General features: G+C 68.9%; 109 protein-coding genes, 1 tRNA gene and 2 pseudogenes (1 of these 112 cut by a window edge). 72 read left to right on the top strand and 40 right to left on the bottom strand.

The features are described from left to right. Positions 1-203: pseudogene (locus HT102_RS12115) on the bottom strand (metallophosphoesterase); the annotation flags it as partial. Between the two features lie 65 nt (positions 204-268). Next, positions 269-2,686, bottom strand: coding sequence for a transglycosylase domain-containing protein (locus HT102_RS12120; protein ID WP_333473416.1), 2,418 nt, complete (start codon positions 2,684-2,686; stop codon positions 269-271). Positions 2,687-3,239: 553 nt separating this feature from the next. Here HT102_RS12120 and HT102_RS12125 point away from each other — a divergent pair. Further along, positions 3,240-3,548, top strand: a complete 309-nt coding sequence (locus tag HT102_RS12125) for a WhiB family transcriptional regulator (RefSeq protein ID WP_149360394.1) — start codon at positions 3,240-3,242, stop codon at positions 3,546-3,548. A gap of 295 nt (positions 3,549-3,843) precedes the next feature. Here HT102_RS12125 and HT102_RS12130 read toward each other — a convergent pair whose 3' ends face one another. Together HT102_RS12130 and HT102_RS12135 are read right to left on the bottom strand one after the other, a co-directional pair. After that, entirely contained in the window at positions 3,844-5,007 is a 1,164-nt protein-coding gene (locus HT102_RS12130) for an ArsA family ATPase (RefSeq protein WP_192039807.1), read from the bottom strand. 5 nt (positions 5,008-5,012) lie between these two features. Next, positions 5,013-6,017: an ArsA-related P-loop ATPase gene (locus tag HT102_RS12135; RefSeq protein ID WP_192039808.1), complete on the bottom strand. Its 1,005-nt coding sequence runs from the start codon at positions 6,015-6,017 to the stop codon at positions 5,013-5,015. Positions 6,018-6,067: 50 nt separating this feature from the next. Between HT102_RS12135 and HT102_RS12140 the strand changes: the two genes are divergently transcribed. Continuing rightward, positions 6,068-6,235, top strand: coding sequence for a DUF4177 domain-containing protein (locus HT102_RS12140; protein WP_192039688.1), 168 nt, complete (start codon positions 6,068-6,070; stop codon positions 6,233-6,235). Beyond that, positions 6,232-6,696 (top strand): RidA family protein, encoded by a 465-nt coding sequence (locus HT102_RS12145; protein WP_192039689.1) that lies wholly within the window; start codon positions 6,232-6,234, stop codon positions 6,694-6,696. The genes HT102_RS12140 and HT102_RS12145 overlap by 4 nt, the downstream gene beginning before the upstream one ends. A gap of 90 nt (positions 6,697-6,786) precedes the next feature. Here HT102_RS12145 and HT102_RS12150 read toward each other — a convergent pair whose 3' ends face one another. The 4 genes from HT102_RS12150 to HT102_RS12165 form a co-directional block, all read right to left on the bottom strand. After that, positions 6,787-9,024, bottom strand: a complete 2,238-nt coding sequence (locus HT102_RS12150; RefSeq protein WP_192039690.1) for an NADP-dependent isocitrate dehydrogenase — start codon at positions 9,022-9,024, stop codon at positions 6,787-6,789. A gap of 149 nt (positions 9,025-9,173) precedes the next feature. Next, complete coding sequence (locus tag HT102_RS12155) at positions 9,174-10,232, bottom strand: phosphotransferase family protein (protein ID WP_225443599.1); 1,059 nt, start codon at positions 10,230-10,232, stop codon at positions 9,174-9,176. Next, the gene (locus tag HT102_RS12160; RefSeq protein WP_192039692.1) at positions 10,229-10,984 is read right to left on the bottom strand and encodes an SDR family oxidoreductase; all 756 of its coding nucleotides are present in this window, start codon (positions 10,982-10,984) and stop codon (positions 10,229-10,231) included. The genes HT102_RS12155 and HT102_RS12160 overlap by 4 nt, the downstream gene beginning before the upstream one ends. 2 nt (positions 10,985-10,986) lie before the next feature. Next, positions 10,987-12,228 carry an acyl-CoA dehydrogenase family protein gene (locus HT102_RS12165; RefSeq protein ID WP_192039693.1) on the bottom strand — a complete coding sequence of 414 codons (1,242 nt, stop codon included), beginning with the start codon at positions 12,226-12,228 and terminating at the stop codon, positions 10,987-10,989. Positions 12,229-12,330: 102 nt separating this feature from the next. On the opposite strand from HT102_RS12165, the gene HT102_RS12170 reads away from it, so the two are divergent. Further along, positions 12,331-12,927, top strand: a complete 597-nt coding sequence (locus tag HT102_RS12170; protein ID WP_333473417.1) for a TetR/AcrR family transcriptional regulator — start codon at positions 12,331-12,333, stop codon at positions 12,925-12,927. Here the strand turns inward: HT102_RS12170 and HT102_RS12175 are convergent. Then, positions 12,916-13,806 (bottom strand): Gfo/Idh/MocA family protein, encoded by an 891-nt coding sequence (locus tag HT102_RS12175; RefSeq protein WP_192039694.1) that lies wholly within the window; start codon positions 13,804-13,806, stop codon positions 12,916-12,918. The genes HT102_RS12170 and HT102_RS12175 overlap by 12 nt on opposite strands. 83 nt (positions 13,807-13,889) lie before the next feature. On the opposite strand from HT102_RS12175, the gene HT102_RS12180 reads away from it, so the two are divergent. Together HT102_RS12180 and HT102_RS12185 are read left to right on the top strand one after the other, a co-directional pair. Then, positions 13,890-14,693, top strand: coding sequence for an MBL fold metallo-hydrolase (locus HT102_RS12180; protein WP_192039695.1), 804 nt, complete (start codon positions 13,890-13,892; stop codon positions 14,691-14,693). A 213-nt stretch (positions 14,694-14,906) separates the two neighbouring features. Further along, on the top strand, positions 14,907-15,401 hold the full coding sequence (locus HT102_RS12185) for a helix-turn-helix domain-containing protein (protein WP_225443600.1): 495 nt from the start codon (positions 14,907-14,909) through the stop codon (positions 15,399-15,401). Between the two features lie 198 nt (positions 15,402-15,599). Here HT102_RS12185 and HT102_RS12190 read toward each other — a convergent pair whose 3' ends face one another. Together HT102_RS12190 and HT102_RS12195 are read right to left on the bottom strand one after the other, a co-directional pair. Next, positions 15,600-16,274, bottom strand: a complete 675-nt coding sequence (locus tag HT102_RS12190; protein WP_149360403.1) for a Crp/Fnr family transcriptional regulator — start codon at positions 16,272-16,274, stop codon at positions 15,600-15,602. 269 nt (positions 16,275-16,543) lie between these two features. After that, positions 16,544-16,684 carry a hypothetical protein gene (locus HT102_RS12195; protein WP_192039696.1) on the bottom strand — a complete coding sequence of 47 codons (141 nt, stop codon included), beginning with the start codon at positions 16,682-16,684 and terminating at the stop codon, positions 16,544-16,546. Positions 16,685-16,870: 186 nt separating this feature from the next. On the opposite strand from HT102_RS12195, the gene nth reads away from it, so the two are divergent. The 4 genes from nth to HT102_RS12215 are packed head-to-tail and all read left to right on the top strand — an operon-like array spanning position 16,871 to position 20,137. Then, positions 16,871-17,572 (top strand): endonuclease III, encoded by a 702-nt coding sequence (gene nth, locus HT102_RS12200; protein ID WP_192039811.1) that lies wholly within the window; start codon positions 16,871-16,873, stop codon positions 17,570-17,572. After that, positions 17,569-18,246: a TlpA family protein disulfide reductase gene (locus tag HT102_RS12205; protein WP_192039697.1), complete on the top strand. Its 678-nt coding sequence runs from the start codon at positions 17,569-17,571 to the stop codon at positions 18,244-18,246. Before nth ends, HT102_RS12205 begins: the two co-directional genes overlap by 4 nt. Next, positions 18,243-18,953 (top strand): NUDIX hydrolase, encoded by a 711-nt coding sequence (locus tag HT102_RS12210; RefSeq protein WP_192039698.1) that lies wholly within the window; start codon positions 18,243-18,245, stop codon positions 18,951-18,953. The genes HT102_RS12205 and HT102_RS12210 overlap by 4 nt, the downstream gene beginning before the upstream one ends. After that, positions 18,950-20,137: a MarP family serine protease gene (locus tag HT102_RS12215; RefSeq protein WP_192039699.1), complete on the top strand. Its 1,188-nt coding sequence runs from the start codon at positions 18,950-18,952 to the stop codon at positions 20,135-20,137. The genes HT102_RS12210 and HT102_RS12215 overlap by 4 nt, the downstream gene beginning before the upstream one ends. On the opposite strand, the gene HT102_RS12220 is transcribed toward HT102_RS12215, so the two are convergent. From HT102_RS12220 to HT102_RS12235, 4 genes are all read right to left on the bottom strand, one after another. Continuing rightward, on the bottom strand, positions 20,099-21,079 hold the full coding sequence (locus tag HT102_RS12220) for an alpha/beta fold hydrolase (RefSeq protein ID WP_192039700.1): 981 nt from the start codon (positions 21,077-21,079) through the stop codon (positions 20,099-20,101). The two genes, HT102_RS12215 and HT102_RS12220, sit on opposite strands and share 39 nt — an antisense overlap. A gap of 34 nt (positions 21,080-21,113) precedes the next feature. Beyond that, positions 21,114-21,656, bottom strand: a complete 543-nt coding sequence (locus HT102_RS12225; RefSeq protein ID WP_192039701.1) for a phage holin family protein — start codon at positions 21,654-21,656, stop codon at positions 21,114-21,116. A 201-nt stretch (positions 21,657-21,857) separates the two neighbouring features. Continuing rightward, positions 21,858-23,807: an acetate--CoA ligase gene (gene acs / locus HT102_RS12230; protein WP_192039702.1), complete on the bottom strand. Its 1,950-nt coding sequence runs from the start codon at positions 23,805-23,807 to the stop codon at positions 21,858-21,860. A 178-nt stretch (positions 23,808-23,985) separates the two neighbouring features. Continuing rightward, on the bottom strand, positions 23,986-25,371 hold the full coding sequence (locus HT102_RS12235) for an MCE family protein (protein ID WP_192039703.1): 1,386 nt from the start codon (positions 25,369-25,371) through the stop codon (positions 23,986-23,988). Positions 25,372-25,870: 499 nt separating this feature from the next. On the opposite strand from HT102_RS12235, the gene HT102_RS12240 reads away from it, so the two are divergent. Continuing rightward, complete coding sequence (locus HT102_RS12240; RefSeq protein WP_192039812.1) at positions 25,871-26,590, top strand: Fic family protein; 720 nt, start codon at positions 25,871-25,873, stop codon at positions 26,588-26,590. A 441-nt stretch (positions 26,591-27,031) separates the two neighbouring features. Here HT102_RS12240 and HT102_RS12245 read toward each other — a convergent pair whose 3' ends face one another. Further along, the gene (locus HT102_RS12245; RefSeq protein WP_192039704.1) at positions 27,032-27,853 is read right to left on the bottom strand and encodes an HAD family hydrolase; all 822 of its coding nucleotides are present in this window, start codon (positions 27,851-27,853) and stop codon (positions 27,032-27,034) included. A gap of 415 nt (positions 27,854-28,268) precedes the next feature. On the opposite strand from HT102_RS12245, the gene ssd reads away from it, so the two are divergent. From ssd to HT102_RS12285, 8 genes are all read left to right on the top strand, one after another. Continuing rightward, the gene (gene ssd / locus HT102_RS12250; RefSeq protein WP_192039705.1) at positions 28,269-29,456 is read left to right on the top strand and encodes a septum site-determining protein Ssd; all 1,188 of its coding nucleotides are present in this window, start codon (positions 28,269-28,271) and stop codon (positions 29,454-29,456) included. Beyond that, the gene (locus HT102_RS12255) at positions 29,453-30,643 is read left to right on the top strand and encodes a TadA family conjugal transfer-associated ATPase (protein ID WP_192039706.1); all 1,191 of its coding nucleotides are present in this window, start codon (positions 29,453-29,455) and stop codon (positions 30,641-30,643) included. Before ssd ends, HT102_RS12255 begins: the two co-directional genes overlap by 4 nt. Continuing rightward, positions 30,633-31,436, top strand: a complete 804-nt coding sequence (locus HT102_RS12260; protein ID WP_192039707.1) for a type II secretion system F family protein — start codon at positions 30,633-30,635, stop codon at positions 31,434-31,436. The genes HT102_RS12255 and HT102_RS12260 overlap by 11 nt, the downstream gene beginning before the upstream one ends. Next, on the top strand, positions 31,433-32,008 hold the full coding sequence (locus HT102_RS12265; RefSeq protein WP_192039708.1) for a type II secretion system F family protein: 576 nt from the start codon (positions 31,433-31,435) through the stop codon (positions 32,006-32,008). Before HT102_RS12260 ends, HT102_RS12265 begins: the two co-directional genes overlap by 4 nt. An 81-nt stretch (positions 32,009-32,089) precedes the next feature. Further along, complete coding sequence (locus HT102_RS12270; RefSeq protein WP_333473418.1) at positions 32,090-32,287, top strand: DUF4244 domain-containing protein; 198 nt, start codon at positions 32,090-32,092, stop codon at positions 32,285-32,287. 80 nt (positions 32,288-32,367) lie between these two features. Beyond that, the gene (locus HT102_RS12275) at positions 32,368-32,685 is read left to right on the top strand and encodes a TadE family type IV pilus minor pilin (protein ID WP_192039709.1); all 318 of its coding nucleotides are present in this window, start codon (positions 32,368-32,370) and stop codon (positions 32,683-32,685) included. Further along, complete coding sequence (locus HT102_RS12280) at positions 32,682-33,101, top strand: Rv3654c family TadE-like protein (RefSeq protein WP_225443602.1); 420 nt, start codon at positions 32,682-32,684, stop codon at positions 33,099-33,101. Before HT102_RS12275 ends, HT102_RS12280 begins: the two co-directional genes overlap by 4 nt. 60 nt (positions 33,102-33,161) lie before the next feature. Beyond that, positions 33,162-34,190 (top strand): iron-siderophore ABC transporter substrate-binding protein, encoded by a 1,029-nt coding sequence (locus tag HT102_RS12285; protein WP_192039710.1) that lies wholly within the window; start codon positions 33,162-33,164, stop codon positions 34,188-34,190. Positions 34,191-34,196: 6 nt separating this feature from the next. Here HT102_RS12285 and HT102_RS12290 read toward each other — a convergent pair whose 3' ends face one another. Further along, a complete protein-coding gene (locus tag HT102_RS12290) occupies positions 34,197-36,491 on the bottom strand; it encodes a DEAD/DEAH box helicase (RefSeq protein WP_192039711.1) in 2,295 nt (764 codons plus the stop codon). 175 nt (positions 36,492-36,666) lie between these two features. On the opposite strand from HT102_RS12290, the gene HT102_RS12295 reads away from it, so the two are divergent. The 3 genes from HT102_RS12295 to topA all read left to right on the top strand — a co-directional run bounded on the left by HT102_RS12295 (position 36,667) and on the right by topA (position 41,498). Next, the gene (locus HT102_RS12295) at positions 36,667-37,542 is read left to right on the top strand and encodes an SGNH/GDSL hydrolase family protein (RefSeq protein WP_192039712.1); all 876 of its coding nucleotides are present in this window, start codon (positions 36,667-36,669) and stop codon (positions 37,540-37,542) included. Positions 37,543-37,700: 158 nt separating this feature from the next. Next, positions 37,701-38,423, top strand: coding sequence for a hypothetical protein (locus HT102_RS12300; protein WP_192039713.1), 723 nt, complete (start codon positions 37,701-37,703; stop codon positions 38,421-38,423). A 180-nt stretch (positions 38,424-38,603) separates the two neighbouring features. Further along, the gene (topA, locus tag HT102_RS12305; RefSeq protein WP_192039714.1) at positions 38,604-41,498 is read left to right on the top strand and encodes a type I DNA topoisomerase; all 2,895 of its coding nucleotides are present in this window, start codon (positions 38,604-38,606) and stop codon (positions 41,496-41,498) included. A 40-nt stretch (positions 41,499-41,538) separates the two neighbouring features. On the opposite strand, the gene HT102_RS12310 is transcribed toward topA, so the two are convergent. Next, entirely contained in the window at positions 41,539-43,131 is a 1,593-nt protein-coding gene (locus tag HT102_RS12310) for an adenylate/guanylate cyclase domain-containing protein (protein WP_192039715.1), read from the bottom strand. A 99-nt stretch (positions 43,132-43,230) separates the two neighbouring features. On the opposite strand from HT102_RS12310, the gene HT102_RS12315 reads away from it, so the two are divergent. Continuing rightward, positions 43,231-44,442, top strand: a complete 1,212-nt coding sequence (locus HT102_RS12315) for a DNA polymerase III subunit delta' (protein WP_192039716.1) — start codon at positions 43,231-43,233, stop codon at positions 44,440-44,442. 89 nt (positions 44,443-44,531) lie between these two features. Continuing rightward, positions 44,532-44,604: transfer RNA gene (locus HT102_RS12320), tRNA-Thr, on the top strand. A gap of 173 nt (positions 44,605-44,777) precedes the next feature. On the opposite strand, the gene HT102_RS12325 is transcribed toward HT102_RS12320, so the two are convergent. Beyond that, entirely contained in the window at positions 44,778-45,101 is a 324-nt protein-coding gene (locus HT102_RS12325; protein WP_192039717.1) for a hypothetical protein, read from the bottom strand. 237 nt (positions 45,102-45,338) lie between these two features. On the opposite strand from HT102_RS12325, the gene HT102_RS12330 reads away from it, so the two are divergent. Both HT102_RS12330 and HT102_RS12335 read left to right on the top strand, forming a co-directional pair. After that, positions 45,339-45,590 carry a hypothetical protein gene (locus HT102_RS12330; protein WP_192039718.1) on the top strand — a complete coding sequence of 84 codons (252 nt, stop codon included), beginning with the start codon at positions 45,339-45,341 and terminating at the stop codon, positions 45,588-45,590. A gap of 14 nt (positions 45,591-45,604) precedes the next feature. Then, the gene (locus tag HT102_RS12335; RefSeq protein WP_225443603.1) at positions 45,605-45,988 is read left to right on the top strand and encodes a hypothetical protein; all 384 of its coding nucleotides are present in this window, start codon (positions 45,605-45,607) and stop codon (positions 45,986-45,988) included. Positions 45,989-46,112: 124 nt separating this feature from the next. On the opposite strand, the gene HT102_RS12340 is transcribed toward HT102_RS12335, so the two are convergent. Next, positions 46,113-46,310, bottom strand: a complete 198-nt coding sequence (locus tag HT102_RS12340) for a CsbD family protein (protein ID WP_192039719.1) — start codon at positions 46,308-46,310, stop codon at positions 46,113-46,115. A 173-nt stretch (positions 46,311-46,483) separates the two neighbouring features. Between HT102_RS12340 and HT102_RS12345 the strand changes: the two genes are divergently transcribed. The 3 genes from HT102_RS12345 to HT102_RS12355 all read left to right on the top strand — a co-directional run bounded on the left by HT102_RS12345 (position 46,484) and on the right by HT102_RS12355 (position 49,519). Then, entirely contained in the window at positions 46,484-47,275 is a 792-nt protein-coding gene (locus HT102_RS12345; RefSeq protein ID WP_192039720.1) for a DUF2231 domain-containing protein, read from the top strand. 163 nt (positions 47,276-47,438) lie between these two features. Next, the gene (locus tag HT102_RS12350) at positions 47,439-48,275 is read left to right on the top strand and encodes a GntR family transcriptional regulator (RefSeq protein ID WP_192039721.1); all 837 of its coding nucleotides are present in this window, start codon (positions 47,439-47,441) and stop codon (positions 48,273-48,275) included. Beyond that, the gene (locus tag HT102_RS12355) at positions 48,272-49,519 is read left to right on the top strand and encodes an MFS transporter (RefSeq protein ID WP_192039722.1); all 1,248 of its coding nucleotides are present in this window, start codon (positions 48,272-48,274) and stop codon (positions 49,517-49,519) included. The genes HT102_RS12350 and HT102_RS12355 overlap by 4 nt, the downstream gene beginning before the upstream one ends. Here HT102_RS12355 and HT102_RS12360 read toward each other — a convergent pair. The 3 genes from HT102_RS12360 to HT102_RS12370 form a co-directional block, all read right to left on the bottom strand. Next, positions 49,488-50,780 carry a M1 family metallopeptidase gene (locus HT102_RS12360; protein ID WP_192039816.1) on the bottom strand — a complete coding sequence of 431 codons (1,293 nt, stop codon included), beginning with the start codon at positions 50,778-50,780 and terminating at the stop codon, positions 49,488-49,490. The genes HT102_RS12355 and HT102_RS12360 overlap by 32 nt on opposite strands. A gap of 61 nt (positions 50,781-50,841) precedes the next feature. Further along, a complete protein-coding gene (locus tag HT102_RS12365; RefSeq protein ID WP_225443637.1) occupies positions 50,842-54,675 on the bottom strand; it encodes a Pls/PosA family non-ribosomal peptide synthetase in 3,834 nt (1,277 codons plus the stop codon). Between the two features lie 56 nt (positions 54,676-54,731). Then, on the bottom strand, positions 54,732-55,193 hold the full coding sequence (locus HT102_RS12370) for a MarR family winged helix-turn-helix transcriptional regulator (protein WP_192039723.1): 462 nt from the start codon (positions 55,191-55,193) through the stop codon (positions 54,732-54,734). A gap of 238 nt (positions 55,194-55,431) precedes the next feature. Here HT102_RS12370 and HT102_RS12375 point away from each other — a divergent pair, with 238 nt between their 5' ends. Beyond that, positions 55,432-56,409, top strand: coding sequence for a transporter substrate-binding domain-containing protein (locus HT102_RS12375; protein ID WP_192039724.1), 978 nt, complete (start codon positions 55,432-55,434; stop codon positions 56,407-56,409). Positions 56,410-56,704: 295 nt separating this feature from the next. Here the strand turns inward: HT102_RS12375 and HT102_RS12380 are convergent, their stop codons facing one another. Beyond that, positions 56,705-57,190 (bottom strand): inorganic diphosphatase, encoded by a 486-nt coding sequence (locus tag HT102_RS12380; protein ID WP_192039725.1) that lies wholly within the window; start codon positions 57,188-57,190, stop codon positions 56,705-56,707. A 128-nt stretch (positions 57,191-57,318) separates the two neighbouring features. Here HT102_RS12380 and dacB point away from each other — a divergent pair, with 128 nt between their 5' ends. The 19 genes from dacB to HT102_RS12475 all read left to right on the top strand — a co-directional run bounded on the left by dacB (position 57,319) and on the right by HT102_RS12475 (position 76,818). Beyond that, positions 57,319-58,860, top strand: coding sequence for a D-alanyl-D-alanine carboxypeptidase/D-alanyl-D-alanine endopeptidase (gene dacB, locus HT102_RS12385; RefSeq protein WP_192039726.1), 1,542 nt, complete (start codon positions 57,319-57,321; stop codon positions 58,858-58,860). Then, on the top strand, positions 58,861-59,952 hold the full coding sequence (locus HT102_RS12390; RefSeq protein WP_192039727.1) for a zinc-dependent metalloprotease: 1,092 nt from the start codon (positions 58,861-58,863) through the stop codon (positions 59,950-59,952). Continuing rightward, positions 59,928-60,977 carry a tRNA lysidine(34) synthetase TilS gene (tilS, locus tag HT102_RS12395; protein WP_192039728.1) on the top strand — a complete coding sequence of 350 codons (1,050 nt, stop codon included), beginning with the start codon at positions 59,928-59,930 and terminating at the stop codon, positions 60,975-60,977. Before HT102_RS12390 ends, tilS begins: the two co-directional genes overlap by 25 nt. 2 nt (positions 60,978-60,979) lie before the next feature. After that, positions 60,980-61,540 carry a hypoxanthine phosphoribosyltransferase gene (gene hpt / locus HT102_RS12400; RefSeq protein WP_192039729.1) on the top strand — a complete coding sequence of 187 codons (561 nt, stop codon included), beginning with the start codon at positions 60,980-60,982 and terminating at the stop codon, positions 61,538-61,540. A 215-nt stretch (positions 61,541-61,755) separates the two neighbouring features. Then, positions 61,756-63,957, top strand: a complete 2,202-nt coding sequence (ftsH, locus tag HT102_RS12405) for an ATP-dependent zinc metalloprotease FtsH (RefSeq protein ID WP_192039730.1) — start codon at positions 61,756-61,758, stop codon at positions 63,955-63,957. A gap of 28 nt (positions 63,958-63,985) precedes the next feature. Continuing rightward, positions 63,986-64,552, top strand: coding sequence for a GTP cyclohydrolase I FolE (folE, locus tag HT102_RS12410; protein ID WP_192039818.1), 567 nt, complete (start codon positions 63,986-63,988; stop codon positions 64,550-64,552). Continuing rightward, positions 64,549-65,445 (top strand): dihydropteroate synthase, encoded by an 897-nt coding sequence (folP, locus tag HT102_RS12415; protein ID WP_225443604.1) that lies wholly within the window; start codon positions 64,549-64,551, stop codon positions 65,443-65,445. Before folE ends, folP begins: the two co-directional genes overlap by 4 nt. Then, on the top strand, positions 65,442-65,831 hold the full coding sequence (gene folB / locus HT102_RS12420) for a dihydroneopterin aldolase (RefSeq protein WP_192039731.1): 390 nt from the start codon (positions 65,442-65,444) through the stop codon (positions 65,829-65,831). The genes folP and folB overlap by 4 nt, the downstream gene beginning before the upstream one ends. After that, positions 65,828-66,331: a 2-amino-4-hydroxy-6-hydroxymethyldihydropteridine diphosphokinase gene (folK, locus tag HT102_RS12425; RefSeq protein ID WP_192039732.1), complete on the top strand. Its 504-nt coding sequence runs from the start codon at positions 65,828-65,830 to the stop codon at positions 66,329-66,331. The genes folB and folK overlap by 4 nt, the downstream gene beginning before the upstream one ends. Before the next feature lie 3 nt (positions 66,332-66,334). Next, a complete protein-coding gene (locus tag HT102_RS12430) occupies positions 66,335-66,814 on the top strand; it encodes a DUF3180 domain-containing protein (protein WP_192039733.1) in 480 nt (159 codons plus the stop codon). 178 nt (positions 66,815-66,992) lie between these two features. Beyond that, positions 66,993-67,457: a DUF6779 domain-containing protein gene (locus tag HT102_RS12435; protein WP_192039734.1), complete on the top strand. Its 465-nt coding sequence runs from the start codon at positions 66,993-66,995 to the stop codon at positions 67,455-67,457. Between the two features lie 164 nt (positions 67,458-67,621). Continuing rightward, positions 67,622-68,503, top strand: coding sequence for a Rossmann-like and DUF2520 domain-containing protein (locus tag HT102_RS12440; RefSeq protein WP_192039820.1), 882 nt, complete (start codon positions 67,622-67,624; stop codon positions 68,501-68,503). After that, complete coding sequence (gene panC, locus HT102_RS12445) at positions 68,500-69,420, top strand: pantoate--beta-alanine ligase (protein ID WP_192039735.1); 921 nt, start codon at positions 68,500-68,502, stop codon at positions 69,418-69,420. Before HT102_RS12440 ends, panC begins: the two co-directional genes overlap by 4 nt. Positions 69,421-69,435: 15 nt before the next feature. Then, positions 69,436-69,873 (top strand): aspartate 1-decarboxylase, encoded by a 438-nt coding sequence (panD, locus tag HT102_RS12450; protein WP_192039736.1) that lies wholly within the window; start codon positions 69,436-69,438, stop codon positions 69,871-69,873. A gap of 2 nt (positions 69,874-69,875) precedes the next feature. Continuing rightward, complete coding sequence (locus tag HT102_RS12455) at positions 69,876-70,730, top strand: type III pantothenate kinase (protein ID WP_192039737.1); 855 nt, start codon at positions 69,876-69,878, stop codon at positions 70,728-70,730. Positions 70,731-70,915: 185 nt separating this feature from the next. Next, entirely contained in the window at positions 70,916-71,755 is an 840-nt protein-coding gene (locus HT102_RS12460) for a rhodanese-like domain-containing protein (RefSeq protein WP_192039738.1), read from the top strand. A 91-nt stretch (positions 71,756-71,846) separates the two neighbouring features. Then, positions 71,847-73,376, top strand: coding sequence for a lysine--tRNA ligase (gene lysS, locus HT102_RS12465; protein WP_333473421.1), 1,530 nt, complete (start codon positions 71,847-71,849; stop codon positions 73,374-73,376). A gap of 107 nt (positions 73,377-73,483) precedes the next feature. Continuing rightward, complete coding sequence (locus HT102_RS12470; protein ID WP_192039739.1) at positions 73,484-73,831, top strand: histone-like nucleoid-structuring protein Lsr2; 348 nt, start codon at positions 73,484-73,486, stop codon at positions 73,829-73,831. 437 nt (positions 73,832-74,268) lie between these two features. After that, positions 74,269-76,818 carry an ATP-dependent Clp protease ATP-binding subunit gene (locus tag HT102_RS12475; RefSeq protein WP_192039740.1) on the top strand — a complete coding sequence of 850 codons (2,550 nt, stop codon included), beginning with the start codon at positions 74,269-74,271 and terminating at the stop codon, positions 76,816-76,818. Between the two features lie 110 nt (positions 76,819-76,928). On the opposite strand, the gene HT102_RS12480 is transcribed toward HT102_RS12475, so the two are convergent. Next, positions 76,929-77,705 carry a DUF5995 family protein gene (locus HT102_RS12480; RefSeq protein WP_333473422.1) on the bottom strand — a complete coding sequence of 259 codons (777 nt, stop codon included), beginning with the start codon at positions 77,703-77,705 and terminating at the stop codon, positions 76,929-76,931. 261 nt (positions 77,706-77,966) lie between these two features. Here HT102_RS12480 and HT102_RS12485 point away from each other — a divergent pair, with 261 nt between their 5' ends. Further along, the gene (locus HT102_RS12485; RefSeq protein ID WP_192039741.1) at positions 77,967-78,404 is read left to right on the top strand and encodes an OsmC family peroxiredoxin; all 438 of its coding nucleotides are present in this window, start codon (positions 77,967-77,969) and stop codon (positions 78,402-78,404) included. Between the two features lie 236 nt (positions 78,405-78,640). On the opposite strand, the gene HT102_RS12490 is transcribed toward HT102_RS12485, so the two are convergent. Then, complete coding sequence (locus HT102_RS12490; protein ID WP_192039742.1) at positions 78,641-78,961, bottom strand: antibiotic biosynthesis monooxygenase family protein; 321 nt, start codon at positions 78,959-78,961, stop codon at positions 78,641-78,643. A gap of 32 nt (positions 78,962-78,993) precedes the next feature. Between HT102_RS12490 and HT102_RS12495 the strand changes: the two genes are divergently transcribed. Further along, positions 78,994-79,797: an alpha/beta fold hydrolase gene (locus tag HT102_RS12495; RefSeq protein ID WP_192039743.1), complete on the top strand. Its 804-nt coding sequence runs from the start codon at positions 78,994-78,996 to the stop codon at positions 79,795-79,797. 217 nt (positions 79,798-80,014) lie between these two features. Here HT102_RS12495 and HT102_RS12500 read toward each other — a convergent pair whose 3' ends face one another. Continuing rightward, positions 80,015-80,914, bottom strand: a complete 900-nt coding sequence (locus tag HT102_RS12500; protein WP_333473423.1) for an A/G-specific adenine glycosylase — start codon at positions 80,912-80,914, stop codon at positions 80,015-80,017. A gap of 124 nt (positions 80,915-81,038) precedes the next feature. On the opposite strand from HT102_RS12500, the pseudogene HT102_RS12505 reads away from it, so the two are divergent. Beyond that, positions 81,039-81,683 (top strand): annotated as a pseudogene (locus HT102_RS12505) (carbonic anhydrase). A gap of 103 nt (positions 81,684-81,786) precedes the next feature. After that, entirely contained in the window at positions 81,787-82,605 is an 819-nt protein-coding gene (locus HT102_RS12510; RefSeq protein ID WP_192039744.1) for a hypothetical protein, read from the top strand. Here the strand turns inward: HT102_RS12510 and disA are convergent. The 3 genes from disA to HT102_RS12525 all read right to left on the bottom strand — a co-directional run bounded on the left by disA (position 82,602) and on the right by HT102_RS12525 (position 85,963). Continuing rightward, a complete protein-coding gene (disA, locus tag HT102_RS12515) occupies positions 82,602-83,681 on the bottom strand; it encodes a DNA integrity scanning diadenylate cyclase DisA (protein WP_192039745.1) in 1,080 nt (359 codons plus the stop codon). The two genes, HT102_RS12510 and disA, sit on opposite strands and share 4 nt — an antisense overlap. A 106-nt stretch (positions 83,682-83,787) precedes the next feature. Next, positions 83,788-85,185 (bottom strand): DNA repair protein RadA, encoded by a 1,398-nt coding sequence (gene radA, locus HT102_RS12520; protein WP_192039746.1) that lies wholly within the window; start codon positions 85,183-85,185, stop codon positions 83,788-83,790. A gap of 157 nt (positions 85,186-85,342) precedes the next feature. Beyond that, on the bottom strand, positions 85,343-85,963 hold the full coding sequence (locus HT102_RS12525; protein WP_333473424.1) for a copper chaperone PCu(A)C: 621 nt from the start codon (positions 85,961-85,963) through the stop codon (positions 85,343-85,345). Positions 85,964-86,304: 341 nt separating this feature from the next. Here HT102_RS12525 and HT102_RS12530 point away from each other — a divergent pair, with 341 nt between their 5' ends. From HT102_RS12530 to rlmB, 5 genes are all read left to right on the top strand, one after another. Beyond that, positions 86,305-86,790 (top strand): CarD family transcriptional regulator, encoded by a 486-nt coding sequence (locus HT102_RS12530; protein WP_192039747.1) that lies wholly within the window; start codon positions 86,305-86,307, stop codon positions 86,788-86,790. Positions 86,791-86,854: 64 nt separating this feature from the next. Further along, the gene (gene ispD, locus HT102_RS12535) at positions 86,855-87,535 is read left to right on the top strand and encodes a 2-C-methyl-D-erythritol 4-phosphate cytidylyltransferase (RefSeq protein WP_192039825.1); all 681 of its coding nucleotides are present in this window, start codon (positions 86,855-86,857) and stop codon (positions 87,533-87,535) included. 29 nt (positions 87,536-87,564) lie between these two features. Further along, positions 87,565-88,032: a 2-C-methyl-D-erythritol 2,4-cyclodiphosphate synthase gene (gene ispF / locus HT102_RS12540; protein ID WP_192039826.1), complete on the top strand. Its 468-nt coding sequence runs from the start codon at positions 87,565-87,567 to the stop codon at positions 88,030-88,032. Positions 88,033-88,093: 61 nt separating this feature from the next. Beyond that, entirely contained in the window at positions 88,094-89,497 is a 1,404-nt protein-coding gene (gene cysS, locus HT102_RS12545; protein WP_192039748.1) for a cysteine--tRNA ligase, read from the top strand. Positions 89,498-89,540: 43 nt separating this feature from the next. Further along, positions 89,541-90,509: a 23S rRNA (guanosine(2251)-2'-O)-methyltransferase RlmB gene (gene rlmB / locus HT102_RS12550; protein WP_192039749.1), complete on the top strand. Its 969-nt coding sequence runs from the start codon at positions 89,541-89,543 to the stop codon at positions 90,507-90,509. 204 nt (positions 90,510-90,713) lie between these two features. Here rlmB and HT102_RS12555 read toward each other — a convergent pair whose 3' ends face one another. Then, complete coding sequence (locus HT102_RS12555; RefSeq protein WP_192039750.1) at positions 90,714-92,636, bottom strand: acyl-CoA dehydrogenase family protein; 1,923 nt, start codon at positions 92,634-92,636, stop codon at positions 90,714-90,716. Between the two features lie 103 nt (positions 92,637-92,739). Here HT102_RS12555 and HT102_RS12560 point away from each other — a divergent pair, with 103 nt between their 5' ends. The 7 genes from HT102_RS12560 to ccsB all read left to right on the top strand — a co-directional run bounded on the left by HT102_RS12560 (position 92,740) and on the right by ccsB (position 99,201). Next, positions 92,740-92,976, top strand: coding sequence for an SHOCT domain-containing protein (locus HT102_RS12560; RefSeq protein ID WP_192039751.1), 237 nt, complete (start codon positions 92,740-92,742; stop codon positions 92,974-92,976). A gap of 57 nt (positions 92,977-93,033) precedes the next feature. Beyond that, a complete protein-coding gene (gene hemL / locus HT102_RS12565) occupies positions 93,034-94,368 on the top strand; it encodes a glutamate-1-semialdehyde 2,1-aminomutase (protein WP_192039752.1) in 1,335 nt (444 codons plus the stop codon). 31 nt (positions 94,369-94,399) lie between these two features. Further along, a complete protein-coding gene (locus HT102_RS12570; protein WP_192039753.1) occupies positions 94,400-95,065 on the top strand; it encodes a histidine phosphatase family protein in 666 nt (221 codons plus the stop codon). Next, positions 95,062-95,661: a TlpA disulfide reductase family protein gene (locus tag HT102_RS12575; protein WP_192039754.1), complete on the top strand. Its 600-nt coding sequence runs from the start codon at positions 95,062-95,064 to the stop codon at positions 95,659-95,661. Before HT102_RS12570 ends, HT102_RS12575 begins: the two co-directional genes overlap by 4 nt. After that, on the top strand, positions 95,658-96,491 hold the full coding sequence (locus HT102_RS12580; RefSeq protein ID WP_192039755.1) for a cytochrome c biogenesis CcdA family protein: 834 nt from the start codon (positions 95,658-95,660) through the stop codon (positions 96,489-96,491). The genes HT102_RS12575 and HT102_RS12580 overlap by 4 nt, the downstream gene beginning before the upstream one ends. A gap of 140 nt (positions 96,492-96,631) precedes the next feature. Then, complete coding sequence (gene resB, locus HT102_RS12585) at positions 96,632-98,209, top strand: cytochrome c biogenesis protein ResB (protein ID WP_192039756.1); 1,578 nt, start codon at positions 96,632-96,634, stop codon at positions 98,207-98,209. Further along, positions 98,206-99,201 carry a c-type cytochrome biogenesis protein CcsB gene (ccsB, locus tag HT102_RS12590; protein ID WP_192039757.1) on the top strand — a complete coding sequence of 332 codons (996 nt, stop codon included), beginning with the start codon at positions 98,206-98,208 and terminating at the stop codon, positions 99,199-99,201. The genes resB and ccsB overlap by 4 nt, the downstream gene beginning before the upstream one ends. Positions 99,202-99,338: 137 nt before the next feature. Here the strand turns inward: ccsB and HT102_RS12595 are convergent, their stop codons facing one another. Then, complete coding sequence (locus HT102_RS12595) at positions 99,339-100,469, bottom strand: calcium/sodium antiporter (protein WP_192039758.1); 1,131 nt, start codon at positions 100,467-100,469, stop codon at positions 99,339-99,341. Between the two features lie 218 nt (positions 100,470-100,687). Between HT102_RS12595 and HT102_RS12600 the strand changes: the two genes are divergently transcribed. Beyond that, entirely contained in the window at positions 100,688-101,812 is a 1,125-nt protein-coding gene (locus HT102_RS12600; protein ID WP_225443606.1) for a MinD/ParA family ATP-binding protein, read from the top strand. 428 nt (positions 101,813-102,240) lie between these two features. Here HT102_RS12600 and HT102_RS16190 read toward each other — a convergent pair whose 3' ends face one another. The 4 genes from HT102_RS16190 to HT102_RS12620 form a co-directional block, all read right to left on the bottom strand. Further along, positions 102,241-102,426, bottom strand: coding sequence for a hypothetical protein (locus HT102_RS16190; protein WP_192039759.1), 186 nt, complete (start codon positions 102,424-102,426; stop codon positions 102,241-102,243). A gap of 252 nt (positions 102,427-102,678) precedes the next feature. Beyond that, entirely contained in the window at positions 102,679-103,353 is a 675-nt protein-coding gene (locus HT102_RS12610) for a PhzF family phenazine biosynthesis protein (RefSeq protein ID WP_192039828.1), read from the bottom strand. Positions 103,354-103,502: 149 nt separating this feature from the next. After that, a complete protein-coding gene (locus HT102_RS12615) occupies positions 103,503-103,706 on the bottom strand; it encodes a hypothetical protein (RefSeq protein ID WP_192039760.1) in 204 nt (67 codons plus the stop codon). An 82-nt stretch (positions 103,707-103,788) separates the two neighbouring features. Further along, positions 103,789-103,995: a BldC family transcriptional regulator gene (locus tag HT102_RS12620; protein WP_192039761.1), complete on the bottom strand. Its 207-nt coding sequence runs from the start codon at positions 103,993-103,995 to the stop codon at positions 103,789-103,791. 212 nt (positions 103,996-104,207) lie between these two features. Between HT102_RS12620 and HT102_RS12625 the strand changes: the two genes are divergently transcribed. The 5 genes from HT102_RS12625 (at position 104,208) to HT102_RS12645 (ending at position 109,586) form a co-directional block, all read left to right on the top strand. Next, a complete protein-coding gene (locus tag HT102_RS12625) occupies positions 104,208-104,555 on the top strand; it encodes a DUF4229 domain-containing protein (protein ID WP_192039762.1) in 348 nt (115 codons plus the stop codon). Beyond that, on the top strand, positions 104,552-105,703 hold the full coding sequence (cds1, locus tag HT102_RS12630) for an L-cysteine desulfhydrase Cds1 (RefSeq protein ID WP_192039763.1): 1,152 nt from the start codon (positions 104,552-104,554) through the stop codon (positions 105,701-105,703). The genes HT102_RS12625 and cds1 overlap by 4 nt, the downstream gene beginning before the upstream one ends. After that, positions 105,700-106,401 carry an ABC transporter ATP-binding protein gene (locus tag HT102_RS12635; protein ID WP_192039764.1) on the top strand — a complete coding sequence of 234 codons (702 nt, stop codon included), beginning with the start codon at positions 105,700-105,702 and terminating at the stop codon, positions 106,399-106,401. Before cds1 ends, HT102_RS12635 begins: the two co-directional genes overlap by 4 nt. After that, entirely contained in the window at positions 106,394-108,904 is a 2,511-nt protein-coding gene (locus tag HT102_RS12640; protein ID WP_192039765.1) for an FtsX-like permease family protein, read from the top strand. The genes HT102_RS12635 and HT102_RS12640 overlap by 8 nt, the downstream gene beginning before the upstream one ends. 301 nt (positions 108,905-109,205) lie before the next feature. Next, on the top strand, positions 109,206-109,586 hold the full coding sequence (locus tag HT102_RS12645) for a phage holin family protein (RefSeq protein ID WP_192039766.1): 381 nt from the start codon (positions 109,206-109,208) through the stop codon (positions 109,584-109,586). Between the two features lie 63 nt (positions 109,587-109,649). Here the strand turns inward: HT102_RS12645 and HT102_RS12650 are convergent, their stop codons facing one another. The 3 genes from HT102_RS12650 to menE all read right to left on the bottom strand — a co-directional run bounded on the left by HT102_RS12650 (position 109,650) and on the right by menE (position 112,256). Then, the gene (locus HT102_RS12650) at positions 109,650-110,003 is read right to left on the bottom strand and encodes a DUF2568 domain-containing protein (RefSeq protein WP_192039767.1); all 354 of its coding nucleotides are present in this window, start codon (positions 110,001-110,003) and stop codon (positions 109,650-109,652) included. Positions 110,004-110,038: 35 nt separating this feature from the next. Further along, positions 110,039-110,908 carry a 1,4-dihydroxy-2-naphthoate polyprenyltransferase gene (locus HT102_RS12655; RefSeq protein WP_192039768.1) on the bottom strand — a complete coding sequence of 290 codons (870 nt, stop codon included), beginning with the start codon at positions 110,906-110,908 and terminating at the stop codon, positions 110,039-110,041. Between the two features lie 172 nt (positions 110,909-111,080). Beyond that, positions 111,081-112,256, bottom strand: a complete 1,176-nt coding sequence (gene menE / locus HT102_RS12660) for an o-succinylbenzoate--CoA ligase (protein ID WP_192039769.1) — start codon at positions 112,254-112,256, stop codon at positions 111,081-111,083. 79 nt (positions 112,257-112,335) lie between these two features. Here menE and HT102_RS12665 point away from each other — a divergent pair, with 79 nt between their 5' ends. After that, the gene (locus HT102_RS12665; protein ID WP_192039770.1) at positions 112,336-113,526 is read left to right on the top strand and encodes a hypothetical protein; all 1,191 of its coding nucleotides are present in this window, start codon (positions 112,336-112,338) and stop codon (positions 113,524-113,526) included. Positions 113,527-113,676: 150 nt separating this feature from the next. Here HT102_RS12665 and HT102_RS12670 read toward each other — a convergent pair whose 3' ends face one another. Next, positions 113,677-114,249, bottom strand: partial view of a hypothetical protein gene (locus HT102_RS12670; protein ID WP_333473427.1) — the 3' portion only. The gene runs 186 nt beyond the window's last position; 573 of the gene's 759 nt are visible here — the last part of the coding sequence; its start codon lies off the right edge, out of view — the gene reads right to left on this strand; the stop codon is at positions 113,677-113,679.

Below are 114,249 nucleotides of genomic sequence, written 5' to 3' on the forward strand. Positions count from 1 at the left end.
AGGTGCTGCCGGGGTGTCATGTGCAGGTCGCTGAGGTGCAGGATCCGCAGCGCGGGCGTGCCGGGCGGGAGGATAGGCACGGTGATGTTGCGCACGGTGAAGGCATTGCGTTCGATCAGGGTGGCGTGAGCGAGGGCGATGCTTCCCACCGCGACGGTTCCGAGTGCTGCTTGTGCCACGAGGTGCCGTGTGTTGCGTGCCATTGTCCAAGGATACGGCAGGGGTACCGCCTGCGGCACCGGGCCATCCGGCCCGGTGCCGTGCAGCGCTAGTTCTCGTCGGGCACGGGAACCGGGTTGGGCAGTCCCGGGATCTCTACCTGGTCCGGGAGGTCGGGGCGCGCCCGGCGGGGCGGCGTGGTGCCCGCGGAGTCATCGTCCCCAGTGGACGGCGAGCTCGGCGCGGGCCGGACCACGCGCTCGCTGCCATCGCTGATGTAGAGCGTGATGGTGCTCCCGGGCTGGGCGAATCCCGAGGGCGAGTAGGACGTGACGACACCGCGCGTCTCGGCGCTGGAGGTCCAGACCGTCTCGTACTCGTAGTCGGCGTTCTCGAGGCGACGGATGGCGGTGGCCTGGTAGAGGCCAGCGACGTTCGGTACCTGCAGGCCGGGATCGCCGTCTCGGAAGCGTCGCTGATCAGCGACGGGCTCGCGGATGGCGCCAAGCTTGTTGACGACCGGGCCCACGGCCTGGAACCAGGTCTGGGCGGGCTCGTTGCCGCCGAAGAGGTTGCCGCTGCCGCACTGGCGCAGGTTGAACGAGCAGATGGGGCTCGGGGTGGGGGAATCGCCGTAGACGTAGGTGACGCCGGCGACGGTATTGGTGTAGCCGAGGAAGCCCGCGGAGAAGTTGGAGTTAGTGGTTCCCGTCTTGGCGGAGACAGGGGCTGACCATCCGGTCGCGTTGGCGGCGCGGGCAGCCGTGCCGTTGCCGACGTGGTCCTGGCCGAGTCCCTGTGAGAGGGCGCGGGCGAGGCCGGGCTCGACGACCTGCTCGCATGGCTCGGTGGCGAGCTCGACGGGGTTGCCGTAGCGGTCGAACACGGCGTCGACCGGAGACGGCGGGCACCACATGCCGTCCGAGGCGAGGGTGGCCGCGACGTTCGAGAGCTCGAGGGGGTTGACCGCCACGGGGCCGAGGGTGAACGAGCCGAGGTTCTGGTCGGTGAACATGTCGGCGAGGCTCTGCTCGCTGTATCCGGAGGTGCCGGGCTTGGTGTAGGAGCGCAGGCCCAGCCTGACGGCCATGTCGACGGTCTCCTCGACACCCGTCTGGTGGATCATTTGCACGAAGGTGGTGTTGGGCGAGGTGGCGAGCGCCTCGGTGAGGCTCATGGAGGACTTGTAGGAGGTGAAGTTCTCCACGCAGTAATGGTTGACCGGGCAGCCGGGGGCCCCGCCGTCGCCGAGCCCGAACGCGTTGTAGCGGTTGGGGACGCTGACGGTGGTGTTGATGCCCATGCCTTGCTCGAGCGCGGCGGCAACGGTGAAGATCTTGAAGACCGAGCCCGCGCCGTGGCCGACCATGGAGAATGGCTGGGCGCTGACGGTCTCGTAGTTCTCGCCATCGAGGCCGTAGGTACGGCTCGAGGCCATCGCGAGCAAGCGGTGCGATTCCTTGCCGGGCTGGAGGAGGTTGAGCACGCTAGCGACCCCGGGGGTGCGCGCGTTGGCGTTGTTGTTGATCGCACGCTTGGCGGAAGCCTGGATCTCGGGGTCGAGCGTGGTCTGGATGCGGTAGCCGCCCCGGCGGAGCTGGTCGCGGCTGAGCCCGGACTCGGCGAGGTAATCGAGCACGTAGTCGCAGAAGAACCCCTTGTCCGCGGCAGTGATGCAGCCCTGCGGGATGGTGCGCGGCTCGGGGATGACGCCGAGCGGCTCCTCCTTCGCGGCGATGAACTCGGTGGCCCGCTCGGGGATGTTCTCGATCATGGTGTCGAGGACGACGTTGCGCCGCTCGAGAACGCGCTCGGGGTTGGTGTAGGGGTTCAGTGCCGAGCTGCTCTGCACGATGCCGGCGAGCATGGCGGACTGGACGGGGTTGAGGTCGGCGGCATCGATGGCGAAGTAGGTTTGCGCGGCCTGCTGGATTCCGTACGCGCCGTTGCCGAACGGAACGAGGTTCAGGTACCGGGTGAGGATCTCTTCCTTGCTGAGCCGGCTGTCGAGCTCGAGGGCCATGCGGATCTCGCGGATCTTGCGCGCCGGGGTCGTCTCGATGGCGGCCCGACGCTCAGCATCGTTCTGGGCGAGCACGAGGAGCTGGTAGTTCTTGACGTACTGCTGCACGAGGGTGGAGGCGCCCTGCTGGACCTCGCCACTGGTGGTGTTGGTGAGCGCGGCGCGGACGGTGCCCTTCCAGTCAACGCCGTCATGATCGGCGAAGCGCTTGTCCTCCACGGAGACGATGGCGAGCTTCATATCGTCGGAGATGCGGTTCGACGGCACCTCGGTGCGACGTTGCTCGTAGATGTGGGCGATGGTATCGCCGTTGACATCAACGATGGTGGTGATGGCGGGCACTTCGCCCTCGATGAGCTGGGCGGAGGTGTTCTCCACTGTTTGGGCGGCCTTGTTGGAGGCCAGGCCGAATCCGCCCGCCGCGGGGAAGAGCATGCCTGCTAGGAGTACGCCTCCGAGGATGCTGGTGCCGCCGAGCTTCGCGAGTGTGTTTCCGATCGCCACGGCTCCAGGGTACTGATGCGCGGTGGTGAAGTGGTAGGGCGCGCGGGGAGGTCGACGAGGCGGGCCCGGTTCGTGGCATATCGGCGACCTTCGCGCCGCATGGCCCTTCGCTGGGTTGCATCCTCGGAATTGTTGTTGCACAAAAGAATCTGTGCAGAGATGTGACTGTGTGCCGGACGGATTAACGTGGGTGCAGGCAGCGGTAGTGCGTCGACCTGGTTACCGTCCCGTCTCGGAGGCAAATTCGAGGTTGCATTTAGCGCAGTTAGTACCTAAGTTTGTTGCCAGTGTGACTCACACAACACTTGATGACCAACTGTGATCCAGCGATCGCGTGTTGGTCATTGACGGGGCTGGTGATTTCTGCATCCCACAGGATGCGCGGAATCGCTTGCGGGGGATGCGCGTACAGCCTGGCGCTGGTCAGCGTGCAAGAACACGACCGCAGGGGGCCGGAAGTAGGGAGTCAGCGAAGGTGATGAATCAATCGGGGCCTGTAGTCTCCAGTGCATCGATCAAGCGACCCGCGCAGCGCCGCGGTGGTGGCCTCCCGATGACAGCCACGATGTCGACAGAGGAAGCAGAGGCACGCATCGCATGGGTGTCCCAGGCCCGATGCCGCGGCATTGACCCCGACGTGCTCTTTGTGAGGGGGGCGGCGCAGCGCAAGGCCGCCACGATCTGCCGGCACTGCCCGGTCGTCCTCGAATGCGGCGCCGATGCCCTCGACAACCGTGTCGAGTTCGGCGTGTGGGGCGGCATGACGGAGCGACAGCGGCGGGCCCTCCTCAAGCAGCACCCGGAGGTCGAGTCCTGGGCCGAGTTCTTCTCCACCCAGCGCGCGCAGCAATCCGCGGGCTGACGAGGACATTCGACGACAGTCCACCCAGCCGGCCGAGAGGGGAAGCTCCGTCGCGCTGGGGTGGTCGAAGCCGAAGGCACGGAACCACGCGCGCCCGGCCACGGGTGCCAGCCGCGCTCGTGCCAGCCGCTCGTGCCAGCCGCTCGTGCCAGCCGCAAACGCGATAGAAACTGCGCCAGGACCAGGGCAGCTTCTATCGCGTTTGACAGTTTCCGGTGCTTTTGCCGCCGCGCAGCCGCACGCCCACGCCGCGTGGCCCCACAGCCCCACGGCCTCTACGAGGCCGTGGCGCCTGCTAGTGCTTGCGCCAGAGCTCCGCGATCGCTCGCAGCGAGGCAAGGTCGGACACCTCGTAGGGCAGCGTGCGAACCTTCGCCACCGGTACCCGCGGATGCGCGAGCGTGAAACGGGTGAGCAGCCGCTGCTCGCGCTTCTCCGTCGTGGCCCTGTCGGCGTGGATCGCGAGAACCGCTGATGCGAGGGCCGTGTCCTCGCTGGCCGCATCGCCGTTCGCGAGCTCCTCCGAAGCGAAGCGGGCGCGATCCGCGCCGAGATCCGTCAGCGTCTGATGCGTGCGGTTGAGCAGGAGGCCCGCGAGCGGCATGCCCTCCTTGGTGAGGCGGTTGACGAAGAACGAGGCTTCCCGCAGCGGATCGGGCTCGGCGGCCGCGATCACCAGGAACTCCGTTCCCGGGGCGCGCAACATGTCATAGGTGCGGTTGGCGCGTTCCCGGAACCCACCGAACAGCGAGTCCAGCGACCGCACGAAGCTCGACGCATCCGACAGCATCTCGGAGCCGACGATGGTGGACACACCCTTCATGGCCAGCCCGAGCGCGCCCGTGACGATCTTGCCCAGGCCGCGGCCTGGCGCCATGAACAAGCGGATCATCCGGCCGTCCAGGAATGCCCCGAGCCGCTGCGGCGCATCAAGGAAGTCCAGCGCGTTCCGCGAGGGCGGGGTATCGACGATGATCAGGTCCCAGCGCTTCTGGTGCACGAGCTGGCCGAGCTTCTCCATCGCCATGTATTCCTGCGTGCCCGAGAACGACGAGGCCACGGTCTGGTAGAACGGGTTCGCCAGCACCGCCGCGGCCCGCTCCGGCGACGAATGCTCCTGCACCATCTCATCAAAGGTGCGGCGCATGTCGAGCATCATCGCGTCCAGCTCGCCCGTGGAGCCGTCGAGCTCGACCCGCTGCGGGGTGTTGTCGAGCTCCCCGAGCCCGAGGGCCTGGGCGAGGCGACGGGCGGGATCGATCGTGAGCACCACGACCTTGCGCCCCATGTCCGCGGCGCGCACTGCCAGCGCGGCGGCCGTGGTGGTCTTGCCGACGCCACCGGCGCCGCAGCACACCACCACGCGCGTGGAGGAGTCGGCGAGGAAGCGATCGACGTTCAACCACGGGATGGATGAGTCCGGCACCGGGTCGACCGGTGCGTCGTCGATATCGGGCATGCTCATCAGTGGACCCCTTGCTCCGTCAGGATCTGTGCCAGCTCGTAGAGCCCGCCGAGATCGACTCCGTCGGTCATGGTCGGTAGAACGAGCTGCGGGATGTCGATCTCCGCGAGCTGCCGGGCGCTCTCCTGCTGCGCGCGGGTGCGCGCCGCCTGCTCGGCCACCTCCACGAGGAGGTTGTCGAGCTCGGTATCAGTGACGGTGATGCCTGCCTTGCCGAGCCCCGCGCGGATCGACTCCCGATCGAGCTCGTTGGCCTGCGCGGCATCGAGCAGCTCCGTGGGCAGGTGCTCCTTGTCCGTCCGGTTCACGATGATCGAGCCGACGCGCAGCTCCTTCTCCCGGAGCTCCTTGACGGCATCGATGGTCTCCTGCACGGGCAGGGACTCGAGCAGCGTCACGAGGTGGATCATGGTGTCATCGGAGTGGAGCAGCTTGACCACCCCGTCGCTCTGGCTGCGGATCGGGCCCGACTTCGCGAGGTCCGACATTGCCTTGGTCACATCGAGGAACGTGCCGATGCGGCCCGTCGGCGGGGCATCGACGACGATCGCGTCGTAGACATGCTGCCCGCGCTCATCGCGGCGGATGACGCATTCCTTGATCTTTCCGGTCAGCAGCACATCGCGGAGCCCGGGCGCGAGCGTGGTGGCGAACTCGATGGCCCCGACCCTGCGCATCGCCTTGCCAGCGATCCCGAGGCTGTAGAACATGTCGAGGTACTCGAGGAACGCCGCTTCGATATCCACCGCCAGCGCCTTGACCTCGCCGCCGTCATCGGCTGCCGCTACCCGCGTCTCCGCGTAGGGCAGCGGCGGGATGTCGAAGAGCTGGGCAATGCCCTGGCGGCCCTCCAGTTCGGCGAGCAGCACACGGCGCCCGCCCGCGGCCAGGGCGAGCGCGAGCGCGGCCGCGACGGTCGACTTGCCGGTGCCGCCCTTGCCACTGATGAAGTGGAGCCGGGCGCGGGCGGCCTTGCGGGACCACGAGTCGGAGCTAGACACGATACGAGCTTATAAGCTGCATCGGGGGTAGTGGCCCGACTAGGGTGGTTTTTATGTCTGAGATCACCCGCTGGGAGTATGCCACCGTTCCCCTGCTCACCCACGCGACCAAGGCGATCCTTGATCAATGGGGCCAGGACGGCTGGGAGCTGGTCACTGTGCTGCCCGGCCCCACTGGCGAGCAGCACGTCGCCTACCTGAAGAGGGGGCTCTCCGCATGAGCACCGCCCCGAGCGCGCGCCTGAAGGAACTGGGCCTCGCTTTGCCCCCTGTCGTGCCGCCCGTCGCCGCCTATGTCCCCGCGCTGCGGGCCGGTGACTTCGTCTACACCTCCGGCCAGCTCCCGCTGGTGGCCGGCGAGTTGCAGGCCGCGGGCAAGGTGGGCGCGGAGGTCACGCCCGAGCAGGCGCAGGAGATGGCCCGCATCTGCGGGCTGAACGCGCTCGCTGCCATCGATGCGCTCGTGGGCATCGATGCGGTGGAGCAGGTCGTCAAGGTGGTGGGATTCGTCGCGTCCGCTCCCGGGTTCAGCGGTCAGCCCCAGGTGATCAATGGCGCGTCCGAGCTGTTCGGGGAGGTCTTCGGCGAGGCGGGCAAGCACGCCCGCTCCGCCGTCGGTGTCGCCGAGCTTCCCCTCAACGCGGCCGTCGAGGTCGAGATGATCGTGCGGGTCCGCGGCTAGCAGCCTGCTCGCCCATCGGCGGGCGCCCCACGTACAACGATCCCCGGACCGCGCGCGGTCCGGGGATCGGTCATCCGGTGCAGGCCGCGGTTACTCCTGCGCTGCCGCGAGGGCCTCGTTGAACGTCTTGCTGGGGCGCATCACCGCGTCGAGCTTGTCGAGGTCCGGCGCGTAGTAGCCGCCGATCTCCACCGCCTGGCCCTGGACCTCCGCGAGCTCCTTGACGATGGTGTCCTCGTTGTCCGCGAGCTTCTTCGCCAGGGCCGCGAAGTGTTCCCGAAGGCCCGAGTCCTCGCTCTGCTCGGCGAGCTCCTGCGCCCAGTACAGCGCGAGATAGAACTGGCTGCCGCGGTTGTCGAGCTCGCCGGTCTTGCGGGAGGGGTTCTTGTTGTTCTCGAGCAGCTTGCCCGTCGCCGCGTCCAGCGACTCGGCGAGGATCCTGGCGCGCGTGTTGCCGGACTTGCGGCCCATGTCCTCGAGGCTGACGGCCAGGGCGAGGAACTCACCGAGGGAGTCCCAGCGCAGATGGTTCTCCTCCACGAGCTGCTTGACGTGCTTGGGCGCTGATCCGCCCGCGCCCGTCTCGTAGAGACCGCCGCCCGCCATCAGTGGCACGATGGACAGCATCTTGGCGCTCGTGCCGAGCTCCAGGATGGGGAAGAGGTCCGTGAGGTAGTCGCGCAGGATGTTTCCCGTGGCGGCGATGGTATCGAGCCCGCGGATGAGGCGCTCGAGCGTGTAGCGCATGGAACGCACCTGGGACATGATCTGGATGTCGAGGCCCTCGGTGTCATGCTCCTTGAGGCATTGCTGCACCTTCTTGATGAGCTCGTTCTCGTGCGGGCGGTACGGGTCCAGCCAGAACAGCACGGGCATGCCGGAATCGCGCGCGCGAGTGACGGCCAGCTTGACCCAGTCCCGGATGGGCGCGTCCTTGACGGTGCACATGCGCCAGATGTCCCCGGCCTCCACATGCTGGGTGAGCAGCACCTCGCCGGTCTCGATATCGACGATGTTGGCATCGCCGGCCTCGGGGATCTCGAAGGTCTTGTCGTGCGAGCCGTACTCCTCGGCCTTCTGCGCCATGAGGCCGACGTTCGGCACGGTGCCCATGGTGGTGGGGTCGAAGGCGCCGTTGGTCTTGCAGAAGTTGATGATCTCCTGGTAGATGCGCGCGAACGTGGATTCGGGCATCACCGCCTTGGTGTCCTTGGTGCGCCCGTCGGCGCCGTACATCTTGCCGCCCGAGCGGATCATCGCCGGCATCGACGCATCGACGATCACATCGCTGGGCGAATGGAAGTTGGAGATGCCGCGGGAGGAGTCGACCATCGCGAGCTCGGGGCGGTGCTCGTGGCAGCGGTGCAGGTCCTCGATGATCTCGTCGCGCTGCGAGCTGGGCAGCGACTCGATCTTGTCGTAGAGGTCCCCGAGCCCGTTGTTGACGTTCACGCCGAGCTCGTCGAACAGCTCCTGGTGCTTCTCGAACGCGTCCTTGTAGAAGATCCGCACGGCGTGCCCGAACACGATCGGATGGGAGACCTTCATCATTGTGGCCTTGACGTGGAGCGACAGCATCACCCCGGTCTTGCGCGCGTCCTCCATCTGCTCCTCGTAGAACTCGAGGAGGGCCTTCTTGCTCATGAACATGCTGTCGATGACGTCGCCCTCGCCGAGCTCGACCTTGGGCTTGAGCACGATCAGCTTGCCCTCGCCGGTGACGAGGTCCATCTTGACGTCGCGGGCGCGGTCGAGCGTCATGGACTTCTCGCCGTGGTAGAAGTCGCCGTGCCGCATGTGCGCGACATGGGTGCGCGAGGCCATCGACCACTCGCCCATGCTGTGCGGGTGCCGCCGCGCGTACTCCTTGACCGCCCTGGGCGCGCGGCGATCCGAGTTGCCCTCGCGCAGCACCGGGTTGACCGAGCTACCCAGGCACCTGGCGTAGCGGTCGCGGATGTCCTTCTCCTCGTCTGTCTTCGCGTCCTGCGGCAGATCGGGGATGTCGTAGCCCTGGCCCTGGAGCTCCTTGATGGCCGCCACGAGCTGGGGCACCGAGGCGCTGATGTTGGGCAGCTTGATGATGTTGGTCTCGGGCAGCTGCGTCAATCGGCCGAGCTCGCCGAGGTTGTCGGGCACGCGCTGCTCGTCGGTGAGGTAGTCGGGGAACTCGGCGAGGATGCGGGCCGCGAGGGAGATGTCACTGGTGGTGACCTCGATCCCCGCTGGCTTGGTGAAGGCGCGCACGATCGGCAGGAAGGCTCGGGTCGCGAGCAGCGGGGCCTCGTCGGTCAGGGTGTAGATGATAAAAGGGTCTCGAGAGGTCATAGGTTCTTCTCTTCCCGCGTTCGCTAGCTAGTTGTCTGGCGCCATGACGGTCGTGAGTCCGATGATAGTGGCCAGCGCGCTCCCGGTGGGGTGGTTGCGAGCCCGTATGCGGTCAGGCCAGGCACGTGGACACCCTGCGCGCCGCTGGCTCAGGCGAGCCCGATGCGGGTCAGGCAGCGCCACTCCAGGTAGCCCGTGAACATCCAGAAGCTGGCGAACACCGGGTTAGTGGTGCCGCCATCGTGATACCGCTTGTAGAGCTGCTGGACGATGCCCGCGAGGCGGAACAGCCCGTACACCTCATAGAACGTCCAGTCGTCGAGCTCGATGCCGGTGCGCGCGCAATAGTGCTGCACTACCTCCTCGCGCGTCATCATGCCGGGCAGGTGCGTGGGCTGCCGGCGGGTCTGCTGCATGACCTCGTCATCATCAGCCTGCACCCAGTACGCCAGCGAGGCCCCGAGCTCCATCAGCGGATCCCCGAGCGTCGCCATCTCCCAGTCGAGGATGCCGATCACCTGCAGCGTCTCGAGCGAGTCGAACACGACGTTGTCGAACCGGTAATCGTTGTGGATCAGGCAGGTCGCTACATCGGGCGGCTGGTTCTCCGCCAGCCAGCTCATCACGGCCTCGAAGTCGGGCACGTTATCGGTGCGGGCGCGCCGGTAGCGATCCGACCATCCGCCTACTTGCCGGCTGACGTATCCGGTGCCCTTGCCGAGGTCGCGCAGGCCGACGGCGTCGATGTCGATTCCGTGCAGCTCGACGAGCCGGTCGAGCATCTGGGTGCAGGCCGTGCGTGCCTGGTCCGGTGCCAGCTCGGCGCCCTCGGGGAGATCGCGCCGCAGGATCACGCCCGAAAGGCGCTCCATCACATAGAAATCCGAGCCGATCACCGATTCATCGGTGCACAGCGCCAGCATCGCCGGGACATGCGGGAAGCGCGGCGCGATCGCCTGCTGCACGTGGAACTCGCGCCGCATGTCGTGGGCGGAGGCGGCCCGGTGCCCGCCCGGGGGGCGCCGCAGCACGAGGTCCCGGCCCGGGTAGGACAACAAATATGTCAGGTTCGACGCGCCACCGGGGAACTGCCGCACCTCGGGCAGCGAATCCAGGCCCTCGACCCGCGCTGAAAGCCAGGAGTGCAGGCGCTCGACATCGAACGCATCATCCTCGCGTGGCGCGATCGTCTTGTCGTCCCCGCTCAACTCAGCCTCCGGACCACGCCCAGCGGCGCGAACCTCATGACCTGGGCGAGCACTGTCCATGGCCAGCCCGGCACGTAGGCTTTCGCCGGCTCGCGCTCGATCGCCTTCACCAGCGCGCGGGCGCCCGCGCGCGCATCGGTCATCAGTGGTGTCTTGGCCGCCTGCGCGGTCATCTCGGACTCGATGTAGCCGGGCATGATGGTTGTCACCGCGATGGGGGAGCGCAGGTGCTGCATGCGGATGCCCTCGGCGAGGGATGCCGCTGCGGCCTTCGTCGCCGCGTAGGTCGTGATGTTGCCGCGCATGCCGCGCACCGCGCTGACCGACGAGATGACCACGAGGTGCCCGGCGTCCTGGGCGTGGAAGATCTCGAGGGCGGCCTCGCACTGCGCGAGCAGGCCGATCACGTTGGTCTCGGCGGTCTGCCGGTTCGCCTCGAAGCTCCCGGTGCCCAAGGGCTGGCCCTTGCCGAGGCCGGCATTGGCGATCACCCGGTCGATGCCGCCGAGCTCGTCGCGCAGCTCCCCGAAGACACGGAACACCGCGGCGTGGTCATTCACATCGAGCGCGCGGATCGCGACCGTGATGCCCGGGTGCGCGGCACGCAGCTCGGTGGCGAGCTGCTCGAGCCGGTCGGTGCGACGCGCGCACAGGGCCAGGTCGCGCCCCATGGCCGCGAACTCCCGTGCCATGCCCTCGCCGAGCCCCGCGCTCGCGCCCGTGATGAGGATCTTCTGCCGGGTTGTGGCCATGGTCACGCTCCGTTCGGGTTGCTGTCGCGATGCTTGGCGAGCTCCAAGCGCGAGACTACTCCGAGGTGCACCTCGTCCGGCCCGTCCGCGAGGCGCAGTGATCGCGCGGCAGCGAATGCCGCGGCCAGCGGGTAGTCCGCGGTGAGGCCGCCCGCGCCGTGCAGCTGGATAGCCATGTCCACCACCTCCTGCGCCACGCGGGGCACCGACGCCTTGATCTGCGACAGCTCCGATAGCGCGCCGAGCGGTCCTTGCTGGTCGAGCAGCCACGCCGTGTGCAGGACATGGAGCCTGGCCTGGTTGATGGCGATGCGGGCATGGGCGATGCGCTCGCGGTTCCCGCCGAGGTTGGCGAGCGGCTTGCCGAACGCGGTGCGCGTCGTCGATCTATGCGCGGCGAGCTCGAGAGCACGCTCGGCGAGCCCGATCAGCCGCATGCAGTGGTGGATGCGCCCAGGTCCGAGCCGGCCCTGCGCGATCTCGAAGCCCCGGCCGGGCCCGGCGATGATGTTCTCCCGAGGCACCCGCACGTCGGTGAAGGTGACCTCGCCATGCCCGTAGGGCTCGTCCTGGAAACCGAGCACATCGAGCATGCGTCCCACCGCCATGCCTGGGGCGCCCATGGGCACGAGCACCATCGAGTGGCGCTGGTGGCGGCCGGCATCGGGATCAGTGAGGGCCATGACGATGACGAAGGCGCAATCGGGGTGGCCGATGCCGGTGGAGAACCACTTGTGCCCATTGATCACCACATCGTTGCCATCGAGCACCGCGGTCGCGGTCATGTTGGTGGCATCCGAGGAGGCGACCTCGGGCTCGGTCATGCAGAAAGCGGACCGGATCTCGCCACGCAGCAGGGGCAGCAGCCAGTCCTCCTGCTGCTGCTCGGTGCCATAGTGGACGAGCACCTCGGCGTTGCCGGTGTCCGGGGCGTTGCAGTTGAACACTTCCGGGGCGATGGCGTGGCGGCCCATCAATTCGGCGCTGGGCGCGTAGTCGATGTTGCTCAGCCCAGGTCCGTGCCCGGTTCGCTGGGCGTAGGCGGGCGGGAGGAAGAGATTCCATAAACCGGCCTCGCGGGCCCGCTGCTTCAAGGTATTCATGAGGGGTGGCACGCTCCAGGGCGAGGCCTGGGACCGGAGTTGCTGGTGATACTCCTGCTCGGCCGGGGCGATCTCGCTGGTGATGAATTCCTTGACCCGGCTACGGTACTCGGAAGCGGTGGCAGAGGCCGAGAAGTCCATGGCGGTCATGCTACTCCGCTATCGAGCATTGCTCGATGAATTTGCCGCGGGAATCCTGCCCTCGCGAGCATCCCGCCCCGAGAACCAGAAGGAGGACCGCCCGTGAGCGACGGCGCCACCGCCACGCCCCCGCGCCGGCACCGGCAGAACCCCGATGAACGGCGCCGCCAGCTCATCGGCATCGGCCTCGAGATGCTCACCCGCCGCCCGCTCCACCAGATCACCATCGACGAGGTGGCCGTGGCCGCGGGCATCTCGCGCAGCCTGCTGTTCCACTATTTCCCCACCAAGCGCGACTATTACGCCGCCGTCATCCGGGCTGCCAGCAAGCGGCTCCTGCGCGCCGCCCGGCAAGCGGGGACCGCCACCACCATCGAGGACATGCTCGACGGCTACCTCGCCTTCATCGAGCGCCGCCACCAGCCGTACGTGGCGCTCTTCCAGTCCTCCGGCTCGGAGGACTGGATACGCGAGATCCTCGCCGAGACCCGCGCCGCCCTCGTCGACCAGATCATCGGCCTGCTCGATTTGCGCGAGCCGCCCAGCGAGCTGCTCCGCGCTGGGATCGGCGCCTGGCTGTCCTTCGCCGAGGAGCTAGCGCTGACCTGGGCGCGCACCAGCACCGGAACCCGCCCGGCAATCCTCGCGATGCTCGAGGACTCGTTGCGCGCCGTCGTCCGGTCCGCGCTATCGCAGTGATTCCCGCGCGAGCTGCTCCACCCGCATCGCCCGCTCGATCCGCGCCACGACCTCCAGCACCTCCACGCCCCGGCGCAGCGATCCCGCCGCCCCGCCCGTGCTCGCGGAGCGATCGAGGAACTCGTCGAGCATCGCGTGGTAGCACTCCAGCGCGGGCGTCTCGCGGCTTGCGAGCTCGACCACGCCCGACGGGCCCTGCGCGCAGACCCGCAAGCGGGATGGCAGCACCGGCGTGCGCATCGACAAGGTAGCGGTGGAGAAGCGCTGCCCCGCATGCTCGAGCATGACCTTGGTCGCATCGCTCATCGCGTCCCGGCGGGCGCACAACACGTCCGTCACCGGCCCGAGTACCTCGATCAGCAGATCCAGCACATGCGGTCCCACATCCACCAGCGCGCCACCACGCTGCCGCCACGGCGACGCCGCGAACGGGCCGCCGAGCAACGCGCCCGACAGCCATTCCGCGTCCGCCGACGCCCACTCCCGGCCCGCCGCCGCGCCCAGGAACTCGCGCGTCTCCGGCGCGAACCGCCGCGTGAGGAACACGATCGAGCGCACCCCGCGCTCCCTGGCGAGGCGCTCCAGCGCGAGACCATCCGCCACCGAGCCCGCCACGGGCTTCTCCAGGATCACATGCCTGCCCCGCGCGACAGCGAACAGCGCGAGCTCCGCCTGGACCGCCGGAGGCACCGCGAACGCCACGGCATCCGAGGCCTCCACCAGGTCGCCGAACGTGTCGAAGACCGGCGCGCCCACCTGTGCCGCCGCCGCGGGATCCCGCGCCCACACGCCCACCAGGTCCACGCCGGGATGCACGGCGAGCGCCGGGGCATGCGTAATCAGGGCCCACTGGCCCGCACCCACCAAACCCACGCGCATCCACATACCGTACCGACGTGCATGCCGATCGGGCCGCAGGCCTCGGCGGTAGGCTGGACGGGCAACGGGAAAGGGGAGCAACCATGCCAGGCACGCTCGCGCACCCCGCGTACGGACAGGCCCGACCCGTCACCGACCAAGCGGCCGTCATCGTCGCGCCGAACTCGGGACCCATGACGCTCGAGGGCACCAACACCTGGCTGCTCGGCGCTCCCGGGCAGCAGGGCCGCGTCCTCGTCGACCCCGGCCCGATGGACGAGCAGCACGCCGAGGCCGTCATTGCCGCCGCCGGCGCGATCGAGCTCATCCTCGTCACGCACCGCCACATCGACCACACCGCTGGCATCGACATGCTTGCCGAGCGTACGGGCGCCCCCGTGCGGGCCCTGCTGCCCGAGCATTGCCGCGACGCGGCACCGCTGGGGGAGGGGGAGGCCCTGCGTGCGAGTGGTATCGCGCTCACTGTCCTGCCAGCGCCCGGGCATACCGCGGACTCGATCATGCTCGCAGTTGCCGATGGCGCGGTGCCCCTCCTCCTTACCGGAGATACCATCCTCGGCCGCGGCACGACTGTGCTCGACGCAACAGACGGTGATCTCGGCGACTATCTCGATACGCTCGGCGCCATCATCGACGACCGTTCCGGGCATCTCGTGCTTCCCGGGCATGGCCCCGAGCTGCCGGACGCCGCCGCGGCCGCGAGCGCCTACAAGGCGCACAGGCTGCACAGACTCGAGGAAGTGCGCGAGGCGCTGCGGGTTCTCGGGGAGGACGCGAGCGCTCGGGACATCGTCGAGCGGGTCTACGTCGCGGTGGACCCAGCGCTGTGGGGAGCGGCGGAGTCATCGGTGCGGGCGCAGCTTGCCTACCTCCGTGATCGCGCATGATCCGGACAACCGTACTAAGCTACCGGACAAAGGTGCTCGATGCGCGGGATTCGCGCACCGAGCAGGCCTAGGCGGGGATGCCTTCCGCAAGCCACCGGCGCGTGGCAGCAGGCTGCCGCAGCATGCTGGGAGCGCCGGGGGCGATCGATGACCGATCGGCCACGGGGGGAGTTCCCGCATGCATTAGGTCCATGCGACAGAAACGGGGAGCGAATGACTGAGCCAACCGCGGTCCAGGGGAGCGAGAAGGATACGACCGCGACGAGCCTGGACGATAACGGGGCGAACGGGCGTGGTGTCTTCGCCGAGCGGCTCGATGAGCTGTTCCGCAACGTGCCGGACCCGCAGGGGCGGCGATACACGGGCTCGGCGATCGCGCGCCGGTCCACCGAACTGGGATTCAAGCTGGGCGAGTCCTACCTGAGCCAATTGCGGTCCGGCAAGGCGCGGACGCCGTCCTTCCGCACCGTCGAGGGCATCGCTGCGGCATTCGGCGTGGACGTGCGCTTCTTCCTCGAGGATGGTGGACGCGAGCGCAGCCGCAACGAGATCGACATGATGCGCCTGCAGGCCGACCGCACCATCCATGATGTTGCCTACAAGCTTGCCGGGCTGTCGGAATCCTCGGTGCACATCGTGCACGAGCTGATCAAGGTGCTGCGTGTCCAGCAGGGCCTCGTGCCGGATCCGAAGCCCGAGTCCGACTAGGACACCGCGGCGGCTGCTCCGGCGGCGCGACTGGGCGTCTACCGCGGCGGCTGCCGGTGGCGCGGCCGAGCGGCTGCCGGTGGCGGCGCGGCTGGGCGTCTACCGCGGTGGCGGCGGCAAAAGCACCCCAAACCGCCAAACGCGATAGAAGCCGACCCCGGATCCCGGTGGCTTCTATCGCGTTTGGCGGTTCGAGTCCTAGCGCGCCCGGCGTGCCAGCCGCTCCGAGTCGGAGATCAGCACGCTCTTGCCCTCCAGCCGCAGCCAGCCGCGATGCGCGAAGTCCGCGAGCGCCTTGTTGACGGTCTCGCGCGATGCGCCCACGAGCTGCGCGATCTCCTCCTGCGTCAGATCATGCGTGACGCGCAGCGCGCCATTCTCCTGGGTGCCGAAGCGCTGCGCGAGCTGCAGCAGCGCCTTCGCGACACGGCCCGGGACATCGGTGAAGATGAGGTCCGCGAGATTGTTGTTGGTGCGGCGCAACCGGCGAGCGAGCACCCGCAGCAGTTGCTCGGCGATCTCGGGGCGCTGCCCTATCCATTCCTTCAGCGCCGCGCGGTCCATGCTCACGGCCCGCACCTCGGTGACAGTCGTCGCGCTCGACGTGCGCGGCCCGGGGTCGAAGATGGAGAGCTCGCCGAACATGTCCGATGGGCCCATGATCGCGAGCAGGTTCTCCCGGCCATCCGGGGACCGGCGACCGATCTTCACCTTGCCGTTGACGATGATGTACAACCGGTCACCCGGCTCGCCCTCGTTGAAGATGACATGCTGGCGCGGGAAATCCACCGGCTGCAGCTGGTGGGTGAGCGCGGCAATGGCGGAGGGCTCGACTCCCTGGAAGATTCCGGCTCTGGCCAGGATCTCGTCCACGTGGGCTCCTTCGGGAACTCGTCGGCACCGGAACAGCATCCAGCGCCGCTAGGTCTTGGGAACGCAGGCAACGTACGCGGCGAACGCCCGCATTCAGTCCCACTCTAGTGGCATTCATCACATATTGTCCGGTGCTTCGCGTTATGGACACAGCAGATGAAGCCTTGCGCAGCAGGGGAAGCGGGTCACGACGCTGCGCAGAGTGTGGTGGCTACCACTTGATCTTGCACAACGAGCGCCGGAAATTCCACTTGAGCGCCCGGGCCGCATCAGTCGGGGCGCGGCGATCCCGTCTTGACCAACGGGGAATCCGCTGCGCAGCTAGCCATGAGGATGCGCTCCACCCGGTCCAGGCCCATGGCGAAGAACATCAGCAGCACCGGGATGAGCAGCACCGCCAATCCTTCCATGGGACCAGTCAACACCGCGCAGGTCTCGGAACGGCAACGCCCCGGCACCGGCCCGGACACTAGCCGCGCGCGAGCGCGACCATCCCGGGCGATCCGTACCCTGGACCCGTGAGCACACCCCTACCGCGTCGGCGAGCGCGCCGCGCGCCCGAGACCCGCCTGGGCCTCGTGCGCCGCGCCCGCCGCATGAACCGGGCCCTCGGGCGCGCCTTCCCGCACGTGTATTGCGAGCTCGACTTCACCACGCCGCTCGAGCTGGCCGTCGCCACCATCCTCTCCGCCCAATGCACGGACAAGCGCGTCAACGAGGTCACCCCGGCCCTGTTCGCGCGCTACCGCACCGCCGCCGACTATGCGGGAGCCAACCGGGCCGAGCTCGAGGAGATGATCCGGTCCACCGGCTTCTACCGCAACAAGGCAAGCTCGCTGATCGGCCTCGGGCAGGCCGTCACCGAGCGGTTCGACGGAGAGCTCCCCAGCACCCTCGAGCAACTCGTCACCCTGCCCGGAGTGGGCCGCAAGACCGCGAACGTCATCCTCGGAAATGCCTTCGACATCCCCGGCATCACCGTCGATACCCACTTCGGGAGACTGGTGCGCCGCTGGCAGTGGACCGAGGAGACCGACCCGGTGAAGGTCGAGCATGCGATCGGCGAGCTCATCGAGAAGCGCGACTGGACGATCCTCTCGCACCGCGTCATCTTCCACGGCCGCCGCGTGTGCCACTCCCGCCGTCCCGCGTGCGGCGCCTGCATCCTCGCCCGCGATTGCCCCTCGTTCGGCGCGGGGCCCACGGACTTCGCGAGCGCGGCGACGCTCGTTCGCGGTCCCGAGGCCGAGCACCTGCTGGCCCTCGCGCGGCCCACGAGCGAGCAGGACGCGTCATGAGCTCCGGCGCCCGGGGCAGCCTCGCTGCCCTCGCCATCGTGCTCGCGCTCATCGTTGCCATCTGGCCCCGTGGCGATGACGATGCGACCGCGCCGGGCACACTGCCTGGTCGGGGGGCCCAGTCCGAGCAGGGCGATGGCCGTCCCCCCGTCGCCAACGAAGCGCTCGCGGGCGATCGCGCCCGCGCGAGCCTCGATCCCTGCCCCGCTGTCAGCGGAGCCACCGGGGCCTCCTGGGCCGCCGACCACCCGCTGCGGGGCCTCGAGCTCGGCTGCCTCGCGGACGGCGCGACCGTCGACCTCGAGGCAGCGCTCGCCGGCAAGCCCGCGGTGCTCAACATCTGGGCCTACTGGTGCGGGCCTTGCGCCGAGGAACTGCCAGCCATGCAGGAGTACGCGCGCGGCGTGGCGGGGGACATCACCGTGCTCACGGTGCACCGGGACCCGAACGAGGCCAACGCCCTCGCCCGGCTCGCGCAGTATGGAGTGACCATCCCCGGGGTACAGGACGCGAAGGGGCGCATCCCGGCCCAGCTCGGCGCGCCCCCAGTGCTACCCGTCACGATCGTCCTCGATGCGGGCGGTAGTGTCGCCGGTATTCTCGCCGAGCCCTTCACCACTCCCGGGCAGATCCAGGAAGCGGTCACGGCAGCCTTGCAAGGAGCACCCCGATGAGCACCCTCGGCCACGGGCCCACCCCGCCATGGCTGGCCCATGTCTGCGACAAGTCCGCCGATGCGCATCCGCGCATGATGCTGCGCGCTCCCGCGGATGTCGTGCCGCGGCCCGCAGCGGTGCTCATGCTCTTCGGCGGCAGCGAGCAATCCGACCCCCGGCGTCCCGGTGGGCTGCCTGACGATGCCTTCATCCTCCTCACCCAGCGTGCCTCCACGATGCGGCAGCACCGCGGGCAGGTCGCCTTTCCGGGCGGTGCCGCGGATCCCGGCGATGCCGGACCGGTCGACACGGCCCTGCGGGAGGCGCGCGAGGAGACCGGGCTCGATCCCGCCGGGGTGCGGCCGCTCACGCTGCTGCCCGGGATCTACGTGCCCGTATCGGGGTTCGAGGTCACGCCGGTTCTCGCCTACTGGGAAGCACCCAGCCCCATCGGTGTGGTCGATCCCACTGAAGCCTCCCGCGTGGACACCGTTGCCGTCCATGACCTCATCGAACCGGGCAATCGGTTCGCGCTGCGCCATCCTGACATCCCGTACGATTCGCCAGCATTCGTCACGGACGGCATGCTGATCTGGGGCTTCACCGCAGGACTCCTCGCGGGGATGCTCTCGGTCTCGGGGTGGGAGAAGCCTTGGGACCAGTCCGATGTGAGGGATCTTGATTCAACCCTCGCCCAGTACGGCATGGAGGTACATCGCCGGTGACAGGCTCGCAGTGGATCGACCTCATTCTGCTCGTCGGCGTGCTCCTCGCAGCGGCCTCCGGATGGTGGCACGGCGCGCTCGCGTCCGGCCTCGCGTTCGTCGGGGTCGTGATCGGCGCCATCTTTGGCATCATGCTCGCCCCGCGAGTCGTTGTCCTGGTCGATGACCAGTTCGGGCGCTTGATCCTCGGGATCCTCCTCATCGTTGCCCTCATCATCCTCGGCGAGGTGTGCGGCATGGTGATCGGGCGCACCGCCCGCGGATTGCTCCGTGCACCGGTGCTCCACTTCGTCGACAGCATGATCGGTGCGATCTTCCAGGGCGTCGCGATCCTCGTCGCCGCCTACCTGCTCGCCATCCCCGCGGCATCCGCGGGCCGGGCGGACCTCGCCGCGGCTGTCCGTGGCTCCAACCTGCTCACCCAGGTCGATCAGGTCGCCCCGGAATGGCTCAAGGAGATCCCCCGCGACTTCGCGGACCTCATCAACACCTCCGGGCTGCCCGATGTGCTCGGCCCGTTCGGCCGGACACCCATCACGGCGGTGGATCCGCCAGACGGCGATGTCGCGTTCTCCCCGGTCGTTACCGATGTGCAGCGCAGCGTGCCGCGGATCAGGGGCACGGCCACGTCTTGCTTGAAATCGCTCGAGGGCAGCGGCATCGTCATCGCGCCGACGCTGGTGATGACCAATGCGCACGTCGTCGCCGGCACCGAGGGCGTCACCGTCGAGACCCTCGATGGCGTGTTCGATGCCACGGTCGTCGTGTTCGACCCCTCCGTCGATATCGCGATCCTGCGCGCCCCCGGCTTGCCCGCTGCTCCGCTCGGCGTCATCGATGGCCTGGTCGAGCGCGGCACCAGCGGTGTTGTCGTCGGATATCCCGGCGGGGGGCCGTACACCGCGAACGCAGTGCGCATCCGCGATGTCGTCGAGCTCTCCGGCCCGGACATCTACCAGGCCAGCACCGTCAATCGCGAGGTCTACACCATTCGCGGCACCATCCGGCAGGGCAACTCCGGCGGTCCCTTGCTCGATGGCGAGGGCAATGTGCTCGGCGTGGTGTTCGGCGCGGCGGCGGATGATCCCGAGACGGGGTTCGTCCTGACCAACCGCGAGATCGCCCCGCACCTGAACGCGGCAGCGTCAGCGTTCAGTCCCGTGGGCACCGGAGCCTGCGTGTGAGCCCGGTCCGGAGTGCGCGCGCACGAACTCGATGAGCCGCGAGCTGACCATCTCTGGGGCCTCCTCGTGCGCGAAGTGCCCCACCCCGTACACGATGTGCAGCTCGCGGCTGGGCGCCCACGTCTTGTCCCGGTAGAGCGAGCCCGCGAGGATGAACGGGTCCGCGCCGCCATGGATCTGCAGCACGGGCAGCGAGAGGGCCGGGCGCATCGATCGGAAGAAGCGCCTCCCCTCGGAGCGGAACTGCGAGCGGAACGCCCACCGGTGGTATTCCAGGGCACAATGCGCGGCACCGGGGATCTGCACGGCCATGCGAGCATTGCGCGCGACCTCCGCGAAATCCTCGGACCGCACCCATGCCACGCCGCCCCGCTGCCGCAGCATCTCCTCCACGTAGGCGCCATCGTCGCGCACGAGACGGCGCTCGGGCAGCCAGGGGACCTGGAAGGGCAGCAGCGCCCGTGTCAGCGCGATGCGCTGGCGGCTATCGCGCAATGCCGCGCGCTTCACCGACATCGGGTGGGGGGAGCCGATCACGGCGATGGCCCGCACCTGCCGGGGGTGCAGCGCGGCCGTGGCCCAGCACACTAGCCCGCCCTCCGCGTGCCCGACGATGATGGCGTCCTGCAGGCCCAGCGCGCGCACGAGCCCGGCCGTGTCCCCGGCGAGCGTCCAGCCGTCGTAGCCGCGCGGTGGCTTGTCGGTATCGCCGTAGCCGCGCAGATCCACCGCGATGGCCCGGATGCCGGCGTCCGCGAGCGCGCGCAACTGGTTGCGCCAGGTCCACCAGAACTCACCGAAACCGTGCAGCAGCAGCACCGTCGGCACATCGGGGCCGGTGGGCCCGGCCTCCGCCACATGGAACCGGATGCCATTCGCATGCACGTCGCGGTGCGTCCAGGGGCCTTCCAGGCGCACGCGCGATGGATCGGGGGCAACCATTCCGCGGCCTTCCCGCTATTCTCCGAGCTCCCCGCTATCGCGGGCTCGAGGAGGATCCAGGAAGCTCGGTTCGCTGGGCGTCGGTCAGCTCGCCGCGCGCGAACCGCTCCGCCGAGGGCAGCACCTCGCGCAAGCCCTTCACCGATTCGATGGTGTGCTCCGGCTTCTTGAGCTTGCGCACCTTCAGGTAGCCGATGAGGCCGCAGATCGCCGCGATGACCACCATGATCAGGAAGACGATGCCCCAAGCGGCCCAGGTCCACAGCCAGAGCTCGAGCACATGGCCGAGGAAGAAGAAAAAGAAGAACAGGCTGAACAGCAGGATGACGCCGGCGACGACGAAGAAGACGCTGCCCTTCACGCCCTTCTTGACCTCGCCCACTACCTCGGACTTGGCGAGCTCCACCTCGGCGCGGAACAGCGTGGAGACCTGCGACGTCGCTTCCTTGACGAGCTCGCCGATCGAGACGGACTGGCCAGGGCGTCGCGCATCGGCGTCCGCGAGCGGGATCGACGCGACGGTACGTGGCACCCCGTCCCCCGTGTAACGCCCATTGCTGCGGTCGTTGAAGGTCACGTGCACTCCTCCACTTGGGTTGTGGCGTCTACTCGCTCGACGATCGAAAGGCGGTCTGCCGCCTATGTTGCCACGTCTCGGGCCATCCGTACCGGATTAGGTGCGCATTGCGGCCCAACTTCCGCGCGATCATCGGTCAAACACGACGGGGCGGGCAGGCCATCGCGGCCGTGCCCGCCCCTGGTCGCGCTGGGTGACGCGCTACTTCTGGCGCAGCGATTCCACGACCGCCGGATCGACCAGCGTCGAGGTATCGCCGAGCTCCCGGCCCTCGGCAACGTCGCGCAGCAGGCGGCGCATGATCTTGCCACTGCGGGTCTTCGGGAGCTCCGGGACGACATAGATATCGCGCGGCTTCGCGATCGCGCCGATGTCCTTGGCCACCGCCGCCCGCATGTCCGCCACCAGCTCGTCGCCGGTGTTCTCCACGCCCTGGCGCAGGATCACGAACGCCACGATGGCCTGGCCCGTCGTCTCGTCCGACGCGCCGATCACCGCTGCCTCCGCGACCGCCTCATGCCCGACGAGCGCCGACTCGACCTCGGCGGTGGAGATGCGGTGGCCGGAGATGTTCATGACGTCATCGACGCGGCCCAGCACCCAGATGGCGCCATCCTCGTCAAACTTCGCGCCATCGCCGGCGAAGTAGTACCCCTGCTCGGCGAACCGCGACCAGTAGGTGTCCTTGAAGCGCTGCATATCGCCCCAGATGCCACGCAGCATCGACGGCCATGGCTTGTCCACCGCGAGGTAGCCATTGGCTTCGGTGGCGCCACGCTCCACCGTGCGCGCCTCGTCGTCGACGATCTGCACCGAGATGCCCGGCAGTGGCGCCATCGCCGAGCCCGGCTTGCACTCCGTCACGCCCGGCAGCGGCGAGATCATGATCGCGCCCGTCTCCGTCTGCCACCACGTATCCACGATCGGGCAGCGGCCATGCCCGAACACCTCGTGGTACCAGCGCCACGCCTCCGGGTTGATCGGCTCGCCGACCGTGCCGAGCAGCCGCAGCGTCGAGAGATTGTGCGCGTCGGGGATCTCCCGGCCCCACTTCATGAACGTGCGGATCAGCGTCGGCGCCGTGTAGTAGATCGTGACGCCGTACTTCTCGATGACCTCGAAGTGGCGATGCTCGTTCGGCGAGTTCGGCGTGCCCTCGTACACCACCTGCGTCGCGCGGTTCGACAACGGGCCGTACACGATGTAGCTGTGCCCGGTCACCCAGCCGATATCGGCGGTGCACCAGTACACGTCCTTGCCGGGCTTGTGGTCGAAGACGACGTCATGCGTGTAGGACGCCTGGGTGAGGTAGCCGCCCGAGGTGTGCACGATGCCCTTCGGCTTGCCCGTTGTGCCCGAGGTGTAGAGCAGGAACAGCGGATGCTCGGCATCGAAGGCCTGGGCCTCATGCTGGTCCGAGGCCTGCTCCACCGTCTCGTGCCACCACACGTCGCGGCCGTCCTGCCACGGCGTGTCCTGCCCGGTGCGGCGGACCACCAGCACATGCTCCACCGACGGCGCGGGGGTGTCGCCACCGATCGCGTCATCGACCGCGGCCTTGAGCGGGGCGGGCTTGCCGCGACGGAACTGCCCATCGGTGGTGATCACCAGCTTGGCGGCGGCATCATCGATCCGGGAGCGCAGCGCGCTCGACGAGAACCCGGCGAACACCACCGAGTGCGTCAGGCCCAGTCGGGCGCAGGCAAGCATCGCCACGATCGCCTCGGGGATCATCGGCATGTAGATCGCCACCCGATCACCGGGCTGCATTCCCAGCTCGGTGAGGTAATTGGCGGCCTTCGATACCTCCGCGAGCAGGTCGCTGTAGGTCAGCGCGCGCGAATCCCCGGGCTCGCCCTCCCACTGGATGGCGACCTGATCGCCGTGCCCGGACTCGACATGCCGGTCCACGCAGTTGTAGGCGACATTCAGCTTTCCGTCGGCGAACCACTTGGCCACCGGCGCCTCCGACCAGTCCAGCACCTCGCTGAACGGCGTGTGCCAGTGCAGGCGCCGGGCCTGCTTCGCCCAGAACGCATCCCGGTCCTCCTCGGCCTCCTGGTAGAGGCTTGCCTGCGCGTTGGCCTGCGCCGCGAACTCCGCGCTCGGTGCGTAGACGGATAGGGCCCGCTCGGTCAGGTCTGTCGACATTGCGTGCTACTCCTCGTTCGGCTCCTCGATTGGCGGACACGGTGTCCGGCTCAACCCTGTGGGACTCTTCCTGTGAGGGTAGTCACATCTCGCCGGGGCGCGCATGACCCTTGCCTGTGTGTGGGATCACACCAGCGACGAGCGGTCGGAAACCAGCGGCCGGCGGCGCTCGGACCGGTCACTCGCCGGGCACCAGCCTGATGGCCGGCCCCCGCAGCAGCGGCGCCCCGATCAAGGTCGTCCAGCCGGGTACATCGACCGGATCGATGCCCGCCGCGAGCCCGTAGAGGGCCCGCCGCGCCTCGCCCTCCGCCTCGGAGCCCGGCACGGCGGCCACCTCGGCTGCCAGGGCCAGCGGATCCGGCAGCTCCGCGAGGTCCTGCTGGCCAGGATTGCGCGACGGGACCGCGTAGGCCCCCGTGTTCGGCGCGCCACCGGGGTACTGGGGAAAGCGTCCCGCGGCAGGGTCCACCGGTTCGTAGCAGATGGGGCCGCGCTCATCGAAGAACCGCGCCTCGTCCTGGTTCGGCACGTAGTTGCCACGCGGATTCGCGAGCTCGATCGTCAGGTTGAGCCCGGGCATGCCCTTTCCCTTGCCGAACGCGACCTCGAGCCTGTCGCGAAGGCCGGCGAAGTAGGCGAGGGAGCAGCCGAACGCGGGGGAGTAGCGGGCCAGGATCTCGAGCGTCTCGCGAGAATCAGCAGTGATGGCGATGATCCGATCCTGGTTCTCCTCGAGGATCGCGGCCGAATCCCTGCCCGCGCCGATCAGCGCCTGGTGCATGGCAGCGAGGTCGTCGCGCCGCTCCACGATCGTCCTGGTGGTCCCGCGGAGCTCATCGAGCGCGACAACAAGCTCCGGCAGCACATCGGAGTACGTTTCCGCGAGCTCCGCGATGTCGCCGAGCTGCTGCTCGAGAGCAGGAGCCTCCGAGTTGACGGAAGCGGCCATCCGGGAGAAGCGATCCATCATCTCGCCGATACGTTCCCCGCGGCCCGCCATGGCGGCATTGATCGACCCGAGGGTAGTGGCGAGCTCCGCGGGCGGCACCGCCTCGAGCAACTCGTAGAACACGTCGTACATCCGGGATGCGTCCACGGCGCTGCCGCTCGCGTCCTCTTCGATCACGTCGCCCGGCCGTATGGGCCGGGACCGGATGCCCGTGTCGACGAGCTGGACATAGCGCTCCCCGAACAAGGTCTTGGGCACGATGCGCGCTGTCGCGGTGGATGGAACCAGGTGCGCGGAGCTGCCGTCGATGGCAAGGGACACCTCGACCTCGAAGCCCGGGCGCAGGCGAAGTCCCGTGACCTCCCCAACGAGCGCGCCACCGAGCTTCACATCCGAGCCCGCCGAAAGGGCATTGCCGACGGTCCCGACGAGCAGCGTCACCGCGACGCGCTCGGTGAAGGCATTGCGGTAGATCAACATCGTGGTGGCTATGAAGCTGGCGATCATGACGATGAGGACGACGCCCAGGCCCACGTGGCGCCAGGACCCAGTGAACTCGTCGTCGTGGTCCGGGTTCTGGGGCCGCTCCTGCGGCGCTGGGTGATCGCTCATCGCTTCCCGTGCGGCCTCTCGCTGTTCAGGCTGAGCCGCCGCGGCATTAGCGCGTCACGATGACCCATTAACTTGTGCGTGTAACACGTTGCGGCACAGGAAGTTCCAGGCCAAGCTCAACCTGCGATAAGTGAGCAAGCGCTCCCTACCAGCGACGATATGGCGAGCAGCACAGCAACGATGCCCGCTGGCGGCGATCACACGGCGCGGGTGGTGCGGGCGGCGCGACTGGCGCGGGTGGTGCGGGCGGCGTGGCTGGCGCGGTTGCCCCGGAAGTGTTACCGAATGCACCCTTCGCAGCGCCGATGCAGGTGCAAAACCGCACACAAGTGCCGCAAGGCCGCGCGATCGCGAGGCAGTCGGCTACCGACCGCGGCGCCAGCTATCTGCGCGTGCGAGAAGGGCGCCGCGATCGAGGTCGCTTCAGGCAAGCCCGGTTGTAGCGGTAGCGTCATGATGCGTGACCGAATTTGCTGACCCCTTAGCGCCGATCCTCGAGATGCCTGGAATTAGTGACGCCGCGGAACGAGCACGGTCCGCGCTCGGCGAGGCGCACCGCCATGCCGCGAATCGTCGCGAGTGGGCAAAGAGCGCCACCGAGGCATCGGTCCGCGCCACCCGCGCATCCTCCGCGCTCGATGGAGGACGGACCGAGCTCGACCCCTCCGGCGCGATCGACGATCCCACGCTGTCCGGCGCGATGCGCGTGGCGCAAGCACTCGATGGGGAAGCGCTCACGAACCTGTCGGGAACCTGGAAGCGCGCGCCCCTGCAAGTCCTGGCCAGGCTGCACATGCTCGCGGCGGCCGATCTTGTCGATGATAGTGATCGGCTCGGGCGGCCTCGGCCCGAGCCGGGCGTGGGGGAGAGGCTCGAGCTCCTCGCGCATCTCGTTACCGGGGGGACGCGCGCACCCGCGCCGGTGATCGCGGCGGTGGTGCACGGGGATCTCCTCGCGCTGCGTCCGTTCGGCACCGCCGATGGCATCGTCGCGCGCGCGGCATCCCGGCTCATCGCAGTCACCTCGGGCCTCGATCCGCACAACCTGGGTGTCCCGGAAGCCAGTTGGTTGCAGCGGGCCTCCGCGTATCGCAGCGCTGCAGCAGGCTTCGCGGCGGGCACCGAGCAGGGCGTGGGCAACTGGGTGATCCTGTGCTGCGGCGCGATGGAGGCTGGCGGGCGGGAGGCCGTGGCCATCGCCGATGCTGCGCAGGCCTAGCAGGGAATGCGCCGAGAATGATCATGAATGAGACGCGATCATGAATAATCGCGACGCATTGTGGAGAATCCGGACATTAAAAAGCGGGCGGTGAAACCCAATTCACCGCCCGCGTAGCACTGAGTCCCAGGTTACCATGCGTGCTTATGTGGGTTGTGTGGGAAGGCCTCGGCGACAGCGCCACCTGAAATTGCTTCCCCTTCCCACAAGGGGAGAGCCAGTCCGGTATTGGTGACGTTTCGCAGGCCCACAACACTTCTGCCCTTACGCGGCGTGCTCCGCGTGGGTGCCTGGTGCTCGTGCCCAGGAGCTTTGACCGGGGGAGTCGAGATCTTCTCTTCCGATTCGGCCCTGTCCTGTCGTGCTCCCTTACCTATTTTGTACTCCTGACCTGCATCCGCTGCAAGGGGTTCGGTCGAATTGGAGCGAGTCCAGAAACTGCTAGCGGATTCGCCGCAAGAAGCTGAGCGCCACAGCGCCCGCAGCGACCGCTGCCCCGAGCCCGACCGCGGCCGTTGTCGCGAGCGTCCGAGTGGACGGTGCCGGCAGGTGCTCCCGCAGCGAAATCGAGTCCGAGAAAGTGAGGATCGGCCAGCCCTCCGAAGCCGCTTTTCGTCGCAATTGGCGATCAGGATTGACTGCCGTGGGGTGCCCAACAAGATCAAGCATCGGCAAGTCCGAGACCGAGTCCGAGTAGGCGTAGCACTGCTCGAGGCTGTATCCATTTTTCGCAGCCAGGCGGAAGATCGCGTCGGACTTTGCCTCGCCGTGGCAATAGAAAGAATACTCTCCCGTGTACTTGCCATCCTCCGTGGCCATCTCGCTGGCAATGATCGCATCGGCGCCCAGAGCATCGGCGATGGGCGCGACGACCTCGCGGCCCGACGCGGAGACGACCACCACTGCGTGCCCTCGCGATCGGTGGTCCTCCATGAGCGCTGCCGCCTCGGCGAACACGAAGGGTGTCACGACATCGCGCAGCGTCTCTTCGACGATCGCCTCCACCTGCTCGATCTCCCACCCCGCGCACATCGAGGCGATATGGGTGCGCAAGCGCTCGGTCTGCTCATGATCGGCGCCCGGCAGCAGCGCGAGGAACTGCGCATAGCTGCTCTTGAGCACCGCCCGCCGATTGATCAGCCCGGTCTCCGCGAATGGCTTGCTGAATGCCAATGTCGATGATCGCGCGATGATGGATTTGTCCAGGTCGAAGAAGGCAGCAGGGGAACCCTGGTGTGCGATGCCAGCATGAGGGTCAGTCACACGCCCAGGATAGTGGCACTAGCCACAGTTCGCCGCTGTCCGCGCTGCTCGTTCGGCATTGATCCCCCTGTGGCCTGGTTGTAGACTAAGATTTGTCCAAGATTTGGTGCTTGATTGCGGAAACACTTGAGCGATCGTGTGTACTATGAAGGCACTCGGACATGATCCGGGTGAGTTCAGCCCGACCCCCCGGGGCTGAACTCCGACGACCCCCGCCCCCTCCCCCCCCTGGCGGGGGTCGTCCTCTATCTGCACCCCGGTGAGAACTCCCGGAGTCCCGATATTCCAGCCGTATTCCATGCCCGGACTGTACGTGCCCGGACGGCCCCAGCGCGGGTTGTCCACAGGTCGCGACTTATCCACAGTCTGGCTCCAAGCAATGGAACGCCCCACCGCATCCGCGCACAGTTGCGCCATGCCCAAGCCTCCTGGCGCGGACCAACCGCACCCCGCCCATGCCGAGCCAGTGCTCGCCCACATCCGCGATCCCGAACTGCTGGCTAGCACCCGACGCATCACCGCGTCCCTCGGTCTCGGCATCGTCGAGGCGAACCAGCATGAAGCGCCAGCTAGCACCAGCGATGGACCGTCGCTGCGCAAGCTCTGGGAAACCACGCCACTCGTGATCCTTGACGACGTGGGAGCGCGACGCTGCCGGGAAAGCGGGCTCGGCCGACGCAGCGGCATCATCAGCGTCGTGGCCCGCAGCGCCACTGCGCGCCCGAGCCTGGAATCGCCGAGGCCGGATGCGTGGCGCGATCACGTCGTGCTCGGCACCGAGCACGTCTTCGAGTTGCCGGACGACGAGCACGCCATGATGCAGGCAATCTCGAGCATCCGCGCGCGCAGCAGTGCCAACCGTGGTCGCACCATCGCCGTCACCGGTGCCTGCGGCGGGGCTGGCGCAACCGTGCTCGCAGCGTCTCTCGCTCTCGCGCACGGGCATGATTCCCTGCTCATCGACCTTGATGGCCACGGCTGCGGGATCGACCTGCTGCTCGCCGCGGAGAACGATCCCGGACCACGCTGGCACGATATCGCCGCCATCACCAGCAGCATCGCGCCCGGGGCCCTCTGGTCCGCGCTGCCTGCCCGCGGATCCACCGCGTTCCTTGCTCACCAGCGCGGGAGCAGGCTGACGCCACCCAGTGCGCGCGCGCTCCAGACAATCCTTGCCGCATCGCGCGATTCCGGTCGGTTGGCCGTCTGCGACATGCCACGCACCGGAGGCGACGCCGCCGAGACGGCCTGCGCCGCGGCCGACCTCACCATCATCGTGGTGCCGGCCAACCTCCGGGCCTGCGCGGCGGCGCAAAAGGTCATGCGATGGGCACGCCCGCGCAGCCGCGACATCGGCATCATCGTCCGCGGCCCAGCAGCGAGCGGCCTAGGGGCCACGACCATCAGCCAGGCATGCGATGCCCGCTTGATAGCCACCATGCGTCCTGAGCCGAGGCTCGATCACCGGCTCGACACCGGCGGGCTGCGCCTGCCGGTCCGTTCGCCCCTGCGCAAGGCGGCGATCGAAGTACTCGCGCATCCCTCGCTCGCGCATCCCGTCATCGCGCAGGGCGGTACTAGCGCCATGGACGGCGCGGCATGAACCACCAGCATGCGCAGCTCCTCGACAAGGTACGGGCGCGGCTCGCCGACCACGCAGGCAACCTCGGCCCGGAGCAGCTCGCCACCCTGATCCGCGATGAGGCACGAGGAATGATCAGCGACCCCGACACCCTCGTTGTCCTTCGCGCGATGCACACCGACCTCCACGGGGCGGGCCCGCTCGATCCCCTGCTCGATGACGAGACCGTCACCGATGTGATCGTCAACGGCGCCGGGCCGGTGTACGCCGACCGGGGCAGCGGCCTCGCCCCCACCGAGGTTGCCCTCCCTGATGAGCGATCAGTCCGTCGCCTCGCCCAGCGCCTCGCCATCGCGGCAGGGAAGCGACTGGACGAATCACAGCCATGGGTTGACGGCCACGTGCCCCGGGACCAGGCCACGACGACGATCCGCTTGCATGCCATGCTGCCCCCGCTCTCCGTCGATGGAACCTGCATCTCCTTGCGCATCCTCCGCCCTGCCCGCCACAGCCTGCGCGACCTCACCGCCACCGGCATGCTGACGCCCGCGAGCCAGCAGCTTCTCGAGGCGATCATCGCCGCTCGCCGTTCCTTTCTTGTTACTGGCGGAACAGGTACAGGCAAGACCACGCTGCTCGGTGCCCTGCTCGCCGAGGTGCCCCGTGACGAGCGCATCATCTGTATCGAGGACGCGACCGAGCTCAATCCGCCCCACCCGCATCTCGTGCGCCTCGCCGCTCGCGCGGCCAACATCGAGGGCATCGGCGCGATCCCGATGCGCGACCTCATCCGCCAGGCACTACGCATGCGCCCGGATCGCCTCATCGTCGGCGAGGTACGTGGCAGCGAGGTCATTGACCTCCTCGCGGCCCTCAACACAGGGCACGAGGGCGGAGCTGGCACTATCCACGCCAACTCGCCGCGCGAGCTTCCCGCCCGACTCGAAGCGCTCGCCGCGCTCGGGGGACTGCCTCGCCACGCGCTCCACAGCCAGCTCGCGGCGGCCGCCCACATCGTTCTGCACGTGCAGCGCGACCAAGCGAAGCGTGTGCTCGCCGAGATCGGGCTCATCACGCCGCGGGCGGATGGGCTCACCACCGTGGAGACGGCCTGGACCTTGGAGCACGGGGCGAGCGCCGCGTGGGCAGGACTCCACGACCTACTGGCCAGCCGGGACCATGCCCTAGGGGAAAACCATGGGACCTAGCCTCATCCTCGCTGCCGCGGCGCTGCTTGCCTTCCCTGCTCCGGCCGCACGCTCCCGCCTGGGGCAACTCGGTATCGCGCAGCACGCGGGGAGACCAGCAAAGCCGCGGCTCCGCACCCCCGCCGGGCGCTGGACGATCGGTGTCATCGTGGCAGCGGCAATCGCGATCCTGCTGGGCCCGGCACCTTTGCTCGCCGCAGCTATCGTTGCAGCCACTAGCTGGTACCTCCATGCCCGAGCGCGGTCCCGCCGCGCGACCGAGCAGTCTGCCGCAATGCTCACCGGTTGCCTCGACGACATCATTGCCGAGCTGCGTGCTGGTGCTCATCCCGCCACGGCGACAAGTCGGCTCCGAACCGACCGCCAGCACGGCATCACCGACGCGTTCGCCCGGGCCGCGGCACGGACCCCGCTCGGACTGCCCGTAGCGGGAGCGTTCGCGCAACCCGGCTCCGACGCGCGCCTCCGCCACATCGGAGCAGCCTGGACGCTCGCCACCACCCACGGCTTGCCTCTTGCCAACCTGCTCGACGAAGCCCGGGCAGGTCTCGTCCTCGCTGATCGGCGCGACAAGCACGTGCGCTCAACGCTTGCTGGTGCCCGCGCGACCGCGGTGCTGCTCGCCATGCTGCCCGCGCTGGGGACCGTCCTCGGCGAACTGATCGGAGCGAGCCCCCTGCGCGTCCTGGGCAACACACCGATCGGGAACGCGCTGCTCCTCGCTGGCACCACCCTCGCATGCGTCGGTCTGCTGTGGACACATGCGATCACGGGGAAGGCAGCCCGCGGATGACTACGAGCACCGCCCTCGCCTGCATGCTCGCGGCAGCAGGAATGCTCGTTTATCCGCAGCGAGCGCTCGCGCCCCGGCTCAGCCGGATCGTCCACCGAACCGGAAACCCCGTGAGCACCGTGCCCACCGAGCGGCAAGCCCCTCTCGAGCCGCTCGCCCTCGATCTCTACGCCGCCTGCCTGGCCTCGGGTCTCGGGCCCGCCATCGCTGCGCAAGCGGTATCCCGTGCCACCGCCACCAGGTTCTTCGAGCGGGCCGCAGAACTGCTCGGTATCGGAATCGACCCGAGCGCCGCATGGGCAACCGCTGCCTCGAACCCGGCCGAGGAATCCTTCGCCCGGGCGGCGCAACGCTCGCATCGCACCGGCACCCAGCTCGCCGCAGTGGCACGGAACGCCGCGCAAGCGCTCCGCGAGGAGGAGCAGCATGCCGCCATCGCGCGCGCGGAAAAGGCATCAGTCCTGATCGCCGCGCCTCTTGGGCTCTGCTTCCTGCCCGCGTTCCTGTGCCTCGGCATCATCCCGGTCGTGATCGGGCTTGCCACCCAGCTAGCCCCCGCGGTCCTGCGATGAGCGCCCGGGGACCCTTCGCCGAAGGGCACGCAACCTCCCGGGCCGCCGACCGGCGACCGGGCAACCGAAAGGAAAACAAGAGTGAAGGCAACACGCACCCTGGCGCACAGGATCCGCAGGCTCGCCCGCGACGACGAGGGAATGAGCACCGTCGAGTACGCGATCGGCACCGTCGCGGCGGCGGCGTTCGCGGCAGTGCTCTACGCAGTGGTATCGAGCGATGCCGTCGTTGGCGCACTGACCAGGATCATCGATCAGGCCCTATCCACGCAGATCTAGCGATACACCCAGATCTTGGTGCCACACCGGGCCCTGCCGGGCAGCGTGCCGCACCGCGCGTTGGTGATGACGCAGGCGCGGTGACGGTGGAGACCGCGCTGGCGATCGCGATCCTCGTCATGGTTCTCGGCATGTGCGTGGGAGTGCTGGGCATCGGAGCCTCCTACGTGCGGTGCATCGATGCTGCTCGCGAGGCTGCGCTCGTGGCCGCTCGGGACGAACAGGGCCGGGCCGTCGATGCGGGCGCGCGGCTAGCCCCCAGCGATGCGACGATCTCGATCGCCGACGACGGGATGCTGGTGACCGCGAGGGTCACCCTTCGCCCCGCGCTGCTTCCCGGTGTCACCCTGACGGCTGAATCGATCGCGGCCATCGAGCCGAGCAGGCGGCAGGGTTGAGCTCGCGCGCGTCGCGGCTGGGCAATGACGAGGGCAGCGCAACCGTGATCGCGGTCGGCGGCATGCTCGCCCTGGTGCTCGTGGTCGCGATGGTGCTGCACCTCGTTGCGGTGGTGGCGGCCCGGCATTCGGCGCAAGCGGGTGCCGATCTCGCGGCGCTCGCGGCCGCCCACCATCACGCCTGGGCGTTGCCGGGAGAGCCGTGCGCGGTGGCTCACGAGATGGGACGGCGCAATGGAATTACCGTCGAGGAGTGCCGGATAGACGGCGGGGACGTGCATGTCGGCGTCGCGCGTCCGGTGCGGTGGGCGAGCGGCGGAGAAGGGGAGCGGATCACTGCTGGGCAAGTGCGCGCGAGCGCGCGGGCTGGCCCCGAAGAATCACCATCGATACTGGATAGCCGCGTACAGAACTGAACTGGAAGAAGGCGAACTAGGGTTCGCCGCGACATTGATCCGTGAGCCAAGGAGTCAACAATGGTGCACCGTCGCCATCGCGCCGCGACCCTGCTGGTCGCGCTGCTCTCGAGCATGACGCTCGTCGTGACCGCCTGCGGCGGGCAGTCCGAGCAGTTGGGCAGCGCGTCCACCGGGAACGGGGAGTTCCCGATCACCATCTCCCACGCCTTCGGGGAGACCACCATCGAGGAATCCCCGCAGCGCGTCGCTACCTGGGGCTGGGGCAGCGCCGATGCTGCCATCGCGCTGGGCGTCACGCCCGTGGCGATCCAGAGCCAGCCCTATGGCGGCGATGAGAACGGCATGCTGCCCTGGGTGCAGGAAGCTCTTGACGAGGCCGGGGAAGCCGCGCCCACCATGCTGCCGGAAGGTACTGATCCTCCGTTCGAGGCCATCGCTGCGGCAGCGCCGGACTTGATCCTGGCCGTCTACTCCGGCATCACCGAGACCGACTACGAGCAGCTCAGCCAGATCGCACCGACGGTTGCCTATCCCGACGAGGCGTGGTCCACGCCGTGGCGCGACACCATCCGCATTGTCGGCGAGGCCCTCGGCAAGACCGACGAGGCCGATGCTCTGCTCGCTGATATCGACGCGCAGATCGCGGCGAAGGCCGAGGAGCACCCCGAGCTCGCGGGCAAGTCCGTAGCGATGGTGTTCAACACCCCCGATGCGTTCTACGTCTACAAGCCTGCTGATGCGCGGGTGGCATTCACCCTGGATCTTGGGCTGGTCAACGCCGACAGCGTCGACGAGCTCGCCAACGGCGACTCGACGTTCTACTACACGCTGAGCGACGAGCGCCTCGGCGATCTCGAGAGCGACATCCTCGTCTCCTACGCCGACACCGCCGAGGCATCCGCGGAGTTCCTCGGCTCCCCCGAGGCCCAGCTGATGGGCCAGGTCCAGGATGGGCGGGTCGCTGAGATCGTCGGTACCTCGTTCATCGCGGCTGTCTCCCCGCCCACGGCGCTGTCGCTCACCTGGGGGCTCGACGAGTACGTCGCGATCCTCTCCGAGACCGCCCAGCGCGTCGGCGAGAGCTAGCGCCAGCTAGCCGAGGGCATCGAGGACCGCGCTGAGCACGCGGACCGCCCCGGCCTTGTCGAGCGGCTCGTTGCCGTTGCCGCACTTGGGTGATTGCACACACGATGGGCACCCGGTGCGGCAACGGCATCCGCGGATCGTGGCACGCGTCGCCGCAAGCCACTGCCGGATGTGGTCGTGCCCATGCTCGGCGGTGCCCGCGCCACCGGGATGGCCGTCGTAGACGAAGACCGAAGGCATGCCCGTGTCAGGGTGCAGGGCAGTGGAGACCCCGCCGATATCGTTGCGATCGCAGCTTGCGAACAGGGGCAGCAGGCCGATCGCTGCATGCTCGGCGGCATGGAGCGCACCGGGGATGTCCTCGTCGGCGATGCCAGCGGCGCCGAGGCTCCCCGGCGAGTGCGTCCAGGCGGCAGCGACCGTGGGCAGGGTCGATTCCGGCATGTCCAGCTCGATGGTGGCAAGCACCTCGCCCCCCGGGCCGCGCCGCAGGTAGTTGGTGATGCGGCTCGTCACGTCGACCCGGGCGAGCCCAACCGTGACTGGCCCGTGCTGCCGCGACCGCAGCACCTCGGCGATGCGGATATCGCTCACCGACCGGGCGACGGTGGTATAGCCGGGATCGCCAGCGGTGACGCGCGCGATGCCTTCGTCGAGGTCGAGATCATCCACGACGAACACCTCGCCCTGGTGCAGGTGCACTGCGCCGGGATGCACCGTGGCGGGCGCGCGCGACGCATCGACCGTGCCGAGCAGGCGTCCCGTGGCCGACTCGACGATCACGACCTGCTCGAGCATCGTGCCGCGCAGGCCGGTGGATCCGTGCGCGTCGATCCCCGGAGCGGGAAACCAGCCCCGCGGCCGCCGCCGCAGGAATCCCTGGCCCGCCAGATCGGCGATGGTTCCGGTGATGCCGAGAGCAGTGACCTCGTCGTCAGTGATCGGCAGCTCCGTCGCGGCGCACATCACCTGCGGAGCTGCGATGTAGGGGTTCGCGGGGTTGGTCACCGTCGCCTCGACGGGCTTGTCGAGCAGCGCCCCCGGGTTGTGGATCAGGTAGTTGTCCAAGGGGTCATCGCGGGCCACAAGGACCACGAGCGCGCCCTGCCCGCGTCGCCCGGACCGGCCTGCCTGCTGCCGGAACGAGGCGACCGTGCCCGGGAACCCGGTGAGAACCACCGCATCGAGCCCCGCGATGTCGATGCCAAGCTCCAGCGCATTGGTAGTGGCTACAGCACGGAGCTCGCCGCTGGCCAGCGCGGCCTCGAGTCGTCGCCGGTCCTCGGGCAAGTATCCCGCGCGGTAGGCGGCGACGGTCCCGGCGAGGGGAGGGCCGAGCCGCTCGCGCACCATCATCGCGGCGTGCTCCGCCCCGGCCCGCGAGCGCACGAACATCAGCGTGCGCGCGCCCTGCTCGACGAGCGCAGCCGTGAACAGGGCGGCCTCGGTGTGGGGGGAGTTGCGCTGCGTCGGATCCCCGGTGCCAGCCGGACCGGGCTCCCACAGGACGGTGGTGCGGTGGCCGCGGGGCGCCGCGTCCTCGGTGACGGCTCGGCAGTCGGCGCCGATGAGGCGGGTGGCGGCCTCCGCGGGATTGGCGGTGGTGGCGCTGGCGAGCACGAACACGGGGTGCGAGCCGTAGCGGGCGGCGATGCGGCGCAGGCGGCGGATCGTCCAGGCCACATGGGAGCCGAAGACACCGCGGTAGTGGTGGCACTCGTCGATGATCACGAAGCTCAGCCCCCGCAGGAACCGGCTCCATCGTGGATGGTTCGGGAGGATGCCGACGTGCAGCATGTCGGGGTTGGTGAACACGAGCCTGCTGGTGTCGCGGATCCAGCGGCGGTGGTCGGTCGGAGTGTCGCCGTCGTAGAGGTGCGGCCCGGCCGATGCGAGCCCGGGGATGGCGCCGGTGAGCGATCGGGTGGCGCGAAGCTGGTCGGCGCCCAGCGCCTTGGTGGGGGAGAGGTAGAGGGCGGTGGCACGGGGCTGCTCGGCGAGCGCGGTGAGGGCAGGCAGCAGGTAGGCCAATGATTTCCCGGAGGAGGTGCCGGTCGCGAGGACGACATGCTGCCCGGAACGGGCGAGGCTGGCTGCCTCGACCTGGTGGGCGTAGGGGCTGGTGATGCCGCGGTCGATGAGTTCATCGCGGAGGCCCGGGTAGGTCCAGTCCGGCCACGGCTCGTGGATGCCGGGGCGCCCCTGCGCGCGGTCGATGTGCGTGGGTGCTCCGGTGAGCAGGGACGGGGATCGATCCGCGATGGCGGCGAGCAGATCGTCGCCGAGGCCGTGCGCCGCCATGGCCTGCTCCCTCCCGGTGCGCGCTGGTCGCTGGGAAGTCTACGTCTCCGCGCGGGCACGTGGTCATCAGGGGAAATCCGGACACTTGCTGCAGGGGAGGGAGGGGTCTGGCACGGTGTTTCTTGTGCGCGAGAACTGGATGGGAAAGCTGGGACGTGGAGCCGTTGTTGTTGCCGTGAGCACGCTGGCGGTGGCCGGGCTGTCGGTCGGCGGGCAGGGCATCGCGGGCGCGCAGCCGGGCGATCAGGCCGGGGCCCGCTATGTATCCCTCGGCGATAGCTTCACCTCGGGGCCAAGCTATGACCCCCTCGGCGGCTGCCCGCAGCTTCCTTACACCTGGCCCAAGCAGTTCGCGCAGCAATGGGGGCTCGGCGGGGATTGGTTCGATGCCTCGTGCTCGGGCGCCGTCGTCGATGGCCGCGGCACCAATACGTTTGGCCAGCAGATCCAGGCGGCGGCGGGCGCGATGGGCCCGCGCACCGAGCTGGTGACGATCCAGTTCGCGGGCAACGAGACGTACGGCGGCGCGGGCCGCAGTGCCGCGTGGTCAGTGGGCACGTGCGTGCTGGATTTCGTCAATGGGTGCAACGATGCTGCTGATCCCGCGGCCGTGCGGCCCGACGCCATCACGGGACCGGAGCTGGCGCGACGATTGACCGCCGGCGACAGTGGCGACATCATTGGCCGGATCCGGTCGCAGGCGCCGAACGCGCGGATCGCGATCGTGGGCTACCCGACCGTGCTGCCGCGCGATACCTCGGTGTGCTTGCCGATCAACGGGCTCGAGGTACCGGACTTCCAGCCTCGCGCCGCGTACGCACGCCTGGTGCTGGATCGCATCGAGTCCGCCCAGCGGGCCGCTGCAGCATCGCTGGGCGTGGATTTCTGGTCGTTGAAGGGAGCCACGGCGGGGCACGATGCGTGCCAGCCGCTCGGGCAGAGGTGGATCACCCGGATCGGTGACTTCCATGAGCATGTGCTGCCGTTCCATCCGACCCAGGATGGCTATGGGGCGCAGGCCCGCGCGCTGACGGGCTACCGGGCGGGCTGATCATCCTCTTCGCGCTCTGCTTGGTGCTGACGCAGCAGGCCTGGCTTGCGCGACTTCGCGCCCCGTAACCCTCCCCGGGCGATACGGTGTCTTCAAGAAGGACTCCACGGTAGCGGAGATTGGGCTCCGGCCGGGCACCGGGAAGCGGGGAACACGCCATGGGAACGACGGCTCGCACCAGCATGATCGCGCTCGCGGTCCTCGTCGCTCAGCCGCTGCTGCTTGCATGCGGCACCGACGATGCGGAGGACGCGGCGGCGGGAGAGGGCACCAGCCCGGCAAGCGCCACGGAGGAAAGGATCTCCACCGAGGACTGGCTCGCCCGGTACTGCGGTCCGTTCGTCGCGCTCACCGATGCATTCCAGTACTACGACGTCGTGGTCGCCGAGCCGCCTGTGGAGCCCGAGCAAGCTCGCCAGACCTACCTCGACCTCTATATCCACCTGCGCACCGTGCTGTCCGATTCCGCTGTCAGCTTCCGTGAGCTCGGCGACCCGCCCGTCGGTGACATCCCTCCTGGCCTGGCCGAGCACCTCGCGGGCGCGACGCAGCAGGCCGCCGACGAGGTCGACGAGCTCCGGGCGTCGCTCGACGAGATGGAGCCCGGCGATCCGGTAGCGATGTCGGAGTTCACCGAGCGCATCGAGAACACCCCGAATCCCATCGCGGCGGCCTTCGACGAGCTCGAGCAGTATGAGTCCGGGGAGCTCGACGCGGTGATCGCTGATGTGCCAGCCTGCCAGCCTCTCGTCACCCAGCCAGCCCCCGAGGAAGCCCCCGAGGAAGCGCCCGAGGAAGCCCCCGAGGAAGGGCCCGAGGAAGCCCCCGAGGAAGGGCCCGAGGAGCCGGGCGAGGAAGCCCCCGAGGAGCCGGGCGAGTAGCTCCCGCCCACCCGTCGGCAGGGGCAGCCCCGCCCGTCCGATGGGCGAGATGTCGGACGAGTGCTGCATACTTGCCAGCGTTGGGCACAGCGGTGGTAGACAGGTTGCGGCATGAACGGCACTGCCTGTGTCAGTGTTGAGTGACATCCTTGCAGGAATTCAGAAAGGTACGAGCGTCAGGTGGCAGCACGCGGAAGTGGCACGGCGAATGGTTCGGCGCGCCCCGGGAAGTCGGCAGCGATCCGGCGCCTGGTGATTGTGGAGTCACCCACCAAGGCCAAGAAGATTGCCTCGTACCTGGGCCCCAACTACGTCGTCGAATCGTCGCGCGGGCACATCCGCGACCTTCCCAAGGGCGCGGCCGATGTCCCTGCCCGCTACAAGGGGGAGTCGTGGGCTCGCCTCGGCGTGAACGTCGATGCGGACTTCGAGCCGCTGTACGTCGTCAGCGCGGACAAGAAGTCCACTGTCACCGAGCTCAAGAGCCTGATGAAGGATGTCGACGAGCTCTACCTCGCCACAGATGGTGACCGCGAGGGCGAGGCCATCGCCTGGCACCTCCTTGAGACGCTCAAGCCCAAGATCCCCGTCCGCCGCATGGTGTTCCACGAGATCACCGAGTCCGCGATCCGCGCTGCCGCCGAGAACCCCCGCGACCTCGATACCGATCTCGTTGATGCGCAGGAGACCCGTCGCATCGTCGATCGCCTCTATGGCTACGAGGTCAGCCCGGTGCTGTGGAAGAAGGTCATGCCGAAGCTGTCGGCGGGCCGCGTGCAGTCCGTGGCCACCCGCATCATCGTGCAGCGCGAGCGCGAGCGCATGCGGTTCCGCTCCGCGAGCTTCTGGGACATCGCCGCCACCCTTGATGCGGGAGAGAGCGCCTCGCCCCGCGCGTTCGGCGCGAAGCTCAGCGCACTGGACGGGGCACGGGTGGCCACCGGCCGTGACTTCGGCCCCGATGGCAAGCGCAAGAATTCCGACAATGTCATCGTGCTCGACGAGGCCCATGCGAATCGTCTCGCCGAGGCGCTCGCCGGAGCCGGTCTCGTCGTCTCCTCGGCCGAGGAGAAGCCGTACACGCGCAAGCCCTACGCGCCGTTCATGACCTCGACCCTGCAGCAGGAAGCTGGACGCAAGCTGCGATTCTCCGCCGACCGCACCATGCGCACCGCGCAGCGGCTCTACGAGAACGGCTACATCGCCTACATGCGTACCGACTCGACCACGCTGTCCGAGTCCGCCATCACCGCGGCCCGAAACCAGGCCCGCGAGCTCTACGGGCCCGAGTACGTCGCGCCCACGCCCCGCCAGTACACCCGCAAGGTGAAGAACGCGCAGGAAGCGCACGAGGCGATCCGGCCAGCCGGGGAATCCTTCCGCACCCCGGGCCAGCTCAGCCGCGTCCTCGAGCAGGACGAGTTCCGGCTCTATGAGCTCATCTGGCAACGCACCGTCGCCTCCCAGATGGCGGACGCCAAGGGCACCACCCTGAGCCTGCGCATCACCGGCACCGCCGCGACCGGCGAGGAATGCACCTTCAGCTCCTCGGGGCGCACCATCACCTTCCCCGGCTTCCTCAGCGCCTACGTCGAGACCGTTGATGACGAGTCAGGCGGGCAGGCCGACGACGAGGAGCGCCGCCTGCCCCGGCTCGCCGAGGGACACACGGTCAACGCCGACAAGCTCTCCCCCGAGGGCCACTCCACCAACCCGCCCTCGCGCTTCACCGAGGCATCGCTGGTCAAGAAGCTCGAGGAGGAAGGCATCGGCCGCCCCTCCACCTACGCCTCGATCATCAAGACCATCCAGGATCGCGGCTACGTCTACAAGAAGGGCAGCGCGCTCGTTCCCTCCTGGGTCGCGTTCTCGGTCGTGGGATTGCTCGAGCAGCACTTCGGCAGGCTCGTTGACTACGACTTCACCGCCTCCATGGAGGACGACCTCGACGCGATCGCGGAGGGGCGCGAGCGCCGTTCCCACTGGCTCGGCGCGTTCTACTTCGGCGATGACACCAGCGCGGAAGGAACCCTCGCTCGCCTCGGAGGCCTGAAGAAGCTCGTCGGCGTCAACCTCGAGGGCATCGACGCGCGCGAGATCAACTCCATCAAGCTGTTCACTGACAGCGAGGACCGGCCCATCTTCGTGCGTGTCGGAAGGTTCGGCCCCTATCTCGAGCGCACCGTCACCAGCGACAGCGGCGAGCCGCAATCCCAGCGCGCCAACCTGCCCGATGACCTGCCGCCCGACGAGCTCACCCTCGACATCGCCGAGAAGCTCTTCGCCACGCCCCAGGAGGGCCGCAGCCTCGGCACCGACCCCGAGACCGGGCCCGAGATCGTCGCCAAGGAAGGCCGTTTCGGTCCCTACGTCACCGAGATCCTCCCCGACACCGACGAGTCCACCAAGAAGAAGCCCAAGCCGCGTACTGGGTCGCTGTTCAAGTCCATGGACATCGCCACGGTCACCCTCGAGGACGCCCTGACGTTGCTCTCGCTGCCCCGCGTCGTGGGCGCCGATCCCGAGACCGGCACCGAGATCACCGCGCAGAACGGCCGCTACGGCCCCTACCTCAAGAAGGGCACTGACTCCCGCTCGCTCGCCACCGAGGACCAGATCTTCAGCGTCACTCTCGACGAGGCGGTCAAGATCTACGCCGAGCCGAAGCGACGCGGGCGCCAGGCTGCCGCGCCACCACTTCGTGAGGTAGGCGACGATCCCGCCAGCGGCAAGCCGATGGTGATCAAGGACGGCCGGTTCGGCCCCTACGTCACCGATGGCGAGACCAACGCGAGCCTCCGCAAGGGCGACGAGGTCGAATCCCTCACCGTCGAGAGAGGGGCAGAGCTGCTCGCCGACCGGCGTGCCCGCGGGCCCGCGAAGAAGACCACCAAGAAGGCAGCAGCGAAGAAGGCGCCCGCGAAGAAGGCTGCAGCCAAGAAGACGACAGCGACCAAGACTGCTGCGAAGAAGACCACGGCGAAGAAGACCACGGCGGCCAAGAAAGCACCCGCGAAGAAGGCCCCAGCCAAGAAGGCCCCGGCCAAGAAGGCTGCCGAGTCCACCGACGAGTAGCGGGGGGAGCGCTAGTGGGCAACCGGAGCCGGGCGGTGGCCTACCGCAGCGGACCGCCCGCAGCGGCGTCGCCCCGCCCCGGCGCGGCCAGCTCGCTCGCCACCCCGCGCCCCCGCAGTTCCACCGACCGCACGATCATCCACTTCGCGGCCTCGTCCGGATGCGCCCGCTCCACCGCGACAGACGATGCCAGCACCGCCCCCGGCTCGTCCTTCGCTAGCTCGGTGATCCGGGCAGCCTCATTTACCGGATCGCCGATCACCGTGTACTCCAGGCGATGAGACGCACCGATATTGCCCGCCACCACTGTTCCGGCGGCCACCCCGATCCCGAACCCCACCGGCTCGTCGTCGGCGCCCGCGTGCAGCACGTATGGCAGGCGCTGCGCCAGCTCGCGCGCCGCGCCCAGCGCCGCCGCGGCCGGGTCGGGATGCTCCAGGGGCGCGCCGAACACCGCTAGCACCGCATCGCCGAGGAACTTGTTCACCAGTCCGTCGAAGCGGTCGATCACCTCCACCACGACGCGAAAGAACTCGTTGAGCAACGCCACGATCTCCGCCGGATCCCGCCGCGTCGCCAACGTCGTCGACCCCACCAGGTCCCCGAACAGCCCCGCCACGAACCGTTCCTCGCCACCGAGCCGCACCCCGTCGTTCAACGCTCGCCGCGCCACGTCCGGGCCCACATAGCGGCCGAACACTTCCCGGATCTGCTCCCGCTCCGCCAGCGACCGAACCATCTCGTTGAACCCTGCCTGCAACTGGCCCAGCTCCGTCGCATCAAAGATCCGCACCGGAGTATCGAATCGCCCCGCCTCCACCCGCCGCAGCGCAGAACGCAACTGCGCGATCGGATCCGCGATGGCGCTCGAGGTCAGCTTCGTCACCACGAAGCTCGCCACCACCAGCGCCGCGCACAACGCCATGATCGACGTCAGTACCGCGCTGGAATCCGCGATCAGGCTGCCCGTCAGCGCCGAGTTCGTCACCACCAGGATCCCCGCCACGGGAACCAGGACACTCACCGCCCAGCCCACCAGCAGGCGGCTCGACACGCTCGGCGGATGGCGGAGGCTCGCGTCGCCCACCGCCATCGCCGCGGCATGCACCGGCCGCAGCACCCGCTCGGCGAACAAGTAGCCGACCGCGCACGCCGTCGCCCCGCCAATGACTACCGTGACCGACGTGATCACCACCAGTTCCACCGACTGTGCTGTCGACACCACGAAGATGATGCCGCCCACCAGCCAGAACGCCGCGTAGACCCAGGCCAGCAGTTGCGGGATCCTCAACGCCCGATCCCGCGCCACGAGCCCCCGCTCCCCATCCCCGGGATCCTGCTGCCACACGATCACCGGCAATGCCAGCCACCACGCCACCACCGTGCTCACCACCGCCGTGAACACCAGGTACGCCAGGAACGGGCCGATCCGCTGCGGATCGAGGAGCTCGCCCAGCCGCACCGCGTCCCCGCCCGGCAACAGGAACTGCAGAAAACCGAACACGAACACCGCGCCCGCCACGTTGGCCACCTGCATGCCCGTCGCGTACAACGGCCACGGCCGCGCCACGGATCCCCGCGCGACCACCACAACGGACTCCCGCGCCCCAGCCAATGAACTCCGCGCACCCATGACCACGATCCTCGCGCATCCCCGGCGCCACCGGTATCCACTTGGCATTAACCACCCAGCCAGTAACCACTCATGGGAGGACAGCGCTACGCTGCCCTAGTGGCAGCAGTGTTCGACAAACTCCTCGGCCAGGACCACGCCATCCGCGAGCTCCTTGCCGCATCCACCGACGCCCGCCGCAGCACCCGTGGAAGCGCCAGCATCGAGCATTCCGCCATGACCCATGCGTGGCTGTTCACCGGACCACCCGGCTCCGGTCGCTCCATCGCCGCGCTCTGCCTCGCCGCCGCCCTGCAATGCACCAGCCCCGACGGACCGGGTTGCGGGCACTGCGCCGGCTGCACCAGCACGCTCGGCGGGAACCACCCCGATGTGCGGCGCATCATCCCCGAGGGCCTCAGCATCGCCACCGCGGACATGCGCGCCATCGTCCGCACCGCCGCGCGCCGCCCCAGCGTCGGAGCATGGCACGTCATCATCATCGAGGACGCCGACCGGCTCACCGAGGGCGCCGCCAACGCCCTGCTCAAGATGGTCGAGGAACCGCCCTCGCACACGGTGTTCATGCTGTGCGCCCCCTCCCCGGATCCCCACGACATCGCCGTCACCCTCCGTTCGCGGTGCCGGCACATCACCCTCACCACGCCGAGCACCACCGCCATCGCGCATGCCCTCGAGGCGCGCGACCACCTCGACGCCGAGACCGCGCACTGGGCCGCTGCCATCTCTGCCGGGCACATCGGCCGCGCCCGCCGCCTGGCCACCGACGAGCAAGCCCGCAGCCGCCGCGCGACCGTGCTCGCCATGCCGCCGACCCTCGACCGGCCCGCCGCGGCCATCAACGCGGCCGACACCCTCCTCGCCACCGCCACCGAGGACGCCAAGACCCTCACCGCCGAGATCGACACCCGGGAGACCGAGGAGCTGCGCACCGCCCTCGGAGCAGGCGGCACCGGAAAGGGCGCGGCGGGCGCGCTCCGCGGGTCCGCCGGGGCGCTCAAGGACCTCGAGCGGAAGCAGAAGTCCCGCGCGACCCGAGCCATCCGCGACGCCCTCGACCGCGCCCTCATCGATCTCGCCGGCTACTACCGCGATGCCCTCCTCGCCAGCCTGGGCACCACCGCCAGCCCCATCCATCCCGACAAGTCCGACGACATCACCCAGATCGCCCGGAGCACTCGGCCCGAGACGCTGCTGAACTGCATCGACGCGATTCTGCACTGCCGCGACACCCTCGCCACCAACACCAAGCCCGAGCTCGCTATCACCGCGATGCTCACCACGATCAGCGAGCACATGCGACGGGGATGAAGCGGGATCGCGCGCGCTCGACCAGCCTGTTTTCCAAACTCGGTGCCCACCCGCTAGACTGCACAACGCCGAGGCGAACGCCCAGGCACGCCGCCTTAGCTCAGTCGGTAGAGCGCTTCACTCGTAATGAAAAGGTCGGGGGTTCGATTCCCCCAGGCGGCTCACGGAAAGCCCCAGGTCAAGCTCTGTTTGACCTGGGGCTTTTGGCTGTCTTGGGAAGTCGGATGGGTTGTGGGTGGGGGGCGGTATTGAGCAACCGCGATCGTGAAGATCTGGCCACCTAGCACGTGGCTGGATCTTCACGATCTGGTGGACGTCAGGAGCAGGCCACAGAGCTAGGCGCTGCTGGATTCGGTGGTGCTGTCGAGGTCGGCATCCCTGATCGGGATGTCCTTGTTCTCCTCCACAGCGCAGAAGGTGATGATGATGAGCACCGCGGCATCGACCGCGGCCTCGCTATCGGCGGCATCGGTCTCCCCGGGCTCATCGGATGACTCGCGAAGGAACTCGGCAGCGGTCTCGCGCTTCTCGTTGGTGCTCTGCTCGCTAAAGGTCGCGCAGGTGACGTCGCCGCCCGTGTTCATCCCGCAACCGATCGTGGCGAGGAGGAGCGCCGCAGCGGTGGCGGCCCCCCGGAGTGCGCGGGTGCAGGAATCCATGTCCCGCTCCTTCATCTACTCATGGGCCGCGGTTGTCCCGGTTCGTGCCGCTGTACGGGTAATGCCCACCGGGATGCCTGGTCAAACGTGCTACTGCCGTCACCCGCCTCCGGCGGCGGGTTTAGGGCGGGGCCTGCTGGGTAACCTCCGCCTGCATGATCAACAGCCGGGGAGCGCGGCCGGTTCGTGCACGAATCATTCCGGTTTGCCCGCGCGGCCTAGCAGGAGGTGAGCTTGATGAGCAGGAAAGATGTCGCCGACGAGCAGGACCGCGACGAATCGAGCGACCAGGGCGACAAGGCCCAGGAGCAAAAGGACCGCGAGCAGTGGAACGAGGGCAACGAGACCGGCAACGAGCTGTCCGGGGTGGTCGACGATCTCGAGGAGGACATCGTTGACGAGAGGGACCGGGAGGGAGCTACCGGCAACGTGCGCGAGCGCGCGGAGGTGGAGCCAGTTGGTTCCGAGAGCGACGATGTTCCTGACTAGCGAGAGGATTCACGATGGTGGCGAAAGATCTCATGAGTGCCCACGGTGCGGCAAGGGCGATGGGGTGGGCAACGCTCGCCTACAGCGTCGCGGTCCTGGCCAGGCCCCGGGTGCTGGCGGCCCCCTGCGGATTCGTCGATGAAGGCCAGGAGGTTGCCCCGCCCGTAGGAATGACGGTCCGGGGCATCGCGGCGCGGGATGCAGCGATGGGCGCCGCCATGGCCCTCGCTCCAGCCGGGCCCGCCTTGCGCCTCGCGACTGCCGCTCGGGCAGCGTCGGATCTTGCGGACGCGGTGATCTTTGGCGCGGGGCTCGCGCCCCAGGGCCGGGCAGCGAAGGTCAGCGGCGTGGCTGCCGCCTGGGGAGCGCTCAACCTGGCGTGCCTGGCTCGTATGTGAATCGTGGTGCCTTGATGATGCCGCCCTGCTGCCTGCCCGGAGGCGACCGCTAGGGGGCTCGTGTCCAGCTCACGCAAAACGAGTGGGGGCCACGGCAATGCCGTGGCCCCCACTCGTCTTGTGCTCACTCGCGGAAGGTGCGCTTGCCCTTCTCCGCGGCGTCGCTCAGGTGATCCTTGGCCTGCTTGGCCTGGCCCGCCGCCTTGTCGGCAACGCCCTCGCGCTCGGTGCGCGGGTTGTTGGTGGCACGGCCTGTGGCTCGCTTGCCCTCACCCTTGACCTCTTGTGCCTTGTGGCGCAGCTTGTCCATGAACTTGGCCATTTTTTGCCTCCTTGTTGCTGGGGTTCGCATTGCTTGGGTGTGCTTCCCCTGTCACATGGGGTTCCCGCTGGGGCCGCTGCTAAACATCAGGGCACGAGATTCTCCTGCACGGCCGGTGTGGCGTGCCCGCCCGGGGCCGTTTGATAGATGCACGCCGGGGGTATCTACTTGCCATGGATATTCATGGCTTGCTGAACAAGGTGGAGGACTGGAAATGGCTGGATCCGGCAGGTGATGCCCTGGCCGCGATCGGTGAGCGCGTGGCCGGGAAGGGCCAGGCGGGCGAGGCACTGAGGGGCAAAGACATCGGTCATCCCATCCACCCGGTGGTGGTGCACCTGCCAATGGGGGCGTGGATGTCCGCCGCGCTCGTGGATACGGTGACGACTTCCTACCCAGTCGCTCGCCGCCTGGTGGCGCTTGGCCTGCTGACCGCGCCCGTTGCCTCGCTGACAGGGCTCGCCGAGGTGCCGGGGCTCGATCGCGCGCAGCGGCGCGTTGCCGTGACGCACATCTTCTCGAATGCTGTTGCCCAGGGGTGCTTCGCCGCCGCGTGGTCACGCGGGAACGACCGCCGCCTCGGGGCGCGGGCATGGGGCCTCGCGGGGCTTGCGGCGATGGGAGTGGCGGGAACCCTCGGCGGGCACTTGGCGTACGCGCAGGGTGCCGGCGTGGGGCGCTGGAGCGTCGCGCCACGAAAGGGAGCGGGGCAGGCAGGGGCGATGGTTCGGCCCGGCCATGTCGCTGAGTTGATGGACAGTCCCGATCCGAGCGCCGCGCTGGTCCTTGAGGCCGGTGTGCCCGTGGTGCGCTCCAGCGGCTCGGGTCCGGACGAGGATGAGGCGGTGGTGATCGTCACGCGAGCCGTGCTCGATCATCGGTTCCGCGGCGGCCCGCCGTCCTCGAGCGATCTTGAGGAGCAGGCGGCCGCGCTCGACTCGATCGCCCGGTCGCTGGGGGCCTAGCACAAGCTCGGCGCCGGGGGCGCGTGCGCTGCCGCGCTCGCAACCGCCTCGATCGTGAAGATCCAGCCACGCGCGAGGTGGCCAGTTCTTCACGATTGGTGTTGCAGCAAACACGCCGGGCTGCGCAAGACCGCGCGCAGGGGTATAAATACATCTTGTGTCTATGTCGTATCCAAAGCCTGCGGGCACTCGCACGGATCCTGCGGGCACTCGCACGGACCCTGCGGGCGGTCCCCCCGAGCACTCCCGCCCCGCGCCCGTCACCGCGCGCGGGAGCGCTGCAGCCTCCTCCGCATCGGACCGTGCCTACGAGTCGGTCAAGGAACGCATCATCACCGGAGCGCTGGCGGGCGGCGAGCTGATCAGCGAGGGGGATGTTGCCCGCGAGCTTGGTGTCTCGCGCACCCCGGTGCGCGAGGGCTTCCTGCGGCTGGAGGCCGAGGGGTGGATGCGCCTCTATCCGAAGCGGGGGGCGCTGGTCGTCCCGATCGCGCCCGGCGAGGCCGAATCCGTGGTGGAGGCGCGATTCCTGGTGGAGGTGCAGGCCGTGCGGCGGCTCGCGAGCGAACCAAGGGCGCGAGCGGAGGTCGTGCAACGGCTCGAGCGGGTGGTGCAGCAGATGCGCGATCATGCGCGGTCGGGGGATGTGGCCGCGTTCAGCGCGGGCGATGCGATGTTCCACGGGACGATCGTGGAGGCTCTGGGCAATCCGCTGCTCGAGGGCTTCTATAGGACGCTGCGGGACCGGCAGCGGCGCATGTCGCATCAGTCGGTGGTGTCACGGGAGCAGGCAGCGGAGGACATCCTTGCCGATCATGGCGCGCTGGTCGAGGCGATCCGGCGGGGCGATGGCGAGCAGTATGCCGATCGGGTGTGTCAGCACATGCGGTCGGTGCATCGCTTGCCGTCGCGGTCGCGCCCGGATCGGGGCGGGCAGGCGGGCAACTCGGCAAATGCCAGCACGCCGAGCGCACCGCGCAGCGAGGAGGCGGGCTCATGACGGGCGCGAGCAGCAACAACGAGCACCGCTTGTGGCTGCCGGTGGCGGTGTCCTTGTTCGCCGTCGCGTGGGGTGGCAACGAGTTCACGCCGCTGTTGACGATGTATCGCCTGGATCAGGGCTTTTCCGATGTCGTCGTGGATACGTTGTTGTTCGCGTATGTGCTGGGCATTATTCCGGCGTTGCTGCTGGGCGGGCCGTTGTCGGACAGGTTGGGGCGCCGGGCGCTGATGGTGCCCGCGCCGTTGGTGGCGATCGCGGGGTCGGCGGTGCTGGCGGCGGGCTCGGATCATGCGGCGGTGCTGATCGGGGGCCGGTTGCTGTCGGGGGTGTCGCTGGGCCTGGCGATGGCGGTGGGCGGCAGCTGGTTGACGGAGCTGTCGCGGGCACCGTTCGAGCCGGGCGCGGCGCCGGGTGCTGGTCCGCGGCGGGTGGCGATGTCCTTGACGGCGGGCTTCGGCGTGGGCGCTGGCGTGGCGGGCGTGCTGGCGGAGTGGGGGCCGTGGCCGAGCGGCTTCCCGTATCTCATCCACATCGCGGTGACCGTGGCCGGGTTCATGTGGCTGCTGGGTGTTCCGGAGACACGGGTGGACATCCCGGCGGAGAAGCGGGCGGCCCCGTTGCGGGAGGATCTGCGGATCCCGTCGGTGGCGCACCGGCGCTTCTGGCTGGTTGTGGTTCCGCTGGCGCCGTGGGTGTTCGGGGCGGCTGCTTCGGCGTACGCGATCCTGCCGGCGCTGATGTCGGAGCGGGTGGCGTGCGCACCGATCGCGTTCTCGGCGTTGTTGTGCCTGATCGCGCTGGGGTGCGGGTTCGGCATCCAGGCGCTGGGGCGGCGCATCGATCGTCCAGGTTCGGCACGGTCGTCGATCACGGCTTTCGGCTTGTTGATCGTGGCGTTGCCGCTGGCCGCGTGGGCGGCCTCGTCGTTGTCGATCCCGGTGGTGATCCTGGCGGCGGCTGTGCTGGGCATGGGCTATGGCATGGCCCTGGTCTCAGGCTTGCTGGAGGTGCAGCGCATCGCCACACCCGATGACCTCGCGGGGCTGAACGCGGTGTTCTATTCGCTCAGCTATCTGGGGTTCGCGGTGCCGGTGACGATGGCGGTGGCGTCGTCGTGGCTGAGCTATCCGGTGATGTTCCTGGTGGGCATGACGCTGGCGGTGATGTGCCTGGCGCTGGTGCTGCTGGGTTCTCGGCGGCCGCGCGCAGTCAAGGCAGGTCGGGAAGGGGTCTCCGGGTGAGCCACTCGTTCCACAGGCCGTCGAGGTCGTGGTGGGTGTAGTTGCTGGCGAGGTCAGTGAAGTTCTGGGTGGTGACGGTGCCGAAGCGGGGCCGGGTGGTCCAGTCCTGCAGCAGGGAGAAGAAGGAGTCGTCGCCGAGGCGGCAGCGCAGGGCGTGCAGGGCTAGGGCGCCGCGCTTGTAGACGCGGTCGTCGAAGAGGTTGCGGGGCCCAGGATCGGTGAGGACGAGGTCCTTGGGGCTGCGGTCGAGCTTGGTCCAGTAGTGCTCGGCCCACTCCTTGGCGCTCGGCCCGTCGCTGCGCTCGGACCAGAGCCACTCGGCATAGCAGGCGAAGCCCTCGTGCAGCCAGATGTCCTTGTACTGGGCGGCGGTGACGCTGTTGCCGAACCACTGGTGGGCGAGCTCGTGGGCGATCAAGCGCTCGGAGTCGCGGCTTCCGTCGCAGTGGTTGGCGCCGAAGATGGACAGGCATTGCGCCTCGAGGGGGATCTCCAGCTCGTCCTCGGTGACGACGACGGTGTAGCTGGGGAACGGGTAGGGGCCGAACATGCTGATAAAGGTGGTCATCATGTCGCGCTGCCGAGCGAAGTCATGGTCGAAGCTGCGGCGCAGCGCAGGGGGCACTGCCGCCTTGATGAGCACAGGCGTGGCGGCGACGGTGTGGGTGGCGTAGCGGCCGATCTGCACGGTCGCGAGGTAGGGCGACATAGGCTCGGGCTGGTCGTACACCCAGGTGGTGGTCCCGGCGCCGGACTTGCGGCTGACGAGGGTGCCATTGGCGAGTGCCTGGTAGGTGGACTCGGTGGTGATGGTGATGCGGTAGGACGCCTTGGCGCTGGGGTGGTCGTTGCAGGGGAACCAGGTGCACGCACCGTTGGGCTGGTTGGCGGTGAGGGCGCCCTCGGTGAGCTCCTCCCAGCCGATGCTGCCGAACATGTTGTCGAGCGGCCTGGGGTGCCCGGCGTAGCGAATGTCGACGCGGATCAAATCGCCCCTGCGGATCGTGCCGGCGAGCTTGATGCGCAGCTTGTTGTCGCGCTGGGTGAACTTGATCCCACCGGCATCGTTGACCTTGATCTTGGTGACCTTGAGCGCCGATCCGAGATCGAGGGCGAGGGTCGTCAGGTCCTCGGTGGCCGTGGCGGTCACGAGCGCGTGGCCCTCGAGCCGGTTGGTGGTGACCCGGTAGGAGAGCGCGAGATCGTAGCGGGACACCTGGTAGCCAGTGTTGCCGCTGGTGGGGAGGTAGGGGTCGAGCATGTTCCTGGACTTGCCGTTCACCGGTGCGTCCTTCCTGGGGGTGGTATCCCCATGGGTGTCGTCAGGTGGCCGTGGTCCATGGCGCGATGGGATTGCCGCGCCATCTGCTGGATGGTGGAACGGCATCGCCGCGCATCACCAGTGATGCGGGTCCCACGGTGGCGCTGTCGCCGAGCGATGCGGCGGGCAGGACGACACTGTGCGGCCCGAGGGTGGCTCCGTTGCCTAGGGTGACGGGCCCGACGCTCATCACGCGATCATGGAACAGGTGGGTCTGCACCACGCTGCCCCGGTTGACGGTGGCTCCGTCGCCGAGGGTGACGAGGTCCGCCTCGGGCAGCCAGTACGTCTCGCACCATGCGCCGCGACCGATCGAGGCTCCCATGCCGCGCAGCCATGCGTTGCCCACCAGTGTGCCGATGCAGGTGCGCAAGCACCAGGGGGCGGCGAGCATCTCGGTGAACGTGTCGGCGAGCTCGTTGCGCCACACGAAGCTGCTCCACAAGGGGGTCTCGTGCTCGCGGATGCGCCCGACCAGGGCCTTCTTCGCGAAGATGGTGGTGATGCCCGCGACCGCCGCGGCCAGGGCGAGGACCGGGCCTCCGAGGAGCAGCGCGGCCACGATGCCGAAGCGATCGAGCACGAGCACGAGCGTGGCGAGCACGAGGACGCCGAGCAGGAACGTCGCGATCACGGGCACGATGCGGCCGAGCTCAACGAGGGCGCGGAGCATGCGCAGGCGGGCCGGTGGGGCGTAGGTACGCGATTCGGTATCGCCGGGGCGCGATGGGCGGCGCAGCCTTACCGGCGGGCTGCCCAGCCACGAGGAGCCGCGCTTGGCCTTGCGGGGCGCGGTGGAGAGCACCGCGACCAGGCCATTCTTGGGGACCTTGCGCCCAGGGCTCGCCATGCCGGAGTTGCCGAGGAACGCGCGCTTGCCGACCTTGGTGTGGCCAATGCGCACCCAGCCGCCGCCGAGCTCGTATCCGGCGACGAGGGTGTCATCGGCGAGGAACGCGCCATCGTTGATGGTGGTGAACTTGGGCAGCAGCAGCACGGTCGAGGCCTCGACGTTCTTGCCGACGCGCGCCCCGAGCAGGCGCAGCCACAGGGGCGTGACGACGCTCGCGTAGAGGGGGAAGAGGAAGGTGCGGGCGGAGGCGGCGAGGCGCTCGGTGGCCCAGGCCTGCCATCCGGCGCGACTGCGCACGGGGTAGGTGCCGGGTCGCAGGCCGATCGCGAGGATCCGCACGGAAGCAATGATGAGCAGCGCGAACGTGATCGTTGACAGGATCGCTGCGCCCGGGGCCCACAGGATGAGCGGGACGATCGCTCCGGCGGGGGAGCTGGTGCTGCCGAGGATGGGGCCGAGCAGCAGGAGCGCGGGAATGAGCGCGGCGATGGGGAGCGCGGCGAGCGCCACGGCGGTGAGGGCATAGGCCAGGCCCCAGCGCCGCCCAGGCGGGGGCGGGCTAGCTGGCCAGTCGTTGCGAGGCTTGCCGGTGCGGTGCGCGGGCGATCCGCCCCAGCGCTGGCCGGCGGGAACAGTGCCGGAGACCGCGGAGCCCGCTTCGATCTCGGCTGCCTTGCCGATGCGAGTGCCGGGCAGCAGCGCGGTGCGCGCGCCGATCGTGGCACGGCCGCCGATCGCGATGCGGCCGATGTGCACCGTGTCGCCGTCCACCCAGTAGCCGCTCAGATCGGTCTCGGGCTCGATCGCCGCACGGGCGCCAACGGTGAGCATCCCAGTGATCGGTGGCGCGGTGTGCAGGCTGACGTGCTTGCCGATGCGGGCGCCGAGCACCCGGGCGTAGAGCGTCATCCAAGGGGCGCCGGAGAGGTTGGTGACACCGACGGTCTCCGCGATCCGCTCCGCGAGCCACAGGCGCAGGTGAACGCTGCCGCCGCGCGGATAGGTTCCGGGCTCGAGGCCGGGCAGCAGCATGCGGGCTGATCCGGCGGCAATCATGATGCGCCCCGGCGGGGTCAGCAGCAGCACCACGAGCGCGGCGAGCACGGGCCAGGGCGTGGTGGGCAGCCATGTGGCGCTCGTGACGTGGCCGAGCACGGTGGTGGCGAGAGCGGCCCACGTCGTCCAGATCGCGCCGCAGAGCGCGAACGGTACTGCGAGCAGCGCGGCCTGGGCGAGCTGGCTGCGCCGGGATTGCGGTGCCACCGGCCGATGCTGGGCCGCGATCGCGGGGGCCTGGGCGCCAAGGTGGGCAGCGAGCTCGCCAAGCCGGTGATGCTCGTAGAGCTCGGCCACCGTGAGGGCAGGGAACTGCTCGCGCAGCCGCGAGACGAGCTGCGCCGCGGTGAGGGAGCTGCCGCCGAGGGCGAAGAAGTCATCGTCCACGCGCGCTACCTCGGCGCCGAGGACGGATTCCCACACCTCGGCGATCCAGGCCTCGAGCCCGGTGAGGGTATCGGCGTGCCCGGCGGGGCTCGTGGACGGCAGCGGCCAGGGCAATGCGGCACGGTCTACCTTGCCGGATGTGCGCACGGGCAGATCGGGCAGGATGGCAAGACGCGGCACGAGCGCGGCCGGGAGGCGATCAGCGAGCCTGGCGCGCGCGTCCGCCATGTCGAGCTCGGCGCCTCCCGTGGTGAGGTAGCCGACCAGGACGGGGGTTCCCGCCTGGGAGCGCTGGACCGTGCTGGCGGCAGCGACCACCCCGGGCAGGTCTTGCAGCAGGGCATCGATCTCGCCGAGCTCGACGCGACGTCCACCGATCTTGACCTGGTCGTCCGCGCGCCCGTGGAAGAGGAGCCCGGTGCCGTCGAACGAGACCAGGTCCCCGCTGCGGTAGGCGCGATCCCAGCCCAGTGGCTCGAGCGGGGCGTACTTCTCGCGATCCTTGTCCTCGTCGAGGTAGCGGGCGAGGCCCACGCCGCCGATCACGAGCTCTCCCGGGGAGCCAGGGGCAACCGGCTGGCCGCTGGGATCGACGATCGCAAGGTCCCAGCCATCGAGCGGCAGCCCGATGCGGACTGGTTCGCCGGGTACCAGCGGAGCCGCGCACGCGACGACTGTTGCCTCGGTGGGGCCGTAGGTGTTCCAGATCTCCCGGCCGGGCGCGGCCAGCCTGCTCACGAGCTCGGACGGGCATGCCTCGCCGCCGAAGATGAGCAGCCGCACCGCGGCGAGCGCATCGCTCGACCACAGCGCCGCGAGGGTGGGCACGGTGGAGATCGCGGTGATGCGCTGCTCGATCAGCCAGGGGCCGAGCTCCTCGCCACTGCGCACCAGGGCGCGGGGCGCGGGCACGAGGCACGCTCCGTTGCGCCAGGCCAGCCACATCTCCTCGCAGGACGCATCGAAGGCCACCGACAGCCCGGCGAGCACGCGGTCCCCGGGACCGAGCGGCTCGGCGCGCAGGAACAGGCGGGCCTCGGCATCGACGAAGGCCGCCGCGTTGCGGTGCGTGACGGCGACGCCTTTGGGCAGGCCCGTGGAGCCGGAGGTGAAGATGATCCAGGCGTCGTCGGAGTCGCGGGGCGGCTGCATCCGGGACACGCGACGGACCTGGCGCGCGGGGATCCCGGCATCGGTGATGACCGTGGCCACCCCTGCCTCGCGGAATATCGTCTCGGCGCGCTCGTCGGGGTCGTCGGCGTCCACGGGAACGTAGGCAGCGCCGGCGGCCAGCACGGCCAGGATGGTGAGGTACAGATCGGCGGTGCCCGAGGAGCGGCGTACCCCTACCCGGTCGCCGCGCGCGATTCCGTGCTTGTGCAGCGCGCGGGCACGGTCGCCCACCGCGGCGATGAGCTCCGCGTAGGTGTAGGTAGCGTCCGTTGCCTCGATCGCGGGCGCGTCGGGGTACTCAGTTGCGGTGGCGTGCAGGATGTCGAGCAGCGTGCGCGGCGCGGGGGCCCGGTGGTGGGCGCGCAGAAGGCTGGTGCTCGTCCCGGTGCCTCGGGGATCGGTGTGGTCCAGGGTGCGGGTGGTCACGATTTTGCCTTCGCTGGTGCGGGGGTGGCGAGCGCCTTGCGGGCGAGCTTCTGGAGCGTCGCTCGTTCCTTGCGGCTGAGCGGGGCGAGCACGGTGACGAGCGCGTGGTCGACGACGCCGCGGCACAGCGCGTGGGCCGCTTCGCCGGAGGCGGTGAGGGCGAGGGTGTGCCTGCGGCGGTCCTTCTTGTCGCGCGTGCGGGTGAGCAGTCCCCGTTCCTCGAGGTCGTCGATGACGCGGACCATGTCGCTGCGGTCGATGGCGAGGGCGTTGCTCACGTCCTGCTGGGATGGGCGTGCCGCATGGGTGATGCACTCGAGGATCCAGTGGGTGCGCAGGGAGAAACCGGCATCGCAGAGCTGCTTCTCGGTGTGATCGCGCAGCTCGCGATGGAGGCGCGCGAGCAGGAACTCGGTGCCGTCGAGCGGCATCTGAGGCAGGGGAGGCGTGTCGGGCACGGGGATACCGTACCGGTTCGCGGGTGGAATAGATAGTAGGACACACCTACAATTGGGATCGCGGTTCTTTCGGCGGCCGGCCAGGGCGCCCTGTCACGCCTATCACACGCGGACCAAGCGGACGCGTGATCCGGGTCATGTGGCTGTATCCTCATCGACAAGAGGCCCGGAATCGCTCGCGCGAAGGGCAGGACCGCAGTGCCCCACGGGGGAGCAGTGCCCATGGGGGAAGGTACGCATGACCAGCCACACGAGCCCGCAGCGATGGCCGGCAGTCCTCGTCGCCTGCTTCGTGGTCCTGCTCGTGCTCCTGGCGGCGCTCACCGGATGCAATCGCAGCAGCCAGAACGCAGGCAGCCCCCTGCCCACTGAGCTCTTCGTCGTCAATACCAGCCCCGATCAGCAGCGCATCCGCGCCGAGGCCGTCCGTGATCTCGCGCGCGCCGTCCCTCAGCAGGTCCGCGAGGGCGGCACCCTCGTTGTTGGCATGACCGGGAACTATCCGCCGCTTTCCTTCCGCGCCGATGACGCGATGACCATGATCGGCATCGAGCCCGATCTCGCCCAGCTGATCGCCGATGTGCTTGATCTCAAGCTCGAGCTGATCATCACCGACTGGCTCGACGTCTTCGCGGGCGTGACCGACGGTCGCTTCCACATCGGGCTGGGCAATGTCGCCGTCACACCGGAACGGCTCAATCGCTTCGACATGATCGCCTACCAGCAGGAGAACCAGGCCTTCGCTGTCCTTGCCGGCTCGCCCATCGAGTCGCTCCAGCACCCCGGCGACATCGCCGGGCTCCGCATCGGCGTGGGCGCGCATACCAAGAGCGAGGAGATCCTCGAGGATTGGAATGACTCGCTCCGCAACGCTGGCCTCGAGCCCGCCGAGCTGAAGAACTTCGCGGAGACCTGGGAATACCAGGCCGCGCTCGAGGCCGGCGAGATCGATGCCACCTTCGGGCCCATGTCCATCCTCAACTTCGAGGCCGTCACCAAGGGCCGGAGCCGCGTCGTGGGCCAGGTACCGGGCGACGGCGTGCGACCCGCTCTCGTGTCCGCGATCGTCAAGAAGGACGCGGCCCTCGGCCCGCTCGTGCGCGACGCTATCGACACGGTGATCGTCACGGGCAAGTACCAGGCCATCTTCGAGCGCTGGGCCCTCCAGCACGCCATGCTGCCGAGCTCCACGCTCCACGGCTCGGAGCTGAACTAGCGCCCTGGAGGGCTCAAGCGCCCCGGCGCTCCCGACGTGCTGGCGGCCTGGAGGCCCTGGCGGCCTGGCGGGCCCTGGCGGGCCCTGGCGGCCTGGCGGCCGCAAACGCGATAGAAATCGAGGGAGGGACGCCTCAGTTTCTATCGCGTTTGGCCGTATCGGGTGCGTTTGCCGTTGATCGGCCGCCCCGGCCGCGAAAGCCCCGGCCGCACCCGCCCCGGCCGCGAAAGCCCCGGCCGCGAAAGCCCCGGCCATCCCACTCGGGGTGGCCGGGGCTGCTCGCGCGCGGAGGGGCTCAGTGACCGTTCTGGGTGAAGCGGTCGATCGAACGCTCGATCTCCGCGATGGCCTCATCGCGACCGACCCAGTCGGCGGCGTGGACCTCCTTGCCCGGCTCGAGATCCTTGTAGCGCTCGAAGAAGTGCTTGATCTCGGCGAGCTGGAACTCGGGAACATCGGCGAGGTCCTGGATGTGATCGAAGCGAGGATCGGTCGGCACGCACAGGACCTTCTCGTCGTCGCCGGCCTCGTCGCGCATCCGGAACATCGCGACTGGCCGCGCCTCGACGATCACGCCCGGGTACACAGGCTCGGGGAGCAGCACCAGCGCGTCGAGCGGGTCGCCGTCGCCACCGAGGGTGTCCTCGATGAAGCCGTAGTCGGCGGGGTACTGCATGGAAGTGAACAGGTAGCGGTCGAGCCGGACCCGTCCGGTCGCATGATCCACCTCATACTTGTTGCGCTGACCCCTTGGGATCTCGATAGTGACGTCGAATTCCACACGTCCTCGCTTCGGTCGTAGCGTTCCAGGAAATTTCGCGAGCACGCCCGCCAGCAATGACGGGCAGCGGCTCAAGGATAGTCTTGGGTCTGCGAGCGCGAGCAACAACCCGCCCTGGAGGAGGATTGATGGACGACCCGAGCGCCTCCAGTGGCCCCCCGTCCCAGGATGACGCGGAACCGGGCGATCTGGTCGTCGCCAGTGGTGGCTCCCCGCGCCCCCGCCTCATGGTGCTCGCGATCATCGTGGTGCTTGCCGTGCTGGGCGCCACGAGCATCGCGGTGGGCGCCCGGTACGTCCAGGGCTACCAGGACAGTCGTGATTTCACTGTCGACCCGGCCCCGGCGCTGGCGGTCCCGGCCATCGAGGTCCCGGCTGCTGCGTGGGAGGATTCCCCGCTCGATGGATCGGGCGTCGCGGCGGCTCTCGATCAGCTCGCGGAGGACCCCGCGCTCGGTTCGCTCGCCGGCCATGTCAGCGACCCCTACACGCGCACCGTCCTGTGGGCGCGCGATCCCGCCGAGCCCCGCACCCCGGCATCGGCGACGAAGGTGCTCACCGCGGCCGCGGCGTTGCTGGCTCTGCCGCTCGACCAGCGGGTCAGTACCCGTGTGATCGAGGGCCCGGGCCCCGGGGAGCTCATCCTCGCCAGCGAGGGCGATGTCACCCTCGGCTCGCGCCCCGCGGGCGAGGCCACCTACTACGAGGGCGCGGCACGGCTCGACGATCTTGTCGCGCAGCTCCGGGCGGCGGGTGCCGAGGCCAGCCGCATCGTGGTGGATGCCAGCGCCTTCAGCGGTCCCGCGATGGCCCGGGGATGGGAGGATGCGAGCATCTCCGAGGGCTACATCACCCCGATGGAACCGGTGATGCTCGACGGTGGGCGAATCATCCCGACCGAGCCCGAGTCGCCCCGGCACACCGAGCCTGCCCTCGCCGCCGGCCAGCAGCTCGCCGAGCGGCTGGGGCTGCCCGCCGCATCCGTGGTCGTTGCCGATGCCGAGGGATTGACCACTGACGGGCGCGTTCTCGCGGAGGTGGCGTCCGCTCCGTTGCTGACACGGCTGCGGCAGCTCATGCATGAGTCCGACAACGTGCTTGCCGAAGCAGTCGGGCGGGAGATCGCGATCGCCGAGGACGAGCCACCGTCGTTCCGGGGCGTGGCCCGAGCGATCCGCGCGGTGCTGGCCCGCAACGGCTTCATCACCGAGGGGCTCGAGCTCGAGGATGCCAGCGGCCTCTCCACGAGCAACCGCATCACCGTCGCGCTGCTCGATTCAGTGCTGTCGGCCGCGGTCGGCACCGTGGGCCGCGCGAGCGGCGAGGCCAGCGAGATCGACTCGGCCGCAGCGCTGCGCACCGTCCGGCTGCGGCCGTTGCTCGATCTGCTTCCCGTGGCGGCCGGCAGCGGAACGCTCGCCGAGCGCTTCATCGGGGACAGCAGTGCCGGGGGAGCGGGGTGGATCCGCGCGAAGACCGGAACGCTCGATGGCGTGAGTGCTCTGGTCGGTTATGCTGCCACCACCAACGGGCGAATCGTCACCTTCGCGTTCCTCTCCACGGAGAGCAACGCGTTCGAGGCCAGGCCGGCGCTCGACACCGCGGCCGCGCGACTTCGCGATATCGCCGTCACCGACAGCGCCGCAACCCCGGACGACGGAGGCAACTAGGTGGATAGCCCCAGCGAGCCAGGGCCCCGGGCACCGGGCAAGGGCGACGAATCCCGCAGCAGCGCGGCCGTCGACTGGACGCTCGCGGTGCGAGTGGCTGCCCGGCTGGCCCGGGCCGAGCCGTCGATGTCGAGCTATACGCGCGAGCAGGTGCGGAGCGAGCTCGTCGAGCTGGCCGCGAGCGCCGAGGAGCCGGTTCGCGAGGTCACCCGCCTCAAGGATGGCGCGCAGGTGCCCGAAGCTCTCATTCTCGACCGTCCCGGCTGGTCCCGCGCTGCCGCTAGCTCGCTTGCTGGCCTGCTGGGCGGCTCGATCGAGCAGCGGCCACGGGGCCTGCTTGCCGGTCGCGCGTCCGGGCTCCAGGCAGGAGCGGTGCTGGGGATCCTCTCGAATGCGATCATCGGCCAGTACGATCCCTTCGCCGGGCAGGGCGGCCAGTTGCTGCTTGTCGCGCCGAACATCATCCACACCGAGCGTGCCACGCGGGTCCGTCCCCGCGACTTCCGCACCTGGGTGTGCTTGCACGAGGTCACGCACCGGGTGCAGTTCTCCGCCAGCCCCTGGCTCGGCGGCCATATGCGTGCGCTGATCGACACCGCCACTCCTGCTAGCGGCGAGCCGCTCCTCGCAGCCGGGCAGCGGCTCGTTACCGCTATCCGCTCGCGCGATGGCTCCCGGGACGCCGACCCGTTGCTGGGCACCGGCATCCTCGGGATCGTCCTCGAATCACAGCCGCCCGAGCAGCGTGACGCCATGATCGGCCTCATCATGCTGGGAACCCTCCTCGAGGGCCACGCCGAGCACGTCATGGATGCCGCGGGGCCGCGGGTCGTGCCCACCGTGGAGCACATCCGCGCGGTCTTCGACGAGCGCCGCCACGAGCGCCGCGGACTCCTCCAATGGATCATGCGGACCTTGCTCGGCATGGACGCGAAGATGGCGCAGTACGCCCAGGGCAAGCGCTTTGTCGATACGCTCGTCGAGCGTGTCGGCATGGACAGCTTCAATACGATCTGGACCTCGCCCGAGACGTTGCCGAGGCCCAGCGAGATACGTGAGCCGGAGAAATGGATAACCCGCGTCCTCGAGTAACCACACCAGCACTGCACTCGGTCCGCCTCGCGGTCCGGTCCTGGATGGCCCGGCATCATGATGGCGGGCCCATCGCTGTCGCGGTCTCCGGGGGAGCGGATTCCATGGCGCTGTGCGCGGCGGTGGTGGCGGAGTCCCCTGGTCCGGTTGCAGCGATCACGATCGATCACCAGCTCCAGGATGGTTCGCGCGGCTTCGCGGAAGCCGCCGCGCGGGCAGCGAGCGCGCTGGGATGTGGCAGCGCCACCATCGCGACGGTGACGGTCACCGGCCCGGGCGGCATGGAGGCCGCGGCCCGCCGCGCGCGGTACGCGGCGCTCGATGATGCCCGCGCCGGGGCCACCGTGCTGCTCGGCCACACCCTCGATGACCAGGCCGAGACCGTGCTGCTTGGCCTCGCGCGGGGCAGTGGCGCGCGGTCGATCTCGGGGATGCGGGCGCTCAGCCCTCCCTGGGGCCGTCCCTTGCTGGGCATCCGCCGGACCACCACGGAGGCGGCGTGCGCCGAGCTGGGGCTCGAGCCATTCCAGGACCCCCAGAATGCTGATGAGCGCTTCACCCGGGTGCGCTTGCGCCAGGAGGCGCTGCCGCTGCTCGAGTCGATCCTGGGCGGAGGTGCTGCGGAAGCCCTGGCCCGCACCGCGCGGCTGCTGCAGGACGACAACGACGCGCTCGACGGGATGGCCGCCGAAGCCCGCATGGGCGCGCAGCACGGGACGGTGCTGCTCGTGGAGCACCTGCAGCGCCTGCCCGTGGCGGTGCGCTCCCGGGTGGTGCGCTCCTGGCTGCAGGACGAGGGCGCTGGCGCGCTCGCCAGCGCTCACCTCGGGGCGATCGATGAGCTGGTCACGCGGTGGCGGGGCCAGGGCGCGGTCGCGGTGCCGTGGCCCGCGGGCGCGGCGCGGCAGGGGGCGCGGTTGGTCGTCGAGCGCCGGCATGGCACGCTGGCACTGAGCATCCACGAGCGGGTGCTCGCCCATGCCGCATGCAGTGCCGGGCATCGGCGCGAGGAGAGGGGTACCTAGTCGTGTATGACGGCGATATCGCGTCCGTGGTGATCAGCGAGGACCGGATCCGGGCCCGGACCATCGAGCTGGCCGCCGAGCTCGCGCAGCGGTACCAGCCAGCGCCCGGGAAGGACCCCGAGGAGGACCTGCTTCTCGTGGGCGTGCTCAAGGGCGCGATGATGTTCATGACCGATCTCGCGCGGGCATTGCCCATCCCGACGCAGATGGAGTTCATGGCGGTCAGTTCCTATGGCTCGTCCACCTCGTCGTCCGGTGTCGGCCGCATCCTCAAGGACCTAGATCGCGATATCGCGGACCGTGACGTGCTGATCGTCGAGGACATCATCGATTCGGGGCTCACCCTGTCCTGGCTGGTGCGAAACCTGGAGGCACGGAACCCGCGCTCGCTGGAGATCTGCACGCTGCTGCGCAAGCCCGACGCGATCAGCATGCAGGTGGAGGTCTCGCACGTCGGCTTCGACATCCCGAATGATTTCGTGGTCGGCTACGGCCTCGAGTACGACGAGCGGTATCGTGATCTGCCCTACATCGGGCTGCTCGATCCCAAGGTCTACTGCTAGTTCGCTGCAGGCTTAGCGTGCTCGCTGCCGGGCCAAATGCCTCCGTTCACAGGATTTTCGGCCCTTCGCGGAGGCGAGCGGCCAGCCCTGGATCGGTGCGCGGTTACCCCTGGCCGTGAACGGGCGGTAGCCTGGAATCTCACCGCCAGGTGTGTTTGCTGCCCGGCGAGCTTCGGTCCGTGCACTGGAAGGATAGGCCACCCGGCTAAATCTGTATGAACCGTAAGACAGTCTTCAGAAACCTCGCCCTGATCTCCGTGATCCTCCTGGTGATCTACGCGTTCACCTACTTCGGCAGCGACACCCGCGACTACCACGAGGTCGAGACCTCGGTGGCGGTCTCCCAGCTCGAATCGGGCAACGTCGTCGACGCGCAGATCGATGACCGCGAGCAGCAGCTACGGCTGACCCTCCGTGAGGCGATCGAGGAGTCCGAGGGCAGCACCCAGATCATCGCCAAGTACCCGACGGGCGCGGCCGAGCAGATCTATGACCAGGTCAGCGCCGCGGACCTCGACAGCTTCGATACCAAGGTCACCCAGGACAGCTGGCTTTCCTCGCTGCTGCTGTTCATGCTGCCGATGCTGATCCTGCTGGGCCTGTTCCTGTTCATCATGATCCGCATGCAGGGCGGCGGCCGCGGCGGCATGATGGGATTCGGCAAGTCCAAGGCCAAGCAACTGTCCAAGGACATGCCCAAGACGACGTTCGCTGATGTCGCCGGAGCCGATGAGGCGGTGGAGGAGCTCGAGGAGCTCAAGGACTTCCTCCAGCACCCGGCGAGGTACCAGGCGCTCGGCGCGAAGATCCCCAAGGGCGTGCTGCTGTTCGGCCCGCCGGGCACCGGCAAGACGCTGCTGGCCCGGGCCGTGGCGGGCGAGGCCGGGGTGCCGTTCTTCACCATCTCCGGATCCGACTTCGTCGAGATGTTCGTTGGCGTGGGCGCCTCCCGCGTGCGCGACCTGTTCGAGCAGGCCAAGCAGAACGCCCCCTGCATCATCTTCGTCGACGAGATCGATGCCGTCGGCCGCCAGCGCGGCGCCGGCGTGGGCGGCGGCCACGACGAGCGCGAGCAGACCCTCAACCAGCTGCTCGTCGAGATGGACGGCTTCGGTGCCCGCCAGGGCATCATCATGATCGCGGCCACCAACCGCCCCGATATCCTCGACCCCGCCCTGCTCCGCCCCGGCCGCTTCGACCGCCAGGTGCCGGTGGGCAACGCTGACCTCGCTGGTCGCCGGGCGATCCTGCGCGTCCACTCGCAGGGCAAGCCGCTCGCCCCCGATGTCGATCTCGACTCCCTGACCAAGCGCACGGTCGGCATGTCCGGCGCCGACCTCGCCAATGTCATCAACGAGGCGGCACTGCTCACCGCGCGCGAGGCGGGCACCCTCATCACCAACGAGGCGCTCGAGGAAGCGGTCGATCGGGTCATCGGCGGGCCCCGCCGCAAGAGCCGGATCATCAGCGAGCTCGAGAAGAAGATCACCGCCTACTACGAGAGCGGCCATACCCTCGCTGGCTGGGCCATGCCCGACCTCACCCCGGTGTACAAGGTGACGATCCTGGCCCGCGGGCGCACCGGCGGCCACGCCCTCGCCGTCCCCGAGGACGACAAGTCCATGATGACGCGCTCCGAGATGATCGCGCGCCTCGTCTTCGCCATGGGCGGCCGTGCCGCCGAGGAACTGGTCTTCCAGGAGCCCACCACCGGCGCATCCTCCGACATCGAGCAGGCCACCAAGATCGCCCGGGCCATGGTCACCGAGTACGGCATGAGCCCCCGGCTCGGCGCGGTCCGCTACGGGCAAGAGCATGGCGACCCCTTCATGGGCCGCACGATGGGCATGGCGCCGGACTACTCGCACGAGATCGCCCGCGATATCGACGAGGAAGTGCGCCGCCTGATCGAGGCCTCGCACACCGAGGCATGGCAGATCCTCGATGAGTACCGGGACGAGCTCGACCACCTCGCCACGGAGCTGCTCGAGAAGGAAACGCTCAACCGCAAGGATCTCGAGCGCATCCTCGCGGGAGTGACCAAGCGGCCGCGGATCACCGAGTTCAATGACTTCGGCAACCGCATTCCGTCGACCCGGCCGCCGATCAAGACCCCCGGCGAGCTCGCGAAGGAGCGCGGCGAGCCCTGGCCGCCCCCCGAGCCGGCCACCAGGGACGCGCGCGCGACGGAACCCGAGGATCAGGAGCAGCCGCAGCCCGGAGCGCACGATCCCGCGGAGCAGCACGACGAACGCTCCGCGCCCGCGCCCGTTGGAGCGTCACCGAGCACCAGTCCCGGACGAGGGCGCTCGGCCAGCCAGCGCAGCTACGGCGAGCCCTCCGATTGGTCCGCCCCGGGCTGGCCCCCGCGCGATCCCTCCCGAGCCACCCCACCTGCCAAGGATGACCGTGACTGAGAACGTCGACATCGTGCCGCGGCCCAGCATGTTCGATCAACCCCGGGCAGAGGCCGCGGTGCGCGAGCTGCTGCTCGCCGTCGGAGAGGACCCGGACCGCGATGGGCTGGCCGAGACGCCGGCCCGCGTCGCCCGGGCGTACGCCGAGCTCTTCGCGGGCCTGCACACCGACCCCGATAGCGTGCTCGACAAGACCTTCGACGAGGGCCATGAGGAGCTCGTCCTCGTCAAGGACATCCCGATGTACTCCACCTGCGAGCATCATCTCGTGCCGTTCCACGGCGTGGCGCACGTCGGCTACATCCCCGGCCCCACCGGCCGCGTAACGGGGCTGTCCAAGCTAGCCCGGGTCGTTGACCTCTACGCCAAGCGCCCCCAGGTGCAGGAGCGGCTGACCAGCCAGATCGCCGATGCGCTGATGCGCAAGCTCGAGCCACGGGGCGCGATCGTCGTGATCGAGGCCGAGCACCTCTGCATGGCCATGCGGGGCATCCGCAAGCCGGGCGCCACCACCACGACCTCCGCGGTGCGGGGCATCCTCAAGACCAGCCCCGTCTCGCGCTCCGAAGCGCTCGACCTGATCCTCAGGAAATGACCAGCACAGGACCCGCCAGCATGCCTTCCCTCCCTTCGCTCGTGCCCGGCCCCGGGCGCTGCGTGGTGATGGGCATCGTCAACGTGACGACGGATTCCTTCTCCGACGGCGGGGAGTACCTGCGCACGGACCGTGCCGTGGCGCGCGGGCGCGAGCTGCATGCCCTTGGCGTGGACATCGTCGATATCGGCGGCGAATCGACCAGGCCGGGCGCTACCCGCGTGGAGCCGGGCATCGAGTCGCGTCGCGTCGTGCCTGTCATCGAGGCCCTCGCCGCGGAAGGCATCCCCTGCAGCATCGACACCATGCGCGCCGATGTCGCTAGCGCGGCGATCGAAGCGGGCGCGACCATCGTCAACGACGTCTCCGGTGGCCAGGCGGACCCTCGCATGGCGGGCGTCGTCGCCGAGGCCAAGGTGCCGTGGATCCTCATGCACTGGCGCTCCAACGGCGACTACGTGCACCGGCCCGACAGCGGGCGCGAGCACTACCGCGATATCGTCTCCGAGGTCAGCGCGGAGCTGCTCAGCCAGGTTGATGCCGCGGTGCGCGCCGGCGTCTCGCCCGATGCCATCGTCGTCGATCCCGGTCTGGGGTTCGCCAAGTCAGCCGCTGACAACTGGGCCCTGCTCCGGGCGCTCCCGCACCTCGCGGGGCTCGGCTTCCCCGTGCTGGTGGGTGCATCCCGCAAGCGCTTCCTCGGGTCGCTCCTCGCTGGCCCGGACGGCGAGCCCCGACCGGTCGACCAGCGGGATACCGCCACGGCCGCCGTCTCTGCCCTCTCCGCGGCGCGCGGAGCCTGGGGAGGGCGGGTGCATGACGCCCGGTCCACGCTCGATGCGCTCGCGGTCGCGCAGGCCTGGGACGGTGCCAAGGGAGAGGTGCCGCGATGAGCAGCAGCGACCTGATCCACTTGCGGGGCCTGCGGGCTCGCGGCCACCACGGCGTGTTCGACCACGAGCGCCGCGATGGCCAAGAATTCATCGTCGACATCCTGCTGGGCGTGGACCACACCACCGCCGGGCGCACCGATGATCTCGCCGACACCCTCGACTACGGCGCGCTCGCGCACACCGCGGCCGGGATCATCAGCGGCGAGCCATGCGACCTGATCGAGACCGTCGCCACCCGCATCGCCGAGGCGATCTTCGACGATGAGCGGATCCATCGGGCCGAGGTGACCGTGCACAAGCCGTCCGCCCCGATCCCGCACACGTTCGCCGATGTCTCGGTCACTGTCGTGCGTCACCGCGAGCAGGCGGGGACGAGCCCGCGATGACCGTCGCGGTCCTCTCCATCGGCTCCAATATCGGCGACCGGCGTGCCCACCTCGAGAGCGTCGTCGACGCTCTCGGCGAGCGACTGATCGCCCGCTCGCGGATCTACGAGACGCCGCCCTGGGGCGGGGTGGAGCAGGAACCGTTCCTCAACGCGATCCTCCTCGCCGAGGACAGCGACTGGTTGCCCGACGATTGGCTGGCGCTGGCCCAGCGGTGCGAAGGCGCCGCCGACCGGGTGCGGGACATCCGCTGGGGGCCGCGCACCCTCGATGTCGATATCGTCACCTGCCACGATGCCGACGGCGAGATCCGCAGTGGGGATCCACGCCTGACGCTGCCGCATCCGCGCGCGCATGAGCGGGCCTTCGTGCTCGTGCCCTGGGCACAGGCGCGGCCGGGAGCGAGCCTCGGCGGCATTCCGGTCACGGAGCTCCTGGATCGCCTGCCCGCAGCGGAGGTGCAGGCCGTGCGGCCGCTCGACCCACCTAGGGGCTGGTGAGGCATGCGCGCGACCCGGATCGCTGACCTTGCCGCGCTCGCTGCCACCGCTCTCATCGCCGCCTGGCTGCTGGCCCGGGGCTTTCCCGCCACGCTGCCACCGCTGCGCTGGTACATCGGGGGCTCCCTGTATCCCGTCGCGGTCATCGAGGCAGTGCTGGCCGTCAGCGTTGCCCGGAGCATCAAGGAACAGCGCGTCGGGCTCGGTCCGTCCCAGTGGCAACCCATCACCATCGCGCGGATCCTGGCGCTCGCCAAGGCGTCGTCGTTGATCGGCGCGGCCTTCGCCGGGGCATGGGCGGGCCTGATGCTCGCGCTTGCGCCGGACGTCGGCACCATCAGGGCGGCCACCGAGGACTTTCCCGCCACCATCGTCGGCCTGCTGGGCGGGCTGTTCCTCGCCGCGGCAGCGTGGTGGCTCGAGCGGGCCTGCCGCGCGCCCGACGATCCCGAGGATGATGACGACCCGGATCCGCGTTCCTGAGGCTCGCCGGGCCGGTTGGCGCGCCGCGGGCACGCACGACGGTATTTTCTGGGTCATGCCGGAACACCAAGGACCCCAGCAGGATTCGCCGCGTGGTCGTCGCGCGAGGCATCGGCGGCGTGGCAGCTCGCTGCTCGCGCTGGTCGTGGTGCTTTCCGCGGCGGCCAGCGTTTTCCTGATGCTCAGCAACAGCGTGGAGGCACTGCGAATAGGTTTTGTCATCGCGCTCTGGGCGGCCATCGTCGGCGTCGTCGCGGTGGTCAAGCATCGCAAGGAGGCCGAGGCGGAGCGCGCTCGCATCCGTGACATGCGCCTGGTGTACGAGATGCAGCTCTCGCGGGAGATCACCAGCCGCCGGCGCCACGAGCTGACCGTCGAGGCAAGGCTGCGCCGGGAGATCGATGCCCGCTCGCGGACCGAGACAGCCGAGCAGCTCGCCGCGCTGCGCCACGAGATGGCCTCGATGCGCGGGCACGTGGAGTACGCCCTGGCCACCCGCAGCACGGTGGAGCAGCTCGAGATCCGCGAGATCGGGCCCGCGTCCGAGGCCGCGCTGGCGCGCCCTAGCGAGCCAGAGGAGGTCGTCGATGCCGAGCTCGAGGACGACGCTCCGGCGGAGCGGGCGGGAGAGCGCGCCACGTAGCTTGCCACGTAGCGTGCGCCCGGGTGACAAACCTCACCAGGCCTAGGCCTTCAGGATGCGAGGTCGGCGCGCCTATCCTTGACTCACACGTCTGGTACCTGCAGGGCAGGACTGGAACGAACGAGAGGACAAAGGTGACCTCACACGAGCTCACTCGCGACCCCATGCCCGCGCGCTTGGCGGTCGGGGTCATTTCCGCTGGCCGGGTAGGCACGGCCCTGGGCGAGGCCCTCGCGGCCGCCGGGCACCCCGTCGTGGCCTGCTCCGCGGTCTCCGATGCGTCGGTCGGCCGCGCGACCACCCGGCTGCCCGATGCCGCGATCCTGCCGCCGCCCGAGGTGGCGGAGCGATCCGAGCTCCTTGTCCTCGCTGTCCCTGACACCGAGCTGCCCGGCCTCGCCCGCGGCCTCGCTGCCTGTGGCGCGGTGCGGCCAGGGACCATCGTCGCGCACACCTCCGGCACCTACGGGATCGCCGTGCTCGAGCCGCTCGCCGCGGCGGGCGCGCTGGCACTGGCGCTGCATCCGGCGATGACATTCCTAGGCTCCACCGAGGACACCGAGCGGCTGCGGAGCGCGTGCTTCGGGGTCACCGCTGCTGACGCGACGGGTTCCGCGGTCGCGCAGGCACTTGTCCTGGAGATCGGCGCCGAGCCCGTCGCTGTTCCCGAGCACGATCGCGCCCTCTACCACGCGGCGCTCGCCCATGGCGCGAACCACCTGGTCACTCTTGTCGTTGATGCGGTGGCCGCACTCGAGGCAGCCCTCGACGACGTGCCGGGGCCCGAGCGCCGAGCGACGGCTCAGCGCATGGTCGCCCCCTTGCTCTCCGCCGCGCTGGACAACGTGCTGCGGCGCGGGCAGTCCGCGCTGACCGGGCCGGTGGCTCGTGACGATGCGGCCACGGTTGCCCGGCATCTTGATGCGCTGTCGGCAGTGGACCCCGATCTTGCCACCGGATACCGGGCGCTCGCGCGGCGCACCGCCCAGCAATCCGGCGCCAGCGTGCCGATGTTCGATGTGCTCGATGGGAGGCAGGGCCAATGAGCGGCAACACAGCATTGTTCGCACCGGGCGAGCTGCGGGTCCACCAGGATCCCGCGACGGTCGCGCGGATCTCCTCGGCCTTGCGCCGCACGGGCCGGCAGGTCGTGCTCGTCCCCACCATGGGGGCGCTGCACGCGGGCCATATCGAGCTGGTCAAGCTGGCTCGCCGCACCCCCAACAGCGTGGTGATCGTCTCCATCTTCGTCAATCCGCTGCAGTTCGGGGAGGGCGAGGACCTCGACAAGTATCCCCGCACCCTCGATGCTGACGTGGAGCTGCTGCGCGAGGCCGGCGTGGAAGTCGTCTTCGCGCCGTCCGCGCGGGAGATGTATCCGCAGGGCCGCCGCACCATGGTCCACCCCGGGCCGATGGGTGATTGCCTCGAGGGCGCGAGCCGCCCCGGGCACTTCGCGGGAATGCTGACAGTGGTGGCGAAGCTCCTGCTGATCACGCGCCCCCACGCCGCGTTCTTCGGCGAGAAGGACTACCAGCAGCTTGCCCTGATCCGGCAGATGGCTGCTGACCTCGATCTCGGCACGCGGATCGTGGGCGTGCCGACCGTGCGGGAAGCCGATGGCCTAGCCATGAGCTCCCGCAACCGCTACCTGACGGAGGAGCAGCGCCGCGACGCTACCGTGCTCTCCGCCGCGCTGGTCGCTGGCGCGCACGCCGGGGACCAGGGACCGGAGGCCGTGCTCGCCACAGCGCAAGCGGTCCTCGCCCATGCACCATCCATCAAGCTCGACTACCTCGAGCTGCGCGGCCCGGACCTCGAGCCGCTGGAGCCGGAGGGCGGGGAGGCACGACTGCTCATCGCCGCCCGGGTCGGGGAGACCCGATTGATCGACAACGTTGGCCTGGTCGTGGCGCCGGGTCCTCGGACGGGCTCGCCCGAACCGCAATCCGACCACCACTGAACGGAGAACCGTGCCATGTTCCGCACCATGCTGAAGTCCAAGATCCACCGCGCTACCGTCACCCAGGCTGACCTGCACTACGTCGGGTCGGTGACTGTGGATGCCGACCTGCTCGACGCCGCCGATCTCATCGAGGGCGAGAAGGTGACCATTGTCGACATCAACAACGGGGCCCGGCTCGAGACATATGTGATCTCGGGCGAGCGCGGGTCCGGCGTGATCGGCATCAACGGTGCGGCCGCGCACCTCGTCCATCCCGGTGACCTCGTGATCCTCATCTCCTATGGCGTGATGGAGGATGCCGAGGCGCGGGCGTACGAGCCGCGCATCGTGTTCGTCGACGAGGGCAATGCGCAGATCGAGCTCGGAGCCGACCCGGCGCACGCGCCCGAGGGCTCGGGGCTCAAGTCCCCGCGCTCGCCCGAGCGGCCCGTCGCGCCGAACGCTGCCTGACGATGCTGCTCGCCGTTGATGTCGGGAACACCAACATCGTTCTCGGCCTGTTCGAGGGCACCGGCGAGGACGCGCGCCTCGTCGCTGATTGGCGCGTGCGCACCGATCCGCGGACCACTGCCGATGAGCTCGCACTAATGGTGCGTGGCCTGCTCGGCCCCCTCGCGGCAAGCGTCACGGGGGTCTCGGGGCTCTCCACGGTCCCGTCCCTGCTGCGCCAGCTGCGCATCGTGCTGGACCGCTACTGGCCAGGCGTTCCCCACGTGCTCGTCGAGCCCGGGGTGAAGACCGGTGTCCCGCTGCTCGTCGACAACCCCAAGGAAGTGGGCGCAGACCGCGTGGTCAATGCGCTCGCCGCCTACCACGCCTGCCACAGTGCCTGCATCGTCGTGGATTTCGGCACGTCCACCAGTGTCGATGTCGTCTCGGCCAGCGGGGAGCTCCTGGGCGGCGCGATCGCGCCCGGCATCGAGATCTCGGTCGATGCGCTCGCCAGCCAGGCCGCCGCGCTGCGCAAGGTGGAGATGGTGCGGCCGCGGTCGGTCATCGGCAAGAACACTGTCGAGTGCTTGCAGGCCGGGGTCGTTTTTGGATTCGCTGGCCAGGTCGATGGCCTCGTTCGGCGCGTGCAGCGCGAGGCGGGCCTGCAGGAAGCGACCGTGATCGCCACGGGCGGCCTGGCCTCTCTAGTCCTGGAGGAATGCGAGACCGTGCTGCGCCACGAGCCCGAGCTGACGCTCACGGGCCTGCGCCTGGTCTTCGAGCGCAACATGGCGGCCCAGCGGCGCCCGCATCGCCCTTCGGTGGCGCACAACCCGCGGCCATCGTCGCTGCATCCCCAGCGCGCCGCGCGCTGAGCGGTTCTGTGATCCATGCCCTTATCCGCTACCGATCCCGCCGCGCCTGTGCAACACTGATGGACATGTGGATCTCCCAGCATGCCGCGTGCCGTTCCTGGCGCGTTGATGCGTGCTGTCCGCAGAACTGTCGCGCCTTCTGAGCCCGCTGCACCGTTCTGCCGACCTTCCCCTGGAGATCCCCCATGATGGCGACCGCCACAACCCTTCCTGCTGCCCCAGCGGCTTCCGCGCGCGTGCCCGCCGCACCCGTCCTGCTCGCTGCTGCCGATGAGCACGCCGCGCGGGTGCTCGATGGCACCGCCCGGTTCCTTGCGCGCGAGGCCGTGCCGGGCAGCGAGCGCTGGCTGCTGCACCGCGATGAGAACATCGACGTGTGGCTCGTGGAGCAAGCGCCCACCACGCGATGGCATCGGCCTACCGGGCTGAATGCCGCAGCGATCACCGTTCTCGCCGGCGAGCTCGACATCGAGCGATGGAACGGGGAGGGCCGCATCGCGCGCCGCGTCGGCAGCGGCGAGCAAGCCTCCTTCACCAGTGGCACCATGCGGGGCACGCGGCCCGCGGCTGGTGGCACTGCCCTCGCGGTGCATGCCGTGGCGCGCTGGCGTGCCCCGCTCGATGACCTCGCGGCAACAGCGCTGTTCCCGGGCGACCTTCAGCGCGCGGTGGCGCGGGGCGCGCGGGTCATTGATATCCGCACGCAGCAGGAACGCATCGCGCAGGGTCCGCTGCTCGGAGCGATCGCCATCGATCCGGACAAGGTGGCGCACCGGGTGGATCCCCGCAGTGCTGTCCGGTTCCGCGAGGCCACGAGCACGGATATCGAATGGATCATCGCTAGCGCGGACGGGACGGCCGCGCAGCCGATCGTCGCCGAGCTCCGGCGCCGCGGCATCACGCGGGCGCGCGTGCTCGTCGACGGGTTCGCCGGGCTTGCCGAGCATGATCCGGTGGAGCCCCTGCGCGCGATCCTCGGCGGGGTGGGGCACCATCGCGACGCCGCGGTGATGGCCGCGCACTGATCCGCGATGCGGGAGGTTGGGCGCTGAGCCACTATTCTGGTCAGTCGTGAGTGCTGCCCGAGATTCCGACAACCAGGCGACGGTGAGTCCAGTGACCGATCCATCCCAGTCCACGACCAGCGCAGCGGCGAGCGAGGAGTTCGAGCAGCTCCGCATCCGGCGCGAGAAGCGCGACCGGCTCATCGAGTCCGGCAGCGAGGCTTATCCGGTCGCGGTGGAGCGCACGCATGCGCTGCGGGAGGTCCGCGAGAAGCATGGCGACCTCGCGGCGGGCGAGTCCACGGGCGAGCGGGTCAGCGTCGTGGGCCGGGTGATGTTCATCCGGAACACGGGCAAGCTGTGCTTCGGCGTCCTGCAGGAAGGGGACGGTACCCAGTTGCAGGCGATGCTCAGCCTCGCGGAGATCGGTGCGGACGCGCTTAGCCAGTGGAAGTCGGATGTGGATCTCGGCGATATCGTCCAGGTGACCGGCGAGGTCATCAGTTCCCGCCGTGGCGAGCTGAGCGTGATGGCGAGCGGGTGGCAGATGGCGTCGAAGGCCTTGCGCCCACTGCCCGTGACATTCAAGGAATTGAACGAGGAATCGCGGATCCGGCAGCGATATGTGGATCTGATCGTGCGCCCGGAAGCGCGGGACATGGCTCGCAAGCGCGTCGCGGTGGTGCGCGAGCTGCGCAACGCGCTCGAGCGCCGGGGATTCCTTGAGGTCGAGACTCCGATGTTGCAGACGTTGCATGGTGGCGCCGCTGCACGGCCATTTGTCACGCATTCGAACGCGCTCGACATGGACCTGTACCTCCGGATTGCTCCCGAGCTGTTTCTGAAGCGCTGCGTGGTCGGCGGTATCGACAAGGTTTTCGAGATCAACAGGAACTTCCGCAACGAGGGTGCCGACTCGTCGCATTCGCCGGAGTTCGCGATGCTTGAGACCTATGAGGCATACGGGACCTACGATGATTCGGCACGCATGATACGTGAGATCGTGCAGGAGGTCGCTGACGCGGCATTTGGTACGCGTCAGATCATCCTTGCCGATGGGTCGGTCTATGATATCGACGGCGAGTGGGCAGTGATGGAAATGTACCCTTCGCTATCTGAAATCCTCGGCGAGGACGTGACGCCCGACACCACTGTGGAGGATCTGCTCGACATCGCCGAGCGTGTCGGGTTCGAGGTCCCTGCGGGCAAGGGATATGGCCACGGCAAGCTCGTGGAGGAATTGTGGGAGCACCTTATCGGTGATCACCTCCACGCGCCCACGTTCGTTCGCGACTTCCCGGTCGAGACATCCCCGCTGACGCGCCAGCACCGCGCGAAGCCAGGAGTGACCGAGAAGTGGGACCTCTACGTGCGGGGATTCGAGCTCGCCACCGGCTACTCGGAACTCGTTGATCCTGTTATCCAGCGCGAGCGCTTTGTCGATCAGGCACGGCTTGCCGCTGCCGGTGATGACGAGGCCATGGTGCTTGACGAGGATTTCCTTGCCGCGATGGAGCATGGCATGCCCCCGACCACCGGCACGGGGATGGGAATCGATCGCCTGCTAATGGCGCTAACCGGGCTGGGAATCCGTGAAACCATCCTGTTCCCGATTGTGCGTCCGCTTGGAAAAAACAGCTAATTGGTTCTATCATCGGCGATGGGCATGCTTATTGTTTTGCTCAGGGTCCCCGGGCATCATGGTTCGCGGGGCATGGAGCGTGCAACTGATGAGAGAGGCAAATAGCAATGGCGCAGAAAGTGACCGTGACCCTGATCGATGATCTCGATCAGGAAGCACCGGCCGATGAGACCGTTGAGTTCGGGCTCGATGGCGTGACCTACGAGATCGATCTCTCGTCGGATAACGCCGCGAAACTGCGCGAGCAGATGGAAAAGTGGGTCGCGCATTCCCGCCGCGTCGCAGGCAGGAAGACCCGCCGCGCTGCTGGTGGTGGAGCCGCAAAGGGACGCGCCTCGCTGGACCGCGAGCAGAGCGCCGCGATCCGCGAATGGGCGCGGAAGAACGGATACAAGGTCTCCGCGCGCGGCCGCATTTCCGCGGAAGTGACAGAGGCGTACAACAAGGCGAACTGACGGCCGGTGGGCCCAGGGCCCACGAATCCCAGTGACCAGATCCTGGCCTCGGCGCGAGCCACCGCGATGATCCGCGGTGGCTCGCGCTGTCTCGTTGCTAGCGCTATCCCGTGGCGGCACGCTCATGTTCTCTGTAGGCGTAGCCGTGGCGGAAACGATCTGGGTCGCCCCGGCGTTGTTCTGGTACGTATGGTGGAAAGACCTAGGTCGAGACGTCATACCGGGGATCAGGCCAGCATGGCCGGGCCCACGGTCGAGCGCCACGCCTGTGGTGCCGGCCGCCAAGGATAAGCACGGTGCGACGTCGCGGTTCGCTCTCAGCAACTAGAGTGGTGATGCGCGGCAAGGACCGGGATGCCGGGATCAGCGACGGCATGCGGAGGCGCCCGCCATCGCGCGCCAGCGTCCGGGCCTAACGAGGAGTGTGAGGGAGAGCGATGTTCGAGAGGTTCACCGATCGCGCACGGCGCGTTGTCGTCCTGGCGCAAGAAGAAGCCAGGATGCTCAACCACAACTACATTGGCACTGAGCACATCCTGCTCGGCCTCATCCACGAGGGCGAGGGGGTCGCCGCCAAGTCCCTGGAATCGCTCGGTATCTCGCTCGAGGCCGTGCGCAACCAGGTCGAGGAGATCATCGGCCAGGGCCAGCAGGCCCCGTCCGGCCACATCCCCTTCACGCCCCGTGCCAAGAAGGTGCTCGAGCTGAGCCTCCGCGAGGCGCTGCAGCTCGGCCACAACTACATCGGCACCGAGCACATCCTGCTCGGCCTCATCCGTGAGGGCGAGGGGGTTGCCGCGCAGGTGCTCGTCAAGCTTGGCGCGGACCTCAACCGGGTCCGCCAACAGGTCATCCAGTTGCTCTCGGGATACCAGGGCAAGGAGCCAGCGGAGGCGGGCGTGGGCCGTGGCGAGGCGGGCACCCCGTCGACGTCACTGGTCCTTGATCAGTTCGGCCGCAACCTCACGCAGGCCGCGATGGAGGGCAAGCTCGATCCCGTGATCGGTCGCCAGAAGGAGATCGAGCGGGTCATGCAGGTGCTCTCCCGCCGCACCAAGAACAACCCCGTCCTCATCGGCGAGCCAGGCGTGGGCAAGACCGCCGTCGTCGAGGGCCTCGCCCAGTCCATCGTCAATGGCGAGGTGCCCGAGACGCTCAAGGACAAGCAGCTCTACACCCTTGACCTTGGCTCCCTCGTCGCGGGCAGCCGCTACCGCGGCGACTTCGAGGAGCGCCTGAAGAAGGTGCTCAAGGAGATCAACACCCGCGGCGACATCATCCTGTTCATCGACGAGCTGCACACCCTCGTGGGTGCCGGTGCGGCCGAGGGTGCCATCGATGCGGCATCGATCCTCAAGCCCAAGCTCGCGCGCGGCGAGCTGCAGACCATTGGCGCCACCACCCTCGACGAGTACCGCAAGTACATCGAGAAGGATGCCGCCCTCGAGCGTCGCTTCCAGCCCGTCCAGGTGGGCGAGCCGTCGGTCGAGCACACTATCGAGATCCTCAAGGGGCTGCGCGATCGCTACGAGGCCCACCACCGGGTCTCGATCTCCGACAGCGCCCTCGTTGCTGCCGCGACGCTCGCGGACCGCTACATCAACGACAGGTTCCTGCCCGACAAGGCCATCGACCTGATCGATGAGGCCGGTGCCCGGATGCGCATCCGTCGCATGACCGCCCCGCCAGACCTGCGCGAGTTCGATGAGCGCATCGCTGATGCGCGGCGCGAGAAGGAATCCGCCATCGACGCCCAGGACTTCGAGAAGGCAGCGAGCCTGCGCGACAAGGAGAAGCAGCTCGTGGCGCAGCGCGCCGAGCGCGAGAAGCAGTGGCGCTCCGGCGACCTCGATGTGGTGGCCACCGTCGACGAGGAGCAGATCGCGGAAGTGCTGTCCAACTGGACTGGCATCCCCGTCTTCAAGCTCACCGAGGAAGAGACCTCCCGGCTGCTGCGCATGGAGGACGAGCTTCACAAGCGCATCATCGGCCAGGAGGACGCCGTCAACGCCGTCGCGAAGGCGATCCGGCGCACCCGCGCGGGCCTGAAGGATCCCCGTCGCCCGTCGGGCTCGTTCATCTTTGCCGGACCGTCCGGTGTCGGCAAGACCGAGCTGTCCAAGGCTCTCGCCAACTTCCTGTTCGGCGACGACGATGCCCTCATCCAGCTCGACATGGGCGAGTTCCACGACCGCTTCACCGCCTCGCGGCTCTTCGGTGCCCCTCCCGGCTACGTGGGCTACGAGGAAGGCGGCCAGCTCACCGAGAAGGTGCGGCGCAAGCCATTCAGCGTCGTCCTGTTCGACGAGATCGAGAAGGCCCACCAGGAGATCTACAACACCCTCCTGCAGGTCCTCGAGGACGGGCGCCTCACCGACGGCCAGGGGCGCACGGTCGACTTCAAGAACACCGTGCTGATCTTCACCTCGAACCTCGGCACCGCCGACATCTCCAAGGCAGTCGGGCTGGGCTTCACCGCGGGCTCGGGCGAGGCATCGAACTACGAGCGGATGAAGCTCAAGGTCAACGACGAGCTCAAGAAGCACTTCCGGCCGGAGTTCCTCAACCGCATCGACGACGTCATCGTGTTCCACCAGCTCACGCAGGACCAGATCATCATGATGGTGGACCTGATGACCGACCGCGTGGCCACCCAGCTCCGGCACAAGGGCATGGCCATCGAGATGAGCGACCAGGCCAAGGCACTGCTCGCCAAGCGTGGATTCGACCCCGTGCTCGGCGCGCGTCCACTGCGTCGCACCATCCAGCGCGAGATCGAGGACCAGCTCTCCGAGAAGATCCTCTTTGGGGAGATCGAGTCCGGCCAGACGATCGTGGTGGACGTCGACGGCTGGGACGGCAAGGGGATCGGCGAGAACGCCACGTTCACCTTCACCGGCAAGCAGACCGTCACCGAGGAGCCCACCGAGGAGCCCGCTGAGGCTCTCGCCGCCACCGGCGAGAACTCCAGCGACGACACCGAGTAGCAAGCATGAACAAGGGCGGGGCACCTTCCGGGTGCCCCGCCCCTGTCATGCCTAGGTGTGGAGTCCTCAACCCCGCGCGACGCTCACGACGGGGATAGCCAGTGAGGGGCCTACATGCCACCTGCCATGGCTAGCCCCGCGAGGACATCGTCAGCGACCTGCCACAGGCCCGCGATCCGCCGCTCCGCATCCGCGGCCAGCATCGGCTCCTGCAGCGCGAGTCCGTGCGCTAGCGTCAGCGAGTTGTAGCCCATATCCGCGAATCTCAGGAGCGCCGTCGTGGCCACGCCCTCGCCGACGATCGAATCGAGCGCCGGGCCCACCACATAGCCGCGCCACAATGGCCCGAGATCGGCGCCGTACGCCGAGCGCGTGCGATCAATGATCAAGTCGCCGCGCACCGCGATGGCATCAACGATGCGGAAGAAATCCGGCACATGCGCATCGCGGGTCCCCGCGGCCGCGACCGCCCGCGCGAGATCCACCGTCAGGTGCGCGTTGTAGCCAGCCATCGCGGCGCGCGCCGGGGAGGCGGAGCAATCCTCGGCAAGGTCGAAGAACCGTGCCCACTGCGGCTCCACCACGCCACCGGTCACTCGCGCATGAAGATTCGCGAGGTATCGCTCCAGCAGGTCCAGGCTCAGCTCGCCCGCCCATCGCGCGTCAACGAACTGCTCGTGGTCCCGCTGCATCGGCAGCACCGCCGCCTGCTCGCCGGCATCGAGTCCCACGGAGAACAATCCGCGCCGATCACCCCGCGCCTCCAGGATCGCGGCGAGCCGCGAATGCCGCGCCGCCGCATCCTCCAGCCGTTCCAGCGGGGAATCGCCCGTAATGGCCGCTGGATCAGCGAGCTCCGCAAGGATCGCGTCATTCGAGGGCGACACGCAAGGCCCTGCTCCGCGAGGCGGTGCGGTGCCCGCCGATGCGGACGGGAGCGAGCCGGCCACAGGCGCTTGCGCCAACGCTGGAGCGGCACCGGCGATCAACGAGCCAGCGACGACGAGGGCAGCGAGCGAGCGAGGCACACGATTCACGCCACGAAGTCTAGAAGACACCCCCGAAAATGCTTGCAGCAGGGACTCAGTGGGGAAGACTGGGCCCGTGCCCGCAAGACTCGGGCCCAGTCATCAACGGAAAGGACCACAATGCCAACTCGTTCGGCACGCACAGCCTGGAACGGCACTCTCCAGGAGGGTGGCGGCACCGTGGAGCTCACCAGCTCGGGCGTTGGCCGGTACGACGTCTCGTTCCCCAAGAGGGCAGCGGACGAGGCCGATGGCACCACCAGCCCGGAGGAGCTGATCGCGGCAGCGCACTCATCCTGCTCCGCGATGGCACTCTCGGGGCAGATCGCCGAGGCCGGGGCCACGCCCCAGACCCTCGAGGTGCGCGCGGATGTGACGCTCGGCCCCGACCCCGCCGGTGGATTCCGCATCACCACCAGCAAGATCACCGTTCGTGGCGAGGTCGAGGGCATCGACGCCGCGGCGTTCCAGGAAGCTGCCAACGCGGCCAAGGAAGGCTGCCCCGTGAGCAAGGCCCTCGCCGGCGTCGAGATCAGCCTCGAGGCAATCCTGCACTGAGGCGGTTTGGTGCCGCACCGTCGGCGGTTCGGACCGTCGCCGCGTCGCAGCCTCGTACTACCGCCGCCTCGCCGCCTCGCAGCCTCGTGCCACCGCCGCAAACGCGATAGAAGCCTCGGAAAACACAGGTCGGCTTCTATCGCGTTTGACGGTTTCTCGTGCTTCTGCACCTCGTCGCGCAATCGTTCCCGAGCGGCGCGGACGCTGGCGCGGCGACGATTCCCAGCTCGCGCCAGCTAGCTGTCGGTCCCCTTCGGGGTGACATCGAGGACGACCTCGAACTCGAGCAGCGAGGCCCCGGAGGCCACGGGCCGCTTGCCCTCCCCGCCCGCGTGCGCGGCACGGGCGGGACCGGATGCCCAGGCGTCGAAAGCCTCATCCGATTCCCACGGCGTCACCACGAAGTAGCGCGACTCGCCCTTCACCGGGCGCAACAGCTGGAACCCCAGGAACCCGGGCGAACCCTCCACGGTTCCCGCCCGCGCCGCGAAGCGCTTCTCGAGCTCGGCTCCAGCGCCCTCGGGCACATCGATGGCATTGATCTTGACTACAGGCATGCCGTGATCGTACTCGCGTAGAGTCACTCCGCGTGTTGGTCGATCACGGTGGCGACGGTGGCCCGATCCTCCTCCTGCATGGACTGATGGGACGAGGCCGAACCTGGCTGCCCTGCCTGCCCTGGTTGCGCCGTCACGGCCGGGTTCACACCTACGATGCCCCGCATCATCGGGGGACCAGCAGCGGGCGAATCGTCGCGGAGGGTGGCGCGATCACCACCGAGGCCTTCGTCAACGACATCGCCACGATCCTGGCGGAATGGCAGGAGCCCGCCATCCTCATCGGCCATTCCATGGGCGGGCTGCACGCCTGGTGCACCGCAGCCGAGCACCCCGATGCGGTTCGAGCCATCGTCGTCGAGGACATGTGCCCGGACTATCGAGGCCGCACCACCCAGCCCTGGGACGCATGGTTCGCCTCCTGGCCCACCGAGTTCACCGACGAGAACGAGGTGCTCGACATGTTCGGGCCCGTGGCCGGACGCTACTTCCTCGACTCGTTCGACCGCACCGCCACCGGCTGGCGCCTGCACGGCCACATCGCCACGTGGCGCGCGATCGCCAACCATTGGGGCACCCGCGACTACTGGCGGCAGTGGGAGGACGTGCGTTGCCCGGCGCTGCTGGTCGAGGGCGAGCACACGCTCACCATCCCGGGGCAGATGAGCGACATGGCGAGCGTCCAGCGAGCGTCCTGGACCGATTATCTGAAGGTGCCAGGCGCGGGCCATCTCATCCACGACGAGGCACCCGACGAGTATCGCGGGGCGGTGGAGGCGTTTCTCTCAGCGCTGCCCGCTCGCGGCCGTGGCGTGTCCGGGCCTGGCTGGCGGTAAACGCTCGTGGCTCGGCTGGCGGCAAACGCTCGCGGCGCCGACTGGCGGCAAACTCTCGTGGCCTGGCTGGCGGCAAACGCGATAGAAATCGCGGAAATCCCAGGGCCGCTTCTATCGCGTTTAGCGATTTCCGGTGCTTTTGGCAGCTGAGGGCCCCGCCCAGCCCAGCCCCGCCCACGCCGCGCCACGCCGCCCAGCGGCTCCACGCCGCGCCGCGCTAGTCAGCGCCGCCCTCGCCGGCCAGGGCGAAGCGGCCGTCGCTGGTCTGCTCCACGAGTCCATCGGAGAGCAACGAGCCGAGCGCCCGGTCGCGCTGGACCCCGTCGCGCAGCCATGCGCTGTCGATCCTGGACCGTTCCACCGGGCCCGTCTCGCCGCGCAGTACATCGAGGATCCGGCCGCGCACCTGCCTGTCCGTTCCGGCATAGCCCTGGCCGGCTCGCTTGGGGCCGGTCGGGGCGGGACGTCCTGCCTCCACCCAGGCGCAGCGGGGGAGGGGGCAGCGCGGGCAATCGGGCTTCCGGGCAGTACAGATCACCGCGCCGAGCTCCATCAGGGCGGCCGCGAAGACCGCCCCATCGCGGCTCGGGGTGATCGTGGTGGCCTCGCGCAGGTCGCGGGTCGCGGACGGGTTGCCGGGCTCGGCCTCCCCGCGAACGGCGCGGGCGATCACGCGCCGCACATTGGTATCCACGACGGGCACGGCTTGCCCGTAGGCGAAGCAGGCGATGGCCCGGGCGGTGTAGGTGCCGATGCCGGGCAGCGCGAGCAGTTGCTCGACGTCCTCGGGCACGACGTCGCCGTGGTCCCGGGCGAGGATGCCAGCGCACTCGTGCAGGCGCAGCGCACGCCGCGGGTAGCCGAGCTTGCCCCAGGCGCGCACGATCTCGGCTGGGGACTCCGCGGCGAGATCGGAGGGCCGCGGCCAGCGTCGTACCCACTCGTGCCAGATCGGCTCGACCCGCGCCACGGGTGTCTGCTGCAGCATGATCTCGCTGATGAGGATGTGCCACGCAGTGGTCCCGGGGCGCCGCCACGGCAGGTCGCGGGCCTCGCGACGGAACCATGTTACGAGTTCCTCAGCGCCGTGCCATTGCTCGGCCCCGCTCGATTTCACCAACACTTCACACCTTCACGAGAACGGACATCGTTGCATGTCAATCGGTATTTCCTCGGCTGCCCCGGGTAGTGGTCCCGGTGCGGCGCTCCAAGCCTGGCGGGAAACAGTGCAGAATGGACCCATGCCATCCTCCAATCCGATTTCCGCCTGGAAGTCCCTCAAGGAGGGCAACCAGCGCTTCGTCAGCGGGTCGCCCATGCACCCAAGCCAGGGTATCGATGATCGTGCCAAGCTCGTAGCCGCGCAGCATCCCACCGCGGTCCTGTTCGGCTGCTCGGACTCCCGCGTGGCCGCTTAGATCATCTTTGACCAGGGTCTCGGCCAGATGTTCGTCGTCCGCACCGCCGGTCATGTGATGGACTCCGCCGTGCTCGGATCCATCGAGTACGGTGTCGGCGTCCTCAATGTTCCTCTCGTCGTCGTGCTCGGCCACGATAGCTGCGGAGCCGTCGCGGCCGCGGTCAATGCCCTCGAGGGCGGGGACGTGCCCGCGGGTTTCGTGCGCGATGTGGTGGAGCGCGTCACCCCATCGCTGCTGCGTGCCCGGCAGCGCGGGCTTACCGCGATCGACGAGTTCGAGGCACAGCACGTGCAGGAGACGTCGGCGCTGCTGCTCGCGCGCTCGCGGGTGGTGGCCGAGGCGGTCGATGCTGGCCGGTGCGCCATCGTGGGTGTCACCTACAAGCTCGCGGAGGGCGAGGCCCGGTTGCGCAGCGTCATCGGGGATGTCGGCGACCAGGACATCGACGATATGTCGGATCGCTAGCACTACTGGGGCTGTCGCAGCGAGGGTCCTGGGGCGAAACTCACAGCCGACACGCCCGCCGTGATCAGGCTGCCGGGTAACGATCGGGAATACCGTAAGTGCCGTGCACGACCCTCGCTACCCGTCCCCGCGCCGTCCGCGTCCGCTGCCGCACCCTCCCGAGGTGTATCGCCGGCGCCGCCTCGTGGCCGCCGCTGTCGTGCTGCTGCTCGTCCTTGCCCTGATCGTGGGAATCATCCTGGGGATCGTGGCATTGCTACGCGGCGGTGATGAGCCGGTTCCCACGGCTTCCGGCAGTAGTGCATCCGAGCAGGAAGATTCGGGCGAGCAGGATGGGGAGCGCGACGATGCTTCCGACGGTGATGACGCGGGGAACGAGGAAGTCGTCGAGGAGACGACCTCGGAGGACCTCGACGCGGCCTCCGACGATCTTGACGACGAGCCCAAGGTAGCGGAGGGACCCTGCAAGGATGAGTCCATCACGGTGCGCGCGACGATCGATCGCTCCGAGTACCTGGTGGGCGATCAGCCCCGGTTCGGCATCGTGGTCACCAACATCGGCGATTCGACCTGCGCGCGCGATCTTGGCCCCGCCGTGCAGCAGGTGACGGTGCGGGCGGTCGAAGGTGATCGGCGCACCTGGGTGAACACCGACTGCGCGCCCGTGACGGGTCGCGACGTGTGGACGCTGGCGCCCGGGGACCAGGTCGCGTTCGCGATCACCTGGTCCGGCACGTCCTCCGCGCCAGGCTGCTCGGGATCGCGGAACCCTGTAGCGCCGGGCGAGTATCGCGTGCTCGCGCAGGTGGGCGAGGTGGAATCCGAGCCAGTGCAGTTCGCTGTCATCGACCCGTCGGTTCCCGAGCCAGAGCCGGAGGCCGCGTTGCCGAGCCCGCTGCCGCCACCGCCGCCCGCGGGCTAGAAGCGATCCTCGAGGGTGGAGCTAGCGAGCCTCGAGAGCTCGTCGGCGATCATCCGGGCCCGGTAGGAACTGATGCCCTCCACTGTGTGGATCTTCTCCGGGCGCGCGGCGAGCAACGCTTGCAGGGAACCGAACGCCTCGACGAGCTGCTCGATCTGGGAGACCGGCACCTTCGGCAGTTGCGCGAGGAATCGGTAGCCGCGAGGCGAGACTGTCATCTCATGGGAGTCGGCGGGGGTGTCATGCCCGAGCAGGCGCGCGAGCGCGCTGAGATCAAGCAGCATCGCATCGGACAACCCGGCGAGCTGCGAGGCAACATCGTCGGCATCTGTGGCTGCCGGATTGCCCTGGTGCGGGAGATAATCGCGCAGCACGACGCGCAGGAGCTGATCGTTGTCGCCGAGCAGCTCGACCAGCTGGAGCGCGACCTGCCGCCCGTCCGTCCCGAGCTCGATGACGGCCCGGTCGATCTCGATGGCGATGCGCCGGACCATCTCGCAGCGCTGGATGACGAGCAGCACATCGCGGAGGCTGACGACGTCGTCGAGCTCCTCCACGGTCAGGGAGCGGGTAGCAGAGTCGAGCCGGTTCTTGTAGCGCTCGAGGGTAGCGATGGCCTGGTTGGCCCGCGACAGGATCGTCGCGGAATCCTCGAGCACATGACGCTGGCCCTGGGTGTAGATCGTCGCTATGCCCATCGATTGGCTCACGGAGATGACGGGGTGGCCGGTGTGGTGCGCGGTGCGCTCGGCCGTGCGATGCCGTGTGCCCGTCTCGGTGCTCGCGATCGACGGGTCCGGCACGAGGTGCACGTTGGCCCGGACGATGCGCGTGCCGTCCGCGGAGAGCACGACTGCTCCGTCCATCTTCGCGAGCTCGCGGAGCCGTGTCGGCGCGAACTCCACGTCGAGGCTGAACCCGCCGTCGCAGATCTGCTCGACGATCTCGTCGTGGCCGAGCACGATGAGCGCGCCGGTCCGCCCGCGAAGGATCCGCTCGAGCGCGGCGCGCAGTCCCGTTCCTGGCGCGAGCCGGGCGATGATCGACAGATCTGGCGAAAGGGCTCGGTGCGCCACGGAACGCCTCCCTGCTTGTCCATGAAGACTGCTTGGCCACGATGAAACCTGAATGAAGGCTACTTCAGGGCGCGGCGCACCCCTCGATCGCCCCCGCGCGGGTCATCTAGTCCCGTGGCAGCAGCGCGAGAGCCTCGGCCATGTCCCGGACACGCAGGGCCCGCACGGATTCCGGCAGGGCCTCGGAATCCGCGGGAACGATGGCACGGGTAAATCCCAGCCGTGCCGCTTCCTGCACCCGCCGGGCCACCCCGGGCACGCGCCGCACTTCGCCCGCGAGCCCGACCTCGCCGAGCACCACCGTCTTCTCCGGCAGGGCCCGGTCCCGCGCGCCCGACGCGACGGCCAGCGCGATGGCGAGGTCCGCGGAGGGCTCGGTGACGCGCATCCCGCCAACGGTCGCTGCGTACACCTCGGAGCCCGTGAGGGCCACCCCGCAGCGTCGCTCAAGCACCGCGAGGATCATCGCCACCCGTGCCCCATCGAGGCCGCTCACCGCGCGCCTCGGGGACGGGATGCCGCTGCCCGCGACCAAGGCCTGCACCTCGCCGAGCAACGGACGCTTGCCGTCCATCGCCACGGTGATCGCCGTCCCTGGCACGCTGTGCGCATGATGGTGCAGGAAGAGCCCTGACGGGTCCGAGACCTCGGCGATGCCGCCCTCCTGCATCTCGAAGCACCCGACCTCGTCGGTGGGGCCGAACCGGTTCTTGATGCCCCGGACCATGCGCAGTGTCGAGTTCTTGTCGCCCTCGAAGTGCAGGACCACATCGACGATGTGCTCGAGCGATCGGGGCCCGGCGACCGAGCCATCCTTGGTGACATGACCCACCAGCAGCACCGCGATGCCCGTTGACTTCGCCAGCGCCGTCAGCGCATTGGTCACCGCGCGCACCTGCGTCACCCCGCCCGTGGTGCCTTCGGAATCCGCCGCCCGCATCGTCTGCACCGAATCGACGATCAGCAAGCTCGGGCCCACTTGCTCGACATGACCGAGAATGGTCGCGAGCTCCGACTCCGAGGCGATCATGACCCGATCATGCAGGGCCCCCATGCGCTCGGCGCGCAACCGCACCTGTCCCGCGGATTCCTCGCCCGTGATGTAGAGCGCGACGTCGTTATCGGCCCAGCGGCGCACGACCTCGAGAAGCAGCGTGGACTTGCCCACGCCTGGCTCCCCGGCCAGCAGGATAACCGCGCCGGAGACCACGCCGCCGCCGAGGACCCGATCGAGCTCGCCGATTCCGGTGGAGCGGGTGGCTGCCTGCGTGCCCTCGACCTGGCTCAGTGGCTGCGCGGGGCTAGAAGGGAGGAGGCCTCCGGTGGTCGAGGCCACGCGGGACTCGGGCAGGGCCGACCGTTGCAGCGCTGACTTCTGCAGCGTCGAGAGCGCGGGCGCCTCCTCGATCGAGCCCCACGCGCCGCATTCGGGGCAGCGCCCCGCCCACTTGAAGGTGACATGCTGGCAGGCGGTGCAGCGGAAGCTCGTTCTGGTTCGGACCACAATGCAGCAGGCTAGCTGATGACCCTGACATTTCTGGCCCGGGCGATTCCGGCTCGCTGCCGCGTGGCGCTGAGGACGGAATCCCGGAACGATGTAGCCCGGCCTGGCCCCTCGCGGTGCCAGGCCGGGAACGTGCTATGCGCCCTGCGTAGGGAAGTCAGTGCCCCAGCGGCTCGGCGGGCACGTAGGTGCGCTGCGAAGCGGCCCCGGCATCGATCGGGACGTTGACGGTGACGTCGCCAGCCTCGGCGAAGGTGAAGGTGAACGGCACGGTCAGGCCGGGCCGCACGTCCGAGCTCATGTTCGACAGCTCGACGCTGGGACGGTCGGCGTCCTCCTCCTCGAGCTCCTGCGGGGCGAGCCCGACCTCGAGGACACCACCAGCGGGAATCTCGAGCTCAGCGCCCTCGGGCATGGCGACCTGCGCTTCGAAGGATTCGATGCCGAGCAGTGTGTCGCCGGTCGTCGCGCTGTTGTTGACAACGGTGAACACCAGGGAGGCGGTGTCCGCGCTATCGAGCGGGTACGCGGTCTCGTCGCCCTCGAACACGACATGCGCGTTGCGCAGCCCGAGATCACCGATCTCCACCGCGCTGCCGGTGACCGATGCGACCTTGACGCCGGTCTGGGTGACCTGCCCGGCACCGCAGCCGGTCAGGACGAGCGCTGAGCTCGCGCCGAGCGCGAGCGTGATCGCAGCAAGGCGGTGCGAGCGCGTGCGCGAGCGCGAGGTGAGCACATCGGCTGGTGCGCGGTGCTGCGCTGTTGACGAAGTCACGGTCGGTCCTCCCGGGCTCTTGATGATCGTGGAGCTGCGCGAGCCACCTGCCGCGCCCCGCGATCGCTTCCACTATGCAGAGTAGTTGGCCCGGGACCGGTCGTGCGCGGTGGGTGGGGTTTCTGGTCGTTTTGGTCCGCGGGCATCGCCTGCCCGCGCCGGGCGGGCGCGGGACTGGCGCTGGGAGCGTCAATCCTGGCCGGGGTGTTTGCAACTGCAAGCTCCGAAGAACCGCAGGTGAGCGGTGGTGCCTCAGCGTGGACGGCGCTGACCTGCAAGGACGGCATCCATTTAGGGGAGGCTCGTGTTAGCATAGTCATATCGAAAGGGGTACGGGACATATGAATTTCAGGGTCGGAGACACCGTTGTTTATCCCCATCACGGTGCAGCCACGATCGATGCTATTGAAACCCGAACCATTCGGGGTGAGCAGAAGGAGTACCTCGTACTGAAGGTGGCCCAGGGCGACCTGACGGTGCGGGTTCCCGCCGCCAACGCCGAGTACGTTGGCGTTCGTGACGTAGTTGGCGAGGAAGGCCTCGATCGGGTGTTCCAGGTCCTGCGGGAATCGCACACCGAGGAGCCGACCAACTGGTCCCGCCGTTACAAGGCCAACCTGGAGAAGCTTGCTTCCGGGGATGTGAACAAGGTCGCCGAGGTCGTGCGCGACCTGTGGCGCCGCGATCAGGATCGTGGCTTGTCGGCCGGCGAGAAGCGGATGCTCGCGAAGGCCCGGCAGATCCTCGTGGGCGAGCTCGCTCTCGCCGAGGGCACTGACGATGTCAAGGCCGCCTCGATGCTCGATGAGGTCCTTGTCGCCTCGTGATGCCGAGGCATCCTGATCGGCACTATCCTGGCGCGTAGCATCGCCTGGTGTGAATAGCACGTCAATCCGGACCGTGGCCCTGGTGCCCGCAGCTGGCAAGGGGACTCGTCTCGGTGGGGCGCTCCCGAAGGCCTTCATGGCCCTCGGTGGGCGCCCCTTATTGTCCTGGGCAGTAGCGGGATTGCGCGATTCCGGCGTGATCGACCACATCATCGTCGTCGCGCCCGCTGACCGTCTCGCCGAGGCCCAGGAGATCGCAGGCCCCCGGGCCAGCGTCGTCGCCGGGGGAGCGGAGCGCGCGGATTCCGTCCGCGCGGGGCTCGCCGCGCTCGAAGGCGCCCACCACGTGCTCGTCCACGACGCAGCCCGGGCCCTCACGCCGCCTTCCGTGATCGTTCGTGTGGCAGAGGCGCTGTGGTCGGGCGAGGATGCCGTGATCCCCGTGCTCCCGGTGACCGACACCGTCAAGACGATCGACGAGCACGGCTATGTGGCAGGCACGCCGGCCCGCGCCACGCTGCGAGCAGTGCAGACGCCCCAGGGATTCAGGGTTCCGGTGCTGCGCGCGGCGCACGCCGCGGCGCTCGCTGCCGACGACCTGACCGATGACGCGATGGCGTGCGAGCGCCATGGCGTGCCGGTGCGGACGGTGCCCGGCGATCCGCTCGCCTTCAAGATCACCACTCCGCTCGACCTCCGGCTAGCCGAGTCGCTCGTCGCGGCGCGGGCCGATCCGCGCGCCTGAGATCGCGAGCGGATAGAGTCGGGTGCGTGATGCGCGTGGGAATCGGGACCGATGTCCATCCGGTCGAGCCTGGCCGACCGTGCTGGATGGCCGGCCTGCTCTTCGAGGGGGAATCCGGCTGCACCGGGCACTCCGACGGTGATGTCGCCGCGCACGCGCTGTGCGACGCGCTGCTCTCCGCGGCCGGGCTAGGGGACCTTGGCGCTGTCTTCGGCACCGGCCGACCCGAGCTGGACGGCGTCAGCGGCGCGGCGCTGCTCGAGCACGTGCGCGACATGCTCGCCGAGTCCGGATACGCCATCAGCAATGCCGCCGTGCAGGTCATTGGCAATCGGCCGCGGATCGGGCCGCGCCGCCGGGAGGCCGAGGAGGTCCTCGGCGGCATACTCGGCGCGCCCGTCTCGGTCTCCGCGACCACCACCGACGGGCTGGGCCTGACCGGTCGCGGCGAAGGCATCGCCGCCGTCGCGACAGCCCTGATCTCGACGGCGAACTGATCTGCCGATCGCGGTCCGTGGATTCGAGAATGCACGGGCCGACCAAGTACGATGATGCGTTGTGACCCTGCGCCTTTTTGACACCGCGACACGCACCCAGCGGGACTTCGCCCCGCTCGTCGACGGCCAGGTCTCCATCTACCTGTGCGGCGCGACGGTGCAGGGCGAGCCGCATATCGGTCACGTGCGCAGCGGGGTCGCGTTCGATGTGCTCCGCCGCTGGCTGCTCGCGCAGGGCCAGGACGTCCGGTTCGTGCGCAACGTCACCGATATCGACGACAAGATCCTTGCCAAGGCCGCTGATGCGGGCCGCCCCTGGTGGGAGTGGGCCGCCACCTACGAGCGTGCGTTCGATCGGGCCTACGACAAGCTGGGCGTGCTGCCACCGTCCGTGGAGCCCCGCGCGACCGGGCACATCACCCAGATGATCGAGCTCATCGAGGTGCTCATCGACCGGGGCCATGCCTACGCCGCCGGCGGCGATGTGTACTTCGATGTGCGCAGCTTCCCCGAGTACGGCGCGCTGTCCGGGCATCGCATCGACGACGTCCATCAGGGCGAGGGCCTTGGCGAGCAGAAGCGCGACCAGCGCGATTTCACCCTCTGGAAGGCCGCGAAGCCAGGCGAGCCCTCCTGGCCCACGCCGTGGGGGCCGGGCCGCCCGGGGTGGCACCTCGAGTGCTCCGCGATGGCCGCGGCCTACCTCGGCCCGGAGTTCGACATCCACTGCGGCGGAATGGACCTCGTCTTCCCGCACCACGAGAACGAGATCGCCCAGAGCCGCTCCGCAGGAGGCGGGTTCGCCCAGTACTGGCTGCACAACGGCTGGGTGACCCTCGGCGGCGAGAAGATGTCGAAGTCGCTGGGCAACACCCTGTCGATCCCCGCCATGCTCGAGCGGGTGCGGCCGCAGGAACTGCGCTACTACCTGGGCAGCGCCCACTACCGGTCCATGCTGGAGTATTCCGAGCACGCGATCCAGGAGGCCGCCGCGACCTACCGGCGCATCGAGGCGTTCCTTGATCGGGTCGCTCGACGGGCCGGCGAGATCCCCGTCGGCGAGTGGACCGAGGCATTCGCTGCGGCCCTCGACGATGATCTCGGCGTGCCGGCAGCGCTCGCCGAGATCCACAATGTCATCGGTGCCGCGAACACGGCGCTCGAGGGCGGCCAGCCGGACCGTGCCCGGCAGCTAGCCGGCCAGGTGCGGGCCATGCTCGCCATCCTGGGAGCGGACCCGCTCGCGCCGCAATGGCGCGCGGGCGCCGCGGCATCCGACGGTGCCGATGGTGCCATGGCCGCGCTCGATGCCCTCGTGCGCGATGAGCTCGCCCGCCGCCAGCAGGCCCGGGCCGATCGGGATTGGGCCACCGCCGATGCCATCCGGGACCGGCTCGCCGCGCTCGGCATCGACATCACAGACACACCAGACGGGCCGGAGTGGGCCCTGAGGAACGACCACTAGCGCTTCCGCGGTTCGCGCGCGGAAGGAGAGATCGAGGGACACAATGCCAGGAAACTCCAGCCGCCGGGGCGCGGTCCGTAAATCCGGCACCAAGAAGGGCGCGGTCAAGGGCACCGGTGGCAAGCGGCGCCGTGGGCTCGAGGGCCGGGGCGCCACCCCGCCAGCGGAGATGCGGGTCGGCCACCCTGCCGCGCGCCGTGCTGCCGTGCAGGCCAAGGCCCGGCAGGGCCGGGCCGGGGCCCAGGCCGCGCGCCGCCGGGCTGGAGAAGGGCCGGAGCTCGTGCTCGGCCGCAACCCCGTCGTCGAGTGCCTCCGCGCCGGGGTGCCCGCCACCGCGCTGTACGTCGCGGTGGAGAGCGATCCGGACGAGCGTGTCACGGAGGCCGTGCAATACGTGGCCAACAAGGGAATCCCGCTGCTCGAGGTGCCCAAGCAGGACCTCGACCGGATGACCACGAACGGCATGCACCAGGGCATCGCCCTGCAGGTGCCGGCATATGAGTACATGCACGCCGACGACCTGATGCGCGCGGCCCACGAATCACCTGATCCGGGTCTCGTCGTGGTTCTCGACAACATCACTGATCCGCGCAACCTCGGCGCCGTCATCCGGTCCACCGCGGCGTTCGGCGGGGATGGCGTGCTCATCCCGGAGCGGCGCTCGGCGAGCGTCACGGCCGTGGCCTGGCGCACCAGCGCCGGAGCGGCCGCCCGCATCCCCGTGGCGCGCGCGACCAACCTCACCCGGACGCTCAAGCACTTCCAGGAAAACGGCTACTTCGTGGTGGGGCTCGACACCGAGGGCGCGGTGCCCCTCGATGAGTTCACCAGTGTTGATGTGCCGCTGGTGATCGTCGTCGGCTCCGAGGGCAAGGGCCTTTCCCGGCTGGTCCGGGAGACCTGCGACGTGATCGTCAGCGTCCCCATGGCGGATGTCGTCGAGTCGCTCAATGCCTCCGTCGCCGCCGGAGTGGTGCTTGCCGATATCGCCCGGCAGCGCCGCCAGCGCTGAGCAACTGTCGGGCCGGTGCCGCGCGAAAGATCTGCTAGTCGTTGTCATCATCCGGCAGGGTGTGTCGCGGCGGGTCGCGTGACATCGACCAGCAAGTTCGCGACAACCGAGCTCGCGGGCCCCGGGGCTACCAGGTCCACAGCCCCACGCAAGCGGAGGGCCCCGGCAGGAGATTCCTGCCGGGGCCCTTGCGCTGCAGCGTGGCTATTCGCGCTCATAGACGTTGGCGTCGTTGAGCATGGACGCCCGCAGCATGCTCTCGGGAACGCCGAGGCCCTCGACGAGGGTGAGCGCATGCGGGCGCAATGCCTCGCATAGCTCGTTGACGCCACGGCGGACCGCCTTGGCGCGCTCCACCGACATGAAGCGGTGCATGATGAACCAGTCGCGGTCGGCCTCGAGCTCGGTGAACACGTAGAGGTCGCAGAGCGTCTCGGCGATCTTGCGGGCCTCCTCGTCCTGGATGAGCTCGATGGCGTCGATGAACTCCTCGAGGATCAAGCGGTCAATGTGCGATGCGCCGGCCTTGAGGATGTGGTCCTGGGCGTTATTGAACGCCTTGAACGCGTCCCCGTTCTTCGCGCCATTGCGCAGCCGCTGCACGGCGGTGCGGACGAGGTAGTCCTCGCGGTCCGCGAAGAGCTGCAACTGGACGGCCCGCTTGGACAGGTCGCCCTCCTCGACGCTCTCGTCTCCGCGATCGAAGAGGGTCTGGATCATCTGCCGCACGCCGGAGCGCTCCCGGACGACGTCGCCAGCCATGGTCGCGGCGAAGCGGATCCAGTCGGTGGCGTCGTAGTCGCGCACCTCGTCTGCGTAGGAGGTGAGCAGTTCCTTGGCCACGAGCTGGGTGAGGACGGTGTTGTCGCCCTCGAACGTGGTGAAGACATCCGTGTCGGCCTTGAGGGTGACGAGCCGGTTCTCCGAGAGATATCCGGCACCGCCGCATGCCTCGCGGGATTCCTGGATGGCCCGGGTCGCATGCCAGGTCTGCGCCACCTTCAGGCCGGCGGCCCGCTTCTCCAGCGCGCGCTGCGCCTCAGGGTCGGTGTTCTGCCCGGTCTGGATGAGGTGCATCTTGCGCACGAGGTCGTTCTGCGCGAAGCCCAGCGCGTAGGACTTCGCGATGAGGGGCAGCAGGCGCCGCTGGTGCGCGAGATAGTCGAGCAGCACGTTCTCCGGCTCGTCCTTGGCAGGACGGAACTGGCGGCGCTTGAGCGCGTAGCGGGTAGCGATGCTCAGCGCAACGCGGGCCGCGGCCGCCGCGGCGCCGCCAACGCTGATGCGGCCGCGCACGAGGGTGCCGAGCGTGGTGAAGAACCGGCGGCTATCGGTCTCGATCTCGGAACGGTAGGTGCCGTCCTCCTCGACCTCGGCGTACCGATTGAGCAGGTTCTCGCGCGGGATGCGCACGTTGTCGAACATGATGCGGCCGTTGTCCACGCCGCCGAGACCACCCTTGTGCCCGCAGTCGGAGGTGGTGACGCCGGGGGGGTCGCCGCCGTTCTCGTCGCGGATGGGAATGACGACGCAATGCACGCCGTGCGATTCGCCCTCGGTGATCAGCTGCGCGAACACCGCGGCTATGGTGGCATGCTCGGCCGCGCCACCGATGTAGTCCTTGCGGGACGACGGGGTGGGCGAGTTGATCACGAACTCCTGGGTGCCCGGATCATAGGTGGCGGTCGTCTCGAGCTGCTGGACGTCACTGCCATGCCCGGACTCGGTCATCGCGAAGCAGCCGAGCAGGTCGAGGTTGATCAGGGGGCGGATGTACTTGTCGTGATGGCGCTTGGTGCCCAGGTTCTCGACCGCGCCGCCGAAAAGGCCCCATTGCACGCCGGCCTTCACGGTGAGCGAGAGATCCGCGTAGGCGAGCATCTCGAAGCCCGCCACCGCCGCGCCGACGTCACCGGTCCCGCCGTTCTCCTGGCGGAAGCCGCTCTCGGCGTAGCCGGTCTCGACGAGCGCGTGCATCTGCTCGAGGGCGCGCGCTCGAGCGGCCTTGGTGTCGAGGGTCGGGTCGGAGGCGAAGATGTCGGCGGGAAGGTATTCACGGCACTGCTCACGGACCTCTTTCCAGGGGCCGTCGAGTGCCTCGCGCAGGTATTGCCCAGTGCTGGTCATGACTTCGACGATAACCGCACTCGCGAGGGTTAGCAGGGTGTTCTCAGGGCCTGCTCAGGAACGCGTCCATGCGGCACACCGTCGCTGGTGCCATCATGGGGGCATGATGATGGTGCTCCTGGCGGTCGTGGCGATCACGTTGCTCGTGCTGGCCGTGGCGACGATCATGCGGCTCAGCGCGACACCGGCACCGGGTGACTCGCGACCGGCGCTGCCAGTGCAGCGCAGCGCGGCGGAGGAGGAGCTGCGGCGCCGCTTCGCGGCCGGGGAGCTGACCGAGATCGAGTACATCGAGAAGCTCGGCATCCTGCGCATGGACGACGAGCGGGACCTGCCGTAGCCCCGGTACTACACCCCGTCGTCGACGTTCGCGCGGCAAGCTGGAACACGGGTAGCCGTGACCGAGCCCCACGACCACGCCCACGTGCCCCGTTCCGCCCAGCTCTTCGAGCGTGCCTCCCGCGTTATCCCCGGGGGAGTGAACTCGCCCGTGCGAGCGTTCGGTGCCGTCGGGGGAGTGCCACGGTTCATCCGGGAGGCGCGCGGCCCCTGGCTCGTGGATGTCGATGGCAATCGCTATGTGGACCTGATCTGCTCCTGGGGGCCGATGATCCTCGGGCACGCTCATCCTGCCGTGGTCGAGGCAGTGCGCGAGGCAACGCTGAAGGGCACCTCGTTCGGAGCGCCCACCGAGGGGGAGGTCGAGCTCGCCGAGGAGATCGTGCGCCGCGTGGAGCCGGTGGACCAGGTGCGGCTGGTCAACTCGGGCACGGAAGCGACGATGAGCGCGGTGCGGCTGGCCCGTGGCTTCACCGGGCGCAGCAAGATCATCAAGTTCGCTGGCTGCTACCACGGGCACGTCGATTCCCTTCTCGCGCACGCGGGCTCCGGAGTCGCGACCTATGCCCTGCCCACCTCGCCTGGGGTCACCGGCGCGCAGGCCGCCGAGACGATCGTGCTGCCATACAACGATCTCGGCGCGGTCCGGGAGGCATTCGCCCGGCACCAGGGCGAGATCGCGGCCGTGATCACCGAGGCCGCGGCGGGCAACATGGGCGCGGTCGCGCCGCTGCCCGGGTTCAACGAGGGACTGCGCGTGGCCTGCCAGGAGAACGGCGCGCTGCTCATCATGGATGAGGTGATGACAGGCTTCCGGGTCAGCGCTTCCGGCTGGCATGGCATCGACGGCGTGGCCGGGGACCTCTACACCTTCGGCAAGGTCATGAGCGGTGGCCTGCCAGCAGCGGCATTCGGCGGCCGGGCCGACATCATGGCCCATCTCGCTCCAGGCGGATCCGTCTACCAGGCCGGGACGCTCTCGGGAAACCCGGTGGCCGTGGCGGCGGGCCTCGCGACGCTGCGCCATGCGACCCCCGAGGTCTATGCCGCGCTGCGGCGCAATCATGCCGCGCTGCGCGAGCTGCTCGCCGATGCGCTCGATGAGGTGGGCATCGCGCACCATGTCCAATCAGCGGCAACAATGGTGAGCGTGTTCTTCACCGATCATTCCGTGCAAGACTATGCACAGGTGAAGGCGAGCGAGACGTGGCGATATCCGGCGTTCTTCCATGCCCTCCTCGAGCGGGGCGTGTACGCGCCACCGAGCGCGTTCGAGGCATGGTTCGTCTCGGCGGCCCTCGATGAGGAGGCGTTCGAGGTGATCGCACGCGCGGTGCCAGCAGCGGCGAAGGCCGCGGCGGCCGCGACACCGCCCGAGACCGTGAAGGCCTGACAGGACGACATCCGCTCTAGGAGGGTGAGACGTGACCGATCCCAGCAATGACAGCGCGCGCTCGGGCGATATCCGGACGATCGTGCATCTCGTGCGCCACGGCGAGGTGCATAACCCCAACGGCATCCTCTACGGCCGGCTTCCGGGCTTCCGGCTCTCCGAGACCGGCCAGGACCAGGCCCGCCTCGTGGGCAAGGCGCTCGCTGGCCATGACATCACCCATGTCGTCGCGTCCCCGCTGCTGCGCGCCCAGCAGACCGCGGCTCCCATCGCCGAGGAGCATGGCCTGCAGGTGGCTACCGATGAGGACCTCATCGAGGCGGAGAACCAGTTCGAGGGACTGCGCGTCTCGGTGGGCGATGGCGCGCTGAGCCGCCCGCGGCACTGGTTGAAGCTGCGCGATCCGTTCACCCCCTCCTGGGGCGAGCCGTACCTGCAGATCGCGCACCGCATGCTGGCCGCCGTCAATACCGCCCGCGCTGCCGCGTCCGGCCACGAGGCGGTGTGCGTGAGCCACCAGCTCCCGGTGTGGTCGTTGCGGCGGTTCCTGCAGGGCCAGCGGCTCTGGCACGATCCGCGCCACCGGCAGTGCTCACTGGCGTCGCTCACCTCGCTGGTGTACGAGGGGGACGAGCTGATCGATATCGTGTACTCCGAGCCAGCGGGGGCCTCGGATCCTACGGTGACGGGGGCATGAGACCCCGCTCTCCGCGACGCTGGACCCTGGCTGCCGCCGCAGCCATGGCCGGTTCGCTGCTCGTGGGTTGCTCCTCCGGTGACGACGCCGTTGTCTACGGGGGCACCTTCAACTTCGTCTCGCCGGGCGGGCAGACCGAGATCTACTACGATCCGCCCGCCGAGCGCGGCACCGCGGGCGAGATCGCGGGCCCCTCGCTCATGCAGCCCGACGAGACCATCGCGCTGTCGGACTACGCCGGCGAGGTGGTCGTGCTCAACGTCTGGGGGCAGTGGTGCGCGCCCTGCCGCACCGAGATGCCCGAGCTGCAAGAGGTCTATGACAGCACCAAGGATCTGGGCGTGCAGCTCATCGGCATCAACGTCCGGGACCGGCAGATCGACAAGCCGCAGGACTTCGTCGAGGATTTCGGCTTCACCTTCCCCTCCATCTACGATCCGCCCATGCGGACCCTCCTCGCGCTGCGCGGCATCCCCACCAGCGTGGTGCCCATGACGGTGGTCCTTGACCGGGAGCAACGCGTGGCCGCGGTGTTCCTCAAGGATCTTCTCGCCGAGGACCTCCAGCCGGTGGTCGAGCGGGTGGCCGCGGAATGAGCACGGTGCTGCTCGCCGCCTCGGTCGGCGAAACCTTCCGCGATACCGCCGTCGCCGGGCCGATGCTCGCCGCGATCGTTGTCGCGGTGCTCGCGGGCTTCGTCTCCTTCGCCTCGCCGTGCGTCATCCCCCTCGTGCCTGGCTACCTGTCCTACCTGGCGGGCCTAGTCGGGGCCGAGGCGCCTCCGGCCACGGTCCAGCAAGCACAAGGAACGACGACTCTCACCACGATCCGGGACCGCACCCGATGGCGCGTGGCCGGGGCGGTCGCGCTGTTCGTGGCCGGGTTCACCGTCGTGTTCGTGCTCGCCACGGCATCCGTGTTCGGCATGATCGGCGCCCTGAGCCTTAACCGGGAGCTGCTCCAGCGCGTCGGCGGGGTCGTCACGATCATCATGGGGCTGGTATTCCTCGGCCTGATCCCCGCGCTGCAGCGGGAAGCACGGTTCTCGCCGCGACGCTTCACATCCCTGCTCGGCGCGCCTGTTCTCGGCGGGATCTTCGGCCTGGGGTGGACACCCTGCCTGGGGCCGACCCTCGCCGGAGTGATCTCGCTCGCCGCCGGCACCGAGGGGACGACCGCCACCCGCGGCGTGATCCTCATCATCGCGTACTGCCTGGGGCTCGGCCTGCCCTTCGTGATCCTGGCCTTCGGATCCACGGCTGCCCTCCGCGGTGTCGGCTGGCTGCGCCGCAACGCGCGACTGATCCAGATGATCGGCGGAATCATGCTGATCGCTGTCGGCGTCGCCCTGGTCACGGGCGGGTGGGAGCTATTCGTCGGCTGGGCGCGCGATGCGTTCATCACCGACACGGTGCTGCCGATCTGATGGGCCACCACACCGATGACCAATCATTGATCGACGGGGATCGAGGCGCCCGCCAAGGAGCGCGCGCCCGCCAATGGGGAGGATGAGTGCTACGCAAGGCCTTGGCCACGCTACGGAACCTGTGGCGGAGCCTCACCAGCATGGGCACCGCCCTGGTGCTGCTGTTCCTGCTCGCCCTCGCGGCGGTGCCGGGCGCGCTGCTGCCGCAACGCAGCCTCAATTCGCAGAAGGTGGCGCAATACATCGCGGATAGGCCCACCATCGGCCCGATCCTTGACACGCTTGGCTTCTTCGACGTCTTCAGCAGCTTCTGGTTCACGGCGATCTATGCATTGCTCTTCATCTCGCTGGTGGGTTGCATCCTGCCGCGCGCCGCTGATCACTGGCGCGCCATGCGGGCTCCTGTCGTGCGGGTGCCCCGCAACCTCGCGCGGCTGCCCCGCCACGCGCTCGGCACCTCCGGCAGCCCGCCCGAGGACGTGGCTGGCCGGGCCGAGCGCTTGCTGCGGCGATGGCGCACGAGCATCCGTCGCGAGGACGGCGTCATCGAGATCTCGGCGGAGCGCGGCCATTCCCGCGAGCTCGGCAACTTGCTCTTCCACGTGGCGCTCGTCGGTGTGCTCGCGACCGTGGCCATCGGTCGAATCCTCGGCTACGAGGGCTCGGTCATCGTCATCGCCGACGACGGGCCAGGATTCTGCAGCGGCAGCCCCGCGGTGTATGACTCGTTCCGCGCGGGCGTCGACGTCGATGGCACCGATCTTGCGCAGTTCTGCGTCCGCGTCAAGGACTTCACCGCCGACTACCTGCCCACCGGCCAGGCGGAGATGTTCACCTCCAATATCGAGTACCAGGCGGGCGAGGATCTCGTTACCGGCACGTGGCGGCCCTATCGCCTGCGCGTCAACGAGCCGCTGCGCATCGAGGGCGATCGCCTCTACCTGATCGGCCACGGCTTCGCGCCGACCTTCACCGTGACCTTCCCCAACGGCGAGGAGCGCACCGAGACGTTGCAGTTCGCCCCCGAGGACGCCACCACCTTCCTCAGCTCGGGAGCGCTGCGCTTCGACCCGCCCGGCGGCCTGTATGGCGACAGCGAGGAACGGCGCAAGAACCAGATCGCCCTCGAAGGGCTCTTCGCGCCCACCGCAGCGTTCCCTGACGGCACGTTGCTCACCTCGGCGTTCCCCGCGATGCTCGACCCTGCCGTCGCCATCGACATCTATCGAGGCGATACCGGGCTCGACACGGGCAGGCCCCAGAGCATCTTCGCGCTCGACCAGTCGATGATCGAGCAGGAGCGACTCGTCCGCGAGGCCCGCGTCAACCTGTACCCGGGGGAGTCGGAGACGCTCGACGACGGCACCGAGGTGCGCTTCGATGGCGCGGAGGAATGGGTATCGCTGCAGGTGTCGCATGATCCCGCCCAGAAGTGGGTGCTCGTCGCCGCGGTGACGATGACGCTGGGCCTGCTGCTTTCGCTGACGATCACCCGCCGCAGGGTCTGGATCCGCATCGCCTCGGGACCAGCGGGCCCCGGCGAGGAGGAACGACGTACTGTAGTAGAAATGGGCGGCCTGGCCCGCACCGATCAGGCCGGGTGGGGCAACGAGTTCGAGGAACTCGTCGAGACGCTTGGGCTGAGCCCTTCCGAGAGCAGTGAGATGGCCGGAAAGCCTAGCGCAACAGGCAACACGAGAAACTGGAGTGCCGAATGAACGTGGATCCCGAGCTCGCGCGCTGGAGCGATAGCGCCTTCCAGGTTGCCTTCGCCATCTATGTGCTGGCCATGGTGATGTTCGCCGGGCAGTACGCCACCTCGCGCGTGCGGGCCTCGCAGGAACGCGAGCTCGCCGGGGTAGCGGCCGGTGCCTCCGGGGCTTCGCGCTCGCCAGGTCGATCGCGGACCGCTCCATCGCGGCCCGCGGAACGCACGTGGTTCGACAAGTTCGGCGGCATGGGCTACGCGCTCGTCATGCTCGGCGCGGTGTTCCAGCTCGCCTCCATCGTGCTGCGCGGCCTCTCCGCGGGCAGGTTCCCGCTGGGCAACATGTATGAGTTCGTTTCCGGAATGGTGCTCGCCACCGTCGTCGGTGGGCTCGTCTTCGTCCGCAAGCCCGAGCTCCGGCCACTCTGGATCTTCATCCTCGCGCCCGTCGTGGCTCTCGTGTTCCTCGCGGGAACCGTGCTGTACGCGGACTCCGCGCCGGTCGTTCCCGCGCTCAAGTCGTTCTGGCTGCCCATCCACGTCTCCCTCGCCGTGCTCGGCAGTGGCTTGTTCCTCGTCTCGGGCGTCGCGAGCCTGATGTTCCTCGTGCGCTACGCGCTCATCGAGGGGCGTGCCGAGGATTCCCGCCCCGGCGGCGTGCGCGGCCGCATCGCGAGCCGCCTCCCGGAGGCGCGGACCCTCGATCGGATCGCCTACCGCGTCACGATCGTGGCGTTCCCGATCTTCGGCCTAGGCGTCATCCTGGGCGCGGTATGGGCCGAGGCAGCGTGGGGCCGGTTCTGGGGCTGGGACCCCAAGGAGACCATGTCGTTCGTGACATGGGTGGTCTACGCGGCGTACCTGCACGCTCGCGCCACCGCTGGGTGGCGGGACGTCAAGGCGGCATGGATCAACGTGGTGGGCTTCCTCGCGATCGTGTTCAACCTGTTCTTCATCAACATGGTGGTCTCGGGCCTGCACTCCTACGCCGGGCTGAACTAGCGGGCTCTGCTTGACGGCATCGTGGCGCTGATCGGCGGCCCGGCCTCGGGATTTGCCGGATCTGCTGGTGGATGTTTCGTTCTCGAGGCCGTGTCGCGGCGTGTCGCGGAGCAATCAGTAGCAGATCTAGCGGCCGATCAAGTCCGCACGGATTCCCTGCGGCGAGCGAGCCTCTTGCGACCCTCGTGCGCCGCGAGCAGGACCAGCCAGAACGCGGTAATCGGGATGACGAACCACATCATTGTCGCGCCAAAGGGCTCGAGCGCATCGTGGTCAGTGGCATCGAGCACGAGGTAGCCGAGGTAGGCGCCGTAGAAGGCGACGAAGACCCCGCCCTCCCAGCGGGCCACCGCGAGGCCGGTGAACGCGACCGGGAGGAGCACGAGCGCCACGGCGATCATGATGGGGATATCGAACCCGACGGCTCCGGGCGAGACATCGATCCCCTCGGGCGCGATCACGGCAGTGATGCCGAGGACCGCGCCGATGTTGAAGATGTTGCTGCCCACCACATTGCCGACGGCTAGATCCACCTCGCCCTTGCGCACGGCGATGACGGCAGTTGCCAGTTCCGGCAGCGAGGTGCCGATCGCGACGACGGTGAGGCCGATCACGAGGTCGCTGAGGCCGAAAGCTGCGGCGATGCTGGTGGCGCCGTTGACCAGCAGCTGGGCGCCAGCGACGAGGAGTCCCACGCCGATCACCACGAGTAGCGTGCTCATCGCTGCTTGCTTGCCACGCGAGCTGGTGCCGCCATCGGGCCAGGTATCTGGCGCTGGGGCTGCATCGGCCGAGACGTGCTCCTCGCCGTTCGTTGAACGTCGGGTGGCGGTCACGGTGACCGCCAGGTAAATGAGGAGCATCACGACGAGCACGATGCCGTTGATCCGGCTGATCGACCCGTCGAGCGCGACGACGAGGAGCAGCAGCGAGAATCCGATCATGATGGGGATGTCTGTCCGGATGATCTGGGACTTCACGATCAGGGGCGCGATGAGAGCGCCGATGCCGAGGATGAGAAAGATGTTGGCGATATTGGAGCCAACGACGTTGCCTATCGCGAGCCCGGGATATCCGCTCAGCGCGGCACCGGTGCTGACGGCGAGCTCCGGCGCGGATGTTGCGAAGGACACCACGGTGAGGCCGACGACGAGCGCGGACATACCAATGCTGTGCGCGAGCGAGGTCGCGCCGCGGACGAGCAGTTCTCCGCCGCCAACGAGAAGAACTAGGCCTCCCACCAGGGATAACAGCGCTATGGTGCTCACTGGGAAACGGTAGCACGCAGCGGGTCCGGGGGCTCGTTGGCGGGATTCGCGCGGGCTGGGGGCCAGGCGGACCACCTGCCCGCTACATTCTCACGATATGGGAGGCTCGATCGCGGGGGTTGCGCGGCGCCGCGGGATGGTGCTTACTCAATAGCGGTGGACAATCGGGGGATTGTCCCTATCATCAGTCAGTTCGCGCGCTTCAGGGGGAGGTGGCGATGACCAGTCAGGTCAGCCATGCGTACAAGAACGATCCAATGCAGGAGCACAGCAACGGCATCTGGTCCGAGGACCAGGCCGAGCCGGCGCCAGCAGCACCGAAGTCCGCCCCAGCCGCGGCCAGCAACGGTGCCGGGGCCAAGCGGGCTGCCACCACAGAGCTCTTTGGCGGCCCCGGTGCATCCTCGGGCAGCCTGAACTCGTGGGATCTCTCCAGCGAGGTCCTGCTCAAGCCGGTCAAGCCAGCGCCGCGGCGCGGCTGGCGCAAGGCCGTCTATTCCTGCACCGGTGGATCGGTGAATCTCGGTGATGGCAGGAAGGAAGCCCGCCTTGCTGAGCTGACCACGGAGATCCGGGGCTCGCTGTACGGCTGCCACAAGATCGCCGTGCTGAGCCTCAAGGGCGGCGTGGGCAAGACCACGGTGACCGCAGCTGTCGGCTCGACATTCGCGTCCCTTCGTGGCGACAGGGTAATCGCGGTGGACGCGAACCCGGACCGGGGCACCTTGAGCAACAAGCTGCCGCTCGGCACGGACGCCACCGTGCGCGACCTGCTCCGCGAGGGTGCCGAGATCCAGCGCTACAGCGATGTGCGGGCCTTTACCTCACAGGCAGCGAGCCGTCTTGAGGTGCTTGCCTCCGATACTGATCCCGCGGTCTCGGAGGCCTTCAGCGCGACGGACTATCGCGATGTCCTCGATGTCCTCGAGCGCTTCTACAACCTCGTGCTCACTGACTGCGGCACCGGGCTGATGCGCTCGGCGATGTCAGGAGTGCTCGATAGCGCCGACGCCTTGATCATCGTCAGCTCGGGGTCCGTCGACGGGGCACGCAGCGCATCGGCAACGATGGACTGGCTCGAGGCCCACGGCCACGCCGACCTCGTCGCGAGGTCGATCACCGTCATCAATGCCGCCCGGCCCAAGGCAGGCAAGGTGGATCTCGACAAGGTGGTGGAGCACTTCAGCAAGCGCAGTCGCGCCGTGCGGATGCTGCCATTCGATCCGCATCTCGAGGAGGGCGCGGAGATCGATATGGAGCGGTTGCGCCCCGCCACGAAGGTCGCGCTGATGGAGCTCGCGGCGACCTTGGCGAGCGGCTTCGGTAGCGCCCGCAAGGGGTAGCCTCGCCCATCGCCACCCGCTCTCCGCGATGGGTCATCGCGTCCAGATTGAGAGTCGACAGCCTGCGCGAACTGGGCAGGACAGACCGTATCGAAGCCCGCTGATCGGGACTAATATTGGATCCGCAGTGCAATTCAGCGGGCTCTCCGTGGCGACACCGGGCCGCCATGCCTCCTGAGCACTCGAGGGTGATCATGAACAGCAGGCGCCTCTTCAGTCTTCGAGGGCGGTTTGCCGGAGCAGCCGTGGCGGTCAGTGTCGCGTCGCTTGCGGTGGGTGGATTCGCGAGCGCGGCTGGCGCTACTCCCGTCGGTGGGCCCGGCTTCGCACCCATCACCACCTCCGGGACCAATGTCGGCAGCAACACAGCCTCATTCGCACCGTCGGCTCTTGGTGACTCCCTTCGCATCCTCGTGAACACGCCCAGGCTATTCGGCGACGGGGCGCATGGCGGCCCGTGCGAGAACGGGCAGCCAGGTGGCCTCCTCCAAGGCAATGGCGGCAACGGCGGACACTGTGCCGATGGCCCCGGCGGTCACGGCGGAACGGGCGGCGCGCTCTTCGGCCACGGTGGTCACGGCGGCAACGGCGGTGCCGGATTCGCCGGTGGCCACGGCGGTGCGGCTGGACTCTTGCTAGGCAATGGCGGCCATGGTGGTGACGGCGGAGGCGTCGGTGGGAACGGCGGTAGTGGCGGTCTGCTGCTCGGAACCGGTGGCAACGTGGGCGACAACAACGTGGGCGACAACAACGTGGGGGCCGGCAATACTGGCTATGCCGGCACCGGCGGAGCGGGCGGCACAGCAGGGCCCGCCTAGGCCGGCTCAGCCGAGGTTGTCACAAGAGCGCACGGAGAAGCGCCTGAATCATGGCAGGTGCCGTATGTGGTCGAGCGCGACGCGGCCCCCGACCTCGGCTGTGCCGTTGGGCCCCGGGCGGGCGGACACGATAGACCCTTTGCCATGGTGGATCAGGATGGCGCGCCCCAGGTCGTGGGCAAGGAGCATCGACGCAGACCCGCAGGCCTCGTCCTCATGGACGCGGTACCGGTTGGCGAAAACCCGCGCTCGCACCGTCGCGGCGTCCTCGTTGATCCATGCCCAGAACTGGTCAGCATCGTGCCCCGGGCTGGGCGGCCCGACCATCGCCTCGACCGCGCCCGCGTCAGGGAGCTGGTTGCGCCGCCACGGTGGTGCGGCCGACAGCGGTCCCTGTATCCACACCTGCTCGCCTTCGGTCCAGGTTGGGATGGGCCCGGCCGGCGGGTTCAGCTGTGTGACCGGGCTGCCTTCGTGAGCGAGTAGCCACGCTGTGCCCACCAGCGGGTGGCCCGCTAGTGGTAGCTCGCCGGCGGGGGTAAAGATGTGCACGCGCCCAGTGGCTCGGTCATCGACAAACACCGTCTCGGAGAAACCCAGCTCCGCCGCGATCTGCTGTCGGCGCGGCGCCGGGACCTGGGCGCCGTCAAGCACGACCGCGAGGAGGTTGCCGTATTGGCCGGATTCGTCGCAGAACACGCGTATGACATGCAGGGCGGTCACAACAATCAACTATGGCGCAATCCTCGATATAGTGCGGCGCGGCACCACTAGCCGGACATGCGAAAGCGGTGGCGAGCGCAAGCCCTCCACCGCCTTCTTGTGCAGGGCGCATGACATCGCTCGGGCTTCCTGCCCGAATTGCCGAGCCCTTAGGCTTCGTCGCTCTCGCTCTTCGGGTCGGCGGGACGTTCCTTGCTCAAGTCCCTCTTGATCCGCCACAGGAAATCGGGATCATCATCCGGGCCGACCGCTCGTGGAGTGTTATCCGTACGCCCGAGCAAGGTGGGTCCGAAAGCGCGCCACAATAGCACAGTGAGCAGGATCAGCCCCACAATGGCCAGGATCCACAGCATGACGCACCTCCTTCTCCTTACGAGAGTAGCGGTGCGCTGCCTTCCGGGCCAGGAAGGCCCTAGCCCGGGTGCGGGCGTGGGGTCAGCGGTGCGCCTCGGAGGTCAGCCGGGCGTGCAGCTCCCGGACCTCGGACTCGCGGAATCGACGGTGTCCACCCGGGGTGCGCAGGGATCCGAGCCGACCGGCGAGCGCCCAGCGGGACACGGTCTTCGGGTCGACGCTGAACAGTGAGGCAACCTGCCCCGGGGTGAGCAGTCGCTCATTGGTTTCGAATCCAACGACAGTCATTTCCGTGCTCCTTCGGTTTGTGACCGGATGAACTTTGATCAATAGTGGCACCGAGGGGGCCAGGTACTCGAACAGTACGATGTTGGTAATGCGGAAGTAAGGGACTAAGCGGGCATTTTCCCCGCACCCGGAGAGGCTCCGCGCCATGGCCCTCGAGGTCCATGACCGGTGGCGGGCCGAGCGCCCGGCCCAGTACTCGGTAGCCTTGATCCGTGAGCACCTCGTCATCATCACCCCAGGCATCGCCGCAGCGCCAGCACACCAAGGGCACCCTCGTGCGCGACATCATCCTGTTCACCCTCGCGAGGCTCCTCCTCGCGGCCCTCATCGCCGGTGTCATCGTCGGCGGTGGCATGCTCGTCGGGGTCCAGGTGTACCTCCTCGTCGCGCTCCTCTTCGCGGTCCTGATCGCCATGCCCTTGTCGTTCGTGCTGTTCAAGCCTCTGCGCCAGCGCATCAACGAGGGCATTGCTGCCGTGGACTCCCAGCGCCGCCAGCAACGCGCGGACCTCGAGGAACGGCTACGTGGCGCGCAACGGGGCGATACGGGCGGGCAGTGACCCCACCGAGCGCTGAAGACCCACCATCGCCCGCTGACCGCGACCGGGATTGGGCGGACAACGCGGTGCGCCTCATCGAGGCTGATGCGCAGCGCAGCGCCGATACTCACCTCCTGCGCTATCCGCTGCCCGAGCAGTGGCCCGGCTCCGCGGCGCGCGTCCAGCTCTACCTCAAGGATGAGTCCACCCACATCACCGGCAGCCTCAAGCATCGCCTCGCGCGATCGCTGTTCCTCTACGGCCTGTGCAACGGGTGGATCCACGAGCGCTCCACCGTCATCGAGGCATCCTCCGGCTCGACCGCCGTCTCCGAGGCATACTTCGCGCGATTGCTCGGGCTGCGCTTCGTCGCCGTCATGCCCGCTACCACAAGCCCGTCGAAGATCACGCTGATCGAGGCACAGGGCGGCGAATGCCACTACGTCTCCGAGCCCGGCGAGATCTACCGCGAGGCGCAACGCCTCGCCGAGGCCTGCGGCGGGCACTACCTCGATCAGTTCACCAACGCCGAGCGGGCCACCGACTGGCGGGGCAACAACAACATCGCCGAATCCATCTTCCAGCAGCTCGAGCTCGAGGAGCACCCTGTGCCGGACTGGATCGTCGTGGGGGCGGGCACGGGAGGCACCAGCGCCACGATGGGCCGCTACCTGCGGTACAAGCGGCACGCCACCCGGCTGTGCGTGGTCGATCCCGAGCATTCGGTGTTCCTCGACGCCTGGGCCACCGGGCAACGAGGCCTGACCGAGACGTGCGGATCACGCATCGAGGGCATCGGCAGGCCACGTGTGGAGCCATCCTTCGTGCCCGAGGTCGTTGATCACATGATCCGCGTCCCCGACGCCGCCTCCATCGCGGCCATGCGGTTCGCCTCCCGCCAACTCGGCCGCCCCGTCGGCGGATCGACTGGCACGAACCTGTGGGGGGCCTTCGCGCTGATCTCCCGGATGATCGCCGAGGGACGCAGCGGCAGCGTCGTCACGCTGCTGTGCGACGGCGGGGACCGGTACGCGGGCACCTACTTCGACGACGACTGGATAGCGCGGGAAGGCCTCGATCTCACCAGGCCCACCGAGGCGATCGAGCACTTCCTCGCGACAGGACAGTGGACAACGGGGGAGCGGACAACGGGGGAGCGGCACGCATGACCAGCAGCGGCAACGATCCGGCAGTGCGCTTCCACGAGGTGGTGCGCGAGTACCGGCTTGGCGAGGAGATCGTGCGCGCCCTCGACGGTGTCGATCTCGACCTCGCCGGAGGGCAATTCGTCTCCATCGTCGGCCCGTCCGGAGCGGGCAAGAGCACCCTGCTCCACCTGATGGGCGGGCTCGACACCCCGACCTCGGGCACGGTCACCGTCGGCGGCCAGGACATCGGCGCCTACAGCGACACCCAGCTCGCCGAGTTCCGCCGCCACCACATCGGGTTTGTGTTCCAGTTCTTCAACCTCCTGCCCACCCTCACTGCCTGGGAGAACGTGGCCGTGCCCCGGCTCCTCGACGGACAGGCCCTCTCCACCGCCCGCGACGACGCGATCGCGCTGCTGCAACGGGTGGGGCTCGCCGACCGCGTGGAGCACCGGCCCGCTGAGCTCTCCGGCGGGCAGATGCAGCGCGTCGCCATCGCCCGCGCCCTCATCAACGACCCACCGGTCATCCTCGCCGACGAACCCACCGGCAACCTCGACTCCCGCACCGGCAGCGGCGTCCTCGACCTGCTCACCGACATCGCGCACAGTGGCACCAACCGGCTCGTCGTGATGGTCACCCACGACCGTTCCGCCGCCGATCGCACCGACCGCGTCCTCACGATGCGCGACGGGCGCCTCGAGAACGCCGATGGCTAGCCTCCGCGCCCACCTCGACCGATGGTGGCTGCTGCACCTGCGCGAGCTATCGGCACGACCGGTGCGCGCCGCGATCTCCACGGCCGTCATCGCGGTCTCCTCCGCGCTGATCGTTTCCGTGCTCTCCACCTACGGGTCCCTCACCGGATCAGTGGGCGACCTGTCCGCCACCGTCGCCGGCGATGCCGACCTCGAGATCACTGCCATCACCGATACCGGGTTCGACGGCACCGTTGTCGGCAGGGTGCGCGCCGTCGACGGGGTCGATGCGGCGGTGCCGATGGTCTGGACCCCCGTCGCGACGGCCGACAGTGGAACAACCCTGCTCTTCGGCAGCGATGCCAGTGCCGACCGGCTCGGCAGCATGATCGCCGAGGGCCTCGATGCCGCGCCCGCCGACCTCCTCGCAGGGGGAGTGCTCGCTGGCCCCGGGATCGGCGCCAGCGCAGGTGATCAGATCGAGCTGCCCGGGGGCACCGCTACCGTCATCGACGTGCTCGGCACGCCCAGCGCGGCCGCGATCAACGGCGGAAACTTCCTGGTCACTGCCCTCCCTGTGGCGCAGCGCCTCGCGGGCCGCGACGGCATCCTCGATTCCGTGTTCGTCCTGCTCGAGCCCAGCGCCGATGCGGCCGCTACCCGCGAGCGCATCGAGCAGGCCATCGATGGCGAGGCGCTTGTTGCCGAACCAGGATTCCGCACCGCCCAGGCCGGCTCGGCCATCGCCCTCACCCGCGACTCGACCCTCATCGTCGCGATGATCGGCCTCGTCGTCGCCGCCTTCCTCGTCTTCAACTCGATGAACATGACGGTCGCCCAGCGCAGGCCCGCCATCGCGACGCTCCGGGCGGTCGGCGCGCGGCGCGGCACCATCGTCCGCGGACTCATCGGCGAGGCCGCCTTCCTTGGCGCTGTCGGCGGCGTGCTCGGCGTCCCCCTCGGCGCGCTCATGGGAAGCCTCGCCGTCGGCCGGATACCACCCGTGCTGCTGCAATCGTTCAGCACCGAGATCACCTTCGCGGTGCAGTGGTACGCGCCCATCATCGCGGTCCTGCTGTGCATCCTCGCCAGCGTGGCAGCATCCGCCGTCGCCGCGCGGCAAGTGTTCGCCGTGGCACCGGTCGAGGCACTCCAGCCCGCCGATGTCATCACCGCGGAGGGCGATCACCAGCCCTGGACCAGGACGGCCGCGCTCGGCGGGATCGCGATCATGCTGCTCGCGCTGGCAATGGCGTTCCAGTTCGAGGATCGCCGCGCCCTCGTCGCGAGCGCCCTGTTCGCCGCCGGAGGACTGGCCCTGTGCTACGGCGTGATCCGTGGGATCAGCGGGGCCACCGCGTGGCTGGCCTTGCGCGGCGGAGCGCCCGGCAGGCTTGCCTCCGAGTCCGCGTCCCGCGCCCCCCGCCGGGTCTGGGCCACCGCGGTGACGGTCATGATCGCCGTCGCGGTCGCGGTATCGACCACCGGATCCATGCGCCACCTCGTCGATTCCTCCGGCGACCTCGTCGCGCCCCTCGCCGACGCCGACTTCTACCTCTCCACCACGCCCGTCGACGTCGTCCCCGCCGGTCCGGTCGTGCCCGCGGCAGCCTACGAGTTGCTCGAGCAGGCACGCGGCATCGGCAGCGTTACCGAGGGGCAGTGGGCCTATGCCAACCTCAGCAATCCCGAGGGAGCGCCGCTCAAAGCGATGGTGCTCGGGGCCACGCCGGGCACCACCGCGCCGGCCGTGCGCGCCATGGACGAATCGCTGCGGCAAGCCCTGCACCGGGGCGAGGGCATCGTCCTGTCCCGGCAGCTAGCCCGTCAGATCGGGCTGGATACCGGCGATACCGTCGAGCTCGCCACGCCCAGCGGCGCCCGCTCCGCGCCGATCATCGGCGTCATCGACTACCTCTCGGTGGGATCCGGGATGCTCGCGATGCCGCTGCCGATGATGCAGCAATGGTACGAGCGGCCAGGGGCGACCTTCCTCGAAGTCCAGGTGGCTGACAGCGCCGATGCCGCGGCAGTGATCGCCGCGGTTCGCGAGCAACTCCCGGCCGGGCTGTTCCTCGAGACCGGCGCCGAGGCGTATGGCGCGGCCCGGGGCGCCACCGAGCAGGCCGGGGCTCTCGCGGTGGGCGTGCAGTGGATCGTCGCGCTCGTCGCGGCCGTTGCCCTGCTCAACACCCTCATGCTGTCGGTTCTCGACCGCCGCCGCGAGCTCGGCGTGCTGCGAGCCATGGGCGCGAGCCGACGCTTCATCGCGCGCACGGTGCTGGTGGAAGCCGTCGCGGTCGGCATCGTCGGCGGTTTCCTCGGGCTGCTCTTCGGTGGCGCGCTGCACTACCTCGCCACCGTCGCGCTCTCGGGCACCACCGCGGTGAGCATCAACTTCGAGATCGTGCCCATGGCGGGGTTCTATGCCCTCGCCGCGCTGACGCTCGCGCTCGCCGGTGCGCTCGTCCCCGCGTGGCGGGCTGGGCGGATGGACATCCTCAGCGCGGTCGCGGCGGAGTAGCGGGGTGGTTCGTGGCTTGGGGCGCGGTTCGCCGGCGCTTGGGGCTCGCGGGCCGCTCGCCTTCGCTTGGCGGCTCGCGGGCCGCAAACGCGATAGAAGCCGCGGAAGACCCAGGTCGGCTTCTATCGCGTTTACCAGTTTCCGGTGCTTTTGCCGCCCGCTAGATTCACAGCAGGGTTGCTCGCCCGTGCGCCGGGCACCCCACCCCACGGGCTCATGGACACTGCCGGGAGCCCGCGTCACCGTGTGATGCTCCCGACTGGACCGGGCGAATCGGCCAGCAGCATGCCACGATGGGGCCATGATCTTCCTGCTGACCCTGGCGATTAACTCCTTCGCGATCTGGCTCGCTGCCGAGTGGATCACGGGCATCGACCTCTACACGCCCGGCGAGACCACGACCGAGAACGTGCTGTTCATCGTGGCGATCGGCGCCATCTTCACGCTGATCAACATGCTGATCAAGCCGGTGATCAAACTGCTGTCCCTGCCGCTGATCATCATCACCCTGGGCTTGTTCCTGCTGGTCATCAACGCGTTCATGCTGCTGCTGACCGAGTGGATCACCAGCTACTTCGACTTCGGCCTTCTCATCGCAGGGTTCTGGGCGGCGTTCCTGGGAGGCTTGCTGATCGCGATCGTCAACCTCGTGCTCGGCATGATCGTTCCCGATCGTTCCTGAGCACGTCCTGATGTGAGCACGTCCTGATGTGAGCGGGGCCGGGCCTTGAGGGGCCTGGCCCCGCTATTCGCTCGCGGGGAGGATCGGTGACTCCGCGAGCAGGTGCACCACGATCCACGCCGCCGCGAACGCGATTCCCCATGTTGCTCCCCACAGCATCCAGATCGAATAGGTGGCCGCGGCGAGCAGAGCGAGCTTGACGAGGATGCGGGCGGGCGGGAGATCGTAGTAGGACCGCGGCGAGGCGTATGCCCACCACAGCACCCCGATGAGCAGCACAGCAGCGATCGCGATCGCTGCGCCCGTCGCATCGGAGCCCCCGAGCGAGAAGGCGTACGCGCCGACCGCGACGACGGCGATGAACTCGGTGACCAGCAGGAGCAGCAGCAGCGCGCCGACAGCAGCGGTGAGCAGCATGGAAGGGTTCCCTTTCGACAGTTGCGGACCGGCACTCACCCGGCATTGAGCCCTACGGTGACGAGGATCGCCCAGCCGAGCAGCGCCAGGCCAGTGTCGCGCAGCGTCCCGATCAGCGCCAGCCCGGTATCGCCGGAGCGCACGGGGATGTAGGCACGCAGCGCCATGGGGATCGCGACAAGGCCGAGGAGCGCGCCGGGATGCTGCAGAGCGAGCGGCAGGCACAGCAGGAACGGCACGAGCACGAGGGCCAGGTACAGCCGCCGGGTGCGGCGATCCCCGAGGCGCACCGCGAGCGTCACCTTGCCCGCCACCTCATCGGTGGGGATATCCCGCAAATTGTTCGCTACGAGCACCGCCGTGGTCAGCGAGCCGATGCCGATCGCGCACCACAGCCCGGCGAGCGTCACCGAGCCGGTCTGCACGAACTCGGTGCCGAGGACCGCGACGAGCCCGAAGAACACGAACACCGCCACCTCGCCATAGCCCAGGTAGCCGTAGGGGCGGGATCCGCCGGTGTAGAACCATGCTCCCGCTACGCACAGCAGCCCCACGAGCACGATCCACCAGGCCGTCGTGGCGGCGAGCACGAGCCCGGCCAGCATCGCGACCCCGAAGCAGGCGAACGCGACCTTCTTGACCAGCGCAGGATCCGCGGCGCCAGAACCGACCAGTCGCATGGGGCCGACGCGATCGTCGTCGGTGCCACGGATGCCATCGGAATAGTCGTTGGCGAAATTCACGCCGAGGACCAGCGCTACCGCGACGACGAGTGCAAGCAGGGCCTTCCACCACACGATGCTTCCTGCCGCCCCGGCCGCGCCGGTCCCTGCGATCACGGGGGCCAGCGCGGTGGGGAGCGTGCGCGGGCGCGCCCCCTCGATCCATTCAGCTACCGATGCCATGCCCTGATCTAATCAGCATTGGCCGACAGGGCGCAGCTTGGGCGCGCGGGGCAGGCGGCGGTGCCTCGCGGCTGCGGGGCGGTTGCCTGGCGCCTGCCCGGCGCCTGCCTGGCCGCAAAAGCACCGGAAACTGGTAAACGCGATAGAAGCCGACCGGGGATTTCGGCGGTTTCTATCGCGTTTGCTGCGGACTCTCACCAGCGAGCTGCTCGCGGAGCGCGCGCCGGTCGATCTTGCCCGGTCCACGGTGGGGGAGGGCTGTCACGATGTGGAGCTCGCGGGGAGCAGCGTGCGCCCCGAGCTGCCCTGCCACATGCGCGCGCACCTGCTCGAGAGTGGGCTCCGGCAGGCCCGGGCGAACGAGGACCGCCACGGCGACGCGCTGTCCGAGCTGCTCATCATCGATGCCCACCACCGCGCACTCGGCGATCGCGGGATGCGTGCCGAGGGCACGCTCGACCACTTGCGGGACCACGGTGAGGCCACCGCTGGTGATCGCCTCATCGAGGCGGCCGGTCACCGTGAGCAGGCCGCCATTGAGCTCGCCGGCGTCGTCGGTGCGAAACCAGCCAGGCTCGGCGAACGCGGGGTGGCCGGGCGCGTTGAGATAGCCGTGCGCGAGAGTGGCGCCGCCGAGGATGATCCGGCCATCGTCGATGCGGGTCTTCACGCCGTCGAGCGGGATGCTGTCGTAGACGCAGCCGCCGCAGGTCTCGCTCATCCCGTAGGTCCGCACGAGGGGCGCGCCCGCTGCCAGTGCCGCGTCCCGCACGGAATGTGGCAGCGCGGCCCCACCGACGAGAACGGCGTCGAGCCCGATGAGGGCGGCGCGGGCACGGGCGTCCTCGAGGATCTTGCGCACCTGGCCCGGCACCAGCGAGGTGTAGCAGGGCCCAGGTCCGGCCAGCATCCGTTCCGTCGCCTCGGCGAAAGCCTCGGTGGAGAACCCTCTCGTCACGTCGAGCACCTCTGGCGTGGTCCCCGCGACCAGGCTCCGCAGCAGCACCTGTAACCCCGCGACATGATGCGGCGGCAGGGCGAGCAGCCACCGGCCTGGCCCGCCGAGCCTTGCGTGCGTGCTCGCGATGCTGGCATGCAGCGCTAGGGGCGAGAGCATCGCGCCCTTCGGGATGCCCGTGGTCCCGGAGGTTGCGACAACGAAGGCGGTGTGCTGGTCCGTGGGAAGCACGTGCCCGGCCATCGCGTCCTGAATCCGCGACGCTTCCCGCTCATCATCCAGCGGAACGGGAAGCCAGGTCGCGCTCCCCGAGAGCGCCGCCGCGAGATCATCCAGTATGCCCAGCACCCCGGATCCCGCAGGAACTGGCAGCGCAACGGGAGCGGTCATGGCCATGATGCTGCCATCCCCTGCGCGTGCTGGCATTCGCCGGGGGGACAGCCGGTGCTCGCAGCGATACATTGGGTATGTGGACGAGTCAGTCGCGGCAGCCATCAGCGCGCTCGATGCTGATGACCCCGCCATCGCAGCGGACGCCGAATCCGCATGGCACGAGCTCGTCGCGCTCTCTCCTCCTGGTGGACCCATCCAGGCGAGCGTGCAGCAGTACTGCTGGGCCACCATCCGGCGCCTCGACCTCGGCATCGAGCGGGCCTGGGCACGCAGCCAGGCCCTCGCGGACCTCCTCGACCGCATCGGCCTCGCCCGCTACGCCGCCATCGCCCGCAGCGACGAGACCCGCGCCCTGCTTGCCATCGAGACCGACGAGACATGGGAAACCAACTTCCGCGCGCACATGCACGCATCCGGCGTAGCGCCGCCCGACACCCGCATCGTCTCCTGGCAGCCGATCTGCACCATCAGCGAGCTCGACATCGTCGACCGCATCGCCGCCACCCTCGAGGTCGCCACGATCACCGACGGCGTTGCCACGACCGGACGAGCCACCCTCAGCCTGCCCCACCGCGAATCGATCACCCCCTCCGTCCTCGCCACCGGCCGCGACGGGCACACTCTGCTCGATGACTTGCTCGACTGCCGCATCGACCTATGGTCCACCCTCTCGCCAACCCGCGCGGCCCTCTACGACGAGCTCGCCAGCATGATCCACGCCGCCCGGATCGTCCCCCTCCACGCCGCGCGGACCGCGTATCGCTACCTGCAGGATGTCGGGGAGGACTACACGCGCGCCGCCGAGACCGACAACGAGCGCCAGCTCCGCCTCGTCCTGCAACGCCTAGGGATCGTCCACCGCGCCCACGGACGCACCGCCCTTCGGGCACGGGCCCGAAACCTCTCCATCGACGACGTGCTCGACACCCTCGTCCACGACTGGATCGGAACCCGCTACACGCCCGAGGCCGTCATCGCCGAAGCACTCATGATCTCCCTCGCCAGCACCGCCCGCGGCGCCACCACCATGAACGCGCACTTCCTCGCCGACGCCCTGCTCACCGAGGAAGGCTGGCACGACGGCATCAGCGAAGCACCCGTTCGGGCCGCCGCCCGCGCCCTCGGCAAGCACCGCCACGAGCTCGAGGCGCTCGGCATCCTCCACCCCGGCGAAGAAAAACCCGACAGCATCGCCGTCATCTTCGCCTGCGCCGTGCTCCGCGCCCGCCTGCTCCCCGCCCGCTACCCGCGTGGGCGGGAAGGGTAGAGGCTTTGGCGACCTGGGGGCGCCCGGACCCGCCAGTGGGGCGCCCGGACCCGCCAGTGGGGCGCCCGGCCTCGCTGCGTGGGGTGCCCGGACCCGCCAGTGGAAACTTCTACCGGTTGAGGCGGGGAGAGTTTCCACTCGCCGCGGTGGCTAGAGGTTTCGGGCGGTATCGGCAGCGAAACGGGTGGATTTCACCACGCCCTTGGCGAAGACCAGGTTGCCACCGGCGCCGATCGCTGCCCCGATCCCGAAAGGAGCGACTCTACCGATGACAAGGATTCCCTGGCGTGTGCCGTAGCGGGTGACGAAGTTGTAGCCAAGCACGCGGTTGATCGAACGAATCGTTGTCAGCGGTACCGAATTGGTGAGCAGCTTTCCCAGGTGAGCGCCCGTCCGTCCCGCTGCTTTGGAAGCGAAGACCGATCCGCTTCCGCCTGCCAACACGGTGAGCACGACGGCCTTCTGGTGCTCGAGGTCGTCAAGCTCAATGCCATGCACGCGAAGCACCGCCAGGACGTGCGCCGCTGAGGCCGTCATGAACCAGCTGGTATCCCCGGCCGTCATGGCCAGCGCAGCGGCCGTGCCGACTCCTGGGACTGCCGCAGCGCCGCCGGTAGCTGCACCGCTGGCTGTTACCGCGGACATGAACGTGGTCTCCAGCTTCTTCACCAACTGATCAGCACTGGCCTCGGGGTGCTTGGCCCGCAGGCGCTCGACTCGCTT

Source organism: Lolliginicoccus lacisalsi (assembly GCF_014841105.1).
In the GTDB taxonomy this organism is placed as follows: Bacteria; Actinomycetota; Actinomycetes; order Mycobacteriales; family Mycobacteriaceae; genus Lolliginicoccus; species Lolliginicoccus lacisalsi.

Bases quoted from the DNA above. Each gene is read 5' to 3' on its own strand.
- HT102_RS12640 (WP_192039765.1), top strand. From the start codon at position 106,394: ATGGCTAGCCTCCGCGCCCACCTCGACCGATGGTGGCTGCTGCACCTG.
- HT102_RS12575 (WP_192039754.1), top strand. From the start codon at position 95,062: ATGAGACCCCGCTCTCCGCGACGCTGGACCCTGGCTGCCGCCGCAGCC.
- HT102_RS12260 (WP_192039707.1), top strand. From the start codon at position 30,633: ATGGGACCTAGCCTCATCCTCGCTGCCGCGGCGCTGCTTGCCTTCCCT.
- HT102_RS12330 (WP_192039718.1), top strand. From the start codon at position 45,339: ATGAGCAGGAAAGATGTCGCCGACGAGCAGGACCGCGACGAATCGAGC.
- HT102_RS12285 (WP_192039710.1), top strand. From the start codon at position 33,162: ATGGTGCACCGTCGCCATCGCGCCGCGACCCTGCTGGTCGCGCTGCTC.
- HT102_RS12645 (WP_192039766.1), top strand. From the start codon at position 109,206: ATGATCTTCCTGCTGACCCTGGCGATTAACTCCTTCGCGATCTGGCTC.
- HT102_RS12530 (WP_192039747.1), top strand. From the start codon at position 86,305: ATGAATTTCAGGGTCGGAGACACCGTTGTTTATCCCCATCACGGTGCA.
- HT102_RS12655 (WP_192039768.1), bottom strand. From the start codon at position 110,908: ATGGCATCGGTAGCTGAATGGATCGAGGGGGCGCGCCCGCGCACGCTC.
- HT102_RS12360 (WP_192039816.1), bottom strand. From the start codon at position 50,780: ATGCTCGACCCCTACCTCCCCACCAGCGGCAACACTGGCTACCAGGTG.
- HT102_RS12195 (WP_192039696.1), bottom strand. From the start codon at position 16,684: ATGGAAGGATTGGCGGTGCTGCTCATCCCGGTGCTGCTGATGTTCTTC.
- HT102_RS12220 (WP_192039700.1), bottom strand. From the start codon at position 21,079: ATGGTTGCCCCCGATCCATCGCGCGTGCGCCTGGAAGGCCCCTGGACG.
- HT102_RS12140 (WP_192039688.1), top strand. From the start codon at position 6,068: ATGTCTGAGATCACCCGCTGGGAGTATGCCACCGTTCCCCTGCTCACC.
- HT102_RS12125 (WP_149360394.1), top strand. From the start codon at position 3,240: ATGACAGCCACGATGTCGACAGAGGAAGCAGAGGCACGCATCGCATGG.
- HT102_RS12350 (WP_192039721.1), top strand. From the start codon at position 47,439: ATGTCGTATCCAAAGCCTGCGGGCACTCGCACGGATCCTGCGGGCACT.
- HT102_RS12430 (WP_192039733.1), top strand. From the start codon at position 66,335: ATGCGCGCGACCCGGATCGCTGACCTTGCCGCGCTCGCTGCCACCGCT.
- HT102_RS12650 (WP_192039767.1), bottom strand. From the start codon at position 110,003: ATGCTGCTCACCGCTGCTGTCGGCGCGCTGCTGCTGCTCCTGCTGGTC.
- HT102_RS12290 (WP_192039711.1), bottom strand. From the start codon at position 36,491: ATGGCGGCGCACGGCCTCGGCGACGATCTGCTCGCCGCCATCGCGGAT.
- HT102_RS12235 (WP_192039703.1), bottom strand. From the start codon at position 25,371: ATGAGCGATCACCCAGCGCCGCAGGAGCGGCCCCAGAACCCGGACCAC.
- HT102_RS12265 (WP_192039708.1), top strand. From the start codon at position 31,433: ATGACTACGAGCACCGCCCTCGCCTGCATGCTCGCGGCAGCAGGAATG.
- HT102_RS12150 (WP_192039690.1), bottom strand. From the start codon at position 9,024: ATGACCTCTCGAGACCCTTTTATCATCTACACCCTGACCGACGAGGCC.
- tilS (WP_192039728.1), top strand. From the start codon at position 59,928: ATGGATAACCCGCGTCCTCGAGTAACCACACCAGCACTGCACTCGGTC.
- HT102_RS12300 (WP_192039713.1), top strand. From the start codon at position 37,701: ATGGGAACGACGGCTCGCACCAGCATGATCGCGCTCGCGGTCCTCGTC.
- HT102_RS12165 (WP_192039693.1), bottom strand. From the start codon at position 12,228: ATGGACTTCTCGGCCTCTGCCACCGCTTCCGAGTACCGTAGCCGGGTC.
- folP (WP_225443604.1), top strand. From the start codon at position 64,549: ATGACCAGCACAGGACCCGCCAGCATGCCTTCCCTCCCTTCGCTCGTG.
- HT102_RS12555 (WP_192039750.1), bottom strand. From the start codon at position 92,636: ATGACCAGCACTGGGCAATACCTGCGCGAGGCACTCGACGGCCCCTGG.
- HT102_RS12470 (WP_192039739.1), top strand. From the start codon at position 73,484: ATGGCGCAGAAAGTGACCGTGACCCTGATCGATGATCTCGATCAGGAA.
- HT102_RS12345 (WP_192039720.1), top strand. From the start codon at position 46,484: ATGGATATTCATGGCTTGCTGAACAAGGTGGAGGACTGGAAATGGCTG.
- HT102_RS12475 (WP_192039740.1), top strand. From the start codon at position 74,269: ATGTTCGAGAGGTTCACCGATCGCGCACGGCGCGTTGTCGTCCTGGCG.
- HT102_RS12205 (WP_192039697.1), top strand. From the start codon at position 17,569: ATGAGCTCCGGCGCCCGGGGCAGCCTCGCTGCCCTCGCCATCGTGCTC.
- HT102_RS12340 (WP_192039719.1), bottom strand. From the start codon at position 46,310: ATGGCCAAGTTCATGGACAAGCTGCGCCACAAGGCACAAGAGGTCAAG.
- HT102_RS12130 (WP_192039807.1), bottom strand. From the start codon at position 5,007: ATGCCCGATATCGACGACGCACCGGTCGACCCGGTGCCGGACTCATCC.
- HT102_RS12145 (WP_192039689.1), top strand. From the start codon at position 6,232: ATGAGCACCGCCCCGAGCGCGCGCCTGAAGGAACTGGGCCTCGCTTTG.
- ssd (WP_192039705.1), top strand. From the start codon at position 28,269: ATGCCCAAGCCTCCTGGCGCGGACCAACCGCACCCCGCCCATGCCGAG.
- HT102_RS12440 (WP_192039820.1), top strand. From the start codon at position 67,622: ATGCCCGCGCGCTTGGCGGTCGGGGTCATTTCCGCTGGCCGGGTAGGC.
- HT102_RS12600 (WP_225443606.1), top strand. From the start codon at position 100,688: ATGACCAGTCAGGTCAGCCATGCGTACAAGAACGATCCAATGCAGGAG.
- ccsB (WP_192039757.1), top strand. From the start codon at position 98,206: ATGAACGTGGATCCCGAGCTCGCGCGCTGGAGCGATAGCGCCTTCCAG.
- HT102_RS12615 (WP_192039760.1), bottom strand. From the start codon at position 103,706: ATGCTGTGGATCCTGGCCATTGTGGGGCTGATCCTGCTCACTGTGCTA.
- HT102_RS12580 (WP_192039755.1), top strand. From the start codon at position 95,658: ATGAGCACGGTGCTGCTCGCCGCCTCGGTCGGCGAAACCTTCCGCGAT.
- dacB (WP_192039726.1), top strand. From the start codon at position 57,319: ATGGACGACCCGAGCGCCTCCAGTGGCCCCCCGTCCCAGGATGACGCG.
- ftsH (WP_192039730.1), top strand. From the start codon at position 61,756: ATGAACCGTAAGACAGTCTTCAGAAACCTCGCCCTGATCTCCGTGATC.
- HT102_RS12635 (WP_192039764.1), top strand. From the start codon at position 105,700: ATGACCAGCAGCGGCAACGATCCGGCAGTGCGCTTCCACGAGGTGGTG.
- HT102_RS12255 (WP_192039706.1), top strand. From the start codon at position 29,453: ATGAACCACCAGCATGCGCAGCTCCTCGACAAGGTACGGGCGCGGCTC.
- HT102_RS12485 (WP_192039741.1), top strand. From the start codon at position 77,967: ATGCCAACTCGTTCGGCACGCACAGCCTGGAACGGCACTCTCCAGGAG.
- panD (WP_192039736.1), top strand. From the start codon at position 69,436: ATGTTCCGCACCATGCTGAAGTCCAAGATCCACCGCGCTACCGTCACC.
- folK (WP_192039732.1), top strand. From the start codon at position 65,828: ATGACCGTCGCGGTCCTCTCCATCGGCTCCAATATCGGCGACCGGCGT.
- HT102_RS12455 (WP_192039737.1), top strand. From the start codon at position 69,876: ATGCTGCTCGCCGTTGATGTCGGGAACACCAACATCGTTCTCGGCCTG.
- HT102_RS12210 (WP_192039698.1), top strand. From the start codon at position 18,243: ATGAGCACCCTCGGCCACGGGCCCACCCCGCCATGGCTGGCCCATGTC.
- HT102_RS12185 (WP_225443600.1), top strand. From the start codon at position 14,907: ATGACTGAGCCAACCGCGGTCCAGGGGAGCGAGAAGGATACGACCGCG.
- HT102_RS12560 (WP_192039751.1), top strand. From the start codon at position 92,740: ATGATGATGGTGCTCCTGGCGGTCGTGGCGATCACGTTGCTCGTGCTG.
- ispF (WP_192039826.1), top strand. From the start codon at position 87,565: ATGCGCGTGGGAATCGGGACCGATGTCCATCCGGTCGAGCCTGGCCGA.
- acs (WP_192039702.1), bottom strand. From the start codon at position 23,807: ATGTCGACAGACCTGACCGAGCGGGCCCTATCCGTCTACGCACCGAGC.
- HT102_RS12620 (WP_192039761.1), bottom strand. From the start codon at position 103,995: ATGACTGTCGTTGGATTCGAAACCAATGAGCGACTGCTCACCCCGGGG.
- HT102_RS12435 (WP_192039734.1), top strand. From the start codon at position 66,993: ATGCTCAGCAACAGCGTGGAGGCACTGCGAATAGGTTTTGTCATCGCG.
- HT102_RS12160 (WP_192039692.1), bottom strand. From the start codon at position 10,984: ATGGCCACAACCCGGCAGAAGATCCTCATCACGGGCGCGAGCGCGGGG.
- rlmB (WP_192039749.1), top strand. From the start codon at position 89,541: ATGCCAGGAAACTCCAGCCGCCGGGGCGCGGTCCGTAAATCCGGCACC.
- resB (WP_192039756.1), top strand. From the start codon at position 96,632: ATGGGCACCGCCCTGGTGCTGCTGTTCCTGCTCGCCCTCGCGGCGGTG.
- HT102_RS12460 (WP_192039738.1), top strand. From the start codon at position 70,916: ATGATGGCGACCGCCACAACCCTTCCTGCTGCCCCAGCGGCTTCCGCG.
- folB (WP_192039731.1), top strand. From the start codon at position 65,442: ATGAGCAGCAGCGACCTGATCCACTTGCGGGGCCTGCGGGCTCGCGGC.
- HT102_RS12355 (WP_192039722.1), top strand. From the start codon at position 48,272: ATGACGGGCGCGAGCAGCAACAACGAGCACCGCTTGTGGCTGCCGGTG.
- HT102_RS12375 (WP_192039724.1), top strand. From the start codon at position 55,432: ATGACCAGCCACACGAGCCCGCAGCGATGGCCGGCAGTCCTCGTCGCC.
- HT102_RS12335 (WP_225443603.1), top strand. From the start codon at position 45,605: ATGGTGGCGAAAGATCTCATGAGTGCCCACGGTGCGGCAAGGGCGATG.
- menE (WP_192039769.1), bottom strand. From the start codon at position 112,256: ATGACCGCTCCCGTTGCGCTGCCAGTTCCTGCGGGATCCGGGGTGCTG.
- HT102_RS12325 (WP_192039717.1), bottom strand. From the start codon at position 45,101: ATGGATTCCTGCACCCGCGCACTCCGGGGGGCCGCCACCGCTGCGGCG.
- HT102_RS12310 (WP_192039715.1), bottom strand. From the start codon at position 43,131: ATGGGTGCGCGGAGTTCATTGGCTGGGGCGCGGGAGTCCGTTGTGGTG.
- HT102_RS12490 (WP_192039742.1), bottom strand. From the start codon at position 78,961: ATGCCTGTAGTCAAGATCAATGCCATCGATGTGCCCGAGGGCGCTGGA.
- HT102_RS12240 (WP_192039812.1), top strand. From the start codon at position 25,871: ATGCCTGGAATTAGTGACGCCGCGGAACGAGCACGGTCCGCGCTCGGC.
- HT102_RS12180 (WP_192039695.1), top strand. From the start codon at position 13,890: ATGCCAGGCACGCTCGCGCACCCCGCGTACGGACAGGCCCGACCCGTC.
- panC (WP_192039735.1), top strand. From the start codon at position 68,500: ATGAGCGGCAACACAGCATTGTTCGCACCGGGCGAGCTGCGGGTCCAC.
- nth (WP_192039811.1), top strand. From the start codon at position 16,871: ATGAACCGGGCCCTCGGGCGCGCCTTCCCGCACGTGTATTGCGAGCTC.
- HT102_RS12175 (WP_192039694.1), bottom strand. From the start codon at position 13,806: ATGCGCGTGGGTTTGGTGGGTGCGGGCCAGTGGGCCCTGATTACGCAT.
- folE (WP_192039818.1), top strand. From the start codon at position 63,986: ATGTTCGATCAACCCCGGGCAGAGGCCGCGGTGCGCGAGCTGCTGCTC.